General features: G+C 55.4%; 94 protein-coding genes and 1 tRNA gene. 47 read left to right on the plus strand and 48 right to left on the minus strand.

The window, feature by feature from the left end; all coding sequences use genetic code 11:
- Positions 1–111: 111 nt before the first annotated feature.
- Positions 112–6396 carry an alpha-2-macroglobulin family protein gene (locus HNQ64_RS10520; protein ID WP_221305410.1) on the minus strand — a complete coding sequence of 2095 codons (6285 nt, stop codon included), beginning with the start codon at positions 6394–6396 and terminating at the stop codon, positions 112–114.
- A gap of 354 nt (positions 6397–6750) precedes the next feature.
- On the opposite strand from HNQ64_RS10520, the gene HNQ64_RS10525 reads away from it, so the two are divergent.
- Positions 6751–7767, plus strand: a complete 1017-nt coding sequence (locus HNQ64_RS10525; RefSeq protein ID WP_184208288.1) for a hypothetical protein — start codon at positions 6751–6753, stop codon at positions 7765–7767.
- Positions 7768–7770: 3 nt separating this feature from the next.
- Entirely contained in the window at positions 7771–8025 is a 255-nt protein-coding gene (locus HNQ64_RS10530; protein WP_184208290.1) for a DUF7660 family protein, read from the plus strand.
- Positions 8026–8149: 124 nt separating this feature from the next.
- Here HNQ64_RS10530 and HNQ64_RS10535 read toward each other — a convergent pair whose 3' ends face one another.
- From HNQ64_RS10535 to HNQ64_RS10570, 8 genes are all read right to left on the minus strand, one after another.
- Positions 8150–8545 carry a hypothetical protein gene (locus HNQ64_RS10535; RefSeq protein ID WP_184208292.1) on the minus strand — a complete coding sequence of 132 codons (396 nt, stop codon included), beginning with the start codon at positions 8543–8545 and terminating at the stop codon, positions 8150–8152.
- A 211-nt stretch (positions 8546–8756) separates the two neighbouring features.
- Complete coding sequence (locus HNQ64_RS10540; RefSeq protein WP_221305411.1) at positions 8757–10376, minus strand: PPC domain-containing protein; 1620 nt, start codon at positions 10374–10376, stop codon at positions 8757–8759.
- A 50-nt stretch (positions 10377–10426) separates the two neighbouring features.
- The gene (locus HNQ64_RS10545; protein WP_343075890.1) at positions 10427–11767 is read right to left on the minus strand and encodes a DUF1501 domain-containing protein; all 1341 of its coding nucleotides are present in this window, start codon (positions 11765–11767) and stop codon (positions 10427–10429) included.
- 9 nt (positions 11768–11776) lie between these two features.
- The gene (locus HNQ64_RS10550; RefSeq protein WP_184208296.1) at positions 11777–13327 is read right to left on the minus strand and encodes an MATE family efflux transporter; all 1551 of its coding nucleotides are present in this window, start codon (positions 13325–13327) and stop codon (positions 11777–11779) included.
- On the minus strand, positions 13324–14715 hold the full coding sequence (locus HNQ64_RS10555; protein ID WP_184208298.1) for a hypothetical protein: 1392 nt from the start codon (positions 14713–14715) through the stop codon (positions 13324–13326). The genes HNQ64_RS10550 and HNQ64_RS10555 overlap by 4 nt, the downstream gene beginning before the upstream one ends.
- Positions 14716–14823: 108 nt before the next feature.
- Positions 14824–17307 carry a tetratricopeptide repeat protein gene (locus HNQ64_RS10560; protein WP_221305412.1) on the minus strand — a complete coding sequence of 828 codons (2484 nt, stop codon included), beginning with the start codon at positions 17305–17307 and terminating at the stop codon, positions 14824–14826.
- A 1-nt stretch (position 17308) separates the two neighbouring features.
- Positions 17309–17746: an ExbD/TolR family protein gene (locus HNQ64_RS10565; protein WP_184208302.1), complete on the minus strand. Its 438-nt coding sequence runs from the start codon at positions 17744–17746 to the stop codon at positions 17309–17311.
- Positions 17747–17762: 16 nt separating this feature from the next.
- Entirely contained in the window at positions 17763–18617 is an 855-nt protein-coding gene (locus HNQ64_RS10570; protein WP_246431020.1) for a MotA/TolQ/ExbB proton channel family protein, read from the minus strand.
- 145 nt (positions 18618–18762) lie between these two features.
- Here HNQ64_RS10570 and HNQ64_RS10575 point away from each other — a divergent pair, with 145 nt between their 5' ends.
- On the plus strand, positions 18763–19623 hold the full coding sequence (locus HNQ64_RS10575) for a sugar phosphate isomerase/epimerase family protein (protein ID WP_246431021.1): 861 nt from the start codon (positions 18763–18765) through the stop codon (positions 19621–19623).
- Between the two features lie 71 nt (positions 19624–19694).
- On the opposite strand, the gene HNQ64_RS10580 is transcribed toward HNQ64_RS10575, so the two are convergent.
- The 9 genes from HNQ64_RS10580 to HNQ64_RS10620 all read right to left on the minus strand — a co-directional run bounded on the left by HNQ64_RS10580 (position 19695) and on the right by HNQ64_RS10620 (position 29057).
- On the minus strand, positions 19695–21875 hold the full coding sequence (locus tag HNQ64_RS10580) for a DUF1549 and DUF1553 domain-containing protein (protein WP_184208303.1): 2181 nt from the start codon (positions 21873–21875) through the stop codon (positions 19695–19697).
- Positions 21876–22096: 221 nt separating this feature from the next.
- Positions 22097–23224, minus strand: coding sequence for a Gfo/Idh/MocA family protein (locus HNQ64_RS10585; RefSeq protein WP_184208305.1), 1128 nt, complete (start codon positions 23222–23224; stop codon positions 22097–22099).
- Positions 23225–23427: 203 nt separating this feature from the next.
- Positions 23428–24372 (minus strand): CNNM domain-containing protein, encoded by a 945-nt coding sequence (locus HNQ64_RS10590; protein WP_184208307.1) that lies wholly within the window; start codon positions 24370–24372, stop codon positions 23428–23430.
- Positions 24369–25631, minus strand: coding sequence for a CNNM domain-containing protein (locus tag HNQ64_RS10595; protein ID WP_184208309.1), 1263 nt, complete (start codon positions 25629–25631; stop codon positions 24369–24371). Before HNQ64_RS10595 ends, HNQ64_RS10590 begins: the two co-directional genes overlap by 4 nt.
- A gap of 19 nt (positions 25632–25650) precedes the next feature.
- Positions 25651–25947 carry a hypothetical protein gene (locus HNQ64_RS10600; protein WP_184208311.1) on the minus strand — a complete coding sequence of 99 codons (297 nt, stop codon included), beginning with the start codon at positions 25945–25947 and terminating at the stop codon, positions 25651–25653.
- Between the two features lie 53 nt (positions 25948–26000).
- A complete protein-coding gene (locus tag HNQ64_RS10605) occupies positions 26001–26972 on the minus strand; it encodes a KpsF/GutQ family sugar-phosphate isomerase (RefSeq protein WP_184208313.1) in 972 nt (323 codons plus the stop codon).
- A 54-nt stretch (positions 26973–27026) separates the two neighbouring features.
- Complete coding sequence (locus tag HNQ64_RS24315; RefSeq protein ID WP_184208315.1) at positions 27027–27968, minus strand: peptidylprolyl isomerase; 942 nt, start codon at positions 27966–27968, stop codon at positions 27027–27029.
- Between the two features lie 51 nt (positions 27969–28019).
- A complete protein-coding gene (locus HNQ64_RS10615; protein WP_184208317.1) occupies positions 28020–28322 on the minus strand; it encodes a hypothetical protein in 303 nt (100 codons plus the stop codon).
- Positions 28323–28454: 132 nt separating this feature from the next.
- The gene (locus HNQ64_RS10620; RefSeq protein ID WP_184208319.1) at positions 28455–29057 is read right to left on the minus strand and encodes a flavin reductase family protein; all 603 of its coding nucleotides are present in this window, start codon (positions 29055–29057) and stop codon (positions 28455–28457) included.
- Between the two features lie 130 nt (positions 29058–29187).
- On the opposite strand from HNQ64_RS10620, the gene aat reads away from it, so the two are divergent.
- From aat to HNQ64_RS10655, 7 genes are all read left to right on the plus strand, one after another.
- Positions 29188–29790 (plus strand): leucyl/phenylalanyl-tRNA--protein transferase, encoded by a 603-nt coding sequence (gene aat / locus HNQ64_RS10625; RefSeq protein WP_184208321.1) that lies wholly within the window; start codon positions 29188–29190, stop codon positions 29788–29790.
- Positions 29791–29802: 12 nt separating this feature from the next.
- Entirely contained in the window at positions 29803–30513 is a 711-nt protein-coding gene (locus HNQ64_RS10630; protein ID WP_184208323.1) for a hypothetical protein, read from the plus strand.
- A 16-nt stretch (positions 30514–30529) separates the two neighbouring features.
- Positions 30530–32083, plus strand: a complete 1554-nt coding sequence (locus HNQ64_RS10635) for a CbiX/SirB N-terminal domain-containing protein (protein WP_184208325.1) — start codon at positions 30530–30532, stop codon at positions 32081–32083.
- A gap of 65 nt (positions 32084–32148) precedes the next feature.
- A complete protein-coding gene (locus tag HNQ64_RS10640; protein WP_184208327.1) occupies positions 32149–32826 on the plus strand; it encodes a DUF1573 domain-containing protein in 678 nt (225 codons plus the stop codon).
- The gene (locus tag HNQ64_RS10645) at positions 32823–33257 is read left to right on the plus strand and encodes a rhodanese-like domain-containing protein (protein WP_184208329.1); all 435 of its coding nucleotides are present in this window, start codon (positions 32823–32825) and stop codon (positions 33255–33257) included. Before HNQ64_RS10640 ends, HNQ64_RS10645 begins: the two co-directional genes overlap by 4 nt.
- Before the next feature lie 18 nt (positions 33258–33275).
- The gene (locus HNQ64_RS10650; RefSeq protein WP_184208331.1) at positions 33276–34046 is read left to right on the plus strand and encodes a M14 family metallopeptidase; all 771 of its coding nucleotides are present in this window, start codon (positions 33276–33278) and stop codon (positions 34044–34046) included.
- A 137-nt stretch (positions 34047–34183) separates the two neighbouring features.
- Positions 34184–35026, plus strand: coding sequence for an alpha/beta fold hydrolase (locus HNQ64_RS10655; protein ID WP_184208333.1), 843 nt, complete (start codon positions 34184–34186; stop codon positions 35024–35026).
- On the opposite strand, the gene HNQ64_RS10660 is transcribed toward HNQ64_RS10655, so the two are convergent.
- From HNQ64_RS10660 to HNQ64_RS10670, 3 genes are read right to left on the minus strand one after another with little or no spacing between them, the layout of a single operon-like run.
- Positions 35023–35907 carry an RluA family pseudouridine synthase gene (locus HNQ64_RS10660; RefSeq protein ID WP_184208335.1) on the minus strand — a complete coding sequence of 295 codons (885 nt, stop codon included), beginning with the start codon at positions 35905–35907 and terminating at the stop codon, positions 35023–35025. The genes HNQ64_RS10655 and HNQ64_RS10660 overlap by 4 nt on opposite strands.
- Positions 35904–36668 (minus strand): AraC family transcriptional regulator, encoded by a 765-nt coding sequence (locus tag HNQ64_RS10665; protein WP_184208337.1) that lies wholly within the window; start codon positions 36666–36668, stop codon positions 35904–35906. The genes HNQ64_RS10660 and HNQ64_RS10665 overlap by 4 nt, the downstream gene beginning before the upstream one ends.
- 44 nt (positions 36669–36712) lie before the next feature.
- Positions 36713–37555, minus strand: a complete 843-nt coding sequence (locus tag HNQ64_RS10670; RefSeq protein WP_184208339.1) for a transglutaminase-like domain-containing protein — start codon at positions 37553–37555, stop codon at positions 36713–36715.
- Positions 37556–37746: 191 nt separating this feature from the next.
- Between HNQ64_RS10670 and HNQ64_RS10675 the strand changes: the two genes are divergently transcribed.
- Together HNQ64_RS10675 and HNQ64_RS10680 are read left to right on the plus strand one after the other, a co-directional pair.
- Positions 37747–38352 carry an N-acetylmuramoyl-L-alanine amidase family protein gene (locus tag HNQ64_RS10675; protein WP_184208341.1) on the plus strand — a complete coding sequence of 202 codons (606 nt, stop codon included), beginning with the start codon at positions 37747–37749 and terminating at the stop codon, positions 38350–38352.
- 73 nt (positions 38353–38425) lie between these two features.
- Complete coding sequence (locus tag HNQ64_RS10680; RefSeq protein WP_184208343.1) at positions 38426–38692, plus strand: DUF167 domain-containing protein; 267 nt, start codon at positions 38426–38428, stop codon at positions 38690–38692.
- Between the two features lie 55 nt (positions 38693–38747).
- Here HNQ64_RS10680 and HNQ64_RS10685 read toward each other — a convergent pair whose 3' ends face one another.
- Positions 38748–39410, minus strand: a complete 663-nt coding sequence (locus HNQ64_RS10685) for a M15 family metallopeptidase (protein ID WP_184208345.1) — start codon at positions 39408–39410, stop codon at positions 38748–38750.
- Between the two features lie 76 nt (positions 39411–39486).
- Here HNQ64_RS10685 and HNQ64_RS10690 point away from each other — a divergent pair, with 76 nt between their 5' ends.
- From HNQ64_RS10690 to HNQ64_RS10700, 3 genes are read left to right on the plus strand one after another with little or no spacing between them, the layout of a single operon-like run.
- Complete coding sequence (locus HNQ64_RS10690) at positions 39487–40650, plus strand: prepilin peptidase (protein WP_184208347.1); 1164 nt, start codon at positions 39487–39489, stop codon at positions 40648–40650.
- Positions 40651–40694: 44 nt separating this feature from the next.
- Positions 40695–41144 carry an NYN domain-containing protein gene (locus tag HNQ64_RS10695; protein WP_184208349.1) on the plus strand — a complete coding sequence of 150 codons (450 nt, stop codon included), beginning with the start codon at positions 40695–40697 and terminating at the stop codon, positions 41142–41144.
- Positions 41145–41184: 40 nt separating this feature from the next.
- The gene (locus HNQ64_RS10700) at positions 41185–41823 is read left to right on the plus strand and encodes a hypothetical protein (protein ID WP_184208351.1); all 639 of its coding nucleotides are present in this window, start codon (positions 41185–41187) and stop codon (positions 41821–41823) included.
- A 15-nt stretch (positions 41824–41838) separates the two neighbouring features.
- On the opposite strand, the gene HNQ64_RS10705 is transcribed toward HNQ64_RS10700, so the two are convergent.
- Positions 41839–43128: a PQQ-dependent sugar dehydrogenase gene (locus HNQ64_RS10705; RefSeq protein ID WP_184208353.1), complete on the minus strand. Its 1290-nt coding sequence runs from the start codon at positions 43126–43128 to the stop codon at positions 41839–41841.
- A gap of 157 nt (positions 43129–43285) precedes the next feature.
- A tRNA-Ala gene (locus HNQ64_RS10710) sits at positions 43286–43358 on the minus strand.
- A gap of 193 nt (positions 43359–43551) precedes the next feature.
- Between HNQ64_RS10710 and HNQ64_RS10715 the strand changes: the two genes are divergently transcribed.
- From HNQ64_RS10715 to HNQ64_RS10730, 4 genes are all read left to right on the plus strand, one after another.
- On the plus strand, positions 43552–44013 hold the full coding sequence (locus HNQ64_RS10715; protein WP_184208355.1) for an EF-hand domain-containing protein: 462 nt from the start codon (positions 43552–43554) through the stop codon (positions 44011–44013).
- Positions 44014–44058: 45 nt separating this feature from the next.
- A complete protein-coding gene (locus tag HNQ64_RS10720; protein WP_184208357.1) occupies positions 44059–44583 on the plus strand; it encodes an EF-hand domain-containing protein in 525 nt (174 codons plus the stop codon).
- 417 nt (positions 44584–45000) lie between these two features.
- Complete coding sequence (locus tag HNQ64_RS10725) at positions 45001–45393, plus strand: cupin domain-containing protein (protein ID WP_221305414.1); 393 nt, start codon at positions 45001–45003, stop codon at positions 45391–45393.
- Positions 45394–45409: 16 nt separating this feature from the next.
- Positions 45410–46705, plus strand: coding sequence for a hypothetical protein (locus HNQ64_RS10730; protein ID WP_184208361.1), 1296 nt, complete (start codon positions 45410–45412; stop codon positions 46703–46705).
- 18 nt (positions 46706–46723) lie between these two features.
- Here HNQ64_RS10730 and HNQ64_RS10735 read toward each other — a convergent pair whose 3' ends face one another.
- A complete protein-coding gene (locus HNQ64_RS10735) occupies positions 46724–47725 on the minus strand; it encodes a mevalonate kinase family protein (RefSeq protein ID WP_184208363.1) in 1002 nt (333 codons plus the stop codon).
- Between the two features lie 273 nt (positions 47726–47998).
- Between HNQ64_RS10735 and rpmI the strand changes: the two genes are divergently transcribed.
- The 3 genes from rpmI (at position 47999) to HNQ64_RS10750 (ending at position 49601) form a co-directional block, all read left to right on the plus strand.
- Positions 47999–48217 carry a 50S ribosomal protein L35 gene (rpmI, locus tag HNQ64_RS10740; RefSeq protein WP_133795685.1) on the plus strand — a complete coding sequence of 73 codons (219 nt, stop codon included), beginning with the start codon at positions 47999–48001 and terminating at the stop codon, positions 48215–48217.
- 118 nt (positions 48218–48335) lie between these two features.
- Entirely contained in the window at positions 48336–48722 is a 387-nt protein-coding gene (rplT, locus tag HNQ64_RS10745) for a 50S ribosomal protein L20 (protein WP_184208365.1), read from the plus strand.
- A 120-nt stretch (positions 48723–48842) separates the two neighbouring features.
- Positions 48843–49601, plus strand: coding sequence for a DUF2071 domain-containing protein (locus tag HNQ64_RS10750; RefSeq protein ID WP_221305415.1), 759 nt, complete (start codon positions 48843–48845; stop codon positions 49599–49601).
- A gap of 50 nt (positions 49602–49651) precedes the next feature.
- On the opposite strand, the gene HNQ64_RS10755 is transcribed toward HNQ64_RS10750, so the two are convergent.
- The 3 genes from HNQ64_RS10755 to HNQ64_RS10765 are packed head-to-tail and all read right to left on the minus strand — an operon-like array spanning position 49652 to position 52785.
- On the minus strand, positions 49652–50686 hold the full coding sequence (locus HNQ64_RS10755) for an aldo/keto reductase (protein ID WP_184208367.1): 1035 nt from the start codon (positions 50684–50686) through the stop codon (positions 49652–49654).
- A 33-nt stretch (positions 50687–50719) separates the two neighbouring features.
- Complete coding sequence (locus HNQ64_RS10760) at positions 50720–51739, minus strand: LLM class flavin-dependent oxidoreductase (protein WP_184208369.1); 1020 nt, start codon at positions 51737–51739, stop codon at positions 50720–50722.
- Positions 51736–52785, minus strand: coding sequence for an alkene reductase (locus tag HNQ64_RS10765; protein ID WP_184208371.1), 1050 nt, complete (start codon positions 52783–52785; stop codon positions 51736–51738). The genes HNQ64_RS10760 and HNQ64_RS10765 overlap by 4 nt, the downstream gene beginning before the upstream one ends.
- A 148-nt stretch (positions 52786–52933) precedes the next feature.
- Between HNQ64_RS10765 and HNQ64_RS10770 the strand changes: the two genes are divergently transcribed.
- Entirely contained in the window at positions 52934–53194 is a 261-nt protein-coding gene (locus tag HNQ64_RS10770; protein ID WP_221305416.1) for a hypothetical protein, read from the plus strand.
- A 6-nt stretch (positions 53195–53200) separates the two neighbouring features.
- Positions 53201–54655 (plus strand): DHA2 family efflux MFS transporter permease subunit, encoded by a 1455-nt coding sequence (locus HNQ64_RS10775; protein ID WP_184208373.1) that lies wholly within the window; start codon positions 53201–53203, stop codon positions 54653–54655.
- A gap of 20 nt (positions 54656–54675) precedes the next feature.
- Here the strand turns inward: HNQ64_RS10775 and HNQ64_RS10780 are convergent, their stop codons facing one another.
- Positions 54676–56784 carry a beta-propeller domain-containing protein gene (locus tag HNQ64_RS10780; protein WP_184208375.1) on the minus strand — a complete coding sequence of 703 codons (2109 nt, stop codon included), beginning with the start codon at positions 56782–56784 and terminating at the stop codon, positions 54676–54678.
- Between the two features lie 17 nt (positions 56785–56801).
- A complete protein-coding gene (locus HNQ64_RS10785) occupies positions 56802–57542 on the minus strand; it encodes an SDR family oxidoreductase (protein ID WP_184208377.1) in 741 nt (246 codons plus the stop codon).
- A gap of 75 nt (positions 57543–57617) precedes the next feature.
- On the opposite strand from HNQ64_RS10785, the gene HNQ64_RS10790 reads away from it, so the two are divergent.
- Positions 57618–58427, plus strand: a complete 810-nt coding sequence (locus HNQ64_RS10790; protein WP_184208379.1) for an IclR family transcriptional regulator — start codon at positions 57618–57620, stop codon at positions 58425–58427.
- Between the two features lie 133 nt (positions 58428–58560).
- On the opposite strand, the gene HNQ64_RS10795 is transcribed toward HNQ64_RS10790, so the two are convergent.
- Both HNQ64_RS10795 and HNQ64_RS10800 read right to left on the minus strand, forming a co-directional pair.
- Positions 58561–59121, minus strand: a complete 561-nt coding sequence (locus tag HNQ64_RS10795; RefSeq protein WP_184208381.1) for a dihydrofolate reductase family protein — start codon at positions 59119–59121, stop codon at positions 58561–58563.
- Positions 59122–59302: 181 nt separating this feature from the next.
- Positions 59303–60901 carry a sialidase family protein gene (locus HNQ64_RS10800; RefSeq protein WP_221305417.1) on the minus strand — a complete coding sequence of 533 codons (1599 nt, stop codon included), beginning with the start codon at positions 60899–60901 and terminating at the stop codon, positions 59303–59305.
- Positions 60902–61169: 268 nt separating this feature from the next.
- Between HNQ64_RS10800 and HNQ64_RS10805 the strand changes: the two genes are divergently transcribed.
- The 4 genes from HNQ64_RS10805 (at position 61170) to HNQ64_RS10820 (ending at position 69256) form a co-directional block, all read left to right on the plus strand.
- Positions 61170–63272 (plus strand): ATP-dependent nuclease, encoded by a 2103-nt coding sequence (locus HNQ64_RS10805; protein WP_184208383.1) that lies wholly within the window; start codon positions 61170–61172, stop codon positions 63270–63272.
- Entirely contained in the window at positions 63269–65035 is a 1767-nt protein-coding gene (locus HNQ64_RS10810) for a UvrD-helicase domain-containing protein (RefSeq protein WP_184208385.1), read from the plus strand. The genes HNQ64_RS10805 and HNQ64_RS10810 overlap by 4 nt, the downstream gene beginning before the upstream one ends.
- A 442-nt stretch (positions 65036–65477) precedes the next feature.
- On the plus strand, positions 65478–66749 hold the full coding sequence (locus HNQ64_RS10815; RefSeq protein ID WP_184208387.1) for a DUF1552 domain-containing protein: 1272 nt from the start codon (positions 65478–65480) through the stop codon (positions 66747–66749).
- A gap of 50 nt (positions 66750–66799) precedes the next feature.
- Positions 66800–69256 (plus strand): DUF1592 domain-containing protein, encoded by a 2457-nt coding sequence (locus HNQ64_RS10820; protein WP_343075892.1) that lies wholly within the window; start codon positions 66800–66802, stop codon positions 69254–69256.
- A gap of 142 nt (positions 69257–69398) precedes the next feature.
- Here the strand turns inward: HNQ64_RS10820 and HNQ64_RS10825 are convergent, their stop codons facing one another.
- The 8 genes from HNQ64_RS10825 to surE form a co-directional block, all read right to left on the minus strand.
- Positions 69399–70502, minus strand: coding sequence for a type IV pilus twitching motility protein PilT (locus HNQ64_RS10825; protein WP_184208391.1), 1104 nt, complete (start codon positions 70500–70502; stop codon positions 69399–69401).
- Positions 70503–70542: 40 nt separating this feature from the next.
- The gene (locus tag HNQ64_RS10830) at positions 70543–71643 is read right to left on the minus strand and encodes a type IV pilus twitching motility protein PilT (protein WP_184208392.1); all 1101 of its coding nucleotides are present in this window, start codon (positions 71641–71643) and stop codon (positions 70543–70545) included.
- Between the two features lie 12 nt (positions 71644–71655).
- Positions 71656–72033 carry a hypothetical protein gene (locus HNQ64_RS10835; protein ID WP_184208394.1) on the minus strand — a complete coding sequence of 126 codons (378 nt, stop codon included), beginning with the start codon at positions 72031–72033 and terminating at the stop codon, positions 71656–71658.
- Positions 72030–72416, minus strand: coding sequence for a phage holin family protein (locus HNQ64_RS10840; RefSeq protein ID WP_184208396.1), 387 nt, complete (start codon positions 72414–72416; stop codon positions 72030–72032). Before HNQ64_RS10840 ends, HNQ64_RS10835 begins: the two co-directional genes overlap by 4 nt.
- Positions 72417–72443: 27 nt before the next feature.
- The gene (locus HNQ64_RS10845; protein WP_184208398.1) at positions 72444–72830 is read right to left on the minus strand and encodes a DUF883 family protein; all 387 of its coding nucleotides are present in this window, start codon (positions 72828–72830) and stop codon (positions 72444–72446) included.
- A gap of 268 nt (positions 72831–73098) precedes the next feature.
- Positions 73099–74109, minus strand: coding sequence for a dihydroxyacetone kinase subunit DhaK (locus HNQ64_RS10850; protein WP_184208400.1), 1011 nt, complete (start codon positions 74107–74109; stop codon positions 73099–73101).
- 70 nt (positions 74110–74179) lie between these two features.
- Positions 74180–74623: a YraN family protein gene (locus HNQ64_RS10855; RefSeq protein ID WP_184208402.1), complete on the minus strand. Its 444-nt coding sequence runs from the start codon at positions 74621–74623 to the stop codon at positions 74180–74182.
- 77 nt (positions 74624–74700) lie between these two features.
- Positions 74701–75396, minus strand: a complete 696-nt coding sequence (gene surE, locus HNQ64_RS10860) for a 5'/3'-nucleotidase SurE (RefSeq protein ID WP_184208404.1) — start codon at positions 75394–75396, stop codon at positions 74701–74703.
- Between the two features lie 167 nt (positions 75397–75563).
- On the opposite strand from surE, the gene HNQ64_RS10865 reads away from it, so the two are divergent.
- The 14 genes from HNQ64_RS10865 to HNQ64_RS10930 all read left to right on the plus strand — a co-directional run bounded on the left by HNQ64_RS10865 (position 75564) and on the right by HNQ64_RS10930 (position 89369).
- Positions 75564–76043: a hypothetical protein gene (locus HNQ64_RS10865; RefSeq protein ID WP_184208406.1), complete on the plus strand. Its 480-nt coding sequence runs from the start codon at positions 75564–75566 to the stop codon at positions 76041–76043.
- Positions 76044–76169: 126 nt separating this feature from the next.
- Positions 76170–77939 carry a GspE/PulE family protein gene (locus HNQ64_RS10870; RefSeq protein ID WP_184208408.1) on the plus strand — a complete coding sequence of 590 codons (1770 nt, stop codon included), beginning with the start codon at positions 76170–76172 and terminating at the stop codon, positions 77937–77939.
- Positions 77940–77965: 26 nt separating this feature from the next.
- Positions 77966–79195 (plus strand): type II secretion system F family protein, encoded by a 1230-nt coding sequence (locus HNQ64_RS10875; protein WP_184208410.1) that lies wholly within the window; start codon positions 77966–77968, stop codon positions 79193–79195.
- Positions 79196–79256: 61 nt separating this feature from the next.
- Complete coding sequence (gspG, locus tag HNQ64_RS10880; protein ID WP_184208412.1) at positions 79257–79697, plus strand: type II secretion system major pseudopilin GspG; 441 nt, start codon at positions 79257–79259, stop codon at positions 79695–79697.
- An 88-nt stretch (positions 79698–79785) separates the two neighbouring features.
- Positions 79786–80160 (plus strand): hypothetical protein, encoded by a 375-nt coding sequence (locus HNQ64_RS10885; RefSeq protein ID WP_184208414.1) that lies wholly within the window; start codon positions 79786–79788, stop codon positions 80158–80160.
- Between the two features lie 179 nt (positions 80161–80339).
- Positions 80340–80708 (plus strand): hypothetical protein, encoded by a 369-nt coding sequence (locus HNQ64_RS10890; RefSeq protein ID WP_184208416.1) that lies wholly within the window; start codon positions 80340–80342, stop codon positions 80706–80708.
- Complete coding sequence (locus tag HNQ64_RS10895) at positions 80683–81387, plus strand: type II secretion system protein (protein WP_184208418.1); 705 nt, start codon at positions 80683–80685, stop codon at positions 81385–81387. Before HNQ64_RS10890 ends, HNQ64_RS10895 begins: the two co-directional genes overlap by 26 nt.
- An 84-nt stretch (positions 81388–81471) precedes the next feature.
- On the plus strand, positions 81472–82347 hold the full coding sequence (locus tag HNQ64_RS10900) for a type II secretion system minor pseudopilin (RefSeq protein ID WP_184208420.1): 876 nt from the start codon (positions 81472–81474) through the stop codon (positions 82345–82347).
- Positions 82331–83551, plus strand: a complete 1221-nt coding sequence (locus HNQ64_RS10905; protein WP_184208422.1) for a hypothetical protein — start codon at positions 82331–82333, stop codon at positions 83549–83551. The genes HNQ64_RS10900 and HNQ64_RS10905 overlap by 17 nt, the downstream gene beginning before the upstream one ends.
- On the plus strand, positions 83548–84141 hold the full coding sequence (locus HNQ64_RS10910) for a hypothetical protein (protein ID WP_184208424.1): 594 nt from the start codon (positions 83548–83550) through the stop codon (positions 84139–84141). Before HNQ64_RS10905 ends, HNQ64_RS10910 begins: the two co-directional genes overlap by 4 nt.
- Positions 84138–84674, plus strand: coding sequence for a hypothetical protein (locus HNQ64_RS10915; RefSeq protein ID WP_184208426.1), 537 nt, complete (start codon positions 84138–84140; stop codon positions 84672–84674). The genes HNQ64_RS10910 and HNQ64_RS10915 overlap by 4 nt, the downstream gene beginning before the upstream one ends.
- 51 nt (positions 84675–84725) lie before the next feature.
- On the plus strand, positions 84726–85121 hold the full coding sequence (locus tag HNQ64_RS10920; RefSeq protein WP_184208427.1) for a DUF3307 domain-containing protein: 396 nt from the start codon (positions 84726–84728) through the stop codon (positions 85119–85121).
- 317 nt (positions 85122–85438) lie between these two features.
- Positions 85439–87493: a sensor histidine kinase gene (locus tag HNQ64_RS10925; RefSeq protein ID WP_184208430.1), complete on the plus strand. Its 2055-nt coding sequence runs from the start codon at positions 85439–85441 to the stop codon at positions 87491–87493.
- Positions 87474–89369, plus strand: a complete 1896-nt coding sequence (locus HNQ64_RS10930) for a response regulator (protein ID WP_184208432.1) — start codon at positions 87474–87476, stop codon at positions 89367–89369. Before HNQ64_RS10925 ends, HNQ64_RS10930 begins: the two co-directional genes overlap by 20 nt.
- 114 nt (positions 89370–89483) lie before the next feature.
- Here HNQ64_RS10930 and HNQ64_RS10935 read toward each other — a convergent pair whose 3' ends face one another.
- The 4 genes from HNQ64_RS10935 to HNQ64_RS10950 form a co-directional block, all read right to left on the minus strand.
- Entirely contained in the window at positions 89484–89828 is a 345-nt protein-coding gene (locus HNQ64_RS10935; protein ID WP_184208433.1) for a hypothetical protein, read from the minus strand.
- 423 nt (positions 89829–90251) lie between these two features.
- Complete coding sequence (locus HNQ64_RS10940; protein WP_184208435.1) at positions 90252–91526, minus strand: polysaccharide pyruvyl transferase family protein; 1275 nt, start codon at positions 91524–91526, stop codon at positions 90252–90254.
- A gap of 112 nt (positions 91527–91638) precedes the next feature.
- Positions 91639–94185 (minus strand): ABC transporter permease, encoded by a 2547-nt coding sequence (locus HNQ64_RS10945; protein WP_184208437.1) that lies wholly within the window; start codon positions 94183–94185, stop codon positions 91639–91641.
- Positions 94175–94900: an ABC transporter ATP-binding protein gene (locus HNQ64_RS10950; RefSeq protein WP_184208439.1), complete on the minus strand. Its 726-nt coding sequence runs from the start codon at positions 94898–94900 to the stop codon at positions 94175–94177. The genes HNQ64_RS10945 and HNQ64_RS10950 overlap by 11 nt, the downstream gene beginning before the upstream one ends.
- A 29-nt stretch (positions 94901–94929) precedes the next feature.
- Between HNQ64_RS10950 and HNQ64_RS10955 the strand changes: the two genes are divergently transcribed.
- The 3 genes from HNQ64_RS10955 to HNQ64_RS10965 all read left to right on the plus strand — a co-directional run bounded on the left by HNQ64_RS10955 (position 94930) and on the right by HNQ64_RS10965 (position 99515).
- Complete coding sequence (locus HNQ64_RS10955) at positions 94930–95553, plus strand: arylesterase (RefSeq protein WP_221305418.1); 624 nt, start codon at positions 94930–94932, stop codon at positions 95551–95553.
- A 378-nt stretch (positions 95554–95931) separates the two neighbouring features.
- A complete protein-coding gene (locus HNQ64_RS10960) occupies positions 95932–97218 on the plus strand; it encodes a hypothetical protein (protein ID WP_184208444.1) in 1287 nt (428 codons plus the stop codon).
- Positions 97219–97310: 92 nt separating this feature from the next.
- Entirely contained in the window at positions 97311–99515 is a 2205-nt protein-coding gene (locus tag HNQ64_RS10965) for a hypothetical protein (RefSeq protein WP_184208446.1), read from the plus strand.
- A gap of 11 nt (positions 99516–99526) precedes the next feature.
- Here the strand turns inward: HNQ64_RS10965 and HNQ64_RS10970 are convergent, their stop codons facing one another.
- Both HNQ64_RS10970 and HNQ64_RS10975 read right to left on the minus strand, forming a co-directional pair.
- A complete protein-coding gene (locus HNQ64_RS10970; RefSeq protein WP_184208448.1) occupies positions 99527–100909 on the minus strand; it encodes a DUF1552 domain-containing protein in 1383 nt (460 codons plus the stop codon).
- A 13-nt stretch (positions 100910–100922) separates the two neighbouring features.
- The gene (locus tag HNQ64_RS10975; protein WP_184208450.1) at positions 100923–102848 is read right to left on the minus strand and encodes a DUF1592 domain-containing protein; all 1926 of its coding nucleotides are present in this window, start codon (positions 102846–102848) and stop codon (positions 100923–100925) included.
- Positions 102849–103025: 177 nt separating this feature from the next.
- Between HNQ64_RS10975 and HNQ64_RS10980 the strand changes: the two genes are divergently transcribed.
- Positions 103026–103484, plus strand: coding sequence for an SRPBCC family protein (locus tag HNQ64_RS10980; RefSeq protein ID WP_184208452.1), 459 nt, complete (start codon positions 103026–103028; stop codon positions 103482–103484).
- 50 nt (positions 103485–103534) lie between these two features.
- Here HNQ64_RS10980 and HNQ64_RS10985 read toward each other — a convergent pair whose 3' ends face one another.
- Entirely contained in the window at positions 103535–104233 is a 699-nt protein-coding gene (locus HNQ64_RS10985) for a hypothetical protein (protein ID WP_184208454.1), read from the minus strand.
- 113 nt (positions 104234–104346) lie between these two features.
- On the minus strand, positions 104347–104848 hold a 502-nt coding region (locus HNQ64_RS10990), incomplete at its 5' end, for a hypothetical protein (protein WP_184208456.1).

Consider the following 104848-nt stretch of genomic DNA (forward strand, 5'->3'; position numbering starts at 1 on the left):
TTCACCATGAGGGTGAAGCATGCCATAGGTGTCAATCCCACACAGCGTCAATACCTTCGCTCACAACACCTCGCGCCTATTGCATCATCCGGGTTGAAAGAGCCTGGAGTCTTATTCCGTGATTCGCGCTTTCCACTCGTCCGAGTTGCCTTTCAGCTCCGGCGCATACATCGCCTCAATCTTCGTGGGCAGGGCGCTGAAACGGCCAGGGATCTCGGCCTTCACGCGGTAGCTTAGGTTGTGCGTACCTTTGGGTAGCCGCTCGGCAAAGAAGGCCACTTTCTCATCGCGGAATTCCTGATAGGCAGGCAGGCCCTCGTAGGTCCAGCCGCTCTGCACTTTTACCGGTTCAAAACCGGCGGGCTTTAGGTCCTCAATCAGAACGTATTCGTAGTCGTTTTTGCTTTCCACGGACAGCTCCACTTCGATGAGGTCTCCGCTCTTCAAGGGGCTATCGCTGGCGATTTCCTCGCGACGATATTTCAGCCCGGTCTGCGTCACCACCTGGCCGCGCCCGCCCGCCACTTTCTGCTCCGGCTTCTCCTCGATCAGCTTGTAAAACTTGCGCCGCGCCTTCACCTCCAACCCGGAGGCGGGGATGTTATCTTCTTGCGAGAAGACCGTCAGGTACGCATTCACATAAAGAGGGGATTCGCCCAGCTTGCGAATCTCCAGCGTGTGCTCGCCCGTGGTCAGGGCCTCGCCCTCCAGCAGTAGGCTGCCATCAAAGGTGAAGAGCGTCTCCTTCGTGATCTCCACCTTCTTCAAAGACTTGCCGTCTAGGAGTACCTCCAGCGTCTGCTGCGGGTTGGTTTCGCCGCTGGCCTTCGCATAGATGGCCAGGGCCTCGATGACCGCCGCCGTATCCTTCGTACTGTTCCAGTAGGTGCCGTTACGGCGATTGTTCAGCAGGTACTTGGCGATTCGTGGGGCCGTTTCGTCCTTCGGATTCGCTGCCACCAGCAGTCGCAGAAAGACCGCCTGAGTTTCGATCTGGTCCTCATACCAATACCACCACCAGCCTCCCTGTGGCAGATCCAGATAGGCCGTCTGGTTCTCCTCATCCTGTTTCAGGAACTGCCGCAAATTGCGCAGGCACATGTCGCGGCGTTCATCCTCCTCCACCGCATCGCACGTTAGGCCCAGCAGGGCCACGCTGTAGCGGGAGAGCTTCTCACGCTGTTCATAAAGCTGGTCACGCATGGCCTTGTTGCCGGCTTTGTACTCCACCAGCACGCTGTGGATCAGCGCATCCAGATTGTCCGGGTAGCTTTTGCGGTCCTTGTGCTTCACAGGCAAATTCAGCCGGCGCAGCTCCTCCGCCTCATGACGTGCCAGCCATTCCACCCCTTGGCGGATCAGGCCATCATTCAGGTCAAAGCCGATGCGCTCCGCCGCCTTCAGGCCGTGCATCACCACCGCCGTGATGTGGGGGGAGGACTCGCGCCCGCCGGGGAACCAGCCCCAGCCGCCGTCGCCATTGCGCATGGCCTCCAGCCGGGCCAGGCCCGTCTTCGCCATCTTCTTCACTTCGTCCTCATCAAAGACAGGCTCTTGGTTAGGCCGTCCCTTCCACTGCTTCGCACGCTCCTCCGGTTTGCCGATCTGCTGGGCATTCAGGTTCGTGAGTTTTTCCTTCACCGCTTTCAGGTCCACGCCCAGGTCCTTCAGCACACCCAGGGTGATCACCGTGGGGACAAAGCGGTTCAGCGTCTGCTCTGTGCAGCCATAGGGGTAGGCCACCAGATACGGCAGCGCATCCACCAGCGCCATCGCCAGCGTGGGGGAGTAGCGCACCTCCAGGCGGGACTGCTCCGGCTTGCGCTCCGCAGGCACCTTCAGCGTCAGCTTGCCACTGGCCTCATCCGGGCGCAGGGCCAGGCTCCAGGAGTCCGTCTTCAGCAGGCCGTGGGTGTAGGCCGGGAAGGTCATCTCCATGGCGTCGCTGTCCTTCTGCGCCAGCGCCTTCACGCGGATCTTCGCCTCGCCCTCGCCGGTGACTTTCACCCGCCAGTCAAAGCGCTTTTCGCCATGCGCGCCGATGTCCGCCGCTGCCTGGGTGGCCTGCCCTTTCTCCAGAAATTCCAGCACGCCGCCCTCCAGCTCCAGCACCGCTTTCACACTCTGCGCCACGTCCATTTCATTGTGGACGTTGGCCGAGATCACCACCTCATCCTTTTCCACAAAGAAGCGCGGGGCCTGCAGCCGCACCATCAGGTTCTTCCGCGTGATGACCTCCACCGCCGCCTCCCCCACCTGCGTGGACGGGCCCATCACCCAGGAGCGCAGCTTCCACGTCGTAAGGTTGTCCGGCAGCGTGAAGTTAAACTCGCCCGCGCCCTGCGCATCCGTGGTGAAGTCTGCGATCCACACCGCACTGTCCGCTAGATTGCTGCGGATCATCGGCTGCGGGCCTTCTTCTGCGTCAGCAGCAGCACCGCCTGCGGCAAAGGCATCTGCAGACATCTCTATGGCCATCGCCACAGGCGCAGGGGCCGCCATCGGCGCACCGGGGGGGGGTGGGGGGGCCATCGCGAGACCTCCTTCAAACTTCATGCTCATCCGCCTGCTTGCCATGCCACCTGCCGCAGGTGCACCTCCAGAGGCAAAGGGATCGCCCGCATCATCCGCCACGCTGCCGCCAAAGATCCCCAGCGGACTCATCCAGCCCCCAAGGCCCGTTTCTAGCGCGTGGAGGGAATCTGTTACCTGCGGGTAATGGCTGCGCTTCCAGCCCCAGAAAAAGGGACGGATGTCTTGCTGATTGCTGCCACCGGAGATGTACTCCAGCGCCTTGTCATAGGCCGTCAGCACCACCTTGCCCACAAAGGGTTTTCCGTCCTGGTCCTTCACCAGCACCTTTACCTTCGATCCCTGGCCAGGCAGATAAGTCGCGCTGTCCGGCGTCAACTCCACCGTGGCGATGCGCTTCTTCGGCGGAACGATGATCTGGCGTGTCACTTGGTGTACCTTCGCCGCGCTCACAGTGTAGGCCTCCAGAAAAACATTCGGCTGGTCCGCCTCCGTCAGGTTGAAGCGGTGCGTCGTGCTCTTGCCCTCCAGCTTGATCCACACCGGGTCAGGATAGGTCCCGTTTTCGGTCCGCAAAAACAGCGCCACCGTGCTGCCGGGGCGGTTCGTGTTCAGCGTGATTTCCACCTCTTCTCCAGGCGCGTATTCATCCTTTTGAGTGATGAGTTCCAGGTCGTCAAAACGGTAGTCTTTGCCCTCCTCAAAGCCCTCGCCACGGGCCGTGGTGAAGCTGATGCCCTCGATCTCATGCCCCGCCTTGTCCTTCAGCTTGACCGAGACACGATACTGCCCGCCCTGCGCCAGGGTAAAGCGCGCCTTCACCATCGGCTCGCCCTCTTTCAGCGTCACCTCGGCGGTGTGCACAGCCTCTTCCGTCGGCTGGCCATCCTTGCCATACGTGATCCGATAAACGGTTAGGCCGCCTGTGGCCTGCACCTCGCGGCCATCCAGCGTGCGCGCATTCACCGTCGCCTCCGCCACTTCGCCTGTCTGGTAGTAGCCCTGGTTCAGCGAGACATAGACCTCAAACGGACGCCGCGCCGCCAGCACGCTGCCCGTGCCAAAGATCGTGCGGCGGCTCTGGTCCGTCACCTGCGCCTCGATGGTGTAACGGTGATCTTCCTGGCCATGGAGTTCCTTCGCGAGTGCGGTATCCACCTGGATGGTGAAAGTGCCGTCCGCATTCAGCGGGGATTCGCCTTCGGCCACCAGCTCCGGCGGGTCCGAATGCCAGCGCACCCACGGGTAGCGCGGGATGCAGAAGCACCAGCGCTCCGCCCCTGGATACCAGTCATAATAACTCGCGCGCCAGCCATATCCCGCGCCGAAAAGCCAGTCCCACGGACCGATGGGAAACCAGCGCTCCGTATGTGCGCTGCGCTGTACGTTGTACTTCACCTTCCCCTCCTTCACCGGACCACCAAAGTAGTAGTCCGCCTTCACCTTCACCTCAAAGCTATCGCCCAGCGCCACCGGTGTGGTGGGCGCCTCCACCTTCACTTCAAACTCCGGTTTCTTGTACTCCTCCACGCGGAAGTTGTGGTTCCCCACATGCTCCAGGGCTCTACCTTTCCTCTGCGCTGCGAAGGTCATCACGTAGCTGCCTAGGGTGGCCTCATCCCCCAGCATCAGCACGTCGTTGATGGCCCCGGATTCATCGGCCTTGAAGGTCTTTTCCGTCACCTTTTCACCACGCGGATCCGTGATGGTCACCTTCATCATCGCATCGGCAAAGACATTGCTGTCCAGCTTTGGATCATAGCCCACCTGCCGTGCCCAGGCCTTCCACTTCACCTCCTGGCCCGGACGATAGACCGGACGGTCCGTGATGGTGTAAAGGCGGGTCTGCGCATCGTATCGGTCCCGCCCCTCATGAAAGTACAAACCCTGAAAGCCCAGGAACGCCAGCCGCCCGTCTGCCGCCTTGGCCTGGATCAGCCACTGGTAGTTATCCATCTTCGCCATGTCTGACTTCACCTGCCCCGCGGCATCGGAGGTCAGTTGCAGGTCCTTGAAAGTGTAGTGCATCTGGGGCCGGCGCAGGATCTTGCTCTCCTTCCACTCCTGATGATAGCCAAAGAACCGCACCGTGGCGCCTTCGACAGGGGCGCCCGTGGCCGCATCGGCGATGAAGTAGTGCCCGCCCTTGGCCTGTTTCGTCTGCACGATCACCAGACCCTCCAGCCACAGCAGTGCCTTGGTCACGTGTCCGCCTTCAAAACGTCCCTCTACCAGCCAGGCCCCGGCCTCCTTCAGTGGTGTGGGTACCGTCACCCGGCGGTCCCAGTGGTTCTCACGTGGCTCCAACTTCTGCTCCCAGGTCACTGCATCTCCCATGAGATATTTCTTTCCATTGCCTTCCTCCAGCAGGCGCTGGCCGATGCTCTGGATATTCGCCCGCTGCCACTCAAACTCCTTGGGCGAGCTGCGCAGGTACGCCTCCGTATCCGCCAGCAGCTTGGCCACATTCACCCGGCGGGCGGAAAAGGAAACCTGCGTCGCATTGCGAAACGTCAGCGACAGCTTCGCCTCACTGCCTGCAGCCTGGGCGAGCTGTGGATCCAGGTGGCCCTGGTTCGCAGTGATCTCCCAGAGGCTTGTGGACATCTCGGCGACCATGGAGCCTTCCGCCGTGCTGAAAGAATCTGCCCCGCCCACATCCGGCAGGAGATTGGACGAACTGGGCTTTAGCTTCTTTTCCAGCAGCTTTTGCTCTTTCTCCGTCAGCTTCGGCAGTACTGCGATGCCATTTTTCAGGGCCTCCACCGCCTTTGGATACTGGCGACGGTCCGTCCACTCATCCGCCAATACCTTCCAGATTTCCGCCCGTCTCATGGCGCTTTCCTCAGGATCATTCGCCCGGGCTTTCAGCAGTTCCATGAAGCTCCACTCAGGCGGCAGCGTGAGGCGCTTCGGCCCCGTGGCCAGCCGCACCACCGTTTCATCATCCTTCAGCGTGTGCAGCGCCGCGATGCCATCGCGCTTTGCCCCTTCCTTTTCATCCGCCTCAAAACGCAGCCCCAAGTCCTCCAAAGTGCGAACTGAGAACCACGCCTTCGCCAGCTCCGCCAAGATCCGCAGCGACTCCTTCATCTGCCCCGGGTGCAGTTTTCCTATCTCCTGCCACAGCCACAAAATGCGCTCGCCATCATTCCGGGCTGCTGCCCAGGACTCCGCCGCCTTGAAGTAAACAGGCTCGCCCTTTTCATCCACCGGGTAGCCCGTGGCCGGATCATCCAGCCCACTCTGCTCATCATAGTCCGGCAGCGGCCCCTGGATGTCGGTCAGGTGCAGCAGGCTCCACACCATCCCCGATTCGTAGAGACCGCTGCCATGGTAGGAATGACCAGGCATCAATCCTGAGGCCAGCAGGCTCATCACCGTGATCTTTTCCGCCACGGTCGCCTCCGCAGGTTGCGCCTTCCATGCCGCCTCCAGCAGTTGCAGCTCGCGATGGCGGTCGCGCTGCTGCGTTTGCACAAAGTTGCCCCCTCGGGCATAGCGGTAGGCTTGGCGCTGGAACTTCCCATCCACGATCTGCCCGCTGTGCTCCAACCTCCCAAAATCCACCGCCGCCTGCAAAAGTAGGTTCCAGTTTTTCGGGTGAGTCTTCACCGTCATCTCCAGCACCTCCTCCTGCTCCGCCGGTGCATTCAGGCTGGCCAGTGCCTGAAAGGTGGCAGCTAGCAGCTCCGCCGTCGCATCCGCCCCCTTCAGTCCCGCCTTCCCCAGGTCCGCTGCCTCCCGGTGATTGCCCTGCTCAGTCAGGGCTTTCACTTTCTCCAAGGTCGCCTGGGCATCTTGGGCTGGGGTGGGGGTAGGCATGAGAAGGAAGACGAGGGGGAGCCAGAGAAAATATTTCATACCGCAGTGTGGGTTTTACCAAAGCGCATCACGAGAGACAAGCCCGCCTCTTGGGGTGTTCAGGATCTTTTTCGTCAAATTTGCGTCCCGCCATCTTCAAGAGAAACGAGAACCCACGATCCGCTCCCAGTGGAGTGCGGAGGCTCAAAGAGACGGGACTTGGCAAGTACTGCTCCTTGGGAGGAGGGAAGGCAGGCTTGTTAAAAGTAGGATGGACTGTTTTAATCAGCCAAGTGGCAGGTCCCAGGAGGCATGGCGAGTGACCGTTCTCCGTCATCGTAGCAGGGATAAGTGGGCTTTTGGAAAAGCCTTGGGATACCGCTGGGATTCGGTTAGTAGAAGTCACTTAGATTCATGAATCGGCTGCTTCTTTTCCTCTGCCTCTGGCTCACCGGTTTTGGTGGCCTGGAAGGACGAGCCTGGGGAGGGATGTTTCAGGGAGAAGAGACTGCCTTGCATGCCTACGACGAGGCGGAAATCGTAGTCGGTCTAAAGGGCACAGCTCCCCTGGAAAGCGCGGCTTCAGTTGCCCAGCAGCATGGGCCCGAAGATGCCTACGATGCGTGGCCATCCCAAGATTTCCATGCGCAGATCCATTGCCGGGGATGGATGCCAGATGGCCCCAATTTGTATGCCTATGTCCAGCAGAACCCTTGGACGAAGTTCGATCCGTTGGAGCTAGCTAGTGATTGGTCGTCTATACACAGTGAGGCATGGGATATGGCTTCAGAAGAACTTTATAACGTCGCAGATTTTTTTAGTTTTGTAGATGGCCCAATAACTCAAGCTAGACACGAGAGGCATAAGAAAGAAAACCCCACCAGCGCAAAAGTAATGGAATATTTGGTTTATGCCGCAAGTCAACCTGGTATGTTTGGGGGAATAAACGTCCCTAGAGTGCCAAAGGTGCCTAGTGTGCAAAAACTACCTAATGCACCAAAAGGGCCGAATCCCACCCCTTTGCCTAAGTCAGAACCCGTTCCGGCTGCTTTACCTGCGGCATCCCCAACAGCAACCGCTTCTGGCACGGTTGCTAATGCTGAAGCGGCTGTTGTAACTACAATGGATCCATCATTGATTAGATTTAGTCAAAATACTATATCTAACAATTTTAGCACTGGTGGGACTGTGAAAAGTTTGGCGGCTGACCTCCGCGCAGGGAAAGTGAATGCAACGAGCGTTCCACCCATAAGAATATTTGATAAAGATGGTTTGATGTTTACATTGGACAATCGGCGACTTGCTGCTTTCCAGAAGGCGGAAGTTAAAGTTCCATATCGAATCGCGACATCAGAAGAAGTCGCGAAAGATGCTAAGAAGTTTACGACCACGAATGAAGGGAAATCCGTCGAGTTTAAAAGAAATAAATGAATTATGAGCGAATCAAAGCAGGACAAATCAATATTCACTCGCAAAGACTTTGTCGTATTTATTCAAGGAATGGAGAAAGATTTTCGGACTAACCACGAAGATTGGGAAAATAAAGATATACCCAGCTTTTTGGATGCATTAGGGAGGTGGGTTGAAGATATGGATGGCTATTATATGAATCATGGTCTGGAGGTCCCGAAAGAACTGACATGGAAAGTTTTATGTGACATATTTGATGCAGCAAAGATTTATGAGTAATATCAAGGCGTGCCGCATTTGCTCGTAGCAGGAACTTTTTATTCTTTCGGGTTTGATCTCGGCATAGTGGGTCTTCAAGCCATCCGCCGCGCTGCGGCGGAGCCGGGTCTAACAAGAGGTTAGGTCAAATCAAGCCTTGCTGGATGCCCCTTTGGATGGCCTGGATGAAGCCCGTCGCGTTGCAGATGAGGCGGATGCGGTCGAGGTGGCGGGCCTTGTAACGGGAGGGAGGGCGGAAGCCAGGGACGATGCTGGTGGCGGTGACGCCGTAACCGTAGCCGGGGGTGGTCCAGTAGAGGGAGCCTTCATACTCGACCTCTTCGCGGCCCATCCAGTGCCAGGCGCGGAGCCTGCGTGCGCCGCCATGAAATGCGCTCTTGAGCTGGCCCCAAAAGAGACGGTTGCCGAAGATGGAGGGGCATTTGGACAGGATGCCGTACTCTGGGCCTGGGGCGGGCTTGCGGGGGTTGACGTCCTTGAAGAAGAGGGACCAGCGGCGGTGGTTGATATCGTGCTCCATCTTTTTGCGGGCCAGACGGCGAACGCGGACCCACTGCTGGGGGGTAAGCTGGAGGATGTGAAGCTCACCGACGGGAAGCCGGGTGCGGGCAAAGGTGCCCCAGTAGCGCCCGGTAAAATCACCCGGTCGGGTCTGGTCGGACTTGCCGAGGTAGGAGGCCAGATAGTTGATGAAACCTCCGTGGTGCTTGATGGGCTGCGGCCACCTCGCCTCATTTCTTCTTTTCTACCAGCAACCACACAGCCGAGTTCCGGTCTCGCAGTGTGGTGCCGCGCACATCCTCGTTGCGTAAGGGGTAGTCGGCAGTCACGGTCGTCATTGGTTCCTGTAGGGGCCAAAGCTGAAACAGCAGAGGGGATTGGCTTGGCTCCGCGTTTGTGGCTGCCACCAGCTTCACTTCCACATCGCCGCCCTTTTCTGGCACTGGCACCTCTGCCGCTGCAACTCCGGGGGGCAATCCGCTGACGCGTAGCACCGTTGTTTGTTTGTAGCCGTTCAGGGGCTTCACATTCACCTTCACCACGGCAGTCTTGCCAGGGGCCAGCGCGATGGGCTTGCGCTCAGGCAGGGTCACGGCCACATCCGGAGCTGCCGGAGAGAGATCAATCACGTAATGATGGTTAGGCCCGCCTTGATGAAACTGGTCCTCCACGATGATCTGGTATGCGCCGTCCGCTGCCGCTGTCCAGGTCGCGTTTGGGTCTGGCTGCTCGCCCTGGTCCACGGCGGTGGCCAGCACCTTGCCATCGGGCCCTTCGATGCGCAGTGTGGCATCCAGGGATAAACCGAGTTGTCGGGAATACAGGCGCGCCTGTCCCTTCTCGCCCTTTTTCAGGATTAGAGAGTAGCGGTCCACATCGGCCTTGTCGGCGATTCCCCCTGCCAGCGTCAATGTGCCTGTAGGCACCGGAGTGGCCTGGGCGGTGGTATTGTTAGGCTCTTTTTCCATTAGGGCGGGCTTTTCCACCGCCAGCACCTGGATGGGCTGCAAGGCCCCTGCCACGAGGATCTGCCGCACTTTGTCACTGCTGTTGGGCAGCGTGGTTGCATCTACAGTTAGGCCAAGTTTTTTTGCATCCAGCCCGCTCCCCATCTGGGTGACTTCCGTCTTGCCTCTGGTGGCGAGCGCTGCGGGGTGCAGGTGCGTGACCACGGGACCGGTGCTGAGATGCAGGCGATAGACTACCGTGGGGCCGCCCGTGAAGCGCACATCAGCCAGAGGCGGATGGGCAAAACCTGCGAGCTGCACGGTGTAGTCCCCATCCTTCGGTGCGGTGTAAACCAGACGCGGATCCAGATTCCGCCCGTCGCTCACAGTCAGCACGCGCAGGCCCGCAGGATCCAGCACATGCGCCATCACATCCACGGGAGATCCCAGCGCATAGGCCTCTACCAGTGCGTGCAGCGTCTGCCCCGTCTTCAGGGTCACGGTGTAGCCGTCCACATCGCCACTCTTGTCCAGGCGGGCATTCACACAGGTGGGCAGCTTGGCCACGGCCTGGCCTTTACCCACCATGTCGTTAGGCTCCGCCTCCGTGATTTCTGGGTGTTGGCCGATGCTGAAAACGCGCGGGTCTGAAATGCCGTCTGCATTCAGTGCCACGATGTGATGCAGCCCTGGCCGGGCCTGCGGAGACACCGTCACCTGCCACTCGCGTTTTTTGCCCGTCGGCGTGAGGTAAAGCCCCGGCGCATCCGTCCATAGACGTACCGTGTCATCCAGCTTGCCCGTGGCTGCGAGTGTGAAACTGCTGCCAATCTGTCCACCAGCAGGGAACAGTGCTTCTAGCTTGGGTGCCTCCGCCCACAACACCCCTGTGCCCAGGGCCATGGACAAAAGGAGACGGTGGGGCCACACGTGCCGCAGTCGGGTCAAGGGCTTCACGCGAAGAGCTCTTTGATGGGCTTGCCGCCGTTCACGAGCTGCACCGGACGCCCCGTGTTCGAGTGGAGGACCTGATGCGGATCAATGCCCAGCTTCGTGTAGAGGGAGACGGCAAAGTCTTCTGGCGAGTAGATATTCTCCGCCGCGTAGTAACCTTTAGGATCGGTCGCACCGATGATCTGCCCTCCAGGAATGCCCGCGCCTGCCATCACCACACTCATCGCCCCTGGCCAGTGGTCGCGGCCCGAGTCTTTATTCACTTTTGGGGTGCGGCCAAATTCACCCAGACAGATCACAAGCGTGCTATCCAGCATGCCGCGCTGATCTAGGTCTGTGATGAGGCCACTCAGGCCTTGATCCAGCTTTGCTGCGTAGCCGTCTTTGAAGGTCTTAAAAATATCGCGATGATGGTCCCAGCCACCCCAGTAGGCGACGGTGAAGGACACGCCCACTTCAGCGAGGCGACGCGCCAGCAGCAGTCGCTGGCCAAAGTCATTTTCACCATACAGCTTGCGCGTGGCTTCAGGTTCTTTGCTCAATTCAAAGGCGGCTTGGGCAGTATCGGAAGTGACCAGTTCCATGCCCTGCTGGTAAAATTGATCAAAACCCACCGTGGGATCTTCTGCGGCCTTGTGGTTGATACGCTTTAGGTTATCCAAAGAGGCGCGTAGGCTATTGCGACTGAGCGCCCGGCCTTCGCTGATATCTTGGGGAATGGCCAGATCGCGCACTCGAAAGGACTTGCTGCTCGGGTCGCCGCCGATGACGAAAGGTGCATGCTGCGCGCCGAGGAAATTCGGACCACCAGAGCGTGTCACACTGGGCAGGCTCATGTAGCCAGGCAGGCCACCCCGCACGCCGCGCTCATGTGAGACCATGGAGCCAAACGAGGGATGGAACGAGACAAAAGCCCCGCAGCCCACCGGCACCGGTGTGGGCGTGCCTGTCATCAAATAATGGTTCCCGCCGCCGTGGTTCGGGTCCTTGTGGCAGAGCGAACGCAGGACCGTGAACTTGTCGAAGCACTTCGCCAGCTTCGGCATGGTTTCACAGAAATGCACACCCGGCACGCTGGTGGGGATGGATTTGAACTCGCCCCGGATCTCACGCGGCGCATCCGGCTTCGGATCGAAGGTTTCGTAGTGTGAGGGGCCACCGTCCAGCCAGACGAGGATGCAGTTGATCTCGTCTGGGCTCGCCTTGCCTCGCGCCTGGGCAGCTTGCGCCCGCATCGCTAAGATGTCTGAAAACGCGACCCCGCCGATGGCCCCGAAGCCGATCTGGAGGAAGTCGCGACGGCCCACGCCCGCGCAATTGTAATGAGAACCTGAATTCACTGCCCAAACCTACGACGAAGCCGTGGGCGGTCTTGCGGCGGCTTTATTCCTTTTGAAAAGAACCTCAACCCCCATTTTAAACCAGGTGCGTTCGTCACGGCCCAGCAGACCCAGCATGAGGAGTGCGAAAAAGATGACGGAGAGTGCCGTGATGGTCATGATGATGTGAAAATACGTCGCCTCCTGCAACCACTGACGCGCCAGGAAAAAAGCAGGGGCCATTAGGGCAGTGCTGCGGATAAGCGGTAACCACAGGCACTGCCAGGCCACGGTGCGCCAAGATAGCCCAACCTTGCTCACCACCAACCACGGCATGGCCACGCCATACACGAGACTCATGACCACTAGGCTAGCGATCGCTGCGCCTGTGATGCCTTGATGCCGTACCAAGACGTAAGTCAGCAAGATATTTAAAATGATACCGACGAGGAAGGTTAGCGCCAAGGCGCGATGGCGAGCCAGGCTGATGAGCAGATGGCGGGCTGGGATCTGTGCTGCGCCCAGAACGTGAGGGAAGATGAGGGCTAACAAGACTGGGGTAGCCTCGGCTGCCTGCTGAGGCACCCAACGGGTGAGAAACGCCGGACCGATAGCCCACAGAATGCCTCCACCAATGACGGCGACTTGAACAGAAATGCGAGATGCGGCGATAAAGCCACGCTCTAGCCCACTGCGATCGTCGGCCCCGTCCAATTGACTGAAGGCTGAAAGTAACTGAGCCCCTACAATGGAGTAAGCCACATCATAAAACATGATGGCAAATTTTTGACCCAAAGAATAAATGCCTGAGGCAGCACTGCTGATGACGGCGGCAAGGATGAAGATGTCTGTGCCGCTAAAGCTAATGCGCTCACTGGTGGTGAGGAGGTAACTCCAGCGAGAGAAAATAAGTAACTCCCGAGCCTTGTGCCGCTGAGTCCAGTGCCATCGAACCAAAGGGAAGAATGCGCGGTCCATAAGCGCCATGAGGGCGAGTTCACCCAGGCCCCCGATGGTGTGGATCCAGGCTACGGTGACCAGCCCTTTGCCATGTCCCAGCGCCCAGGCCACCGCCACGGTGCAGAGGAGCACCCGAGTGATGGCTGCGATGGCGATGATGTCACGCCGCAACTGACTCTGGAGATGCACCAGGATAGGTCGGACTAACCAAAAGGCTAACGAGCTGATGGTGAGGGCAACGACAACATGACGCGCTTCCTCCAACTCGTGGACTTCGGAAAGAAACCAGGGCAGGGTGAGCCAGGTGATCGCTCCGGCAATTTGAGCGATGACCCCAATAATCAGCATGCCCAGGGTGCCTGTACTCGCGGTGCGGCGGAGGTCATCCACGTCTCCATTGCCAATAGCCCGCGCTAGAAAGCGCGGCATGGAAGTGGATAGCCCCAGATCTAGGAGCAGGAACTGAGAAAAAATGCCTGCTAGGATGCCCCAAAGGCCAAAGCCATTCTCTCCCAGATAGTAAACCATCCGGGGGGTGATCCACAACCCACAGGCGAGCCGGACAACCTGCTCAATCACGTGCATCGCGGATCCGCGCACGATTTTGGGCATGAGGCTCATGGTCGGGTCTTCTCCAGGCTGCCTGTTTTCGCATCGGAGAGATGTTTTGCAAGCAGTTCACCGATCAATCGTGAGCCTTCTTGATTGAGGTGCGTATCCAGGATACGATTATAAACGAGGCTGCCGCTTTCGGCGGAATTTCTTAAGACAGGGTAGGCGTTGATGAAGTGAATGTTTTGGCGTGTACAGAGTTCCTGCATGTAAGTCGGCAAGGTGCCGGGCTGCCACTCGCGTAGCGTTGCCTCAGCATCCGGTGTGAAACGCACAAGGCCATGATACGTGCGATTATTCGCCGGAATGTAGAGGAGCCAGGGCTCAAGCTCTAACCTCGTGCAAGTCTGTGCCCACTGATGGATGACATCGTCTAAAAGTGCTTTTTGAGCCGAGGAAAAAGACTCAGGATCCAGAGGCATGGGGGCACCACGGATGGTGATGGGTATCTCTGGGGTGGCAGTGGTCAGCCAAGCATTTTGATAGCGAATGGCGGGAGTGCGAGAAATGAGGTGCTTCGCTACTTGGTAGGAAGCTTTGATCAATGAAGTCTGGGGCCGGGGTGTGCGATCTGGACGCCAGCCACTATCACGATATTGTTGGAGGTGGGACTGCTCCTCTTCGGTATCGAGGATGTCATTGCCTTCGTAAAAAGCCAGGATGGCTCGATGCGTGGAAGGTCCTTTGCCGAAGCGGCGTAGATACTCCAAATGGGCCAGGGTGCCAGTATTACAGACGCCTAGATTGCGGATGCTGGTGCCACTGCCTTGAGCCGCCACGGTGGTGAAAATCTGTTCGTAGGGTAAGGCTCCTGATTCGGTGAAGGAATCCCCCACCACGACCGCTTGCCAGTCTGTCTGATCGTTGGGATTACGGAAGCCATTGGCATCATAATGAGCGGTGAATTCGGCTTCATCCTCATAAGCGCTATCTGTGCCGTGATTGATCTTTAGGAATGTGGAGAGAGGACGTCCTGTCCAGGTAAGTGGACCCGCCCGGGTAAAATAAATTTCTCCCAAGGGACGGTCGGGCATCCGCAGGCAGAGCGGATAGTGGGCGCGCGGGTCATCGGTCTGGCCTGTGAGATTATTGAAATTGACCCCTGCCAAACGAAAGCCTCCTTCAGCAAGGCCCAGCATCAGAGTAAAAACAATCAAGTTGCCCGTCAGCCAACCTACAAAACGTAAAACCGGTCCCTGAGGTAGCCAAGCTGCTAAGCTGGCCCAAATTAGTCCCCCCAGGACGGCGATGACGCCTAACCAAAAGAGCAGAGATTGGGAACTGGGCTGTAAAATCAATCCCAGGCCGCCACCCATTGCAGCTAAGGCTAACCCTGTGATAAGAGGCAGCCCGCGTTGGTAGTGTTTGGCGATTTTGTCCGACCCTGTTTGATCCATGCGTGGTGCAGAATAGATGGGGGTAACAGGTATCGTCAAGATAGGGCCGTGAATGACGACCGTGTTACTCGAATGGTGGGCTGGCGGTGATCAAAAGCCAGCCTTCCATTACATTCCGTAACGCGGATAACGCTCCTTCAGTAGTTTTCGAAACTCACCCGCTTTATCAGCTTGCCCGGCTTTCTCGAGAGCCTTGGCTGCTTTATCCATGGCTTCAGGAGTGACTTCCTCATCATCGAAGAACTGCGCGGGGAACATGAATTTGCCTGCGGCAGCCTTGTATTTTTCAAGAGCACCGGCTGCATTGCCAGCTTTTTCCAAGCTCTCTCCTGCAGCCAGAGCGACATCGCCTTCTAAGATCAACAGCAAAGCCTGAGGTTTACCATCTTTGGCAAAGCCCAATCCTTCCTGAGCGATTTTTTCAGCTTCTTCAATTTTTCCCAGCCCTAATAACGCACGGCCTTTCGTCATGAGCGCGCGAGCTTTAACGGCGCTTTCTGGGGTAACGGCCAAAAAGTGATCGGTGGCTTTGATCGCAGACTCGTAGTCCTTGGTTTCTAAAAAGGCCATTCCAAGGTAATTCCAAACACGCGGGTCCGTGTTTTCGGGAGTGTCAGGAGTTGTGGCCAGATTCAGGTATTGGGCGGAGCGTGCGTAAAGCTTCGAATCGTAAAGTTTCAGCCCTAGCCAGGAAACTACGTTGGGGGGGATGTTTGCGTTCGGGTTGGCTTTGCGGTAGTTATCAATGGCTTTGCTGAGGCCATCTACGTTTTGCTGGGCGTAAGAGGCCAGCATCAGCATCTGACTTGCACGATCGAGGTTGGCGGCTTTATCGGTTTCAATGGCTTTTTCTAGAGCAGGGATGGCCTTGTCCCATTCTTTTTGATCGAAGTAACCACGACCAATCCCATACCAAGCCTGGCCCGCAGCTTGGCTGCGCGGATACTTGTTCACGAGCATTTCAAAGGCCGCGACCATGGCTTTGGGGTCGCGCTGCTCCATCGCGATGAGTCCTAACTGCAAGTAAGCGATTTCTGCCGCTTCTGAGCTGGTAAATTCTTTGACCACACGCTGGAAGTCGCCGACGGCTTTCGGCAAGTCTTTAGCTTCACGATAAGCTAAACCACGGCGTGCTAAGGCCTTGGGCTTAAACTCATGGGCGGGGTATTCCGCGAGGAATTGGGTAAACGCGCCGATGGCTTCCTGGTGACGTGTTGCTTCCGCTAGAGCCCAGCCTTTATTGAAGAGTGTGCCGGGTTGCAGCTTGATCGGCAGTTTATCAATCTGTACTTCCACGTAGCTATCAGCTGCTTTGCCATAGTCTGCTTTGTTGAAATAGAAATCAGCGCGGATGAGGCGAGCGAGATTGAGGAATTCATGCTGAGCGCGCTCTTGGAGGTGACGCTGAATGAAGGCATTGGCAAATTCGCCCAGATCCTTGTCATCAAGAAGATAAAAGCAGTAGAGTTTCCAATAGCCAGCTTCAAAAGCTTGGTCAGTTGTCGGGTATCCCTGTTCGATCATGAGATAAACCTCCACCGCTCGGGCATAGGCTTTCTTCATGCGATAGGCATTGCCCACGAGCAGAAGCATTTTCGGACGTGTTTCGCCTTCAGGAAGCACTCCTGAGTTGCGATTGTAGTTATCAATCACCCCATCGTAGTCGCCTTTAGCAAAAAGGGCCTGCACGACACCGACCAGCGAGATGCTGCGGTTAATCGGGGTTGTCTCTGGGTAGCTCAGAGCTTTTTCAAACAGAGGGACAGCCACTTCGGGTTTCCCCGTTTCTGCATAAAGGACGGCTGCTTTCACGCTGGCCTCTGAGAGCACGGCGTTGTCCTTGCTGAGTTTTAGCAATTCTTCGAAAAGGGGCAGCGCTTCCGCCTTTTTATCTTCAGCGAGATAAAGCGTGCCAAGCATGAGAAGGCCTGCTTCGCGATAGGGATTGTCGGTGGTAGTCGCCAGGACTGATTGCAGAGCTGCGCTTTGTCGTTTGCTATCACCCAGCATCTGATAGGCACGAGCACGATTGTATGCGGCAGCCAGACGCACCTGGGGAAGGGGGGACTTGGCCTCTGCAAAGGCAAACTGCTGGGCAGACTCTTCGAAATTTTTACCGTTGAAGCGCATGGCTCCGAGACGATAAGCCGCTGAAGGAGCACCTTCAGAATTCGGGTAGCGACTCACGACCTCTGTGTAGTAGGCCTCGGCTACCTTCAGTTGGTTCTGCTTCATGTAGCACTCACCGATGCGGAAGAGTGCCAGAGGTACCTGAGCGCCTGAAGGGTAATTTTGTAAATACTGGCCGAAGGACTGAGCTGCAATGGCAAATTCCCCGCGATCATAGATCATGTTCGCGTAATCAATGAGATCCTGATCAGGGGACTTCGGTTTTGCAGGGGCCGCTGGCTGGGCTGGAGCCGCAGGCTGCGCAGACATAGTGCTGGGATCCACCGGAATGGCACGCGGTATCGGCTTGGTGGGGGCCTCTTCGTCATCCACAGGGATGGCACGGGGCACAGCTTGACCCAAAAGGGCCGTAGCGCAAAGGCATGGCAGGAGGACTAAACGGGACAGTTTGTGGCGGCGCATCTTACTTCTGGGTTGCCGTCTCAGGCTTTTGCGTGGCAAAGGCGATGTTGTAGATACCTGCTTTTTGGCAGGCGTTGAGCACGTTGATGATGTATTGGAAATTGGCCACCTGGTCACCTCTCAAGATCACCGCTTGGTCTTTGTAGATGGAGGTGATGTTCTTCAGCTTCACGAGCAGCTCTTCCTCGGTCAGGGTCTGCCCATTGACGATGATTTCGCCTTCGGATTTGATGTTGATGACGATCTCACCGACATTTCGAAGTTCTTCTTCCTTCTTTTCTTTCTCGTCTGCCGCGGGCACGCTGATGTCCAGCACCTGCTCATTTTTCGCATAGTGAGAAGTCACGGCGAAAAAGATCACCAGCAGGAACAGCACGTCCACCAGCGGGGCCAGCTGCATGGGGGTGGGTTCGATGGAATGCTGTTTGCGAAAGTTCATGGTGAGTCAAAGACTGTTATTCACCGCTGCGGTTCACGACTGCGCGAGCAGCCCGTTTGTATTGAACGGCCAGCAGGGCCATCAGGTGTGTGGTGGCAGCCTCCATCTCGCAAATGAGACGATTCACTTTACCGCGAAAGATGGCGTAGAAAATGAGTGCCGGAATGCCAATCACCAAGCCGGAGGCCGTGCACAGAAGGGCTTCGGAAACACCTTGGGCCAAGCCCAACTGATTAGACCCACCGTATTCTTTGCCAGAAATAGCGTGGAAAGTGGTGATCATGCCCAGCGTGGTGCCTAACAATCCCAACATGGGTGCGACAGCTCCGACATCCCCCAGGTAAGCAATTCGGGCTAACAAGAGGCTCGACTGGCGATTGCCTTCGGCTTCGGTGACTTCCTTCACTTCTTCAAAGCTTGCGGTTGGGTTGCGTGTGGCAAAGTCCAGCGTTTTAGCGGTGATGCGGGCTATGCATTCATTGCGCCGATTGCACACGGCTAACAGGCCAAGGTAATCTTGTTTGCGAATAAGGGCGTCGGCAGAATTCATGAAGGCATCACTCACCACTGTTCCCTGCCTAACGGTAAAGGTGAATAGCACGATCAAAAAGGCGGTGACCATGGATAATATAATCAGTGGGTAGGCCATCACCCCAGTGCTTTTGATGAAACCTTTGAGGGTCAGCGCATTTGCAAATGGGTTTTCTGGATCTTCGCCCGCTGCTGCATTTGTCACTGGAGTGATGGTTTCACCCGGAAGCGTGACGGCGGAAGGTGGGGAGGATGCTGGAGTTTGGGCATGAGCCACAGGGGCCAACCACGTCATCAGGACAGTGAGGATGGCGAAAGCGAAAAAAGTAGGGCGATGCATGGGCGGGCGACAGTAGGCGCGAGGGTGAAGGATGCAAGAGGCGAGAACCGACGGATTTAGAAGCAGCATACGGGCAAAAAAACTCACCCTTCACGAGGAAATTGGCTTTTCCTTGAAGAAAGTCTCCGCTTCCATGGGGCTTCTTATGTTTTTTAGAATTGCACTTACTTTCACGGCTTTGGCCCTTGTCTTTAGCCCTCAGACGCAGGCTCAGGAAAAGAAATTCACTGCCAGTCCAGGACTCCAGCTCTACAGTCTTCGCTCAAGCTTCAAGCTGAAAGGCGTCAGCCGTACCTTAGATACTGTTAAATCCTTCGGTATCACGAATGTGGAACTGGCGGGCACCTACGATCTCAGTGCTGAAGCTTTTAAGCAAGAATTGAGCAGCCGTGGGCTGAAAGCTGTGAGCGCTCATTTTCCGTATGCACGTTGGAAAAAAGAGCCTGAGGCTGTGGCGCAAGAAGCTAAAGGTCTGGGCCTGGAATATGCTGGTTGTGCCTGGGCTGACCACAAAGCGCCCATGGATGAGCCTCAGGCACGTGAAATCGCTGCTACTTTTAATAAGGCGGGTGAAGCGTTGGCTAAGGTCGGCATTAAGTTCTTTTATCACCTTCATGGTTTTGAATTCCAGCCATGGAAAGATGGGGAGACCCTGGCTGATCTGATTATCAAAGAGACCGACCCCACCAATGTGAAGTTCCAGATGGATGTCCTCTGGGTTGTGTTTCCGGGGCAAGACCCGGTCAAGCTACTGGAAAAATACGCTGGTCGCTGGGAATTGATGCACCTCAAAGACCTCAAAAAAGGTGTCGCCACTGGAGATCTCTCCGGCAAGACCGATGTCGAAAACGATGTGACCCTGGGCACGGGGCAGATGAACTGGCCTGCCATTCTTTCCACCGCAGAAAAAGTGGGCGTGAAGTATTACTTCATCGAAGATGAAAGCTCCATTTCAGAGAAGCAGATTCCCGCGAGTGTCCAGTTTTTGGGCAGCGTGAAGTGGTAATGAGATTTATTCGTGGGGAGGGGCATGAGTCCCTCCCCATACTTTAGGCAGTGTGGATGATCTGCTGCCTCTTAGTGATTGAAAACAAATTCTGCGGAATTGATCAGAGCCCAGGTAAGGTCTTCAGTAGCTGTTTGTCGTGAGGTGCCTGGGCTGTTGTAGAACTTCAAAGCGGTCTGCAATTCATCGGCTTTAGGTAGGCGATTGTAGGCCGCGAGGTAAATTTCCTGGACGAGCTGGGGCTCGGTTAGATTGCTTTTTACCAGCGCGCTGATCTTGCCTTCTTTGGCATTCAGTTTGGCCTGGAGGTCATTGGAATTCATCAGATGCAGAGCCTGGATGACGCTGGATTTGCGTTCACGTTCACAGGGACATTCCATGCTGGCATTGGGACGACCAAAGGCATCGAGGAAGGTGCTGTCCAGTTTGTGATTCCAAGTCTGCACAGCACGGGAACCTGGGGGCAGACCACTGAAAGTTTCCCGTACGCCTGTGAGGTCACCTAGAGCATCCAGCAAAACCTCGGCACTGAGCCGGCGTTTGATAGAGCGGGAAAAGTTTTTCGTATCAGTGAGATTGTGTTCGTTCGGTTGCGCGCTGAGTTGGTAGGTGCGGGAGGAAAGGATGGTGCGAATGAGGTGCTTCAGATCATAACCATGGGCGATGAAATCCTGTGCTAACCAGTCTAAAAGAGCCGGATTGGTGGGAGGGTTTGAAACGCGGAAATCGTCCACGGGATCCACAATCCCACGACCGAGAAATTCTGACCAGAGGCGGTTGACGATAGCTTTGGCAAAGAAGGGGTTGTCACTGCTCGCCATCCAGTCCGTCAACCGAGCGCGCGGGTCCTGACCTGCGACATAGGGCATTTCTGGGCCATCCGGCGGTTTGGGAACCATCACAGCTTCGGTGATGGGGTGCTGGACTTGCCCTTTGCCACTGTACCACCAGTATTCAGGCTCGCCCGAGATAGGGGCTGAGATCGCCTGGCCTTTGCGGCCCATCTGCCCAAAAAAAGCAGCGAGTTGATAGTAGTCTTCCTGGGTCCATTTTTCGCTGGGATGATGGTGACATTTGGCGCAGTCCAGACGCACTCCGAGAAAGATCTGAGAAACAAAGGCTGACGCATCTATTGCCTCGCGTTTGTCGCGAAAGATAGCCACAGGCCCATGCTCGTGCGTGCTGCCTTCGGCCGTGAGCAGTTGCTTCACCATCTCATCATAAGGCATGTTCTGGCGAAAGGCTTCACGCAGCCATTGGTCCAGAAGATAGACCGGTTTCACGCCCACTCGGGAAGGATTGGGGCGAATGAGATCTCCCCATTTGACGGCCCAGTGGTCTGCGTAGTTGGGATGTTCGAGAAGCTCACGGATGTAGAGATCGCGTTTATCGGGACGAGCGTCGGTGAGAAAAGCCTTGGCGCGCTCGGGCGTAGGTAGCAGGCCGATGGCATCCAACGATGCACGACGGATAAATTCCTCGTCAGTGCAAGTCTCTGAAGGAAGAAGGCCGAGTTTTTGATGACGAGCATGGACAAGACGATCCACTTCGTTATTGGCAGGAAGCTGGACGTACTTGTCGTTAGGTAGAAGTTTATCCGCCGGCACGGTGATGCGTGCCACATCCACATGACCCATGAACCGGACAAGCACGACGCCTTCGCCACTGGTGCTACCCACCTCGACCAGACCATGTTCATCCACTTGAGCGATTTCCTTGTCCTGCGAAAGGAATTCAGTCAGGGCGGTGACATCTTGAGTTTTTCCACCGCTGTAAGTGGCGACTACTTTAAGCGGCTGTTTCTGGCCCTTTTTATAAATGCTTTCACGGGGTGTGACGGCGACCCTCAATAGCGTAGCTTCATCTGCCAATTTAGCGGGCGCTCCCTGCTGTAGCCAAGTGATGATAAGCTGATAAGGCAGGCTGCCTTTGGCAATGCGTGCGCCACCTTCATGAGGCACGCTGCCAGTGGCTTTTTTGAGCAGCAAACTTTCTTCAGGAGCGGCAAGGAAGACGCGACGGCCCCGGTCATCACGCATGATTTCGTGGTAATCGTTTGCTGGATCGTAGCCAAAAACGGAGAGCTTAAAGTTATTTTGCCCTTCGGGTTTGGCGTGACAGTTGCCCGCCGCACAACCTGCCTTTTGCAGGTGAGGCATAACATCATGGATGAAGCTCACTGGGCGCTCACTGCCACTGGCAAAAAGTGCCAGGGTAAAGGGAGTGAGAATCAGTAAGCAAAGACGGAACATGGCCAAAATACGCACGTGGGCCAGAGTTCTTGCGGCTGGGCGGTAGAGGGCTCATGTCGTACCAAAGCTGCTGCACAGGGCATGGCCTATTCGAGAAGTGGCTAAAAGATAGGTTTTGGTGATGAGCGTATTAGGTGAGGTAGGAGTGCGTGCACGCAAAAAGCCGCGCTCCTCTTTGAGGTGCGCGGCTCTGTGGTAAGGGATCAAAAAACTTTGAATGACTATTGAGTAAAGGCCGGGAGCTTCACAATCTTGCCACCCGCAAGGGCAGATTCGTGTGCGCAAAGTCCCACGCAGGTCCAGTTCGCGGATTGTTTGGCATTGGGAAAAGGTGGGCGCCCTTCTGTGAGAGCTGTGGCGAATTCGTGTGCCAGATGAGGGTGGCTGCCGCCGTGGCCGCTGCCCTGGACAAAGCTAAGATGAGTCTTTTTCCCCAGGTCGTAAACACCTTTGGTGGTGAAGTCGCGGATGCTCTTCGGCAGGCGTTTGGCGTAGTCGGGGGCTTTGACCAGCTTGGGGATTTTGTGCTCTGGTAGCTTAGCGGTGTGCATTACCAAAGGCTCGTGTTCGACGAGTGGCCACTCAATGGAAGCTTTGTCTCCATAAACATCAATGCTTTCGCGATACTGGCGGGCGGTATCAAACAAGCTGCGGATGACACGGGCGCTGAGATCGCTGTCCTTAAACTTCACGTGAGCAGTTTCCACCGCAAAGGGGGAGCCATATTCTTTGATAAGTTCTGGGCGGATGGTGCCTGAGCCGAAGCAGCTCACGTATTCTGCTGGAGTGCCTGCGAGGGCCGCGACGGGACCCACGCAGTGAGTGGCATACCACATGGGGGGGAGGCCTGGCCAATAATTGGGCCAGCCGTCCATGTCCTGCTGATGGCTGGACTGGAGGAATTGGAGCTTGCCTAGTTTACCTTTTTCGTACTGCTCCTTCATGAAAAGAAATTCGCGGGCATAGACGACAGTCTCCATCATCATGTAACTGAGACCGGTTTTTTTGACGAGGTCACAGATCGTTTTGCAGTCCTCAATGCTCGTCGCCATGGGGACAGTGCAGGCGACGTGCTTGCCGGCTTTAAGAGCTTCAATGGACATCCAGCCATGGTCCGGGATGGGGGAATTGATGTGCACGGCATCAATGGCCGGGTCTTTCAGCATCTCCCGATAATCTGTGTAACGGACATCTACACCGAAAGCATCGCCAATGGACTGAAGCTTTTTGGGGTCACGCTGGCAGATGGCATAACAAACAGTGTTAGGATGGCGCTGCCAGATGGGGATGAACTCGGCCCCGAATCCGAGACCGACGACGGCAATGTTGAGCTTCTTTGGGCTTGGCATAGTGAGGTGGTTATAACGGGAAGTTAGGCCCAGTTTAAAGGACAATTTTTGGGGTTAATCGGACGTGCCGATCGCGTAAAGAGGACTCTTTTGGCACCCGAAATAGTGATACCCATGCAACCGACCAAAGGGGGGAGAGAGCTTTAGCATAAATTCAAAATCGCCCCATCTCTGCGGATGTGGTGATTTTACCTTTGACGCACTTAGGCGTTAGGGTCACGAGTCCCCATGAGGCGATGAAGGAGGTCTTCTTCACTTGCCAGGCCGATGGGTTCATTTTGTTCATTTAGGACTAGAACCAAAGTGCGGGCCCGCTTGCGCATGCGCTGGAGGGTTAGAAGGGCGCTGTCTTGTGCATGGACACTATCGAGTGTGCGCATGTGATGGCGGACGAGCCTATCTGGCGGGCAGTGAGGGGGCAGAGAGGCAAGATCTAGCACACCGACAAACTGACCCTTTTCCCCAATGACGGGAAGGGTCGTCGCTGCGTGTTCGCGCGCCATGATAAGGGCGGTCTCCAGCGGCAGATCTCCTGAAAGTGCAATGCTGCGCGTGAGAGGGCGCATGATGGCTGAGGTGCGTAACTGGCGGTAGCGCAGGGCGCTGTGAATCAAGCGTGCAGCGGCTGGACTGAGCTGATTTTGGCGGCTGAGCAGATCCGCCTGATGATGAAGGTCGTCGCGGCCTGCGGATTGGTCTGGGATCGTGACGGTGGCGGTGCGTGCTCCCGCCAACGACCGGAAGAGCGGACGGAAAAGCCCTACGCCAAGCACCAGAGGTGTGAGGCTGCGAATACTGCGAAAAGGATAACGCCGAAAAAGTTTTTTCGGCAGCACTTCTAAGCCAATAAGAAAGATGGGCAGCGCGATCACAAACGCGAGGAAATGTCCCCAAGGACCAGAGAGACGAATGAGCTTCCAGGCTAGGATAAGAAAGGCGCTGAGATTGGTGATATGATTCGTGACGGTGATGGCACCCAGGAGAGCATCGCGATCTTCGATGAGTGGAAGCAAGCGAATGGCTCGGCGATCTCCGGCACTTGCCGCATGCCGCACGCGTACGCGGCTGACGGAGAGGATGGCACTCTCTAGCCCTGAGAGAGCAAAGGAGAGAGCGAGCGAGAGGATAAGCAGGAAAACCCAGGTCATTTACTTGGGGCAGAGTCCTCCGCGAGTGGTTTTTTGAGTCGCAACTCCACCTGTTGGACGCGAGCGCGAACGACACGGCGAACTTTCAGGTCTGCATCCTCTAGCTGAACACGTTCACCAGGTTTTGGTAAGTGGCCCAAGAGGTTAAACACGAGGCCGCCGATGGTATCAAGACCATCGGCATCGGGCAGAGTGATAGGGAGAGCGGCGGTGACATCATCCAACCGTGTGCCGCCTTCGAGGAGGTAGCGGCCATTGCCCAGATCTCGGATTTCTGCACCCTCGCCCTGCCATGGGGCAGCTTCGTACAGCAGCCAATCCGCAATTTCATCCTGGCTGACCATGCCCTCTAAGCCGCCGTATTCATCCACGATCAGGAGGGGTTGAATGGTGGACTGGAGGTGCTGGTGAAGGGCATCCAGGACGGGCATCGTCTCTGGCACGAACTGCACAGGGCGCAGCATGTTTGCCCAAGCAGGACGGCCCGCAAGACGCCACGCAAGGGTATCAATGACGCCTTCGACCACATCGGGAGTTTCTCCATAAACCACAACATGACGACCTGCGGATTGCTCTAAGGTTGCAGTGGTCTTTTCCGGTTTATCAAAAGCACTCATGAGCGTGAGATCCACGCGGGGGACCATGCAATCGCGAACGGTCAAACCTTCGATCTCAAGAGCTTCACGGATCATCGCTGCCTCGGCCGGGTCGATCTGGCCTTGCTCTTCACGCATTTCCACTAGGGTCTCAAATTCATCGCGGGTGATGGGCAGCCGTGGTTTGACCTTTTGTGGAATAAAGCGACGGATGAGGGCATCGGTGCTGCGATCTGCAAAACTGGAGATGGGGTCTAATATGCTGCGCAGTGGATTCAGAAGACGCAAGCTACCCAGGAGAACGGCGGATGGTGAACGCGCAGCGAGGAATTTGGGAACCACATCTCCCACTAGGACGGTGCCGACAAAAAGAAATGACGCGGCTAACCAAGGGTTCCAGCCCAGGGTCATCATCGGCCCTGATACTAGATGCAAACCGAGCGCTGCGAGAGCGAGGTTAAGCGTGGCTGAGAGTAACAAGGTGCGGTGCAATTGAGCGAATGGATTCGCAGTGATCCTTCGCAATTTCCGTGCCACGCCCTCACGTGCCATGCCTGCCTGTGTGTCCAGATCCCTCGCCATATGAATGGCCGTCTCCGTAGCGGAGATGACTGCCAGAAGAAGCAGTAGGGCCAAATAAGAGATGACGGGAAGAACGGGCACGGCTGGTCAACGTGGGTTCTCAGTAATTGAATAGGTCTTTGCGCGTAAGTTCTCGCTCGGGCGGAGTGCCCTTGATGGTGAGTGCTTTGTTAAGCGCTGTGGCGATGCGCATTTGCATACGCGTGGTGAGGCGGCGGCCTTTGCGGGCGCGTTGCACAGCCTTGTGGGTGATGGGGGCGGTGCTGGCCAGAACAATGGCGTGATTGTCGAGCTCATGCTCCGTGAGGAGGGCATCGAGAGGCTGGGGACCGAAATTGCGCTCGATCGGGTTTTCGGCATCATTTTCTTCAGTCAGGGTGGTGGCGTTTTCAGTCATGTTAAAGATTTGGTTAGGCGGTATTTGGTAAGGTTAGGTGTGGTGCTGACTCATCAAACCAAACGCAGGCGGGTGAGATCCTGTGTATCCACGAGGCCCACTGGGCGACCGAGATCGTCAATGACGACGATGTCATCTACCCGAGCCGTTTGAAGTGTGGAGAGAACTTCTGCGGCGAGTTTATCTGCCTGGATACTGATGGGACGCACAGTCATGTAACGGGACACAGGGTGCGCTGCGATGGCGTGATCTGCCTGAAAGGCACGAACGAAATCACCATGAGTAAAGACACCTGCGAGGCTGCCGTTTGCCTGCTGAACGATGGCGGCCCCTGCGCGAGCACGTGTCATGGCATGCAGTGCTTCCTGGACAGTGGTCTCAGGTTGGATCAAGGCTAGTTGCTCGCCTTGGCGCATCACATCCGACACGCGTGTAAGGAGGGCACGTCCTAGTGAGCCTCCTGGGTGCAGGCGGGCAAAGTCTTCTTGGCGAAACCCGCGCGCTTCTAGCAATACCATGGCGAGGGCATCGCAAAGGACTAACATCGTAGTGGTGCTTGCCGTGGGGGCCAAATTCAAAGGGCAGGCTTCCTGGGTGACTGCCACGTCTAGAACGCAGTCCGCCTGGCGTGCCAAGGTAGAAGTGGCGACGCCGGTGATGCCGATCAATGGCAATCCCTGGCGTTTGAGATGGGGCAGGAGGTCGAGCAATTCAGTCGTTTCACCGCTATAACTGAGGAGGATGGCGAGATCGCCGGGATCAATCACGCCCAGGTCTCCATGCAGGGCATCACCTACATCTAGGCAGACGGTAGTGGCCCCTGTACTGTTAAGCGTGGCCGCTAGTTTCCTCCCGATGTTCCCGCTTTTACCAACACCACAAACGATGATCTTGCCTCGCGAGGTAAGGCAGGTGTGCAAGAGGCGGATGGCCTGGGTAAAGGCCTCGCCGATGCGCTGGTGCAGCCGCTCCAGCTCCTCAATTTCGAGGCGGATGACGCGGCGTGCTTGTTCGGGGAAGTTCATGTGAGGGGCCACGGTCCAGAGAGTGGACGGGTGGCAGTGGAGCCCACCGTCTTTTTACCAAACACGCTCAATGAACCGCTCAAAGAAGCCTTTAGCCGCAGCGGGTTTGGAATATTTGCGTGAGTCACCGGTATCTTGCTGGGTGGCGTAAAGGGGGCCTTTGTGGTCAACGACCTTGAGGGATTTGATCTCAATACGGGCGATGGGGCAGTCGTTGCCATCCACGGGCATTTTGGAGATTTTTTCGAGAGTCTCGATGCCTGAGACGACTTGGCCAAAGACGGTGTATTTGCCGTCCATGGAAGAGTAGTTGCCCAGGGAGAAATAAAATTGATAACCGTTGGATTTGCGACCTGGATTGACTTTGTCACTGCGGCGACCCATGGCGACGGCCCCTTTTCGGTGGCTGCGTTTGATTTCAGCAGGGATGGTCTTGGACTCACCTCCTGTTCCCCAGCGGTCACGTGCACCTTCATCGGAAGTGAGTGGATCACCCGTCTGGACAATAAAGTTTTCGATGGCGCGGTGGAAGGCCAGGCCGTTATAAGAACCCGTCTCGCAGTTGTCGAGAAAGTTGGAGACGGTCATGGGGGCGTCGTTGGCATAAAGCTCAAACATAACCGTTTCAATGGCTCCACCGAAGCTGACCTCCATAACGGCCAGCTTTCGCTGTGAGTCTTTCGGCCAGCCTGCGGGATCTTCCACCTTTGGGGCGGCAAAGGTGGTCTTGCGGCCGGTAGTCGTCACAATAGGGCCGCCAGGGATGACCGTTGCAGTATTTGCACCCGTGCTGTTGCCGCGTTCCGCAGCCTCGAAAAGCTCCCTCTGGGCCTGCTCCGCCATTTTATCAATGGGCGTGATGGGGGTCACGGGAAAGCTAGGCGGAGAGACGGTGGCAGGTATGGTGGTGGTTGGCAGCGGGGGCGCAGCTTCCTGTGCAATGATGGGCTGACTGAGGCCAACGGCGAGCAGGAAAAGAGCAGGGAGGAGCTTCACGGGAGATTGGGCGATTTTGAAAAAGTGGCGCAGAGAAACTGGCCGGGAGGTTTAGCGCAGGGCGGGATCCAGAGGCACGGGTTTGATGTCTGGTGGCGGTGTATTCAGCACTTCGCGCGGTGGGGCACTGGGCGCGGAAGAGGCGGCTGGGGCACCGTAAGTGGGAGTGGGCGCGCTATACTGATAGGTGCGCTTAGGGGCACCACGTGAGGTGCGTGCAGGCAGTCCCCACTGGGTGTCCAAGCGATCTAACTCGGCTACCGTGGGGTAACTGGCATCCACGCGGCCACCGGTTCCACAGGAAGCGAGGGTGAGGGCAGCACTGGCGGCGAGGAGTAGGCACGAGAGTCTCATGAGGAAAGGCAGAGCAATTTTTGAATTGAAGAGTGATTCTAGCCACGTCACGGCGCACAAGCAACCCGGAATCAGCCTGTCTCAGGCAGCCCTCCCGAGGGCGTTGGGGCGGACTAAAGGGTGGAAGATTTTTTACCGAGGTCGTTTCATTTCAAACATTGCCGTGGTGCGACAATACCAGTTGGGAGACTGCATGCGGCCAACGGGAAGGTAGGTGCCAGGCTGAATGAGCCATGTTTCGGGGTCGAAAATGCCGTCTCGGACATGAATGCGAAGGACCTCGCCAATGATGAGCCGATTATCTCCAATCTCGAGGATACTGTGGCTGCGGCACTCCAGGCTGGCTGGCGCTTCGGCGATGCGGGGTGGTTTGACGATGGTCGAGGGGAGGGGGGTAAGACCAGCGTGGATGAGTTCATTTTCACCTGGCTCTAGGCTAGCAGCGCAAAGATTCATTTTCTCGGCGATGGATTCATCGACCAAATTAATGACGAATTCATGCGTCAGGCGGATGTTGCGTGCCGTGTCTTTGGGAATGCCAGGGCTGCGGTCGCCCGGGCAAAAACCGACGATGGGTGGGCTATCACCCAAAACATTGAAGAAACTGAACGGAGCCGCATTGATGCGCCCCTCGGGGTCCACCGTGGTCGTGAGAGCGATGGGGCGCGGGGTGACAAGGCCCGAGAGCATGCGATAGGCATCTTCCCGGAGAGGGCCAGTGAGATCTATTTCCATAATAGCAAGTGAACGCCCCCACCCTGGCACAGGGCACGAGAAAATACAAAGGAGAGCAGAGGAGTGGGATTTGCTACACGGGTAAGTTGCAAATGAGCCGGGCATCCCTATCGCTAAGGTTCTTCATGCTATGTTAGATCCTGTCCAACTCCTCAGCGCCTATTGTGAAGGTGCCTTTCCTATGGGAGATGAGAGTGGGCGTATTTCTTGGTTTCGGCCCCCCTATCGAGGCATCTTACCGATCGGAGATTTTCATGTGCCCCGGCGATTCGCGCGGTATCTTAAAGACCACCCCTTTGAAGTGCGGTGGAACACGGCTTTTGGTGACGTGATGCGCGGTTGTGCGGATCGCCCAGAGACATGGATCACGGACACGATTTTAGATAGCTATGAGGCGCTGCATCGGCTGGGGTTTGCCCACTGCGTCGAGGTTTGGCGAGGAGGAAGGCTGGTGGGTGGGGTGTATGGCGTCGCCATCGGGGGCGCTTTTTTTGGTGAAAGCATGTTCAGTCGGGAGACTCAGGCCTCCAAGGTGGCGCTCACTCACCTGCAATGGCGATTGAAGGAGCGCGGCTACATCGTCCACGATACGCAGTGGACTACCCCCCACCTCGCAAGCCTAGGAGGCTATGAGATCCCTTGCTCTCAATACCTGGACCTTCTCGATCGCGCCATTCGGCTTCCCGTCACCTTCGATGAGCGGCCTTTAGGCGCCCAGATGGTATTTCGTTGAAATTTGTCTCCCATGGATTTTCCCCAGCCAATATCCAGCAACCCGAGCATACGTTGGGTGAGTAGCTTTGAGGAGTTGCAAACCACCCCCTTTCAGGGGAGCGTGAATGCGCTGTGCTGGCAACGGGAACTCAAGGGGGACTTTGAAGAAGTCGTGCGCTGTCTGGGGGCTAGGGAGGGAATACTGGCCCTGGATGAGGCGTTGCTAAGGGGCTTGCCTTTGTCTGAATCAGGTCGGTTAGCGGTTGAAATGATGGTGGAGGATCTGCAGCGATTGCGGGATCTGGGACGCGGGCCGGAGCTTAATTGCATCCATGCCTATCCCCGGGATGACGAACCCATCGGCGTACGGACGGATGTGTATTCATTCCACGCCGACAGTGCGACGGTGGAGGCAGATACCTTTCTGTGTACTTATCACGGTGCTCCGAGTGAAGGCATCCGCAATGAAGAGGTGATCCGGCATGTGGATGAGCCAAAGATAAGGGCGGAATTGCTGGAACTTTACGGTGGTGAGGATGGCGAGGGATTTTTGGAGTTCCTGAGCGAAAATTGCTTTGATTTGCATTACGCACCGCTGCCGGGGGCAAAACCTTACTCTTTTGGGCTGGCGAATTTGTGGCGGATTGCGGTGCAGTATCCAGGTTGTGAGGTGCCTCCTTGTGTGCATCGGGCTCCTGAAACGGCTCCAGGTGATACAGCTCGCCTTTTGTTGATCAGTTGAGCCGATAAATTTTTTAATGGGAGTTGTGTGGGTCTGTGCTTTGAGTGGTGGCGTATATCATCCCGCTTTGAACTCTCCCTATTCCCAAGCTGCTCTCATTATTGTTGGTCATGGTTCCACCCTGAATCCTGATTCCAGTGCGCCCACACATCGGCATGCAGATGAGATCCGCCGTCGGGGGATTTTTCGAGAGGTGGCGTGCTGCTTTTGGAAAGAGGAGCCTTCCATGCGTGAAGTCTTTGAGTCTGTGGACAGTGGGGTGATCTACATTGTGCCCAATTTCATCAGCGAAGGTTATTTCTGCCAGCAGGTACTGCCGCGAGAGTTGCGTTTGACTGGGCCGACGACCCAGCGGGACGGGCGGACTATCTTTTATTGTGACCCTGTGGGCATTCATCCGAACATGACCCGCCTTCTCCTCCAGCGGGCCGATGAGGTAGCTCCGGGTGTGCCGAGAGGCGAGACCAGCCTCATCATCGTCGGACATGGGACAAACCTAAATGACAATTCAACCAAGGCGATCCAGGAACAAGTGCGGTTGATCCGGGACGGCGGCTATGGTTTTGCTGAAGTGGTGGATGCCTACATGGAAGAGGCCCCGCTGGTGTCTGACTGGGTAAATATGACAACGGCAGCTCATGTGGTGGTGGTGCCGTTTTTCATTGCCGATGGGTTGCACAGTTTTCAAGACATCCCCGTATTGCTCGGGATGGAAAAGGAACCCGGGAAAGCTCTGAGTGAGATGGAGGTCTTCCGGCAAAACCCAATCGCGATGCATGGTCGGCAACTGTATTACAGCAGTGCCATCGGGACGGAGCCTCTCATGGCAGAAGTTATTCTCGATCAGGTGCATGATTTTGATACCAAGCATGGCATTCAGGATTCGGTGAGAACGGCAGCGTCATCGGAAGTTCTTAAAACGGGACTCGAACGCTGGATTCAAGAAGGGCGAGATGTCATTGGGGAAGTTCACTTCGCCGCTGACGCGTCAGGTTTTACCCTCCGTCACCTGGCGGATGTGGGCGTGTCTCTGGCTGATTTGACTGCGTATGAAGGAGCGGTGGCTGCACGGGAGATCGCCCGATGTGATGAAGCGGGTGCATTTCGCGCGATCAAAACCGCCGCGACTTTGCGCCGGGGATGGATTGTTCGGGTTATGGACGTTAGCGAGTTGCTCCTAGCTCTGGAATTCTTTTATCCCGCTGCCGTGGGCATGGCGTTAGCCGAGGAGCGCGGGGCGCTGGAGCCGGTGCCTTTACGCAGTCTTTTGGGCAGACAGACGGGTATGTATCGTTTTGCCAATGGAATTACCGATGCGCAGGCAGGAGAGATCATCGGTGGTTTTTGTGCGGGTGAATCAAAATGCCTGAGGCGGATCGTTTTCAAGCTGGATGCGGTGCAACCTCTCGGTGGTAGTGCCGAGCTGAAGCTGGGGCCTCAGGCAGGGCAGGTGCCCGGGATGGACGCCGCACGCTGTGTACCGCTACTATGCATGGAGGCCTGCAATCACATCGTTTCCGTGGCGCGTAAAGTGTCTCGGGAAAACAATGATGCGAAGGCCAAGGGGTGAGGCAGAGCAGATTACGTCTTTGACGGACCTGTTGACGTAAAGCTTCCTGACGGGTTTATTTCTCCATGAAAGCTTTTCTTTGGCTAGGTTGTTTCGCCGCATTTCTGCCCAATTTGGCAGTGGCAGAGTTGGCGCTTGAGATCCCCTTGATTGAGCTGAAGCCGAAGCCCGAAGATGAATCCATCACGACGACTTTTGTTTTTCACAACAAAGGCAGCAAGCCAGTGAAGGTGCTGAATATCGAAAGTGCGTGCAGTTGCTTGAGTGCCTCGCTGGACAAAGCCGTGTATGCGCCGGGCGAAATGGGCACCGGAAAAGCAGAGTTTAAAGTCTCCAGCTTTGTGGGAAGACAGGAGAAGAGTGTGCATGTCCAGACAGATGATCCTGAGCAAGCGGAGTGGGTGATTCCCTTTGTGCTGGAGGTGCCAGAGGTCATTAAGATTGAGCCCAAGACTTTGCAATGGTGGTTAGGTGATGAGGCAGCGAAGAAAACCACGCGTGTTACCATGACGGGCAGCGGGCCGATGAAGATCAAGAACATCACCTCCACCCGGGAGAATGTGGAGTTTGAGTGGAAGGAGATCGAGCCGGGGCGTGTCTATGAAGTTTCAGTCAAACCCAAAACCACGGCAGAGGTGATGCTAGGTGCACTGCGGATAGAGACGGACAGCACCATCCCCAAATACCAGCGGCAGATGGCGTTTTTCTCGGTTTATCGCAAACCTAGCTCTCAGCAGCCATGAAGTCCGTGATCCAGGCTGGTTTTCTGCTGTTGATGGCGGCTGTCGCTGCGGGAGTGACGCGTGAGATCCATCCCCGCGCGCCCGCTTTGCACCTTAGTGAAGCACCTCGAATGAAAGATGAGGTCAATCTTAAAGACATTCAGGAAAGATGGCAGGGGAAGGTGCTGTGGATTGATGCGCGACCTGCTGAAGCCTATGAAAAAGGTCACATTCCAAAAGCGATGCTGCTAAATGAGCAAGGTTTTATGGATCAGGTGTTGGAACTGATGGAGGTGCTACAAAGGACGACTCTGCCTGTGATCATTTACTGTGGCGGTGAAAAGTGTGAGGCCAGTCGAAAGGTGAAGGAACGTCTTTTAGAGCTGGTGCCATTGGATGATTGTTATGTGCTCAAGGGCGGCTGGCCTGCGTGGCAAGCCGCTCAAAAGTGAGGTGTTTTTCTAAAACCAATGTCTTTGCTTCCTCTGCATGCGGCTCACAGTTACCGCGTCTTGATCCAGCGATGGCGAGCCTTGGCGCGCCGATTAGGCGTGAAGCTGAAGACTTTGGCCGTGGTGGATGGGGTTTCAGTATTCTGGCTAGAAACGAAAAACTCTTTCGCCGTGGAGGCCATTTACCTTTCTTCAGGGGTGCATGGGGACGAACCTGCTGCGGCCTGGGGATTGCTCGTCTGGGCTGAAGAAAATGAGGATCGTCTGCGTGCGGGAAATTTCGTCTTCTTTCCCTGCCTTAATCCCCATGGGCTGATGCTCAATACACGGGCGGATTATCAAGGCCAGGATCTGAATCGCCGCTTCCATTTGCAGGAGGATGTTGTGTGTGGCCCTTGGCAGAAAATCGTGACGTGCCGGCGCCTAAAGGTGGCCATTTGCCTTCACGAAGACTACGACGGGCAGGGCTGCTATGTTTATGAATTGGGACGACGTGGTGCCCCCAAGTTAGCGCCTGACATGCTGGCGGGGGTAAGTGCTATCCCCCCAGATGGGCGTAAACGCATTGATGAAAGTCGCGCCCAGGGAGGAGTCATCCGCCGGAGCCGAGTGCCGAAGCACCTCCCCGGCTTGCCAGAAGCTGTGGTGCTGCATGAACTCGGTTGTGGGCTGACTTTGACGTTTGAAACACCGTCGGAGTTCGGCCTCGATCTTCGGGTCAGGGCTCAGGTGGAGTTTGTGAATGCGGTCTTGTCAGCGACAGAGATCGCGGGAAATACTGCGGCATGACCAACCTTGTCTGCCGGTGGCTGGCGCTGTGTGCGCTTGGGCTGGTGATTTTTTTAGCCTCTTGCTCATCTCTTCCAAGAGGGGGCGCTTCTCCAGAGCTCAGGCCTGGCTCCTGGGTGAGCTATGACGGAAAGATCATGCCATGGCAAGAATGGCCTGTCGCGGTGGGGACAAAACCCAAGGGCATCGTCATCGCCGTGCACGGGCTGAGTGGGGCAGCTTCTGACTTTTGGTTCATTGGGGATAAATTGCCTCCGCAAGGGTATGCGGTTTATGCCTATGATCTGCGGGGGCAGGGCAAAGATCCGGTGAAGGAGGCGCGGGGGGACATTGGCTCTGCTAAACAGTGGATACGTGATTTAGAAACGTTTCATCTGCTGGTGCGCAAACGGAATCCCGGCGTCCCGATTTTCTGGTATGGAGAAAGTCTGGGTAGCCTGATTTGTCTGCACACCGCGGCCAGCCGTTTGAATATAAGACAAGACCCCGTGGGCATTGTTTTAGCCTCCCCTGTGGCGGGGCTGCGGGTGACGGTATCAGGCTTCCGTCGGTTTTTACTGGAGGCGGCGGCTACTCTTTCGCCCCGGTCACGCTATTCGTTAGGGGATTTAGCTGGGGTGGATGAAAAGAAGATCCAGGTGACGAGCCAAACCACACATGGGGCGCAAATGGCGGTGACGGAACATCATATCAATAGCTTCACCTTGAGACTGCTAACGGAAATCGGCCGATTGCTGGATCAAAACCCAGACTCAGCCAAACGCCTGCGTATGCCGGTGTTATTCTTAGCCTCTCCCAATGACATTCTGTCCTCCCCAGATCAGGTGCAGGGACTCTTCGGTCAGGTGCGTTCTCCGAAAAAGCGCCTGCTGTGGTACACGCGAAGTTATCACCTGCTGCTTCATGATGTGCAGCGTGCCGAAGTGACTGAGGACCTTGCCCAGTGGCTGGACAAGAATGGTCGGACGGTGAAGCGCTAGAGTTTCGTCATGGGTACCAGACGCACAAGCTCCTGGGGAAGGGGAGAGTGAAAAGTGAGCTCACGCTCGTCTTCCGGGTGCAGCAGTTTGAGGTCACTGGCGTGTAGGGCGATGCGTTTAACTGGATCGCTCTTAGCACCGTATTTTTCATCTCCCACGATGGGGTGGCCGATGGATGCAAGTTGGACACGGATCTGGTGCCGGCGACCGGTTTCGAGCGTGACCTCCAGCAGGCTGCGCCCATACCCGGTGCTGAGGACTCGATAATGCGTGGTGGCCTCACGGGCGGTGGGGCTAGCGTGACTGGTGGAGAAAACGCGGTGGGGCTGAGTTTCGTCAATGTAAGTAACGATCTTGCCTGAAGGATTGGGGACGATGCCCTCGACGATGGCTTGATAACGCTTGTCCATGCGGGCCCAGTTTTCTTGGAGCCAGGTCTTGGAATCTTCGCTCTTGGCCAGAACGAGCAGCCCTGAGGTTTCGCGGTCTAGGCGATGGACGATCCAGAGACGATCCTGGCGACCATGGCTGCTTTCGCGCAAGTAGTCGGTCATGATACGGAAGGCGGTTTTGTCCCGTTCCGTATCTGTGGCGATGGTGAGAAGGTTGACCGGTTTACGGATCACCAACAATTCATCATCCTCGTGGACGATGCTCAGGCCTGCTGGCAGGGGTGTGGTCTTGGGGGGGGCTTTTTGGGGTTGGATGCTGACGACATCTCCAGGTTGCAGAGAGTGATCATGCTGGGTCACCGTGCGCCCATTGATCTTGACTGCGTCAAAGCGGAGCCATTGTTTAATCTTGGTTCGTTTGACCTCGGGCCATCGGGCAATGAGGAAGGGCAAAAGGAGGGCTTTTTCGGTAGCGGTTTTGGATGTCATTCTCCGGTTTTTCTGACGAGGCGAAACTGGCGCTGATACTTCAGCGGAGTGATGCCGATGTGGCGGTGGAAATGCTGGGTGAAGCTGCTTTGATCGCAAAAGCCCAGGGCTGTGGCGACTTCGATGATCTGCGCATCCTCTTGCTGGAGGGCATCGCAGGCTGCCTGGATGCGCAATTTCATGATGAACGTCTGGGGGCTAAAGCCAAAGGTTTCAACAAATTTCCGATGTAGCTGGCGGGTGGAGAGGTGGACCATAGAGGCAAGTTCCTCCACGGTGATGCGTTCACGGAAATGCTCGCGAATGTATGCCAGCGCCCGCTCGATGTGGCGATAGGGGTGAACCGTCTGCGAGGCATGGCTATAACTCTGCGTCGTGCCCATGATGCCAATGAGGCGTCCCTGGCGATCTCGCACAGGCAACTTGTTGGTGATGAACCAGTCTGGGATCCCTTGTGAGTTAAAGAAAAGTTCGACGAGGTTAAGACGTGCTTCTCCACTGGTGAGTACCTCTTCATCGTCTCGACGAAAGTTTTCCGCTAAGCGGAGGGGAAACAGATCAAAGTCTTCTTTGCCGATGAGATCCGCCTCATTCTGATGACCCACACTTTCGACAAAGTGCTGATTGGCACAGACGATCTGGAACCGGCTATTTTTCGCAAAAAATGAGATGCCCGGAAGATGATCAAGCAAGCGGTAAAACTGGCTCTCGGGTGCGAGGGCGCGGAGGAATCGATCTCGAAGTTGTTCAGGGCTGGGCATGAGGCAGCGTCGTGGTGAGGGATGGCCCTTTGGCGACGTGGAGATCAATCTTCCATGAGCTTGATGGCTAAGGAGCGCATGGTTTGCCGGTAGATGGTGTGGTCGAGGCGATCAAAAGCCTCGTCCAGGTTCCGCAAGATCCGCAGAAGAATGGCGTCCGTGCTGGCAGGGGTGCGGACGACTTCTTCGATGGAAGGATTGGCCGCAGGATGGTGCCGGGCGACATCGCTCGAAAGCATGAATCGGCCGCGGTTAAAGCAATCGACGAGCCAGGTGCGTTCCCCGTGTTCTACCTGAGCCAGGAAATGCCCAGGAAAATTGCATCCATGGATTTCAATGCCAAATCTCTGGCCTAACAAACGATAGAGGCAGCAAAGGCTGATAGGATTGCCAAATCCAGTTTCCAATACCCAAAGCAGGTTGCTATTACTCGGGGTGTAGTAGTCCTTACTATTACCGCGAAAACGAATGCTGCCATTGCGCATGGTGAAGAGCCACTCTGCCAATTCTCGAGCATCCATACGGCCCTGTTCTTGGAAGGCCTCTTCGGCCAGTTGATCCAGCCGCTTGGCCAGCTCTCCAGGTTGGGTTCGCCAGCTATGCAGGTAGGCTGAAATTTGCGCAATGCCCTCCTCCAACTGGGTTGTGGGATTATCCAGCCAGCGCCAGCGCATCCAGGTTTCTTCGAGCTCGACCCTGCGCGCGGGTTCCAGCAGGCGGCTCATGTGGCTTTCTTCGGACTCTGTTAAGGGCCGATCCATCAAGGCGAGTCTTTCTGGCAGATCCTGACGGATGCTCCACAGCTCTTTTTGCACAGCTTCCTGAACGACCTGAGAGTCATCGTCCAGGAGGGAGATGAGATGATCGAGTTTGGTGAGTCCAGGCATGAGGATGTTTTAGCAGAGAGGGGGCGGGATCAAAGGCGAAAGTGAAGAATGAGGCCGCCTCAAAGTTTTTTTTGGTGGGTAGCGGTCCTGACGCCACAGGGGGTGCGTGTAAGAAGAGCGCTTTTCTCAAAGGAGAATGCCGATCTATTTTTGGGTTTCATTGTGCCTGAATTTTAAGTAAGATTAATTAAATGGCTTTTTCGCCCCCATTCTGCCGTTGGTTCGTCTGTTTTTTTTGGCTGGGTCTTGTCGCTCAGTTGCAGGCGCTTTCCTTCAACACGGTGGTTTTGGATGCCGGGCATGGTGGACACGATGGTGGGGCTGTGTGGTACGGGTTGGTTGAAAAAAAGCTCTGTTTAGATGTGACCCAGCGGGTAGAACGAATCTTAAAAGCCAAAGGAATGAAGGTGATCATGACGAGGCGGAGCGACTCGTTTGTCGCCTTGGATTCGAGGGCGAGCATTGCTAACCGTCACTCCAAGTCTGTGTTCGTGAGCATTCACTTCAATGCGAACCGGAAAACGAGCATTCATGGAATGGAGGGATACTATCGAAGTGCTTCGGGAAAAACATTGGCCCGCAGCATCCTCCGCAGCATGGATCGGCGGGTCACAGGCACTAATCGTGGGGTTTTTAACCGGAATTTCAAAGTCCTCCGAAGTACAAATATGCCTGCTACGGTCATCGAATGCGGCTACCTGAGCAACCGAACGGAATCCAAGCGATGTGCCAGCCCGGCACACCGTCAGGCGATCGCGGAGGGAATCGCTGCTGGCATCCTGGCGACTCGAGGATGATGAGGTCGATCGTGGAGGACGAAGTGACGTTTGAGGATTTCAAAAATGGTGGGATGAATGCAGGATGGAGGAGATGACTCAACTGATCGTGCGTGTCACACCCAATGCACGTAAGTCCGAGCTAGCTGGCTGGGGCATGGATGAAAAAGGGCGCTCGGTCTTGCTCATGAAGCTGGGCGCTCCTCCTGTGGAGGGGAAGGCGAATGTGGAATTGATCGCCTTTCTGGCCAAGACCTTAGGCTGCGCCAAGAGTGAAGTGACTTTGTTGCGCGGGGAAGGGAGCCGACAAAAGACTCTGGAACTGCCTCTGAGCGCCTATACCCGGCTGCCTCTGAAGTGAGCTCTGAGAGGGCGGCTGGATGGACCTAACATGAAGTATGTTTCTCGCCACCTCGTCATGGCAGAGATAGCTTGACGCCGATATCGGCAGCTTTGATCACAGGGATGGGGCGGTAGAGGAAATCCACGTCGTCGAAATGCCACCATTCACCTGGGAGAGCCTTGAAACCAGCGGTAGTCATTGCCTCATGCAGCACACTCAGATGGCGGCGAATGGTCGGATCTTTTGACACTTGGTGGCTAGAGGCGCGATGGAGGTCTTCATCAAAGTGGGTCGGCATGGGCAATTCTTGGCCGTATTTGTCCACCAAGGTGGCATCAACGGAGATACCACCACAGTGACGTGACCACCCTCGATTGGGATCTAGGAACATGCCCGTGCCTGCACCTTGCCTGTATAAACGCTGGTGCACCTCCGTGGGCCGCCACGCATCCCAGATTTTCAGGCCATAGCCTTGGGAGCGTAGTCGTCGTTGGGCTTTCTTCAGCTTTTGAGCTGTGGAGGCGCGCAGTAGGCAGGGCATGTCGGGCGGGTAGAGGGCGTGCCCGGTGAGATTGTCAGTAGTGCCATAACGTAGATCTACGACGACATTGGGAACCACACGGCGGACATCTACCAAGCCTTTTTTCGAAGGTTGCGGAGAAGCACAATTTGTCATCAGTAGCCCGACAACGAGCCCAAGAAGGCAGGGAAGGAACAGCCGACAGATGCGTGACATTGTGCTTTTTTTGCTTCCTCTAGTGCCTTTGGCAAGGCAAGTTTCCGCCACTTCGTCTTTTCCCTCTTTTTGTCCGATGATGCGCTACCAGATTCTCAATGCCTTGCTGCATGTTTTGTTTTTCTTCATTGGGGCGGGCATTGGCTCGTTTCTGAATGTGGTCATCTATCGCCTGCCTCGGGGCATCTCCGTCAATAAGCCTCGACGTTCCTTTTGCCCGGGTTGTGAATATCAAATCCCTTGGTATCACAACATCCCTCTGGTGAGTTGGCTGCTGTTAGGAGGAAAGTGTGCTAATTGTAAAACGAGTATTTCCCCACGCTATTTAGGGGTGGAGCTATTCACGGCGCTGATGTTTTACGCCGTCTTTTGGACGTTTAAGGGAGACTGGGCGACGATTGCGCTATGGGGGCCTCAGGTGCTGTGTTTGTGGGTTTTAATGAGCCTGCTCATTGCAGGCACTTTCATTGACATCGAACATTATCTTTTGCCTGCGGAGATCACCTTTTACGGGACGATTGCCGGGGTGCTGGCCTCGCTCTGGGTGCCTAGTCTTCAAGGGGAGGCTGTGTGGTGGGTCAGTGGGTTGATGTCGCTGGCCAGTGCTGCGGTAGGGTTTGGTGGGCTAAGGCTGGTGGTGGAGTTAGGCAAACTCGCCTTTGGTCGCAAGAAAATCGTCTTTGAGAAGCCTGAGGCGTGGAACGTGAGTCAACCCGTGGAGACGGAGCCTCCCATCGTCACCATGGGGGAAGATAAGATCGAATGGGTGGACCTCTTTGGCATGCAGCGGCCGACGGATCGCCTTTTGGTGACCAGCCCGACTTTAAGGGTGAATGAGCGCACCTTTAAAGATGTGAACGTGGAGCTGTATGTGGAAAGCATGAAGGTCACCGATGCTTCTGGCAAAGTGGAAACCTTCGATCTAGAAGGCGTCACACGCCTGGAAGGAACGGCCACCGGGGTACAGATTCCGCGGGAAGCCATGGGGCTAGGCGATGTTCACTTTTTGATGATGATCGGTGCTTTCCTGGGGTGGAAAGCGGTCCTGTTCACCATCTTTGCGGCCAGTGTGCTGGGCACCTTAGTCTCAGGATTTACCCGACTGACGGGACGTGCCCAGTGGGGAACGAAATTACCCTTTGGTCCCTATCTTGCTGCTGGGGCTGCTTTGTGGGTCTTTTACGGGCCTCAGGTCATGTCTTGGTATCTCAGTAAGGTAACCCGTGGAGGTGATTTTTAACCGCAGGCTTCAGTCTCCTCTTTAGCCTTCCACTTTTGTTACGGATGCCTGCTTTAGCTTATCTTCTGGTAGATGGTCACAGTGTGATGCATGCCTGGCCGGAACTGAAGAAGGATCAGAGAAGCGCTGGTCGGCGGCACTTGGCCCGACTGGAACTGATGAAACGACTGCGCACTTACCAGGACATGAGTGGTAAGCAGGTGGTAGTGGTGTTCGATGGTACTCACTCCCAGCGGAGTGAGGAACGAGAGCCCGAAGGGCTTCAAGTGATCTATGCTGAAGCTGCAACCACGGCCGATGCCATTTTGGAACGTCTAGCCAATCGATATGCTAAGCAGCACCCGATGCAGGTGGTCTCTGCGGATGGTATGGTACGTGAAACCATCCTGGCCTGTGGGGCCGACTGGACTAGCCCTGAGGTTCTGAAAACTCTCTGTGAGGATGCTGAGCGGACTCTAGGGGAAGCAATCAAAAAGCGTTCCTCCGGTAAATGACTGAGTGTGCATCCCAAATGAAATCTTAACCTAACAAACGATGAAGAAGGAAGATTTTGAGTTGGTTCGAACGAAAAGCGGTGATGAATTGGCTGCGGTGGTGGAAACCTTGACAACGGCCGGGGTGCCGCATCGTGTGTCCAGCAGCCAAGCCGCATTTGACATCACCGAGGTAGGCAGAGGTGATTACCCGGCTGATATGATGGTCATGGTGAGCCGGGCAGACCTTCATGCGGCTCGTTTAGCCTTGGAGGGGTCATTTGCAGAGACGGAATTACCCGCAGACCATTTCCTGCACACAGCCTCTGATGAAGAAATTTTAGAGATCCTTTCTGTCCCTGCGGACTGGGATCCTTTTGTGGTCGTGCATGCACGGCGTTTAGCCGCAGACCGGGACATTAAGCCTGCCGAAATTACGGTGAAATCAGCCGAGCAAATTCAGGCTTTAGAAATGGGCAGACCTGCAGCTCGGTGGCACTTGGTGTTGGGCTGGTTTTCTGTGCTACTCGGGGGCATCGTCGGCATGGGCATTGGCTACTCTCTGGCCTACATGAAGGAGTCTCATGCAGAAGGGGAGTTTTACACTTATGACCTCCGCACCCGTGAGATTGGCCGTTGGATGATGTGGTCCGGCGTTGTGATGTTAGTCGTGTGGCGTTTTATTTTGGCCTCACGCTAGCCTCCTTGCCTCACTTCATTCAGTGGCTATGTCTTCCGTGTATTCAAGACGGTAAAGCGCCCCATCTTGAGAAAGAAGAATGGGCTCTCCATGGGCATCAGGCGTGATGAGGGTGGGATTGAGTTTGGTTGCTTCTGGTCGGCGGTAGAGAGTAAGACGGCGTACCGCACGTTCATTCACGGTATCCATCTGTAGGGCCCAGATCGTGCCGTAACCCCAGTCTGCAAAGAGATACATACCCTGTAGTGCAGGCATTTTTTCTCCCCGGTAAGTGTGACCGCCGACGATGCACAGCCCTTCGCCCCGCTGGCGTGTGTAGGCATGAACGGGATCGGTTGTCGCTGTGCCAGGGATGAGCGGTGTGGGATGAAAAGTCGCGTCCGTGGGGCCATCCCGATCACTCCATCCATAATTGGCACCTTTTTTGACGATGTTGATTTCCTCCCAAAGGTCTTGACCCACGTCTGCACACCAGAGGTGACCTGTGTGCGTATCAAAGGCAAGTCCCCAAGGATTTCTGAAGCCTAAGGCGAAAATCTCAGGCCGCACGGTTTGTTCGTTGGCGAAGGGATTATCGGCAGGAATGGCATAGGGCAGTTTGCCACTGCGGCTATTTACATCCAAACGCAGGATCTTCCCATGGAGCACCCATGGGTTTTGGGCGAGACGGTAGGGATCACTGCGGAGGCCTCCATCCCCCAGTGCAATGTAAAGCTGCCCATCGGGTCCAAAAGTGATGTGGCCACCCCAATGATCGGCAAGCGGTTGTGGGATCTCAAGCAGGATGCGCTCCGTCTCCGGGAGCGCGGATGGCGATTCTCCGTCTGTTGCCCGCATTTCGCTAATGACAGTGCGGCGCGGTTCATTTTGGGTGTAGCTCAGGTAAAAGAGACGGTTCTTTTCAAATTGTGGATGTAGGGCGATCCCGTGCACCCCTTCCTCAAAAAGAACGATTCCAGACATTCGCTCACGAAAATCAAGGAAAGACCGCCATTCACCACTGCCATCCAGTTTGATGGCGCAAAATTCACCTCGTTGTAGCGCGACGATTTGCTCCCCCTCTGGCCCGGGTAAGGCTGAACTCAAGGCAACAGGTGAATCAAATTCACGAGGGAATTTCAGGCGGCTAAGTCCGATCCCATGCAGAGTATCTTCAGGAATTTCGAGTGGCGGCACTGGTCGTACGAGAGGGCTCGCTGGCACTACCTCTTTTTCGGCCACTTCTTCCGGCACGCCATTAGCTACGCCACTGATCAGATGGAGGAGAGCCAAAGTGAAGTATGGAATGGGCTGAAAACGTGACATAGCAGAGGAAGATGTAATATTCTCTGCATGGATTGTGCCATTTGACCTTCATTGCGACGGGGAAGTTAAATTTTATTGAAAGAATGTGAAAGAAGTCACGGGGTAACGAAATTGTTACCCATTCGCTCCTCTCAAATCACCAGCCGACGCAAAACCGTGGAGCTAAGGGGATTCGAACCCCTGACCTTCTCATTGCGAACGAGACGCTCTACCAACTGAGCTATAGCCCCGGTACGGCTTAGGGTTAACCAAGTTTAAAATAATGCAGGTGTGATGTCCAGTGCGCTTTTATTCCTCTTAAAATGGCTGGTAGCGTGGTTGGTTAGGTCTGGTACATCCATTCTTATTTCCCAAGACGAATTTATGAAGGCCGCCTCCAACCACGGTTAAGTGCGTGCGGTGAATTTTAACCCCAGGATTTTTATGAAACACCCTATTTTTTGTTATGCTGGATTGGTGGCGATTCAGGGAGCATTGTTAGCACAAGTTCCTTCCAATACAACGGCAGTTCCTACCGGGACCGTTGCTCAGCCTCAAGTGGCGCTGATCAGCCAAGAGGCTGCTTGGTGGCTGGCAAATCCCCAGGCTTTATTTCAGCAATTGGATGTGGATAAAGATGGATTGCTTAACTACAACGAGTTTTCTCGTGTGGGGGTCTTGAGCACCCAGGTAGCAGTGCCAGCAAACTCCAATGGAAGGAATGGTGTCTATGCCCCTAACGCCGGGGTGCCTGCCAACAATGGACTTTCTCCAGCACCTGGAGTGAAGCCTATGACAGGTCCTCAGGGAACTTACACTCCACCCACGGGTGTGCCACCAGTGAGTCAAAACGGGGGCTCTTACGTGCCAACGAGTCCTCCGCCACCGGTTAGGCCTGGACCCTAATGTTAGTTAGGCCTTTGTGCAGTTGTCGATTAAAATCCAAATCTTATGAAACACTCATTCGTCAAAACCATCATAATCGCCGGAGTGGCGATGGCCCCTGTGATTGCCCAAGCTCAGTCCAAAGGTGCCGCAACGCCTGAAACCACTAATCCACCGCTTGTCAATAAAGCGCGGGAGGATAAAGAAAGACGCGTTGCACGCCAGGATCCAGAAACTCGAGCTCGTAACCTCGCAACAATGTTTGATCGGCTGGATGCAGATTCAAACGGTAGTCTTAGTCGCGAAGAGTTTGTGAAAATGGGCACGCGCCAACCACGCAAGAATATGGAACGTAAAGGCAAACGTGAACCTCGCGATGCGGAAGCGAAGGAAATGAAGAAACCTGAAGCCGAAAAAGATCAAGAAACCAAAAGAGCGGCTGATGATACAGCGGCGGCTGACAAAGAGGCGGCAGCTAAAGCGACGGAAAAAAATCGCACCACCGGGACCACGGGTGGTACAGGTAGTAGTGCCAGTGGCAGTAACGCAGATGGCAGCGCCAACACTGGCACCGTGGCTCCACGTCCTTAATCCACAGATATAACAATTCTTGATCGTTGATAAACCCTGCTGATCTCTTGAGACGGCAGGGTTTTTTGATTTTAGACTGGATTAAACCTTAATTGGCTTAGCCATCAAAATTACAGTAGGAAAGAGGGTTTCGATGCAGCAAAAATTAAAGCCATTTTTTTGAAGTGGGTTAGAGGCCAGAGCGTTCAGTTGAGCTGTGATTAATGCTTTTATTTTGATGCTGATAGTTTCCTTGGGGCGGGGGACTGGAACAGAGGTGGAAAAGCCGCCTTCAGGAAAATTACTGGAGAGTCAATCTCTGAAGGTGAACGGAAAGGAAGTGGCGAGGCTCTTTTTGATCTTGAGCTCGTAGTCACAGGCGAGATGATTTCTTTTGATGGACCGCTAGGAGGGGACATGAGGCATGCTATAAAATGGGTGGTAGATCGTCTCTATTTGCAGGCTTGCAGTGAGAGTGATTCCACCGTTGTTTTTTTGGATATGTTCCAATACATCGCCTTAGCGAACGAAAAGCACTGGCAGCCCGGTCCTTATGCAGGAGTGGAGTTAAAGATTTTGCATAAAAACGACACAACAGGGGGCGTCGTAGTGCTGCGCAAATTTCATGCGGGAATCAGCGTTCCTGCTCATACTCACCCCGCAGCCAATGAGTGGGCGTGGGTGCTTTCCGGTGAATGGGAAGAGGACGGCGTTACTTACACTCCAGGCACCCTTTTTTACGCTCCCAAAGGGCAGTCTCATGGACCGCACGTCGCGAAAACTGAAGTGATCAGCCTGACGATGTTTGACGGTCCGTTGACAGTTATTTAATCTGTGAACAACCTTTATGTTAGTCCAATCCGTGCGTGTTCTGACAACTCTCCTGCTGCTTTCTTGTGCTTTTTCCGGTAACGCCGAAGAGGCAAAGGGTCTGGCCCAAAAATTCCCAGATGGGGAAGTGTCTTCTCGTTCCTTTGTGGATCAGTCTGCCCTCATCAGCCAGTTCACAGTGGAGCAGTATGCTCACCAATCCTCCCTTCGCATCGTGCAGGGCATCGGTTACGCGGTTTACCAGTGCAATGAAAAGACGCCAGATGAAAACAAGGCTGGGCAGGTGGCGCGCATGGCCGTCTTTAACATCCTGAATCCCACGGCCACCGCCCGCTGGGTGGATATTGCCTCAGCCGGGGAGGCCTCGAATGGCATCACCCTCGGCGGCACTTTTGTCTCCGCTCCCATGCTGCATGTGCGGGATGACAAGGTGCTGCGCATCTTCTTCACCGCGCGGTTAGCCGAGGATAAGGTACCCGCCTATCGAGCCTTCTACAAAGATTACGACATCGCCACGGGTAAGCTCTCCGGCCTGCATGCGATGCGCTGCACCATCGCCAAAGACCCCGCGCAGGTGATGGACCTGGCCGTGCCTGCGATCCAAAAGCATCTCGACTTCCTCCACGGTCCCGGCTTTGGCGCCCAGTTCGCCAAGGGCATCAGCACCGCCGGGGATTTCCTCGTGTTCGACGGCCAACTCTACAGCACCATCCAGATCAAAAACTCCACCGATGGCGTGACCCGGCTACTCACCAATGTGCTTATGCGTAGCGCCGATGGCGGTACAATATGGGAGCTTCTAGGTGCGCCCGACCCCCGCTTGCTGACTACCGAAGTCAAAATCCTGGCAGAGCCTGCCATGACCCAGGACAGCAAGCATGTGTATCTGCACCTTCGCACCAATGTGGTGGAGGGAGGCTACGTCCTTTGCAAAGCCAAAAAGTCCGATCTCTACAGTTTTGATGCCCCGGTGAAAAAATGGACTTATGGCATCGGCCGTCCCACCATCGTAGATTATGGCAAGCCCATCGGTATCGTGGCCATGTTTACAGCCCCAAGCGTCAGCATGGGTGGTGCGCAGATGTCCCGAAACAAGTGCGACGTGGTGCTGATTGATCCCAGCTACAGCCGCTACACCCGCGCCTTTTCCATCGTGGATTACAATGCCGTGAACACCCCCTTCCTCTGCCTTTACCGGGATGAAGGCTATGTCACCTACTCCACAGGCCAGCGTCGTCTCCTGCCGAAGTTTGGCACTTCAGAAATCGTCTTCAGCAAACTTCGGCGCGAGTTCTTCGTGCCAGGGCAATGATGCAGGATTCAGGTTTTTTTACGCCGGCACAATCTGCGGTTTGATCACTGCGACGTTCATGGGTTCTAGAGCTACCTGCAGCCGCTGAAACATGGCCTCGTCCTCATAGGTGCCCACGATGGCCCCGCCACTACCGGTGAATTTGGCGCTGGCACCACAGTCGCGGGCGGCCTCCACCATGTCTAGATTGCCTTGGCCCAATTTGTACAGGCGACGGCGCAGGTCGAAGTTTTCATTCAGCAAGGGGCCGATCTCATGCCCCCGCTTTTCCAACAGCAGGTCGCGCACTCGCTGGGCAAGGTTGGCCCACTGATACATCGCGCTCACGATTTCCCGCTCGCCGCGGTTCCAGCGACCACGGATGTCATTGTGGAAGACTTCAGTGCCTTCGCTTAGCTTAGCTGTATAGGCGACATAAACGGGCGGCAGCAGGGCGGGGTCAATTTCTTCATAGATGCCATAGCCAAGCTTTTCGATCGAGGCCCGGTTGAAGTCCATGTACACCACCCCCTCATAAGCCTGGATCACTCGGTCCTGCAGGCCTGCGGGGATGCAGAGTTCGTCATTTTCCACGCTCAGGACCAGGCTGGGCAGCACGTGCTTGGGGATCTCCACATGGTAAAAAGCCATCAACGCCCGCCAGCAGGCCGTGATGATGGCGCTGCTGCCCGCCATGCCCACCTGCGGCGGCACATTGCTGTGGTAGCGCAGGGTAAAGTTCCGCCCATGCAGCTGCAGCCCTTGCTTGGTGCAGTAATCAAAGAAACGCTTCACGCTGGCCTTCAGCAGGCGGATGCCGCCGTAGTAGCCATTTTGGCGCACATCGCGGGCCAGTTCCTCGATGCTGCCGAAAACGGAATGGTCCCGTTGATTCGGCTCAATGGTCAGCTCTGGCGTCTCGAACAAGGTGATCTCCGCCGCAAAGTTGCGGATGATGAAGGAGATCGTCTTGCCAAAGTAGCCGTCCGAAGGGTTGCCCACCAAACCGGCGCGGGCATAGGCTTTCGTGGTGATGAGCATGAGGTCGGGAGAAAAAGGAAGGTCTGAAAGCTAAGAGGCAGCGGCGAAACTGGCAACCTGAATGGCATTGTTTCCGTACCTGGGCACGATTTAGCTCCAAGGTGCTTTCGGGTAGCTCGGTCCCTGGAGGCCTCCGTTTTTGCCCCTTGGGCGGTTTTTCGCAGGCTGCCGCCTTCCAATCCACGTAGAAATCGCCTAAATCTGCTCCCTTATTCACATCTCGGCTAAAAAAACCTTGCCGTTTGTGCATTTGCCGCCACCTTCGCGGCCCCTATGTCCAAAAACGCTGGTATAGCAAAAACGAGAAAAGCTTACTCTAAACGGTTCAAAGTAACTGCAACAGGTAAGGTGCTCCGCCGTAAACAAGGCAAGCGCCACATCTTGCAGAACAAGAGCCGCAAACGTAAGCGTAACCTCGGTAAAGTCGCCCTCGTGGCAGAAGTGGATAAAGCAGGTGTGCTGGCAAATATGCCATTCTCACATCGCGGTTAATCCACGGTCCCCTAGCGGGACCATGATGCTCCGGTCTGGTTTCACGCGTGTGAAAGCCTCAGATCAGGTGAGGCCGGTCATCAAATCCATAACAACAGCCTGCTCAGAGAAATAGAAAATGCCAAGAGCCACCAACGCCCCCGCTAGCCGCAAACGCCGCAAGCGCACACTCGCTAAAGCCAAAGGCTTTCGCGGTTTCCGTTCCACCCATTTCCGTTATGCCAAGGACGCTGTCCGCAAGGCAATGACGTATTCCTACCGTGACCGTAAGGTCCGTAAGCGCACCTTCCGCAACCTGTGGATCCAGCGTATTAACGCCGCTGCGCGTAACGTTGGCATCACCTACAGCCGTCTCATGGAAGGTCTGAAGTTTGCCGGAATCGAAATCGACCGCAAAGTGCTGTCCGACATCGCCATCAAGGATGAGGCCGCCTTCGTCGCCCTCGCCAACCAGGCGAAAGCAGCGATGGAGAAGAAAAACGAGCGGGTCAAAGCTGCTGCTTAATTCTCAATCTACGATTCTTTAACCCAGACAGCCGGAGCTCACGCTCCGGCTGTTTTGTTTTTTTGGGGGACCGCTGGCCTTAGCGGTGGATTTGCCTGCCCGTTGTTTTAGTGTCAGGCCATGATTTTGGACACCATTCACGGATTGATCGAAAGAAGGGTGCTACTCAATTACCGGATTGCCCCAGACATCCTCTCTCAGGTGCTGCCCAGGCCCTTTCGTCCGAAGCTGTATTCAGGTCACGGAGTGGGAGGTGTGTGCATGATCCGTTTTGGCCAGCTCCGTCCTCGTCTGCTACCCTCATGGCTCGGAATGGCCTCGGAAAATGCTGCGCACCGCATTGCAGTGGAATGGGACCAGGATGGCACCGTGCAAGAAGGCGTTTACATCCCCAGGCGTGATACGAATTCCTTGTTCAACAAGACCTTGGGGGGAGTGGTTTTCCCTGGCATCTTCCAGCGCAGCCAATTCCAGGTTCAAGAATCTAAAACCCATCTTTCACTCTCGGTTCTGCGCCAGGATGGCGGCACGGAAATCGCGTTCAGAGGGAGTCTTGCCGGGGCCTTGCCCGCGCAAAGCATCTTCCCGTCCCTCGCGGAGGCTGCCGGATTCTTTTCTTTGGGGGCCACTGGCTACTCCGCCACGCATTCTCCTGGCCACTATCACGGCATGGAGCTTCGCTCTCACGACTGGACGATTGCTCCACTGTCCGTGGATTCCGCCCAATCATGCGTCTTTGACGATCCACAGTATTTCCCAGCAGGTTCTGCGGAAGTGGATTGTGCCCTTCTGATGCGTGGCATCTCTCATGAATGGCATAGTCGCCCAGATCTATATCTCTCCGTGGACGGTGATTCGCTAACGAGCCGGAAACCATAAAAAAGCCACGCCCTTTCAGGCGTGGCTGGGTAGGAGTCGAAGCCTCTGCTTCACTTCACGGGAAACGGGTTCCGCTCATCGAAACCGACCTGGTGCCAGTAGGGGTAGGTCTTCGGTTTGTCGCTGGCGGCGTCCAGTTTCGCCACCTGCTCGGTGGTGAGGTTCCAGCCGACGGCACCCAGATTCTGGCGCAGTTGTTCCTCATTGCGGGCACCGATGATCACCGTGGAGACGGTGGGGCGCTGCAGCAGCCAGTTCAGCGCCACCTGGGGCACGGACTTGCCGGTTTCCCCGGCCACTTCGTCCAGTGCATCCACCACCGTGTAAAGGTACTCGTCATCCACCTGCGGGCCATACTGGTTGCTCAGCGTGTAGTTCAGGCGGCTCGTCTCAGGCCGTGGCTGATTGCGGCGGATCTTGCCGGTCAGGCGGCCCCAGCCCAGAGGGCTCCAGACAACGGCACCGATCTTCTGGTCCAGGCCCAGGGGCATCAACTCCCACTCGTAATCGCGGCCGATCAGCGAGTAGTAAGTCTGGTTCGCCACATGGCGGGAAAGGTTGAACTTCTCCGCATAAGCCTGCGCCTTCATGAGCTGCCAGCCGGAGAAATTGGAGGCCCCGATGTAGCGGATCTTGCCCGCGCGCACCAGGTCATCCAGCGTGTTCATCACCTCTTCCACCGGAGTCATGGCATCGAAGCCGTGGAGTTGGTAGAGGTCAATGTAGTCGGTGCCCAGGCGCTTCAGACTGTTTTCCACGGAGCGGATGAGGTGCCAGCGGGAGGAGCCCACATTGTTTGGTCCTTCGCCCAGGCGAAAGGTGCCTTTGGTGGAGATCAGCACTTGGTCGCGCCGTCCCTTGATGGCAGCACCCAGGATCTCTTCGGCCATGCCGTCGGAGTAGATGTCCGCTGTGTCAAACATGGTTAGGCCATTTTCCAGGCTGATGTCAATGAGGCGGGAGGCTTCGGCCACATCGGACGCGCCCCACTCTTTGAAGAATTCCGTGCCGCCGCCAAAGGTGCCTGTGCCGAGGGTAAGGGCGGGGACTTTGAAGCCGGAACCGCCGAGTTGTCTGTATTCCATAATCGTCTTGTTGTGTTTTTAGTTAGGGGGAAGTCAGGCGCGTGCTTTTTGCAGATCTTGGAAGACCTTGGCCGCAATTTCAAACGAGTGCAGCCGGGCCTGCGGATCGTGAATGTGTGCCGTCGCTATGATTTCATCGGCTTCGGTTTCGTCCAGCAGGGATTCGATCTGGAAGCGCAGGGATTCCGGGCTGCCCACGGCAGAGCAGCGGGTCATTCGGCTCACCTGCGCCTCCTCCACCGGATTCCACAGCGCATCAATGTCATCCACTGGTGGTTGCAGTTGCTTCGGCCAGCCCCGGATCAGATGCAGAAAGACCTGCTGCAGAGAACTGAAGAGCCGGGTGGCCTCCTCATCCGAATCGGCGGCAAAGACATTCAGACCCACCATGACATGAGGCTTGGCCAGGGTGGCTGACGGGCGGAAATGGGTGCGGTAGATGCCGATGGCCTGATGCAGCATCTCGGGGGCAAAGTGGGAGGCAAAGGCAAAAGGCAGGCCCAGCTCTGCCGCCAAACTGGCGCTGAATGTGCTGCTGCCTAACAAATAAAGCGGCACGTTCAATCCCTGGCCGGGAATGGCCCGCACTTTTTGCCCCGGCAGGGCAGGGGAGAAGAAGCCTTGCAGTTCCTGCACATCTCCCGGGAAGGTATCGCCACTGCTGCCTAAGCCCCGGCGCAGGGCGCGGGCAGCGCTCTGATCTCCACCCGGCGCACGGCCCAGCCCCAGGTCAATGCGCCCTGGATACAGGGACTCTAGCGTCCCAAACTGCTCGGCAATCACCAACGGCGCATGGTTTGGCAGCATGATGCCGCCTGAGCCTACACGGATGGTGGACGTGCCGCCCGCGATGTAGCCGATGACCACGGAGGTGGCCGCACTGGCCACACCGGGGATGTTGTGATGCTCCGCCAGCCAAAAGCGGTGATAACCCCATTTCTCCACCTGCTGTGCCAGCTTTAGCGAATGGCGGAAGGAATCTGCCGCCGTCTCACCCTGCAAAATGGGGGCAAGATCCAGCACGGAATAAAGCAGGCCGGAGGAAGTCTTCATAACACAGGGTAATCGGTGTAGCCCACCGGGCCGTCCGCATAGAACGTCGTCGGGTCTGCGGGATTCAGCTCGGCTCCTTGGGCAAAACGTTCTGGGAGGTCCGGATTGGCGATGTAGGGGACTCCGAAGGCGACGGCATCGGCATCACCAGCGGCCAGGATCTCATTGCTGGATTCCAGGGTGAATTTTTCATTCGCCACATAGAGGCCACCAAAAGCTTTCTTTAGCGCCGGTCCGATGCTGTCTGGGCCCTGACGCTCACGCGCACAGATGAATGCGATCTTCCGCTGTCCCAGCTCACGGGCGACATAACCAAAAGTTTCGAGCGGGTTTGCATCCCCCATGTCATGGGCATCGCAGCGCGGGGCCAGGTGCATGCCTACACGATCTGCGCCCCAGACTGAGATCACGGCATCGGTCACCTCCAGCATCAGCCGCGCACGGTTTTCCACGGAGCCACCGTAGTCGTCCGTGCGTTGGTTCGTGCTCGTCTGTAGGAATTGATCCAGAAGGTAGCCATTGGCCCCATGAATCTCCACGCCGTCAAAACCAGCCTCCAGGGCATTTTGTGCGCCTTTACGATAGGCTTCGATGATGCCTGGCAGCTCGGCCAGTTCCAGCGCACGAGGTGTGACAAAGGGCTTTTCAGGCCGCACCAGGCTCACGTGGCCTGCGGGACGCACGGCACTCGGGGCCACAGGTAGGGCACCATCCAGAAAGATCGGGTCTGAGACACGGCCCACATGCCAAAGCTGCAAAAAGATGCGTCCGCCAGCCTCATGGACTGCCTGGGTCACCAGTTTCCATCCGGCTACCTGGGCAGCGGACCAGATGCCCGGTGTGTTGGCATAGCCGACCCCCATGGGAGTCACAGAGGTGGCCTCGCTGAGGATCAGGCCAGCGCTGGCACGCTGGCGGTAGTATTTGGCCATCAGCGCATTCGGCACGCGCTGGCTGCCCGCCCGGCTGCGGGTAAGGGGAGCCATAAAAATGCGGTTGGGCAGGAGCAGGGGACCGACTTGGAGCGAATCAAAAAGTGTAGGCATAGGGTTTGTTCCTTTGTTCAAGAATACGGAACTAAAGAATCATTGAACTGCAAGCAAAATTGTGTAGAATGTTTTTATCAGACCTCTCCACCATCCTCCCGTTGAAAGCATCACCGTCGCAGGCGTCCTTCATGCCCTGTCAGATCCGGTGCGTCTCAGCATCGTGGCGGAGCTGCGCAAGGCCGAGGACGGCCTGAACTGTGTGGAGACCACAAGCCGTCTAAAGTGCCCCATGCCGAAGTCCACCTGCTCCCAGCATTACCGCATTCTGCGGGAATCGGGCGTCATCCACAGCGAGCGGCGCGGGGTGGAGCTGACCAGCCGTGTGCGGCGCAAGGAACTCGACAGCCGCTTTCCCGGCCTGCTGGACTCCATCTTAAAGGCCTGGAAAAAAGAGCACGAAGTTTAAAGTTTCATGACACCTGAGACCGCGCCCTCTGCTGCCTCATTGGCCGCCCCTTCGCCGTCTCTGGCCATTCTGCCCTGGCTTGTTGCCGTGGCTCTGTTCATGGAAAATTTGGATGCCACCATCCTGAACACGGCGGTCCCCACCATGTCTGCCAGCCTCGGTGTGGAGCCATTGAGCCTGAAGTCCGTCCTCACCAGCTACACCCTCAGCCTCGCTGTCTTTATTCCTGTCAGTGGCTGGATGGCGGACCGCTTTGGCACCAAACGGGTGTTCTCCCTGGCCATCGTGCTTTTCACCATCGGCTCGCTGCTCTGTGCCGTAGCCTATAATCCGCCCATGCTGGTCGTCTCCCGCATCATCCAGGGCATGGGTGGGGCCATGATGATGCCGGTGGGCCGCATCGCCCTAGTGCGTTCCTTTCCCCGCTCGGAGATGCTACGCATCACCACCTACGTCATCATCCCGGCGCTCATCGGTCCCTTGATTGGTCCTTCACTCGGAGGGGCCATTATTCACTGGTTTTCCTGGCGCATCATCTTTCTGCTGAATGTGCCCTTTGCCATCGTGGGCCTCTGGCTGGCGCACCGCCACATGCCGGACTTTAAGGATACCCAGGCCCCGCCTTTGGACCGTGCGGGCTTCGTGCTTTTCGGAGCTGGCATTGCCCTTCTTTCCTATGTGCTGGAAGTCTTTGGCGAGCACTCTCAGCCGCCCCTCGTGCTTGCAGGAATGACCCTTGTCTCGGCCATCCTTCTCACAGCCTACTGCCGTCATTCCCGCCGCGTGGCCAGGCCCCTCCTGGCCGTGCACCTCTTTACCATCCGCACCTTTCGTCTCTCTGTGCTTGGTGGCTTCATCACCCGCCTGGGCGTCGGCGGCATGCCCTTTCTGCTGCCCTTGCTGTACCAAATAGGCCTCGGCTTTCCCCCGTGGCAGGCTGGTTTGCTCACCATCCCACTGGCCTTGGCCGCCATTGGCATGAAGGTCATCAGCCGTCCACTGCTGGCGCGTTTTGGTCATCGCACCGTGCTCATCGTAAACACCGTTTTGTTAGGCCTCACCATCACCGTCTTCACGCAGGTGGGGCCTGGCACCTCCATCGCGATGATCATCCCTCTCAGCTTCGCCCAGGGTTTCTTGTCCTCACTCCAGTTCACCAGCATGAACACCCTCATCTTTGCAGATGTGGATGATCGCGAAGCCAGTAAGGCCAGCAGTCTCGCCAGCACCGGTCAGCAGATGTCTGCCAGCTTTGGCGTGGCCCTCGCCTCCATGCTCACTGCCTGGTTTCTAGGCGGGCTGAATCAGACCGACCCCGCCCAGACGGTGCCAGCCCTGCATCGTGCCTTCCTAACAATGGGCATGCTCACCATGCTTTCCTCCTTCACATTCTGGGGCCTGAAAAGTAGCGATGGCGACAACGTCAGCCTCCACCATTCCCCCTCCCAGCCTGAGGCCTAACGATCATTTGCAGCCGCTTCTCAGCGCCAGATCTCACCTTTGGCAGGGTCCCCAATTATGTCCAGCACCTGGACTTTGCTGATGCTGGTGAATCGGGCATGGTCGGTAAACTGGCGGACGATTTTTTTCTGCTCGTCCAGCTCGAAAAATTGAGCGGTGGTGCTCAGGTAGCCATGGCCAAGCCAGTTGATGACGATCGTATGACCATCGGGCAGACGCTGAAAGCCGCTGATTAGCCGGAGCGGGTTGTTGGGCACTTCCTCAGTTCCGATTTTCCACACGGTCTTGCCTTCACGATCCAATTCGATGAGAGCCTCACCCTCGCCGCAGGCGATGAGAAGATGGCCATTTGGAAGCTCCAGCACTTCATGCGGATCTCCGGGGGTTTTGATTTCCCGAAGAAGTTTTCCTTCTGCACTGAGTTCGAGAACTGCACGGTCGCCTTTGGCGCTGATGAGATAGCGGCCATCCGGTGTGCGGCGGGAACCACGCATCTGATCATGCGTGTTCTGGGTCTTCAGCGGCACGGGAATCTCACGAGCGATTTTACCGTCACGCGCGACTTCAATGAGTCGCTGAGTGCCGCATTCGACGACCATGACAGATCCATCAGGAAGAGGCTGGCAGCCATGAACTTCCGTTCTCTTTGGGCTGATGTATTCCCAGACGACTTTTTTCCCTAACGTCACTTCACGTGCTCCACGAAGATGGCTAAAGAGGATGTTACCATTGGCCAGCATCCACACATCCTGGGGCTTCTCAGCCGGGTGCTCCCACTCCACGCGTCCGTCCGCAGCTATGATGGAAATCTTGTCGCCGCCGTAATCACTGACGAGCACCCTTCGACCAAAAGGTGGCACATTGGCTGGCTCTGTGTGCAGGGCATCGCTAAGGTGATTGCGATTGTTACGCATGAGGGGTGGCTCAGGTTTTTCCCAGCCTGTCGGCGCACCAAAAATGACGACTGGTTTTCCTGTATTGTCGTGGATGCGGAGATTGTCATGGATGATGCCGTTCTTTGAGTGGCGCCAGCAGTGAATGGCATTGCCCCCGCTTTGAATGACATTCCCGATCACTTCATAACCATCAAGGTTGAAGTTAGGCTCGATGGCGGTCACGGCCGTCTCCATGTAGTTGTGGTTGCACTTCACTTGGCGCAAATGGCCACGAAAAGAGGGGTGCCCTAGTAGGTAGCCCGCACCGTTAGGATTTAGGGTGCGAGTGCGATGGATGGTGATGTTTTCGGCATCGAAAGACTCACCTGGAGTCACTTCACCCCCTGGAAGAAAACGGCCACTGTGCTCCCCATAGCACATCACAGAGCGGTTCGTGTCAGTCATTGTGATGCCTTCAACGATGACATCGCGCACGCGCCCATGGATGAGAACGCACGCGTTGATGTCCTTGACCAGGAAACCTGGTTGCACGTTATGCGTGGCATTCATGTCAATCGTGCCTTTGCCAGTGATGCGCACATTTTCAATGTAATCAGGCTGCCGACCATGACCGATGCGGATGCCATAGGCTTCCAGTCCATCATAGGTTATAAACCAGCGACTGCCTTTATTGTGGCCAGTCTGGCTGCCAAAGCGAATTTTCACCCCGTGCTCCAGTTCCTGCCAGTCTCCGGTGATGCTAACTTTCTTGTGTGGTGTTTCACCGAACTTGCTTTCGGACGTGGCTAGCTTCGTTGTTCCCTCTGGGTTATCCACGTTGTGAAACACTCCCCAGGCGAACGTGTCTGGCTGCCCGTCACGGCCTTCGGAGTCAGTCACAATCGTGAAGATGGATGGACGTAGGAGATCAAATTGGCCACCTACCTCCATATCATCCAGCTTCTTCCCCGCATCTTGATCCGTGGTAATTTCGGGGGCTGCTTCGAGCTTGGTCGCTCTGTCAGCCAGCTTGAGCACGGCGCCTTCTTTCAGTTCGATCTCGACGGATTTGTCCACATACAACAGCGCACGATGCTTGACTGGAAGATGCCGATGTTCGCCGGGGAGAAACACGAGTCGATCCCCCGGCACTGCGCGGTCCATGATGGCTTGAGGATTGTCGCCAGGTTGGATGCGGTGCTCGGCGGCATAGACAAGCGGTGCAAGAACCAGCAAGCTGAGGAAGGTGCGCATGGTGGGTAGGTTTGGAGTTAGAGTTGAATCATCGGCTGTACTATCGGCCAGAGCTTGATCTCCTCCGCAACGAGGTGAGGTGGCATACAAGCGGTCTGAACGATGAGCTGGCCGAGGTCTGAAGGGGAGATGCACTGAGCGAGGATGACTGGATCGCGCGGGGGAAGGTTTACGGCTTCCGTAAACTCAGTCTGGCCCCATGAGGGTAAAACGGAAGTGACCCGCACACCATAAGGCCGTAACTCTGTGAGCAGACACCGTGTGAACATGAGTAGCCCCGCTTTGGCGGCCGAATAGATGCTCCATCCTGGCCAAGCATGTGTCGAGCAGGCACTGCCAATGTTGATGATGAGGCCGCTTCTTTGAGATTGCATGATCGCCGCCGCACGACGGCAGCCTAGCATCGCACCCGTGAGGTTACTGGCCAGGCTGCGAGCGATGGCTTCGTCCGTCTGGTCACTTGCCTGGCAGACTTTGACTCCTTCTCCCGCATTGTTCACCAGCACATCTAGCCTACCTGTGTGTTGGATGACCTCTTCCATGAGTCTATCCCAGGCATAACCATCGGCAACATCGGCGGTAAAAGGAATCGCCCCGATATTCTGCGCGGTCGTTTGCAGTCTTTCCTGATCACGGCCCGTGATCCAGACACGGGCTCCTGCTTTGACAAAAGCTTCAGCAATGCCCGCGCCATAACCGCGTGAACCGCCTGTGACGATAACCGAAGTATTCGTTAATTTTGATATGAGGGACTGCATTTGAAATGAAAGACAACATTCAAACGGTCGAAACCTGTGTTTGCAATCAAGAATCTTGTTTGATATAAAAAACACATGCCTGCGGACCGTCGAGCCCCCCCCAACCCATTGAACCGATACCGGGTTCCGATTCTGGATCGCACGCTCGATCTTTTGGAGCTGCTCTCGCAGCATCCAGAGGGGCTCACTTTGACCGCAGTGACTGAGCGGCTGGCTATGCCTAAGAACTCCGTTTTCCGCATCCTTACCACGCTCACCCTGCGCGGTTATGCAGAGCGTGATGAGCCCACCAAGGCCTATCGTCTGAGCCGCAAGCTCCTATCTGTGAGTCACGGCGCCATCGGTGGCAGGCGTCTGTTGCAGGCTGCCAGTGGCATTCTCACCGCGCTGCGTGATGCCACAGGTGAAACGGCTCTGCTTGGAACTTTATCGGGTTCTCAGGGGGTTGTGTTGGATCAGGTGGTATCCTCATATCCAGTGAAAGTGGTGGTGGAGGTAGGTCACGCATTCCCACTGCACACAGCCGCACCTGCAAAAGCCATGCTGGCATTCATGCCGGAAGACAAACGGAATGCCCTGATCAAGGGGATCCATTTTACCAAACACACTAAAACTACCCTCACCTCAACCAAGGCTTTCGTAGCTGAACTCTCAGAGGTAAACAACAACGGTTATGCTCTTGATCGCTGTGAGGAGAGTGAAGCTTACGCTTGCGCAGCGGCCCCAGTATTTGATGCCAGAGAAGAGGTTATCGCTGCGATATGGATCAGCGGACCGAGTGATCGTCTGCCTCTCTCCAAACTGCCCGCTGTGGGTAAGATTGTCGCCGCTCATGCGGTAAAACTTTCTACTTCAATGGGCAGTCTTGATGCTCACTGCGGATGACTGGATGATTTGCGCCAGAGGCCTTTTTACACACGCTCCGGCAAAGGCAAAATCATGGCTCTGACAGTCGTGTTCGATGAGCTGGAAAAAAGCACGCGCAGCAGCGTCATCCTGTGCGCGTTCTCCCCCCCACCTACCTTTTCACCTCATATCGCAGCGCCACCGCGCCCGACTTAAACTCCCGCCGCCCCACCAGCCTCAGATCGATCCCCTTCGGCAGTCCTGCAAACAGTGTCGGCCCATGCCCCGCCAGCCTCGGTTGCACCACGAATTCGTATTCATCGATCAAACCGAGTTCCGCCAGCGCCAGCGGCAGCTTTACCCCTCCCAAGAACAGCCCCTCGCCCGGCTCCCGCTTCAGTCGCTCCACAGCCGCCGCCAGATCCCCGCGTACCAGCTCTGCATTCCAATCCACCTCTGCCAGCGTCGTCGAGACCACATACTTCTTCGCCGCATCAATGGTTCGCGCAAAGGGCAGCATCCAGTCCGCCATCCACTGCGGCTTCTCGCCCGTCTGCCCCGGTAGCCGCCACGCCTGCTCCATCATTTCGTAGGTCACTCGGCCAAAGAGTAGCGCATCGGCCCCCGCCAGCTTCTCCGCCCAGTAGCGGTGCTGTTCCTCATCCGTAGAGCCCTCCCGATGATCGCAACAGCCGTCCAGGGTGATGTTGATGGCATATCGAAGGGGTCTCATAAAAGGTTAGGGCGTGGTTTTGTCGGAAATCAAAGGCAGCTCATTTCAGGGAATAAGGTGCCGCTCATATCTTCGACGAATGAGCGAGCCGATGCAGGACACCCCATCGCTTTTTTTCATTAAAAACCTGCCCGCTTCAGCGGCCGTGGCCTCAGCCCACAGCCGCCCTACCAGCATCCACTCACTCCTTCTTCGGCCCATCTGGGGCAGGGGATTTCTCCTTCTTCTCCACCCCCACCGTCGGCGCAGGCAGCTCCGCCACCAGAACCGCCGTGTCCGGGGCCTTGCCCGAGTAGAAGGAAACATAGTGCCTGTCGCCCATCACCGTCGCGTTCGCATTGCCCGCATCCCACATCACCTTGCTTCCCGTGCCCACCACCTCAGAGGCAGGCCACTCCAGCGGATGGTCAAACACTTGGTTAGGCTCCACCACACGCCGCCGCAGCACTCCCTTGCCACGATGGTAGTAGTATTGGCTCAGTAGCCCCGTCTTCGCATCCAGCACCAGGCTCGGGGTCGATCCCGCCACATCCCCGATATTCGTCGGCCTGCGCACCCACGTCTTCCCGTAGTCCGTGGATACGATCTGAAACTGCACCGGACCCGTCTCCGTCCGGGCGATCGCCAAAATCCGCCCCTCACCCAGAGACACCGCTGCCGCCTCCGTCGGCCACTGCGGCTTCGTTAGCCCCATCTCCATCGGCGTCTGCGTCCACGTCGCACCATCATCGCTACTCGTCACGATGCCCCACCCATTCGTCGGCTTGTCCCCATAGTCACCGGAGAACCACAGCGCCATCAGCCCCACCGTCGGCACGGCAAAAACATCCGTGATCTGCATCGGCTGCACCGCCAGCTTCGGCGTCGCCAAAAGTGTAAACGTCACCCCATCCGTGCTGCGGTACAGGTCGTGGTTCCACTCCTTCCCGATCCTCCGCACCCACAGCAGCATCGCCCCCGTCGAGTCCAAGCCCTTGCCCACCTCCACCTCCCCGTAGTTCGGCGTATTCGCCACCACCGTCTCCCGCGTCCACGTCTCGCCACCGTCCGTCGAGGTCCGTGCATACACCGCCCGCTCATCATCGTTGATCGTGTGCGCCTTGCCCCGGCTATACACGCACACCAGCTTATCACCCAGGGCCTGGATCATCGGCCACGAATTGTAGCCGCCCCCATCCTGCACCACGTGCGTCTTCCCCGGCGCATCCACCGGTGTCACCTTCACCATCACCAGCCCCGTCGGGCGCGTAAACGTATCCCCCGCCTCACCCGGCTCCCGCTGGATCCTCACCCACAGCGGCGCATCCTCCACCACCTCGTAGTACGACTCCAGCAGGATCGTCCGGGAATGAAACGGCCCCGCAGGCAGCACCGTCCGCACCGGAGTCCCCAGCACATACCGCGACATCAAAGGCGCACCCTCCACCAACTGCGACAGGTGCACCCGATACACATCCGCAAACTCCGCACTCGTCGCCGCGTCCGAAGTCGTCACCACGATCTCCACCTTCACCGCCTTGCACCCCCTCGGCAGCCCGCCCACCACCCCCGCCACCGACTGTCCCACCGTGCCCCCAGAAAGCGACCACACCGGCACATGCATCGATCCACTCGACATCAGCACCCGCGAAGGCTCACCCGTCGCGATGGATAAATCATTCGCCGTCAGGTAAACCGAGTCCCTCCCTCCCTTCGCCTCCGCAGGCAGGGCAACATCACTCGCCCCAAAGCAGGACAGATCACAGGCAAAAAAGGCAAAAGAGAGGCGATGAAAAAGCATGGTTTCCAAAAGACCTACTTCGCCAAACCCCCAATTCAATCAGCCATCTTCCGCTTCGCCTAGAAATGAACCGTTGAGTTGTTAAATGTTATGTGGAGCTCCGATTTGAATGAGCTAATGTCCTATTATATGTGGAAAATCATCAGTGAATTTGGGGCGGCGGTGGTTTATGTGTTACATACATAGTTCCCCTGTATGGTCAGTGAGACTCATAGGAGTCATATCAGTCTGATCAATAACAGCTAAATAAAACACTATATCCTACCCAATGCCAATTCAAAAAGTCAGAGTGGAAGGATTCCGGCTGCTGCAAGATGTGGAAATCCTACTGGAGTCCGTCTCAACCGTGATCGTGGGCCGGAACAACAGCGGCAAGACATCATTGACCGATGTATTCGATCGATTCACGAGCGAGCGAAATACTCGTTTCCGGCTCGAAGACTTCTCGGCCGGAATCAGGCCGAAGTTCTTGGAAGCCAAGCGGCTTCGGGAATCAGGTGCTAATACGGTGGAGGTGCTTGATGCACTGCCGAAAATCGCTCTCACCTTGACTTTCGGCTATGACCCCAAAGCGACGGACTTGGGGCCTTTATCCCAGTTCATTATCGACCTAGACGCAGCGTCCACCATCGCCGTCGTGAAAGTCGAATATGCTCCCACCTTGGCATCCCTACACGCATTGTTCGATGTGCAGTCGCCAGCCGAAGGAGTAGACGCTGGATTGCATTTTTTGCGCGGCATTCGTGAGACGCTATCAAAAGCGTATACCGTCCAAGTCTCGGCAATCGACCCTACGGATCCAACTAATAGGCGCCAGTTTGAAGGTTCATCAGCACTCTATAGCTTGATGCAGTGTGATTTTGTACGAGCTCAGAGGACGTTGGATCATGCTTCCCAAGGAGAAGCCGACGTGATCGGAAAGTTGCTAAGCACACTTTTTAAAACCGCACCGGCACCGACGGCCGCTGCCGCTGACCAGGAGCTTGCCGCGCAGCTCAAGACTTCGGTGGAGCGCATTGAAAGGAACGTACAAGGAGGCTTCGACGAAATGTTGAAGGGGTTGCTTCCAGCCATGGATGTGCTGGGTTTCCCAGGACTGAATGACACCGAGCTTCGACCTGAGACTTCGCTCAATGTAGAGGCATTATTATCCGACCACACTAAGATTGTATATACTGGAGCGGACGGCGTGCACTTGCCGGAAGGTTACAATGGCCTCGGAACGCGAAATTTGATCTATATGTTGTTGCAGTTGGAAAGCTACCACAAAGCATTCAGGGGCAAAGCAACCCGACCGGTGACACACCTGATCTTCATTGAAGAACCGGAAGCCCACCTTCATCCCCAGATGCAGGAAGTATTCATCAGCCAACTCAACGCCGCAGTAACCAAGTTGTCCGCTCACTATCCGGAAGAAGCCGCATGGAAGGTGCAGTTTGTAATAACAACCCACTCCTCGCATGTCGCAAATGCAGCCGCTTTCGAGGCAGTGCGGTATTTCCTCAACGAATCACCGCAGGGAACAGCAACACGACGCACTAAGATCAAGGATTTCAAGAAGGGCTTGAATCTCATTCCTCCCGACGATCAAGACTTCCTGCACCAGTATATGACGTTGACAAAGTGTGACCTCTATTTTGCCGACAAAGCGATCCTGGTTGAGGGAACCACCGAAAGGCTCCTGATGCCCAGGCTGCTCAACATCGTGGACCGTTCGCTGGACGAAAGCCGGAAATTGTGCAGACAATATGTGACGACCATCGAAGTGGGAGGCGCTTACGCTCACCTTTTCTATACTCTGTTGGATTTCTTGGAATTGAAGACCTTGGTAATCACTGACATTGATTCGGTGCGTGCTGCAACCACGATGGACAGGAATGGGAAATCCGTTACCAAGTGGGAGAAATGTCCCGTGGCACTCGGCGAGCGAACCTCCAACACCGCGATTAGAGAATGGTTCCGTCCGAAGGAGCAGACGAAGGAAGATGGCCAGCAGAATGAGCCGGCTCCGGTCATTACCCCCGCTGAGTTGGCGGCGAAAACAGCTGACGACAAACAGGACGGCTTCCGCAGGCTGGCTTATCAGATTCCAGAGACGGACGGCACGTCTGTCTGTGCCCGGAGCTACGAGGATGCGCTGGTCCTTGCAAATCCTGACAGATTCGAATGGCCAATGGAAGAGGATGAAGCAACCGAGGCGTGGTACATCGCAAAGGATCTACCCAAGGCTGAGACGGCTCTTCGCTTTGCGATTCGGGAAGCCGACTGGACTGTGCCGCGCTATATTCGCGAAGGATTGATTTGGCTCGCTGAGCCACCTCCTCCCAAATCTGAGATTCCTCCAATTCAAACCGCTGAGGCAACCCGATGACCTCCGGCGCATTAAACCCGATTGTTGCAAATCCAGCCATTACCGCTGCGGAGGCTGCTCAGACTAAGGTAAACTCATGTTTGGAGGCAGGGCGTAGCTTTCGATTGGAGGCCGGTGCCGGAGCTGGCAAGACTTATTCGCTTGTTGCCGCGTTGAAGCGGCTTATTGCCGAAAAGGGGGAAGCGTTGATCAGAACAGGACAGAAGGTGGCTTGCATCACGTATACCGAGGCTGGTAGAGATGAAATTGCACAGGAGATCGAAGATCATCCTGCAATTCTTGTGGAGACAATCCATGCCTTTTCGTGGGGATTACTCAGACAGTTTCAGAAATCTCTTCGGGATATCGTGAACATGATGGAAGACAGGCGTCAAAAGATCGAGGCAGGGGGCGGTGTCGAGTCCAAGCTTGTGGACTACGATCTGGGTTTTTTTGGAGTGGACGATAAGCGGATCACCTTGGATCACGACGACATTCCACTGTTCATGGCGAAGCTGCTGAAAAACACTAAGTTTCAGCGACTTTTAACTCAGCAATTCCCCGTTATTTTCATCGATGAATACCAAGATACGGATCGTGATTTCATGCAGGCGATCACCGATAACTTCTTGAGCACTGGTGACGGGCCGCTGATAGGTCTTTTTGGAGACCATTGGCAAACGATTTATCGCAGTGAATATGAACTCGCAGATTATCCAGTCGAAGAAATCGCCAAGGGCTCCAATTTTCGCTCAGTCGCCGCGATCGTGAACATGCTAAACAATTTAAGGCCGGAACTGTCCCAAGTTGTGAGCGATTCGAAAGCCAAAGGAGAAGCGAGATTTTTTCACGTAAATGGCTATGAATGCGAACGTACCGACGAAGCACAATCCAAGGGTGACGTGTCTGCGGATCTCGCGCGGACAATCCGGGAGAATCTGATGGTGCGCCTTGAGAGTGAGGGGTGGAATCTTGCAAAAACTAAGGTTCTGATGCTAACTCACAACTCACTCGCTAAAGACTTGGGGTATCCTAGTATAGCAGAGATTTTTAAAGGCCGGACGGCATGGTTTGCGAAGAAGGAAGACCCGACAATCGAGTTTTTGATTGAGACCCTTGAGCCAATGTGTGACGCATATTTGCACTCTCGCTATGGCGAAATGTTTCGTCTCTTCGGAGGCCAACCAGGTATAGTTTGTCATAATGACAAGATTTCGTGGCGGGAGGATATGGATGAGCTTCTGCGACTTCGAAACGAAAGTACAATTGGTTCTGTAATTGATCATCTTCGAAAAACACATCGGCCACAAGTGCCTAGCCGTATCGTTCGTAAAGAGGAAGAGTTAGCCGCATTGGGTGATAATCCAATTCCAGAAGAGAACAAATCGCTAAATCGACACTCTGCGCTTCGGGCCGTCGATTATTTGGAGCTTATCGAACTACGCAAGTTCGTCGAAGGGGAAACGATGCTCGCTACTCAACATAGTGTTAAGGGTGCTGAATTTGAGAATGTTTTAGTGGTCCTAGGTGGGGGGTGGAACCATTACAACTGGCCATTACTCTTTGAGCTTCTTGAAACGAAGAAATTGAACAACAAAAACACGAAGGGATACTATCGCGCTCGTAATTTGTTTTATGTTTCTGTTTCACGTCCCATGGTGAGACTTGCGGTGCTCGCCACGCAGTTACTGTCCGACACTGCGCTGGCGGCGGTGACCAGATTATTTGGGCCGGATCATGTCGAAATGTTAGACCCCGCTTCGTTTCCTACGTCTCAGTCATAAGTTTCCGAAGATACTTTAAGGAAGACTTTTTGTGCTCTTTAGAGAAGTGGCGGGATCCCCAAATCATTACTCGTCGGTTCGGCCACCGAGATCTGAAGTTTTTGAACAGATCGCTCTTTCGTGATTCAGGCAATCCAATCTTAGGGGGGGCCAAGCGAAATAAGCCCCGATCCAACCCACTTGAAAAGGCCCACCACCCATGCTACTCTATTGAACAACAATAGCCGTGGCCGCAATCTCCCCATCGCGATCCCCATTTCCCCAGGATTTCCCCATCCTTTCCCCAAGAAATCCCCATCTAAAGTCGTTGGAAATCAATCGTTAACACCACTAAATCCCCAAATGGGGATAAATTTGAATCTCCCCATTTCCCCCATCCGCCCGCGCCAGCGTTCTCTCCTGAAACAAACGGCCCGTCGCTGACGTATTGAATGCACCCCTTATGAACCGTCGTCGTTTCCTTCTCCAATCCCTCAGCACCTCGCTTGCGTTGCCGGGGCTGCCTTCGCTCATGGCCAAGTCCGTGGGCGGGAATTCGGCGGTGCAGGCCGCGAAGGGGGCCGGGGCAGGGGCGCAGCGGTTTGTCGCCATCGGCAACCTGCTCGGCTATCAGACGAAGTCGCTTTTTCCCACCACCACGGGCCGCAATTACGAGAAGACCACGCTGCTGGAGCCGCTGTGGGAAAATCGCAGCCACATGACCGTCTTCAAAGGTCTGGATCACGGCGTCAAAGGCGGCCACTTCGCCGTCCATTCCTTCCTTTCCGGCGTGCTAAACTCCGAGGCCCAAAACCGTCCCGATGGCAACGTCAGCATTGACCAATACCTCGCCGATGAAGTGGGCTTTGTGACCCGCTTTCCCTCCCTCACGGTCGGCTCCGAAGGCGGGATCCACGGCGGTTGCCAGATCGCCTGGACCAAGTCCGGCGTGCGCGTTCCCCCCATCACCGGCCCGGCGGAATTGTTCGAGCGGCTGTTCATCAGCGACTCCCAGGAACGGCAGGCGCGCCGCGTGCAGGAAAACCAGGTCCAGGCCTCCATCCTCGACTCCGTGCTGGAAGATGCGAATCGCCTCTCCCGTCAGGTGAACAAGGAGGACAAGGACAAGCTGGACGAATACCTGACCTCCGTGCGCGATGTGGAAAAGCGCCTGGAACTGCGCAAGCGCTGGGCCAGCCAGCCCAAGCCCAAAGCCCCCTTTGAAAAACCGGCAAACCGCAACCCGGTGCAGGATCTGCCCATGCTGTATGAGTTGATCGCCCTGGCCCTGCAGACCGACTCCACCCGCATCGCCACCCTGGAGATCGGCGGCGACTTCCTGCCGCAGGATCTCGGCATTGATAAGTCCTACCACGGCCTCTCCCACCACAGCAATGATGCGGAGGCCATCGCCCACCTCATCACGCTGGAGAAGTATCAAATAGAGCACTTTGGCAAATTCCTCACCCGCCTTTCCAAGATGCAGGATGGCGAGCGCTCGCTGCTCGACTCCACCGCCGTGCTTTTCGGCAGCGGCATGAGCGATGCGAACTCGCACAAAAACACCGACCTGCCCATCATCCTCGCAGGGGGCGGCTACAAGCATGGCGAATTCCGCGAAGTGCCGCGTGAGGGCATCAACAAGGTGCCGCTGTGCAATCTCTTTGTGGACATCGCCCAGCGCATGGGTGTGGAGACCGATTCCTTCGGCAGCAGCACAGGCCGCTTTTCCTGATGCGCACACCCGCTTTCCCCCCGGCCCGGATCGTCGCCAGTTTGGCCACGATGCTTTTCACCGTGACCGCCTCTCATGCAGAGGACCTGCTGCCGCCCAAGATCGTGCAGCAGTTCCTCGGCAAGTACTGCCTGGAGTGCCACGATGCCGATGCGCAGAAGGGGGACCGCGAGTTTGAAAACTTCGCCCTCCCACTGAAGTCGGAGGCAGACCTCATCTCGGCCAAGGAGATTATTGATCAGGTCACCCTGAAGGAGATGCCGCCCAAGAAGTCCGACCAGCCGACGGATGAAGAACGCCTCGCCGTGCTGCGTGCCCTGCGCGAAGGCACCGTGGCCGCCCGTGGCAAGATCGAAAGCTCCGGTGCACGCACCGTCATGCGCCGCCTGTCCAGCCGCGAGTATGAAAACACGCTCGCCAGCCTCTTTGGCCGCCGTGTGGATACCCTCGGCCTCACCGGCGATTTCCCGAAGGAGAAGACCAGCCAGCACATGGACACCATCGGCAAGTCCCTGGTGACCTCCGGTTTCCTGGTGGACCAATACTTCCAGGCGGCCAATCGCCTCGTCGAAATGCGCCTGGGTAAGCCCGCGATGGAACCCAAGAACTGGCGCTTCAACGGTCACTTCGTCCAATACGAAGAACTGCAAGGCCCGCACAAGTCCGCCTTCAACTACCGTTACCTCAATCTCTACGAGCAGCCCAACACAGACACCCGCCAGGGTGGCTACGGCCACATCGAGGACTTCCTCAAAGGCGTGCCTGTCTCCGGCCTGTACGACATCGAGGTCGAGGCCCAGGCCCTGCATCGCGATACCCATTACGACCCCGCCATCTTCGGCATTGATTTCTCCGAGCCCTTCATCCTCGGCGTCGTCCCTGGCGATATCACCAAAGGTCACATTCACTACCCCCAGCCCATCGAGCCCCTGCTGGCCAGCAGCGTGGTGCCCGATGAAAAGCCCACCTGGCTGAAATTTCGCGTTTGGCTGGAGGCCGGGCAGACCCCGCGCTTCATCTTCCCCAACGGCCCCTTTGAATCCCGCGCTTCCGTGCTCGAGGTCAACAAACGCTACAAGGACGAGTTCAAAGGCAAGGTCAGCGACTCCGGCGTGGGCCGTGCACACATTTTGTTAGAGGGTAAGCTGCCCCACATCCGCATCAGCGAGATCAAGATCCAGGGCCCCATGCCCGAAGTCGGCGGCAGCGCCGAAGAACAGGCCGTCTTTGGCAAGGAAGGCTTCCAGCCCGAGCGCGCCCTGGATCAGCTCCAGGCCTTTGCCGAAAAAGCCTACCGCCGCCCGCTCACCGAGGCCGACCGCCAGCCCATCCGCACGTTTTATGAAAAGCGTCTCGCGGAAAAAGCCACCCCACGCCAGGCCGCGCTGGATTCGCTCAAACTTATCCTTTGCTCGCCGTCCTTCCTCTACTTCAGCGAGATCACCGAAGACTCCGTCAAGGCCCTCACCGCCTACGACCTGGCTACCCGCCTCTCCTTTGCCCTGTGGGCAGCCCCGCCCGATGCCGAACTCCTCGCCTCCGCCAAGTCCGGCAAGCTCACCCAAAAGGCCGAACTGACAAAGCAGGTGAGGCGCCTCATCGCCGATGACCGCAGCAGTGGCTTCACCAACGGCTTTCTCGATAGTTGGTTAAACCTTCGCGACCTCGGCAGCATGCCGCCGCCCCGCGAAACCAACCGCGGCTACTATGCCGAGGACCTGCCCACCTCCATGAAGACCGAGGCACGTCTGTTCTTCCGCGACCTGCTGAAGAACAATGGTTCCGTGGCCCGCTTCCTCCATGCCGACTACACCTTTGCCGACAAGAGGCTGGCCAAGCTCTACGACCTCCCCGAGCAGAAGACTCTGCGCCTTGCCGATGGTTTTCAAAAGGTGAGCTTCAAGGACAACCCGCGTCGCGGCGGGCTGCTCGGCATGGCCGGCGTGCTCACCGTCAGTGCCAATGGCGTCGAGACCTCGCCCGTCACCCGGGGCGTGTGGGTCAGCGAAAACATCCTCGGCATACAGCCACCACCGCCGCCCGATGAAGTGCCCGCCATTGAGGCCGACATCTCCGGTGCCACCACCATCCGCGAGCGCCTGGCCAAGCACAGCACCGACAAGACCTGCGCAGAATGCCATCGCAAGATCGACCCCCTTGGTTTTAGCCTGGAGTCCTTCGACCCCATTGGCCGCTGGCGCAGCAGCTACCCCAAGCCCAAAAACGCCAAGACACCCGCCCCCAAGGTGGACTCCTCCGGCGAATTCCCCTCCGGCGAAACCTACACGGACTTTGCTGGCTTCAAAAAGATCATCCGCGAAACCCGCGAAGACCTCTTCACCCGCCATCTCATTCGCCAGGTTCTTTCCTACACCACTGGCCGTCACATGGAGCCCGCCGACGACTTCGAGATTAACGAGATCCACGCCACCGTCAAAGACAACCGCCTCGGTCTCCAGACCCTCATTGTTGAATGTCTCACGAGCGAGATTTTCCGCTCCAGATAGTCTGGCAAAGAGGTGAGTGCTGTTGGGCCTCGTCCTGCTCGTTTCTTTTTGTTATGCCAGATTGTTGAGACTGTAGGCCTGATGTAGCCTAACAAAAAAGGGTGCAACCCGGAGGCTGCACCCTTGATTGCGAGAAACGAAATTATTTCTTCGCTTCACCACCACCCGCATTGGCCAAGGCCTGCATTTCAGGGGGAAGGAAGGCTTTGAACCGACCTTTATCAATGGCTTTCATGTAGGCTTCCATCGGACTGGCGTAGCCGTCACGGAGCTTCTGCCAGATGGCGTCATCCATGAATTGCATGCCCTGGGCCTTCCCACCGATGATGATGTCGTAAAGCTTCTGGGTGGCACCTTCACGGATAATAGCACCCACAGCCGGGGTAGAAACCATGATCTCATTCACGGCCACACGGCCTTTGCCATCAGCCTTCTTCATGAGAAGCTGGGCGACCACGCCTTTCAGCGAAGCTGCCAACATCGTGCGCACCTGGCTTTGTTGATCTGCCGGGAACACGTCAATGATACGGTCCACGGTTTTACGGGCATTGTTCGTGTGGAGAGTTCCGAAAACCAAGAGGCCTGTTTCCGCAGCCGTGAGGGCTAGAGAGATGGTCTCAAGGTCACGCATTTCCCCCACAAGAACGATGTCAGCATCCTGACGCAGTGCAGCGCGCAGACCATCTGCGAAAGAAGGGGTTTGGATCGGCACCTCACGCTGGGTGATGATGCTTTTCTTGTTCTTATGAACAAATTCGATGGGCTCCTCAACCGTGATGATGTGGCGGCGGAAGTTGGTATTGATGTAATCCAGCAAAGCCGCAAGCGTCGTGGATTTCCCCGAACCCGTTGGGCCGGTTACTAGAACCAAGCCACTGCGCATGTGACCAAATTCCTTAACGACTGGGGGAATGCCCAATTGTTCGAGACTGGCGATCTTCGTCGGAATGATACGAAACACGGCTCCGTAGCCGTTTTGCTGCTTCAAGTAGTTGCAGCGGAAACGGTGTTCGGCATCCATTTCGTAGGCGAAGTCGAGATCGCCTTTTTCAACATAACGTTCCCAGGCGCGGGCCTCGCAAATTTCGCGCATCATGGTCTCCATCGTGGACTTCGTAAGAATATCCGGAGCGATGGCTTTGATGCTGCCGTGGACGCGCACTTTGGGTGGCTGTCCCTGGCTGAGGTGAAGGTCAGATCCGCCCAGCTCAATGAGTTGCTGGAAGTAATTGTCAATGATCGGCATGGTTTTTCAAAAAGTAAAAACGGTGGAAGACGAAGGCGGACTAGCTCTGAAAAAAGAGGCGCATTTGTTGCTTGTCCTCAGCGCGCGATTCACATTCTTCGCGGCTGATGAGGCTTTTGCTGTAAAGATTACGAAGGGACTCGTCCATCGTGATCATACCGACGTTTTTACCCGTCTGCATCACTCCATTGAGCATGTAAGTTTTACCTTCACGGATACACGCCGCCACGGCAGGGGTGTTTACTAGAAGCTCGAGCGCCATGACACGACCATTACCATCCGTCTTGGGCACCAACTGCTGGGAGATGATGCCGCGCAGAGATTCAGACACCATGATGCGGATCTGATCCCGCTGATCGGGTGGGAACACATCGAGAACGCGGTCAAGAGTACGAGCCGAATTGCCCGTGTGCAGGGTGCCTAGGACCAAGTGACCCGTTTCAGCCGCTGTGATGGCGAGCGAGATGGTTTCAAGATCACGCATTTCACCCACCATGATGACATCTGGATCTTCACGCAAGGCACCACGAAGGGCCGCCGCAAAGGAGTCTGTGTGGGTGCCAACTTCGCGCTGGTTAACGTGGCAGCTTTTCGGTTCCACCACGTATTCGATGGGGTCTTCCAGAGTGATGATGTGATCCTGACGCTCTTTATTGATCTCATCCACCAAGGCTGCCAGTGTGGTGGACTTACCGCAGCCCACCGGGCCTGTGACAAGCACCAAGCCGTTGTGATAACGAATGAGCGTGCGGACAGTGTCTGGAAGGGCCAATTCATCCACCGAGCGAATGTGGGTGGTGATGATGCGGAAGGTGATGTCAATCCCAAGGCGCTGCTGAATGACAGAGGCACGAAAACGGCCAAAGTCAGGAGAGTAAGCGAAGTCAACATCGCCCTTTGTCTCCAACTGGTGGATTTGGGATTCCGTAAGGAAGCTGTAGGCAAGGCGGCGTGTGTCTTCCGCAGAGAGCGTCACGGCATTGCCCCAGATCGGTGTTAGGTTACCGAAACGTCTCCAAATGGGCTGGGCTGCGGTGGCCAGGTGCAGGTCGGATGCATCATACTGCATGCAAAAACGCAGATAATCATCCACATGGCCCAGGACGGGCACGAGATCTTGGGGGGCGGCTTGGTCGGACATGAGAAGGGTGGATCACGCACTCGGGCGGTCACCCTCGTGCTGAGAGAAATGTTGGGTCAGATAAGATTGAAGATACTGGCTTCCATATTTCCACGCTGCCTGCCGCACCATGCCAAGCATGGGGGACAGAATTAGCGCAATAAGGCCGCCTTTTGTAGCGGAAGCGCTCAAGTTGTCACGCTCAATCTTGGATCTGGATGAAGGCATGAGTCCGCGGATCAATAAAAGGCCTGCTATGGCTGCGCCACCGGCCCATATCCAGGGGTGCTCACGCAGAGAGCGAGAGATGATGACTTTGGGATTCAGTTCTTCGCTGGCGAGATGTAGATGTGAGCCTAACTGGGCTCTGGCCAAATCCAAATCTTTGATGGCTTGAAGCTTGGAAATCATACGCCGGGAGGTGGGTTTCCAATCCATTCGCGATCACGTTGGAATTGATGGAAGGTTTCTTCAAACACGCGTAATTTTTTCAAACGTGATTTAAGACCCAGTAAAAAAAGGATGGCTAAAAAAAGGTGCCCGCCGGCTGCGCCTAAGGCCACCTTCCACCAAGGCCAGCCCTGGCTGTCTGCTACTAACCAGACCAGTGCGGGTAGCGCTAGCATCCAACCAAAGAGCAGGAAGCCACTGAGCAGCGCAGCGAAAATCAAAATCTCGCTCAGCTTGCTCCCTGCTTCTTGCGCTTCGATCTGGAGCAATCGTCCGCGCGCTTCAGCGTAAAGGGCCAATGTGCGCAGCAACGACCTCACCCGGGAAACCTCGGAGTCCATCATGATTTAGGCTTTTCTAAAAAGGAAGGATTAGCGGCGAAGTAGGAGCCCCACCACTAAGCCTACGCCAAATGCAGTCAGCAGGGCCTGACGAGGTTTTTCGCGGGCCATGGTTTCAGCTTCAGTCACGAGGTTATCGTATTTATCTCGGGCCTGGCTCAGGGCATCGTCAGCATAGTGACGAATGTCGCTGGCTTTTTCAGTCAGGTCCGTTTTCAGTTCCGAGGCCTTTTGCTCGGCCACGGATTTCAGGTGCTGGGCGCGGGATTCAGCCGCACCGCGCAGTTCATTGGCTTTTTGAGTGGCTGCTGCACGCAATTCTTCTGCAGCTTTCATGGCGCTGGCTTTAGCAGCCTGAAAGGGATCATGGGCAGATGGGCTGCCGAAACCGAGATCAGGGATGGATGGCTCGTTCATAAGCGGAGATAGGGATACGGGTTCGAATGTGGTTTTAAGGCCAACTCCCCTTTCTGGCGAATGAAAAAACCGTTGCTAGAAAGTTCTCTCGCGCATTCAGCCAATGACCAGAAACGGGACTCGATTGTTTGCACCAGAGATGGGTGTGGCACGGAAACGATATGCAAGGAGCGTGCCACGCTGCCAAGGGGAGGTTAAGGATTTTTTCAGCCTAACAAAAAGGGCGGAATCCAGGAGGATTCCGCCCGTGAAAATTCACCGCGACCGTTTACAGCTTTGTGTAGCCAACGCTCTCGCATGGCAGATCCCAGAGGGCCTTGAGTTCAGCATCCAACTTGGTAATGCTGAAGCTCACACCTGCCATTTCCTGGCATGTCACGATGCTATCCACGATGGTTTGGTGGACTTTGATACCGCGTGCATCTAGCAAGGGGCGTGCAGCGCGCAAGAGGATCAAAAGTTCCATCATGTGCGTACTGCCCAGGCTGTTAACGAAAAACACGATTTCGTCGCCTGCATTCAAAGGCAGGTCATCCGCAAAGAGGAGATCAATCATCTTAGCAGCCAATTCATCAGCAGTGCACATAGGAATGAGGCCCACACCTTTCTCTCCGTGAATGCCCATACCTAGGCCAATGACATCATCTGCCAACTCAAAGGTCGGGGCTCCTGTGGCTGGGATGGAGCCCGGTTTGGTGGAAACTCCCACGGTGCGGGTGGCATCCACGGCTTTTTGGGCAATCCGGGCCAGTTCATCGAGACTTTCAACCTGGGTTGCAGCAGCACCGGCCAGCTTGACCACTGGGACGAGACCACCAACGCCACGGCGCTTGGCTTTTTCTGAAGGTGGGGCGGAGCAAACGTCGTCATTGATGATGACGGTTTTGACAGTGATACCTTCTTCCTCAGCGAGTTCAGCGCCGATGTCAAAGTTCATGATATCGCCCGCGTAGTTGCCATAAAGATACAGCACACCTTTGCCACGATTCACGGCCTGAGTGGCTTCCAAAACAATGTCCGGTGGGGGGGCTGCGAAGATGTCACCCACTGCGGCACCATCACCCATCCCTTTGCCTACAAGGCCATGATAGATAGGCTCATGCCCGGCACCACCGCCGATCAGGAGGGCTGGTGCGTCTGGACGCAGGTCATTCATCACGATGGAACGCTTGCCGACACGACGAGCCTTGCCGTCGTAGGCCAGCACGAGGCCCTCGAAAAGTTCGTCGGCACATTTCAGGGGATCATTGATGATCTTCTTCGCGGAATTCTTGCTCATAGTCGGTTGCGATGGATTTGGGGCCGCAAGGTGTAGCGGGTAGGCTTTGCGATGTCAAAGCAGGAAGTGATCATCGTCCAATCATGACGGAATCACTCAAGGGAAACGCATTTTCGATCAAATGAAGTCTCGGTTTTTCCCCAGGGAGTAGATAGACCTCTAAAATATCAAACCGGTAGGTGACACAGGGTCTGTGTAAGATGCGCAACCAGTGGTGGGCTCCACGCTGGATGAGCCGGCGTTTGGTGGCATTCACCGCATCCGCAGGACGTCCGTGGTCATCGCGAGTTCGTGTTTTGACTTCCACAAAAGTCAAAACCTCGCCATGCCGGGCGACGATATCCACCTCGCCGCCTCCAGGGGCCGAGTAATTCTGATAGAGTACTTTGCGTTTCTTCTTTCGCAGCCAACGGGCGGCTAGGATTTCTCCCACGAGGCCAATTTCCCGACTCGTCATCGGCTGGCCGAACAAGTTTCCGTGGAAGGGCCTGTGCAGTTTAAAACTCCACTTCATGAACTGTCTTCTTCCCCACAGCCTAGCACGATGGGGTAACCCTTTGAGCTGAGCTAAAAATGAGGCCCGCGAAAATTTCATATTTTCAGGCGCGAAACAGTAATATTTCCGGCAAAGCAGGCATCCACATCTGATCCTGGGGTGCGTGGACGATCTGCATAGGACGCCGAGTAATGATAACCTCCTTCTGGAGTATTCAGGTAGGCAACATTCAGAGGAAGGCGCTCCGGGTAGCAACGGGCGACTTCCGGTAGAGGGAGTGGCCCTGGTGGATGATGTGGGAAATTCACATTCCAGTATTCACCGTCGTGCAGGCGCTCTCCAGAAAGAGTGCCGATGAGATCAATCACCCAAGTGGCAATGCGGGCCCAGTCCATCTCCAGCCCCCGGATCATGTAATGGGAAAAAGCCATCGCCGCGATGCCGTGGTACGCCGCCTCCCGTGCTGCCGCCACCGTGCCGGAAATGACCACATCTTGTCCCAAATTGCCGCCAGCATTCACGCCCGAGATCACCCAGTCTGGCTTGAGGTCCAGAGCAAAAAGACCGATGCGCACGCAGTCCGCCGGAGTTCCATTCACCGCCCAGCGTCGTGGGCCTCTTTGTTCCACCTTCAGCACTTCCCGAGTGGTCACCCGGTGTCCGCACATCGAGAACTCCGTGGTAGGCGCGACAACGGAAACATGGGCGCCTGGAATGGCCAAAATAGCGTCCGTCAAGGCGGCTAAGCCGAGGGCTTCGATGCCATCGTCATTGGTTAGGAGAAAATGCATGCTAACCTGGATTAGACGGGGCCTTCTTGCCTTGTCCACTTGAAAAGCCTCATCGAATCAATGCCCAGAGGTAATGTGCAGGCTTGGTTTTCTGGTTTGGTTGATTGAAATTGGGTGGGTTTTCGGATTGTCTTGTCATTACTTCATAAAGAGGGCACGTTGAACTGATGACCTATACCGCTCGCGCATTCTTTCTAGTGGCCAGCCTTGCTTTGGCTGCCGCTAGTGTCCGGGCCGCACAACCGCGTCTTGTCGTGAGCCAACTGGGCCTGCACCTCATTTGCACGGCCGACGGTCAGCCGGACATGTATAGCTGGCGTATTCCCTCATTGGATACCTCTTCCTCGGCCCGCCCTGGGGATTTTCCCCGTGGGGCGCTCTGGCTCCAGGGTGCCCAAAGTCTCATCCGCCTCGATGCCCAGACTCAGACGCTGGGGGCTAAAACACTGTCCGGCGTGATGAATAACCTTGAGGTGTTTTGGACGGACTCGGGCCTCCAGACGGAACTTGAAAACCTCAGCCTCAAAGGCGTGCTAGATCTGCCAGCCACCGCTCTTTCCCGGAAGAAGGGGGAGGGGATCGACGCTGCCTTACAGCGCCTCAGGATTGAGTTTCAGAGTCAGGGCATGATCGAAATTGCGGAGTAAGTGGAATCCAGGCGATCGTGACGATCAGGAGAAGCAAAAGGTTTGGAATGATTTAATTCTTGCATTTTATGGTAAAAACCATAAATATTGTTTCGAATAGAATCGCTTTTCACCTCTGCTTCTCTCATGATGCCGCTCATCCACAAGATCCTCGTAGAGGCGGGCTGTGCCGAGTTACCATCGGTTCAAGCTGCGGTGGAAGAAGCCTGTTACAATCAGGTCTCGTTTGTTGAGGCCGTTTTGGACTGCGAAGGCGTGCGGGAGAAGGATTTCCTCATGACCCTGGCCCACACCCTGTCCTTGCCCTGGTGGGAAGGCAGTGCGGATACACCTTCTGAGCCGGGGCTGCGCCGTCATCTGCCGGCGGAAATAGCTTTGCGCCATCGTTTGTTACCTATCGCTTTCGAGGAGAAATCGGAGATGGCGGAACAATCCCGTGGTGTCCTGCACATCGCCACGTTCGATCCTCTGAATCTCGTCACTCACCAGCGTGTGGCAGGTAGTTTACAGATCACGGTCGTCTGGCATGTGGGCCAGCGCACTCGCATCGTGGAGGGCCTACAAAAGCTGTATGGTCTGGGTGCGGATACCTTTGAAAAAATCCTTCGGGGACGTGCCGACTGGGCATCCGAGGAGGTGGGTGATGAAGTCACCGTTTTGGATGAACCGGAAAATGAAGAAGCCAGCGTGGTTCGATTTGTGAACCAGATCATCCGCCGGGGGTTAGAACAGCGTGCCACAGACATCCACGTGGAGCCGCAGCAGGATCGCCTGCGCATCCGTTATCGCATTGATGGCCGCCTTGAGGAACTGCCGGTGCCAGAAAACATCAAATCCTTGCAAGCCAGTGTCATTGCCCGCCTGAAGATCATGGCTCGGCTGGACATCGCCGAAAAACGCCTGCCACAGGATGGTCGTATCAATCTGGAACTCGATGGCCTCCCCATTGATGTACGTGTGGCCACGATCCCCAGCGTGGAGGGGGAAAGTATTTCCCTGCGATTGCTTTCGCAGCAGGCCATGACGATTGGCCGCCTGGGGTTGACGGATACCGTGAAGCCAGTGGTGGATGAACTGCTGAAATTGCCCAATGGCATCATTCTCATCACGGGCCCCACAGGTAGCGGCAAGAGCACCACGCTTTACGCCTTTCTCAGTGAAATGAATCAGACGCATCGGCGCATCGTGACGATCGAAGACCCGGTGGAGTACAAGATGCCTGGCATGGTGCAAATTGCTGTGAAGCCGGAGATAGGCCTGACTTTTGCCACGGGGCTGCGCAGTATTCTGCGGGGTGATCCCAATGTCGTCATGGTGGGGGAAATGCGTGACTTGGAGACGACGGAAATAGCCATTCGCGCGGCTCTCACAGGGCATCTCGTCTTCAGCACTCTACACACGAATGATGCCATCGGTGGCATCACACGTCTGGTGGACATGGGGGTGGAGCCATTCCTGGTCAGCAGTGCAGTGCGCGCTTTTTTTGCGCAACGTCTGGTTAGGAAACTCTGCCCACTTTGCAAGGCCCCAGCCGAAGTGGAACGAGAGTATCTCCGCAGCATCGGCTTTCCGCTGAATGTCTCGGGTCAGATCATGCATGCGGTCGGCTGTGAAGCCTGCCGTGGGAGCGGTTATCAAGGCCGTCTCAGCATCTACGAAGCCGTGCTGATGACAAGTGCCCTCCAGCATCTCATCAACATCCGCGCTCACCCGGCTGAGTTCCACAAGCAGGCCCAGAAGGATGGCTACCTACCCATGAGAGGCTACGGATTTCAAAAAGTCCTCGCGGGTGAAACCACCATTGAAGAGGTCCTCAGCGTGACTGCCACAGAGCGCGCCTCAGATGTGCCGGCCAAGAACATTTTGACCCAGCCTCTACATCTCGTGGCGGCTTGAGCTTCATTTTCTAAACACGCTTCTTCATGCCCACTTTTTCCTATAGCGCTCATGGCCCCTCCGGTGTGATCACCGGACAGCTGGCGGCGTCGGATCGGGCCGAGGCCATGAGCCTGCTGGGCAAGCAGCGGTTGCAGCCTTTTAAGCTGGAACAGGCGGGTGCTGCTGCCACAGTCGTCAGTCGTAGTTCTGCACCTGTTACTCCTGTGGGGCCTTTGCGATTGAAGTTAGCTCAGGTTTTACTTTTTACGGAGGAGCTTTCAGACCTGCTCGGGGCAGGGATCCAGCTTGAGCCCGCCTTAGCGACCATGGAGCGGCGACGAGAGCTTTCTGGAGTCAAAACACTGGCCAGCGTGCTGCGGACAAAGGTACGCGATGGCATGCCTTTTTCAAAGGCGGTTGCCGCTACCAGTCCCAGCTTTGGGCATCTCTTCTGCGCTCTCGCTACCGCAGGTGAGGCCAGTGGTACGCTACCCCACATTTTGCGTCGTCAGGTGGCCTACCTGCGCTCTTTAGCGGCATTGCGGAGTAAAGTTGCTTTTGCCCTCATTTATCCAGCTTTCCTTGTGGTGGCTGCTGTTTCGGTCACTCTGCTATTCATTGTTTACCTCATCCCAAAGCTGACGGAATTGCTTGATTCCACGGGCGGTTCTTTACCGCTTGGGGCACAGATTATCCTGAAGTTTAGTGACCTCTTTAAGGCCACGTGGTGGATGCTTGGTCTCGCAGGTGTTGGCCTTTTCATTGTGGTGAAAGCGTGGCTTAAAAGGCCCGATGCACAGGTTCCGTGGGCGCGGTTTTTACTGCGACTGCCTTTGTTTGGCAACATCCTGAAAGCACGTTTTTATGTGCAGTTCTTGGAGACGATGTCTAATTTGTTAGGCAGTGGCCTGCCCATGGTGCAGGCGATGCAGCTCACTCACCAGGCCATTGAGAATCCGTATTTTCAAAAGGAATTTGAAGGCGTGATGCGCCATGTCGGAGAAGGGGTGAGCCTCTCGCGTGCCCTGGATCGCAGTGCCATTTTTCCGCCTCTGCTGCTCGATATGGTGAGCGTGGGAGAACAGACCGGAGATCTTTCGACTGCCTTAGCCAAGGCCGCAGAGCGCTTTGATCGTGAGCTGGCCCAGAAGGTGGAAAAACTCAGTGCCATGGTTCAGCCCCTCATTGTCTGCCTCATGGCTGGGATGGTGGGCATCATGGCCTATCTAATGATCACGACCATCTTCCAGACCATCTCTGGCATGAGCCAGTAGGGCTGCAAAAGTAAAAATTTAGGAAACAGAAAACAGACATTTTACAGATACCCACATGAAGATGCTAACCTCCTCATTCAAACTCCATCCTGCCAGGTCCGCTGGTTTTACCTTGGTCGAAATGGTGCTCGTTCTCGGCATTGTTGCGCTTTTGGTTGGGGCGGGTATTGTTTCTCTTGTGGGTGTGTTAGACTCTGGCAAAAAGACCCGAGTGAAGGCGGATCTAAACACGCTCACAGCGGCCTTTCGCAGCTACGAGACGGACAATATGTTTCTACCCAGTACCGAGCAAGGCGTGATGGCGTTGGTGCAGAAACCCACCTCCCGTCCTGCGCCTGCGAACTACACACCGAAGCTGAAAAAGTTGCTACTTGATCCTTGGGGCAACCCGTATCATTACAAGCGCCCTGGTGCCAAAGATAAAGGCGGTTTTGATGTTTATTCTGCTGGTGCAGATGGATTGGCAGATACCGCAGATGACATTGGAAATTGGGATCTGTAAAGCGGCTTAAAAGGTCTGCATTCTCCGTATGACGATTCATCGCTCAGATAGACACGTTGGCTTCACTTTGGTGGAAGTCTGCGTGGCTATGGCCATCGCTGTTTTGATTCTGGGAGTCGCCACTTTCAGCATGGCGGGTTTGCAGGGGGAAGTGAAGCTGAAGCGCATGGCTTCCCAAGTTGAATCCTTGGCGCGCGAGTCCCTGCTGCAAGCTGTGATGAAACAGCGTGTCATAACTCTGGATCTTCAAGGAGGGCTCGGTACTGAGGGCCGGCTGCAGGTGCGCCGTGTGGGCGATAAAACCTTTCGCCAGCCCGTTCGTGGTGAAGTGTGGGAATTCAGTCCCTCAGGCATCTGCGAGCCCGTGGATGTGCGCTTGAGTAATGAGGTGGGAGAAATCGAACTCGGATTCGATCCTCTCACAGGTTGTGCTGTCAGAAAGGAGGTTCGGGTGAAATCATGAAGACGTATCCAAAGACCGGCCTAATCAAAAGGAGAGGAAGTTTTACAGGTTTGGGAAATCGCAGGAACTGCGAAGAAAACAGTTACTGGGCTGCTCCTGATCACATGCGGGGACCGCGCCCATTAGGAAACCATTCGCTATCTTCTCTTCGACTCCAGCAAGCTCGGCGGGGTTTCGCCTTGCTAGAGATCATCCTCGCTCTGGGGCTTTTCTCTCTGGTTGCTGTGGGCATGACGCAGGCTTTGGACCAGATCGCAAACACTTCCAAGCAATCTCGTCAGGAGGCACAACTGTTGCGTGTGTTGGAGTCGGTGTTGGCGGAGGTGTCTCACCAGCCCGAGCTGAAAGCGACGACTGTCAGTTTCCCTCAAAGTGTCGATGGTGTGGATGCCCGTGCCAGCATTGTGAAGGTCAAGCTCATGACCAAGGATAAAACGGAGCTGGATCACATGTTCCACGTCCAGGCTGAAGCTTGGTTAGAAACGGGGCTGAAAAAATCCCTCAGACGGCGCATGGAAACCTATGTTTATTCACCCCACAGCCTATAGACATCCAGCGCGTGGGTTCACGTTGTTAGAAGTCATCGCCGCCTTGGCGCTGATCTCGCTGATCATTGGCGGGGGCTATGGTGTGGCGGATGGATCTCTGAAGCTGGGATCTTCCATGAACAGGGCGCGCATCTCTGAAATGCGCGTGAGTAACTTTATCCATCAATGGCGTGACTGGCTGGAAAATGTGCCTCCGGGTCTGCGATTTTTTTCAGGACTGGACAAGGTGAAGCGTGGAGCAGCAGGCACGCTGCTGGTGGAGGGAGGGTCCGTTCCTTTCACATGGAATCCTTCCCTGCGACTGGCTGATGCCGTGGAGTTTGCCACCATTCGTGGAGAAGAGCCGAAGTCCCTGACTCTTGTGATTCGCCATCTCAAGCGGTTGGAAAAACCCACCGCGATGGATGCTTATGAGCAAATCGCTGAACTGCCGCTTCTCACAGGCCTGAAGGAATTCAAAACGCAGTTTTATTCAGCGGAAGATAAACGTTGGTTTTCTTCTTGGAATCCAGATAAACGCCCCGCGCCGCCTTTGTTTATGCGGATGCAGTTTACCTTTCTCAAAGATGCCCGTGAGCATGGAGCGACTTTTTGGATTGCGAATGATCTTGTAGGCCGTGATCAAGAGGGGATGGGACGACCGGCAATGGGGCAAGAGAGATCTTCTGGAAACCTATAGTTACCTTTGATTGCACTCACCCTTATGCACGTTCATCTTCCACCACTTCGCCGTCAGGGCTCCGCGTTAATCGCGGTGTTCTGGATGATCGCGATTCTGGGGTTGGTGGTCTATGCGGGAGCTAAGGCTTTGGAGACAGACTCCAGCTACGCCCGCCAGATGCGAGGCCGGACCTATGCGAAAAGACTGGCGCAAATGGGCATTGAGATTGGTCGCCATCCTGCCTTACCGGAAAACGATCCGCTGCTGCGTTATACTAGCCCTGATGGAGGCAGTTATGAAGTCAAAATCGTGGCGGAGGAGGCGCGATTCAACATCAATACCCTTTTGCAAAAGGATGATCGCATTCTGCTGCCTCGTTTGTTTGCAGCCTGGGGAATGAAGCCAGAATTTGCTGCGGCTTTGATAGATGCACTCAAAGACTGGGTAGATGTGGATGACCGCACAGGTCTGAATGGGGCAGAGAAACGCGATTATGAAAAAGCGGGTCATGAGGGGATGCCTTTCAATCGCCCCTTCAAAGAGGTGGATGAAATGCTGCTCGTGCGCGGCATGGCGGAGGTGAATGTAGCACGCCCGGATTGGCGTGAGTGGTTTACGGTGCATGGCGATGGGCGGGTGGATGTGAACGATGCGCGGGCAGAGCTCATCGCCCTTCTAGTGAATGTGCCTGTAGAGCGTGTGCAGCCGCTGCTGGCCCTGCGGGCGGGCCGCGATGGCGCACGCGGAACACAGGATGATGTGAAGCTGGGATCTGTGCCGCAAGTGGCTCAACTCCTGGGCGTATATCAGCCCCAGGTGGTGCAGCAACTCACGCAGTGGATTCAATTCAATGGGCCGATCCGCCGCATTGAAAGTATTGGCCAGTTCGGTGATATTCGACGTCGTTTGATCCTAATCACGCAAAATCAACAGGCGCTCTGGCGCGGAGAGATTTCTATACATGGCCAAAACTCGTAAACCCACTCAAGACCTGCTTTTGCCAGGAGCAGCGGGCTGGGAGCGCTGGACAGGCGTGCCAGGGGAGTCATGTGCTTTGGCGGCGGATGGTCGTTCGAGTGGAATGAGCTTTGGCAAAGAGACGCAGACTCGTTTGTTGGCCTTACCTCTTGCCAATCTGTGGGTATTACCGGCATGGTTGCAGGGGGAAGCAGGGCACCTTCGGGACATGGCGGCTCTGCATCTGGAGCGTCTGGGCGTGCGTGTGGCAGATCTCACTCATGCCTTACAGATCCGCAGCATCGCGGAGCGTGAAGGCGCGCACTTGGTGTGCATGACGGCCTTGAAGGAGATGCCTGTGCCTTTGGCGGACCTGACTCGCCTACCCGATGAAATCTTACCGGCCACGGCGTGCCTGCCGCTGCCTGAGGATGCCATGATTCTTTATCGGGAGCTGGGTCGTTTGGTGCTTGTCATTACTCACGGGACGGAGCTCGTGTATGCCAGCCCCCTTTCCTCCCTAACGGTGGATGAACATGCCTTAGGGGAGGTCAATCATCTGTGTCTCCAGCTAGGTTTCCAAGGGGTGCTGGGGAATGTGCGCCACCTTGTGCTTTGGCTAGAGGATGAAGGAGATCTAGAGCAAATCAAACGTGTGACAGGTTTACCTGCTGTGCGTGAAGAGCGGCCCATTCCTGTCATGCCTGCATCCGGAGGTAGTACTTTAGTGCCGTCCGAGATTCTGACCGCGCGCGCTCAAAAGGCCCAGAGGGGCCGCATTCGTTTGCTGGCTCTGAGTGCTGGTTTTGCCCTAGCTGCTGCGGTGGCTGTGATGGCGGTGCTGATCGCCTGGGCCACGCAGGAGCGCGACTTGCTGCGCGAGCGCGTGGCTGTGCTGACCCCACAGGCCTCACAGGTGCTGGATCAAAGGAAAAGCTGGCAGGAGGCTGCTCCTGCGGTGGATCCGGCATGCTTCCCCATGCAGGTGCTTTTAGACTGCATGATCCCGAAAGCGGCGGAAGAGGTTTCAATGACACATTTTGAATGGGTGCCAGAGCGGATTTTATTGCGGGGGCGCATGCCTTCGCCATCGCTGGCGCTCCAGTATGCTCGGGAGATCTCTCAAGTCCCGGGCTTGGCAGATTATTCCTGGGAAACTCCGGCACCTGTCATCGCTAGTGATAACAGTGCGACCTTTGAAGTGAAAGGAGCTGCCCGCCCATGAAGCGCAGTGAACGCCTTTTGTTAGGCCTATTTGTCATCGTCTTCCTAGTCGTAGTGGGCGGTGGGGCACTGACCATTGGCCTCAATCATTACCGCAGCATCACCGAGGAAACCGCAAGGTTGCGTGATCGCTTGGTAGATATGAATCAAGCCATCACCGAGGGAGCTGAATGGCAGCGGCGCAGTGAGTGGCTGAATGAAACAGTGCCTACCTTCGCCTCACGGCAGGAGGCTTCTGCATGTCTTCTTGAGGTGATTCAAAAGGAAGCGGAAAAAGCTGGGCTGGCGCTGGCTGGCCGCGAGTTTTTAGAAGCGCCGAAAGAAATCGCCGAAGACGGTCTTCACTTTGAGGCTAGCCAAGGTTACTTTGACCGTGCTACGGTGCGACTGACCTTGAGTGCTGTGAAGGAACAGGCTTTTTTCACCTGGATGCATGGAGTGCAGCAGCCCGGTCGTTTCCTGGGGGTCACGCGTCTATTGATCACCCCAACCGGGCAGGGGAAAAGCGTGAATGCGGAGGTGGAAGTCACCCAGTTTTATCATGAAAATGCAGTGGGCACTGGTGAACCAAAAGGAGGGGAAAAGCCATGAAACTTTTTTTGTTAGGAGCATGTTCTCTGGCAGGCAGTCTTGTTGCACAAGATTCCACCGTAAAATTGCCTCCGCCTGTGGCTTTCCCAGAACTGAATCATTATGCGCCGCTGTGGGAGAGGTCTCTCTTTACGACTCGGGATCTCCCTTCGCCGGATGCTCCAGCAGGGCCATTGTTTACAGACACTCTTTCATTGGTCGGTGTCTATGAGGTGGATGGTCAGGTGGTGGCGGTGCTGGTGGACCGAACAACTTCCCTCATCAGTGAAGCGCGACTAAATACCGACAATGAAAACGGCATCAAAATCCGAAAAGTGACCCCCGGAGCCACCATGGACAAAACGCGCGTGCAATTGCAAAAAGGAGATCAAGCGGGGTGGGTGAGCTTTGCGGAAGCTCCCCCCCCAACTCCAACCGCACCAGCTCTGCAGACGCGTCCTGCCATTGTACCGGCTCTCAGCTCCCCCCTCCTCCCCCCTGCGCAAACTCCGGCGGCCACGCCCAAAGGGGATGTTCCTTTACCACCTCCTTAAGACTTCATTTTCAAGTTGCCAGTTAGGTAGCCGGATGTGAGCTTGTCCGTCATGTTCGAACTCGTGGAGTTTCCCCCGCTCAATTGGCTGGCAGCGCTGAAGGCGCTGTTCGCTCTCTGCATCGGTCACGCGATTGCAGATTTCCCTTTGCAGGGGGAATATTTGGCCACGGGCAAAAACCGACGATTCTTGATTCGACTTCAGGACCCGTCCCGGCCTGTCAGCATTTGGTTTGCCTGCATGAGTGCGCACTGTCTCATTCACGCAGGGGCGGTTTGGCTGATCACGGGCTCCGCTCTTTTAGGTGGGATTGAGTTGATCGTTCATTGGTGCATTGATGTGGCGAAGTGTGAAGGAAAGACCACGTTTAACCAAGATCAGATTCTCCACGTGGTTTGCAAAGTGGCCTATGTCACCATTGCGTGGGCTGGCTGGTTAAACTTGTAAGCAGGGCTGCCGAGTTTCTCACTACGCGTTTTTGCCTTACTAAAGGTAGGGGAGGAGAAGAATTTGTCAGTCGGTTAAAAAGGCTGGAGCGGTCGTGAGCAGCGATCATGCAAAGAAGTCAGGCCATTGCTTTGGGGGCAACGTTTGAAGTTATGGGTTAAATGGCTAGGGGGATTTTATAGTAGCTGTAAGCGTAGGTGTATTTCTGTGAAAGCATCTTGATGCAGAGTGAAATTTGCAAATTTACAAAGATATTTTGCTTTGCTGAATATGATCCTTTGCCTTTATTTATATAATTGCTATAATATCTGGAATATATGGAATTTGGCACCCCCGCTTTGGTCTTCCTCGCCACCACACTCGCTGTGGGGGGAGCGTGCCTGGGGTTTTTAAAGCGGCGTTACCATACAACGCATCACCACTGGCTCGTTTTGGCTTTGCTAGGAGCGATTGCCTACCTCGCTCCATTGCATATCACCCGCTCGGCAGATGCGGTAGCTGAAAGACTAATGCTGACCTGGATGGGATTGGCGCGAGTCCATGCCCATGCTCTGGAGCGTGCCATTCCAGCCATGGGAGCGTTGACGCTTGAGGCTTTAAAACCGGTAGTGGAAAGAATGCAGCTACGCTTGGGCCACGAATCCTCCGTTTTGCGCACGCTTTCCATCGCGACCACAAGGGAAATAGGCAAGCCAACGATCCAGTCCATGGGATTGCAGCGCCGTGAAGATCGCCCCATCCTAAAAGCTGCGTGTGATGAAAAACTGCAGCGTTGTTTCCTTGGCAAAGAGTTTTGGTGCATGGATGTCTCTAAGTCAGGTGAAGCATCCTCTCTCATGGCCATGATTCCTTTGTTGGATGAACAGCAGGCTGTGAAGGCGGTGATGATTTTGGAGTTCTTCCCCCAGGTCTATAATAAAACTCGATTCATGGAGCAATGGCGTGTGGTGGGCGAATTTACCGGGTTGCTCATCATCTGTGTTTGTTTAGGCGGATTCTTGGTGGTGAAAGGTGAGAAGCGTCGCCAGCAAGAATTGGAAAAAGCCATTCAACCTTTGCTGCAAGACATTGAAAGCCTCGATGGGATGGTCAATGCCATTCAAGGGGTGGTCTGGGAGCGACCTGCTGCGGGAGGGGGCTTTACCTATCTCAGTCAGAGTGCAGAAGGATATTTGGGGTATGACATGGAGCGTTGGGGAAATGAAAACGGTTTCTTATTGGAGGTGATCCACTCTGAAGATCGGAACCGAGTTCAAGAGACCTGGACCCAGGCGGCTACGGATTCAAAACGGTATCAAATGGAGTACCGAGTGGTGCGGGCAGATGGCTCCACTGCCTTTGTTCAAGAGTACGGCCAAGCTGCCAAATTGATGCTCAATGGTTTAGTCCTCCGGGGTATTTTGCTCGATATTACGACGCAGCGGGAAAATGAGGCGAGCACTCAAGATACCCATAAAATCATGGTGGAGGCTTCACGCCAGGCTGGCATGGCCGAGATCGCCACCGGTGTTTTACACAATGTCGGGAACGTGCTCAATAGCCTGAATGTGGGAGCAAAATTGCTGGCCGATCGGTTAAAAAAATCGCGGATGGACAAGCTCTGTCAGGCAACGCTGCTCTTGAAAGAACATCTGCCTGAAAATCCGACGTTCTTCACGCATGACAAACGTGGCCAAGTGCTGCCAGGATATTTGGTGGATCTTTCGAGCTATCTCCGCGATGAGCAAAACCGCCTGAACGCCACAGTCAGTGACATGATTGAGCGCATCGAGCATATCCGCGATATGATCATGCTTCAGCAGTCTCACAGCAGTGTGCGTACACTTTGGGAGCCCCTAGATCTAGTCACCGTGATGGAAGAGGCGCTAAGACTGGAAATGGATGTCAACATTGCCCACCAGCAGGTAAAGATTGTGCGGCACTTTGCGGATCTTCCTCCCATTTATTCCGCCCGTGGTTTGCTGCTACAAATCTTGGTCAACCTTTTGGCCAATGCTTGCCAGGCGATGGGAGATAAACCCGTATCAGAACGGAAGATGAGCCTGCGTATCCAGCCCCAAGGCGAGACTCATGTGCGGATCGTGGTTGAGGATACAGGATGCGGCATCCAGCCGAGGCATCTGACCAGCATTTTCACACAAGGTTTTACCACTAAAAAGGATGGCCATGGCTTTGGCCTACACCATGCCTGCCTACTGGCACAAGATCTGGGCGGTAGCCTCAAGGCTGAAAGTGAAGGTCTGGGCAAAGGAGCCCGTTTCATCCTCGAAATTCCGGCGCGTAAGGATTCTAAAACAACGCCTTCACTGCCCGCTAACTCTGTCTCTGCGTCAACCTACCGTGAACCCTCGCATGAACCCACACCGCCCTAACGTTGATCCTGCTGCAGATCTTGTTTCTCAAGATCCGTTGCATGTGAACCATCGCATCCTGATCGTGGATGATAACACGACGATCCATGAAGACTTCCGCAAGATCCTCTCGCCTACGGATTTTGGTGAAGGGGACCTGAATATGATCGAGTCGGCCGTGTTTGGGGATGCCCAAACCTCCCGCTCCATGCCAGAGTTTGAGCTCGCCTTTGCAGCCCAGGGAGATGGGGCTGTAAAACTGGTCGAAATGGGGCTTCAGCAGGCGCGTCCTTTTGCTCTGGCTCTGGTGGATGTGCGCATGCCTCCAGGTATGGATGGCATCGCGACCATTAAAAATCTGTGGCGTCTCCAGCCTGATTTACAGGTGGCGATCTGCACTGCATATGCCGATTATTCTTGGGATGATATTGTGGATCATTTGGGGATCTCTCATCGGCTGGTGATTCTGAAAAAACCCTTCGACCCCATCGAAGTTATTCAGATCGCCAATGCGCTGACCTCCAAATGGGGATTTGAGCGTGAGTCCGCTTTGCGCCAACTCGGCCTGCAAACCAAATTGTGGGACAACACCAAACGCATGGAGGATACCTATGCACGCTTGCGCCAAGAACATGACGATCGCATGCGGCTCGAAGAAGACATCCGCAAAATGCAGAAAATGGATGCGTTAGGTGGTTTGGCTGCTGGCATTGCCCATGACTTTAACAATGTGCTGACTGTTATTCAGGGGCATCTGAGCATGAACTTGATGAGTGGAGATCAGCCGCCAGGTATTTCTGAATCCATGGGCGAAGTCCTCCTAGCTGCAAGGCGTGCGGCGGATCTGACCAAACAACTTTTGAACTTCACCAGTCGTGACTACAAGACGCCACGTCCTGTTTCCTTGGCTCGTGAAATTGAGGCCGAGGTGGATTTACTCAAACGCACATTAGGTTCACATGTTATTTTGGAAACAGACTTTCTGGCCGATCTGCCAGAGGTCATGGCAGATCCAGGTTCATTAGGACAGGTGGTGGTTAACTTAGCGGTCAATGCACGGGATGCCATGCCTAAAGGTGGAACCTTGCGCATCAGCACCCGCCAGACTCATTTAGCGACAGCGGAAGATGCGCGTGCTCTGCATGTGGATGCGCATCCCGGTCACTTTGCAGTTTTGACTGTCAGCGACAGTGGGAGCGGAATGCCAGCGGAAATCGTAAAACAGATTTTTGATCCTTTCTTCACCACCAAAGAACCTGGCAAAGGAACGGGAATGGGGTTAGCAATGGTGAGAGGATTGGCTCGTCACATGGGCGGCTGGGTCTCAGTTTCGAGTGTGGTCGGTGTGGGAACGGATTTTGATCTTTACCTTCCTATTGCGAGTCCTGAAACGGAGATCGCGACGCCTATTTCAGGGAATCAAGATTTTGACGGTTTGTTGCACGATGTGTCCCCCTGCAATCTTCTGATTGTGGATGATGACTCCAGCGTGCGTCATGTGATGAACTACGTATTGGAGAATCAAGGGCATACTGTTTACTCGGCTAAAGATGCCCATGAAGCGTGGCAATTGTGGCGCGCTCATCGTCATTCCATCAATCTGGTGATTACCGACATCAATCTTCCAGGAGATGCCAGCGGCTTTGATCTGGGGCGTGCGATTTTAGGAGACGATGCCACGCTGCCGATCATCTTCACCAGTGGTTATTGCCCGGACATTCTGGGGCAAACAACCTCCTTGCAGTTAGGCATCAATTACCTGCCGAAACCTTTTGATGTGCTAGACCTCTTGAATGCGGTCGGTCAAGCCCTTACCAAAGGGATAACACGCAATCCATTGCCGCCGCGCCCTATTACCTCTCGATTCTCTTTGCCTCCTTCAGAGATGAGTCATTGAATGATGGTCTAACGAATTTACGGACCAGTGTCGTCGGCAAAAATTGCATCGGCGCACTGGATGTCCAGATTTGTCGGTGGTCGCCAGGGCGCAGCATGTTCGCACTCTGGTCAACTACTTCGTGGGAGTTTGCTGAGCATTCAAAATGTCTCCGTAATGCTTGGCGGCACAGCCCGGGCATACGCCATGACTAAAAAGTGCGTCGGTCCTCGAAGTGACATAGTCTTCGATCTCATGCCAGTTCCCGGCTTCGTCACGGATGTCCTTGCAAAAAGAGCAAGTGGGAAGGATTCCTTCTAACGTGCGCACTCGCGCGCGCAGCGCCTTGGTTTGTTCTGCGAGCTTGCCGACTAGAAAAGTGATGAAGAATAAGATCAGAACCCGCAAGCACGCATTGATGATGGCCACGGGCAGGGTGTAGGGAATGCCCCAGGCGTATTGAATGGCGAAGCGGATCACGCACAAAATGGTCCCCAAAATGAGCGCGGTGCGGAGGCCGCAGTTCCACGCCATCAACGTGACAGGAATAACAAATAAGACAGGGAAAAAAATAATCGGGCCAGCGAGGTAATCAAAGCACGAAACCACCAAAGCGACGGCGAATAAAACCCCACGTTGATTCCACGGAAAGCGTTCGAAAAAGTACTCAGTGGATGGGGGAGGGGGCCGCTCGCTCATGATCGTAACTGCCTAAGGAGCAAGGGTTTCACACTGCACAAGTCGGGAATGAGAGGTGGGATTGAATATCCAGCGGTTGGGATGCGCCCTGTCCCTAATCGCCTTTTTGCTCTCATTAGCCGACCCACTTGACATGGCTGAGCTTGGCTTAGTTAACTGTCTCATCTTATGTTTTTAATGCGCACGCTCTTAGCTCGCTAGACATCACCCCTTGATGACGTCTCTAAGCACACTCATTTGTGACTTCGCACGGTCCTCAACATAGGCCATCGCCTTTTTGACCTTTGCTTCCGCTGCTGCGTAGTCGTGGTGAATACCCATCAGGATCTCAAACATCTTGGTTGCTGGTGTGGTATCAAACTCTGGAGCCCATTCTTCCAGGCCGATGTCTTTGAACATCCAGCACTTCGGCGAGTGAAACTCCGAGAATGTGTGCATCATGGGAGTGCCCATCGCTAGAGCCATGATGGGCGTGTGCGGCTCATGACAGATCACCGTGTGAGCACGGGCGTAGAAGGAGCAGGCTTCGTCCACGTTCCAGAACTCGTCAAAGTTCACCACGTGCTTTTTCAGGTCATCCGGCAGTGGGTCATAGACAAATTTCTTGTTATACTCCATCTCCTTCCGCACCTCCGGGGCGATCACCACCTTGTAGCCAGTCTCCTTCACCCACATCGCGATGAGGTCCTGATAAACTTTCGCTCGCCGTGTGTCATCGGCGATGTTCGCCGGCGTCGGGTTCAGCGGATTCAGTTTCTGGGGCCTCTTGTCATCCACACCCGGGCTTGTAGGTGAATGTGTGCGCAGTTGCAGGGTGATGAATTTCTTCTCCTCCAGCCCATGCTTCTTCATCCTCTCCAGCGCCTTTTCCTCATTCCGCACATCGATGCCAAAACAGCCATCCGGACCAAATTCCAGCACCGGCGGCTTCACGCCCACGTCCTGCAGCAGCTTCAGCGTCTTGGAATCCCGACAGTAGATGAAGGCTGCACCGTTCAGCAGGGCGATGCGTTTTTCCCCATCCTTGCCCGTCACCATGTCCGGAAAGTACGACTGTCCCTGCAATCCCCAGGGCTTGCCGATCTTGTTGCAGTAAATCATGAAGTCCGTGCTCTGCCCCATGCCCGGTCCACGCAGGAAAAAGTCGCTGTGTTTGATCGCCTCCTGCACAGCTCCGCCTTCTTGGGTGAGCGCACCCTTCACGATCTCCAGTTTTGGAAACCGTTTCATCAGCATCGCATCCACCTCTTCATTGGTATTGGCTGCCCAGAGAATCACCTTCGCCTCTGGCAGATACTGCTCCAGAAAACGCAACGTCCCCGGCGTATGTCCAATGTCCCCAATATTTTTCGTCGCCCAGGCACACTGCAGCAACACCGTCTTCTGTTTTTCGGGGGATTGCGCAAAAGAAGCGGCAGGCCAAGCGGCTGCCCCAAGGGCCAAGCCGGAGTTTTTGAGGAAGGATCGGCGTGAAGACATAAGAACAAAAAGTGTAGGACTTATCACAGGGCAACAGCAACCCTATTCTTGTCACCGCTTTTCCAGACGATGACCTGACTTGAGGTTAGGCAATAGTTTGTTCTTTCAAAAATCAGATCCGTCGCAGGATATCGAGCGGTGGATGATTCGAAACACCCCGGCTGAGAGCGAGGCCTCCCAGAACAGAAATGGCCGTGGTGGTCAAAAAGGCGGTCAGCAGTGTCAGGACATTCGGCGACAGCGACGTTTTAAAAACGTAAACGGCGAGGACTGTGGCAGCTCCCACCGCGAGAAGCGTTCCAGTGAGGGCGGCAAGGAAACCCAGGGTGGCGTATTCGATGATGAGGATGGTGCGAACCTGCCGCGCCGAAGCGCCTAGCGTTCGCAGCAAGACACTTTCGCGGAGGCGCACATCTCGACCATTGAGAAGCGTGCCAACCACAATAGGCAGCGCAGCGATGAGGGTGAATCCGCCCATGATCGTGATGACCCACGAGATCTTCGAGAACAGCGAACGAACCGTTTCCAAAATTTGGGAGAGGTCTATCGAGGAGACGTTGGGAAAATCTCGCGTCAAGCCTTGCTGAAGACGGCCTACGGCGGCTGCATCCGGGGTGCGGGTGGTCACCACATGAAAGCCCGGTGCACCGTCTAGAGGGCCAGGCGGAAAAACCATGAAGAAGTTGAGGTTAAACCGGCTCCAATCCACCTTGCGGATGCTGGTCACGCGGGCTTCCAGGGTGATGCCCTGGACATCCAGCGTCAGCGTGTCACCAAGTTGAAGACGCATGTCTCCGGCGATTTTTTCTTCGAGCGAGACCGGGATGGGGCCCTCTGGGCTGGGCAGGCTCTCATGCCATTCTCCGGCAACCAGAGTTTCACTGGAGTTCAGATTCGCTCGGTAGGTGGACCGGAATTCGCGATTGGCAATCCAGCGCGGCACCCCTTCCGCTTTTGTGACCGGAACGCCTTTGAGGGCCTGAACCCGCATGGTGACCATGGGGGCGGTTTCTAAAACGGGTAGCCCTTGGTTTTTGACCAGCGAAGTCACGCCTTCGACTTGATCGGGCTGGACGTCGATCAGGTAGAGGTTGGGGTTTTCCTGAGTCTCGCTGATGCGGAGACGCTGCTGCAAAAGATCCCCGGTAAGCAGGATGGTGAGCAGCAGAAAGGTGCCCAGCCCGAGCGAGAGCAGGAACAGCAAAGTCTGGTTGCCCGGGCGATGAAGATTGGAAATGCCCTGCCGCAGGAGGTAAGGCCAGCTTGGCCGCACGATGTGGCGCGTGACGGCCATGAGCGCCCGAGCTACTCCAATGACCAGGGCAAAGGCAGCGCCAAGTCCGCCAACCAAAAGCACCGCACGTTTCCAATCCGCATCATTGGTTAGGGCCAGCAGGAGCAGCAGGGCGGTGAGAAGCAAATAGACTGGCAACGTGCGGAGAGGGTTGCCGGGCAAAAAGCTGCCGCTGCGCAACGTGGCGGCGGGTGAAATGCGATGGATTTTCAGGATGGGGATGAGCGCGAATCCACAGCACACACCCAGACCCGCCAGGGTGGTGCGAAAGACGATGGCCCACTCGGGGGCGGCCTCCACAGCCACTGGAAGACTGTCTTTAAACAGCACCAGCAGACCCGTTTGCAAAAGCACCCCCAGGCCCGCCCCCAGAATGGCACCCAGAAGGGCCAGCGTGGCGCTCTGGGCGATGTAAACAGCGGCAGCGAGCTGCCGGGGCGCGCCGAGACAGCGCAGGATGGCGATGGTGGTGACGCGGCGGTTGATGTGAGACTGCACCGCCCCCGCCACCCCCAGCGCACCGAGAGCCAGGGATGCCAGCGCCAGGATGCCTAGGTATCGTTGAAACAGATCCAGGGCATCACCCAGCGTTTCCTGGCGGTCCTCCGGTGTCTCCAGGCGCCAGGATGCGGTGGGGAATTCGCGGCGCAGGTTTTCCTTCAGTTCGGCGGAGGGAGTTTTTTGGGCGGTCTCGAGATGGACCAGATGCGTCACCATGCTGTTGGCTCCGATGAGTCCGCTCTGCTGGATATCAGCCAGGTGAACGTACGCTTCGGGGGCGATGCCACTGAAGCGGCTCGCGCGCGGCGGGGAGTTGAGGATGCTGCCGAGAATCTTCAGATGCAGTCGCCCCAGCTCGATCTCGTCACCCGGCTTCACCTGGAATTGCTCCAAAAGAGCGGCCTCTAAAAATACACCCGGTTCATCCGCACGGCGCTGCCAGGCATCCGCAGGCAGGGTTTCGATTTTTCCATAGTAGGGATACTCCCCTTCGAGGGCACGCACGTTCACCAGCCGGGCCCCGCCATTGGGGAAGGTCATCATGGATGGGAAAGCCACCTCACGAGTGGTCCGGGAGGAAATCTTGGCCAGCTTGTCAAACTCCTCCGCCTTGATCGGCTGCGACGAAGAAACCTGCAGATCCGAACCCAGGAGTTCTTTGGCCTGGGTCTTGATGCCGGTTTCGACACTGCCTTTCAGTGAATGAATGGCGACCAGTGCAGCAATGCCGGAAACGATGGCGAGGGAGAAAATGAGCAAGCGCAGGCGCTGCGTGCGGCTGTCCCGCCACGCCATTTGCCAGGTCCAGGGATGCAGCAGGGCAGGGATGAGGTGGGTCGGGAGCGGGCGTGGATCAGACGGCATTTTCTTCCTCCGCGATGATCTTTCCACCCTCCATCTTCACCACGCGCCGGGCTTTGGCCGCTAGGCCGGGGTCGTGTGTCACGATCACCAGCGCCGTGCCTGCCTCACGATTCAGCCGGAACAGCATCTCCACGATGGGTGCGCTGGTGGCGGCGTCCAGGTTGCCGGTGGGTTCATCGGCCAGCAAGATCTTTGGGCGATGCACAAAGGCCCGTGCCAAGGCCACACGCTGCTGCTCGCCGCCCGAAAGCTGGGCGGGGTAATGCCCCATCCGCTTGCCCAAGCCCACTTCGTGCAGCAGGGCTTCGGCCACCTTTTGGCGACCTGTTTCACCGCGCAGTTCCAGCGGCACCAGCACATTCTCCAGGGCCGTCAGTGTCGGGATGAGTTGGAAGTTTTGGAAAACGAAACCCACCAGCCTGTTGCGCAGCGCTGCCCGCGCATCCTGGGAAAGGTTTTCGAAAGCCTGCCCGTCGAGTTTCAGTGAGCCCGACGTGGCATCGTCCAGGCCCGCGCACAGCCCCAGCAGCGTGGTCTTGCCACTTCCTGAGGGGCCGGTGATCGCCAGCGTGTCGCCCGCTTCCAGCGTCAGGTTGATGTCGTTCAGTACCGTCAGCTCATGCTGGGGGTTGCGGTAGATTTTTTGGAGCGCCTGGATCTCCAGGATGGGCCGTTTGACAGCCGCAGTCGATGATTCTAGTCTGGCAGATGACATGGATGAAATGGCTGGTGTTCGGACTGCTGATGTCAGTGTCTCTTGGCTGGATGGCTACGTTGCCCGCCCAAACCGCAGCCGTAGGAAAAAAAAGAATCGTCGTTTTAGGCGACAGCATCTCCGCCGGCTACGGCCTGGATCGTGATCAGGCCTACCCAGCTTTGTTGCAAAAGAAAATGGATGCCGAGGGCCTGCCCTATGAGGTGGTGAATGCCGGTGTGAGTGGCGATACCACCGCAGGCGGCCTCCGGCGGATTGATTGGGCCCTGGGCCCGAAAGGCGCGGACGTGCTGGTGATCGCCCTCGGCGGCAATGACGGCCTGCGCGGCGTCTCCCCCGATCAGACGGAAAAGAATCTGACCGGCATCGTCGCCAAAGCCCGCGCCAAGAACCCCACCATCAAAATCCTCATCGCCGGCATGCAAATGCCCGACAACCTCGGCCCCAAATACGTCGAGGCCTTCAAAGCCGTGTTCCCCAAAGTGTCCACCGCCGAAAAAACCGACCTCCTCCCCTACCTCCTCGAAGGCGTCGGCGGCGATGAAAAACTCAACCAACCCGACCGCATCCACCCCACCGCCGAAGGCCAACAGAAAATCGCCGACTTGGTTTGGGCGAAGCTGAAAGCCCTGCTGCCCGAAGTGGGGAATTGATAAAAGTCTGTCGAGGCCACTTTGCAGGACGGCAGGAACTCATGGATACCTGTTTCCAAAACGAGAGACGAACCCCCCATGACCAAGGCTGCGCAATCCATAGCTTTGCTTGGTTGAATTCAAGCCTTCCAGTCGCAGAGCGACGGCCGTGTCATAGGCCCACCTTTCAAGGTGGGTGCACCCGCAGCCACATCTCAATCAAGATCCCAAAGTCGCAGAGCGACGACCGAACCGGCTGCTTTTCCTCAAGGGTGTTATGGGGAAGTGAGGTGCAAAGGCAAAACAAACGTTAAATAAGTCTATTTGGATTAATTATTTTTTCGATTAGGGCTGAAAGTTTCTTGTTAAAACTCATTTCATAGATTTAAAAATGCAAACATGAATCAAGCGCCTACGCAGTCCATTGTAGTTCACAGCTCGCAAAATGTGAATTCAATAGCTGCTTTATATGAAGCTTTATATCAGGATGAAAAAGCAAACATTTCTTTAAAATTACCTACCGACTTAAAAGATTATAGATTGGGAGGTAAGGGGGAATTAATCCAGTTCATTTTAACATGGGCAGATAAATGTCCGGATGCCTCTATAACAACTCACATACCTAGTCGCGAAGACAGTGACCAAGTTCAAATTCAATTGAATAATTTATTCAATCAAGAACACGGATTTGTTCTTGCTCTGCGATTGAGAAAATGGGGTTTGGATAACGCAAGGGTATTTACTGACATCAAGGGCGGCGTAATAGCTGAGGATTTTGTAAACCAGGCCCTATCTCAAACTGACATAATTACCTCAGGTCAACCCACCATTAAGAACTTAAGAATGTTCGTTGTGGTTGATGATTTTATTGAGTATGGCGAAAACATCTTAGAAGATTACACGAAATTATATCTTCGCCGCGAGCAGACGAGATCTCCAATGAAAGCCAGCTATTCAGCTTTTTTGGAAATCATGTTTAAAAGACAAGCTATAATCAAGACACAATCCCCCATACCTCACCCCGTTGCACTCAAGGGTTTTATAGATAGTGTTGCTCGCTTTGCATATGAGCTTTTTGAAAACGCAGGCCGATGGGGGACAAAACAATATGGGAACTCGATAAGAGGTATATTGACTCATGTGCACGCACGAGAAGTGAAGTCCACCAAACCACTTTACAGTCAAGTAGGGGAAGATAATCCAATTAATGATTACTTGAAGCGTTTTCAAAAGGCAGACGGATATGAGGATACAGCGTTTCTTGAAATAACAATATTCGACAACGGGCCTACTCTGGCTAAGCATTTTCTTAAGAGAGCTCCAAAGAGCATCTCTGAAGAGTTAAAGGCAACAAGGCAGTGCTTGCTTTTAGCATCCGGGAGGAGCCCTAAATCAAATGAAGGTAGAGGTTTATATGACAGCATAAAACTAATAAACCGATGCCGTGGGTTAATTAAATATAAAGGTAACAGGTTGTCAGTTTTTAGAGATTTTTTTATCGACCCACTAGATGATGAAAAAATTGCAGCCCTGGAATTAGAGCCTCAGGAGAAAAGATATGCGAAAATGCTACATTTACTCTTCATGAATGACTGGAATACACGACTAAAATCGCCTTCTCCTCACCCTGTCGCTTCTGGATCATTTTTCACAATCATAGTGCCAGTAAAGGAGATCGTGCAGTGAATACATGCTTTAGCTTTGATTTAGTGGATAACGTCTCGAAATCCACCTCCGTGCAGAGAACGACAGTCTTTTTCTTCGGGACTTATAAAGTCTTGGACGAGGATGTTTATAGAGCGATTGATGGTCATTATTCGTGGAGTCCTATATCTGACCGCGTTATTTTTTTAATTCCACTGTATCAATTAAATTCGATTGCCCCATTGTTAAAAAAAGGGAGATCAAAAGACCGCATTTTAATCAACCGATCAAAAAATTTAGATATATCTCCTTCACTGCTTGTTTATGATCATTGTGGATGCATCCGGGATGAAAATGGGAAAAAAATCGAGTCTAAGCTTATAAAAGAAATAAGAAGGCGCGGCTGCTATCAAATATTCATCAAGCATCAGGGAATGCTCGAGGCATCTGATTCACATCATTATGTAAAACCTTCTCTAAAACACACTGACCGCTTTATGCGAACCGGCTCAGTCCTCGTTAATGGTATAGAGATCGAGTTTATTTCCTTATGGTTGCTGTCAAGCGTAACAAACAATACTCAATATATTTACACTGACAGCTCGACAATCAACTCGATCGCATATGCGTCGGTCCATCTGCATAATATGTTAGCACCTGAATCAGCCCGCATATCCCCGACAATTCAGAGCTATGAGTCTTACAAAGGTCTATCTTCAAATACCGTATTATACAAAGATCAATCATTGATTCTCATCTCTGCCTCAAGCGGCGGAGGCATGGCTAAACACTTGATTGATAAGTTGGGTATTTCAGATGGAAAGATACGCACCGTTTTTTACCTTGGTTTAGAAGAACCTCCGGAGAACACTATCTGTGATCTCACAATCAGGCCCGGGAATGTAGATGGATTCCCTGCAGCGACTGTTACCGAGGTAGGAGATCGAGGTTCATTCGCACCGCATTCTCTTGCTGTACACATTCAAGCCGAGGCTTTTATGCCGGAAAATCCCCAAATTCATGACGTCAATCTGAAGATAGAGGATATTCCCAAATGGTGGGTAGATTTTAAGAAATCATTCGTCGGTCGAAACGCAATTACTTGTAACGTATCAGATCCTGCGGATGACTCTATGTCATCGCCACCACCAAAGCCTACTATTTTCAAGCTTGATAAAGCTTGTTTCAATAATAGTCCGTTTTTGAAAAGATTGAACCAAATATTGCTCAATTCAATCGCAGCATCGCTCTCTTATGTTATATACTTTGAAGATGATTCGTCTAAGATGTTGGTTAGACGCATAAAGAGCACGATCAGAAAGCTCAGGAAGTTCGAAAAATCTAGCAAAAATATAAAATATATTCCCGCTCGGTTACTTACAAATGGATCAGTAGCTTTGCCTTTGGTTGAAAAAAGCTCAGAAAAAAGCACTTTGATTGTTGCCGGTATTTTGACCGACGGAACGCAACTTTTGGATGTAGCTCAAATTGCAAGAAATTTTCAGCAAAATCACGCATTAAGTTTCTTGGTTGGTTTAACAGCTTGTGCCTCTCAACAAGTATTTAAAGAAATAAGAAGTAATCTTGTCTATTCACAATCTGGAGTCGAATTTGGATTTTACAGCTGTTGTGACATACAAAGCCCAATTCATCATCGCCAAGTTAAGACTCCTTGGGAAGAGGAGTTTTTGTTTTGGATGAAGCAATTGGAGGCAATTCGAGCTAAAAAAATGACTCAGAATGCATTGGTTTTAGCTATTGAAAATAGAATAGGCACTATCCAAGAGGGCGTGAAAAATGGTTTGTTAGATGAGGTATTTATGGGATCTAATTCATGTAGCATCCCCAAATTACAGTTACGAAATAATTCTGTTTATACAGAAGGCTTGAATCAGTCTTTGAAATTTTCTCAAGCCGATGCCTTTTTCGCAATTCAAGCGACATTGCACCACCTGCGAACCACAAATGACCGTGCTCGGAAGCTTGAGCAGCAGCCACACAGGCGCTGCGTACTCTCACCTTCTTTATTTTTTCGCTACAGCGATGGAGTCATTCAATCTGCGATTTTAAGGGCAGCATCTCATCAAGAGTTGGATTACCAGATGTCGCAAATTTTGAGCGGTCAAATGGCTGATACAATTTCGAAAATATTACAGTCTCCTTCCAATCCACGTGCTGAAGCTTTGACTGAGTTCCTTTATGCGCTTGCCTCACGAAAAATCCGTCTTTTAAAAGCCGATTTAAATACAGTTTATGCAACGGTGAAAGCTGGTTTGGGTGGAGGTATCAAATCGGAGCTAAATTGTTATTTGTGTGAATTGCTAATAGCCGAGGATTGATTTTTATTTTTTTAGCTTCTTAAGACCTCTTCAATCCTCTTCGTCGCAATCCCAATGGGTCGGTCCAGCGGCACGCCTGCGCAGGTGAGCAGCGTCGTCAGCAAATCCCCCTGATTGCCTTGGGTATCGGCCAGAAAGCGTCCGGTATTCACGGAGCCGCTGCCTTTGCCGGCGATGATGAAGGGGAGGTTTTTGCGGCTGTGGTCGTTGCCGTCTTCGAGGCCGGAGCCCCACATCATGAGGCAGTTGTCCAGGAGGGTGCCGTCGCCTTCGCGGAGGCTGGCCATCTTTTTCACCATGTAGGCAAACTGGGTGATGTTAAAGGCGGTGATGGCGGCGACTTTGGCCACCTGATCCGCCTTGTGGTTGTGATGCGTCTGGGAGTGATGCGTGTCGGTGAAGCCGAGCTCCGGATACGAGACACCATTGGGCGTGGAGCCGATGTAGGTGCTGACGCGGGTGGTATCCGTCTGGAAGGCGAGCACGTTGAGGTCGCACATGACTTGCATGTACTCGCTGCGTTTGTCGCCCTCGGGAATGCGGATCTCAATGGGTGGGGAATCCGTGGCGCTGCGCTTGCTGGAGGCGACTCCGGCTTTCTCTAGGGCCGACTCTTTCTGGCGCATTTCGATGGCGGCGATGCGCCGCTCCACCGACCGGACGCTGTCGAGGTATTCGTCCAGCTTGTGCTGGTCGTTCTGCGGCAGTTTTTTGCGCAGGTCCCGGGCTCCGCCGATGACGAGATCCAGCATCTGGCGGTCCAGTGGATCGGCCTTTGTGGTGCTGCCGGAAGCGTCGGATTTGCCGAACAAACGATTCAGTACGTTGCGGGGATTGATCTCTGCCGGAACGGCCTGGGTGGGCGAGCGGTAGCTGCAATGGGAGTAGTAACCTTCATTCAGGCCTTCCTGATTTTCCTTGTGCGTCTGCGGCATGGTCGCCAGTTCCAGCGAGGGCAGGGAAGTCATTGCGCCCACGTAGTTCGCGGCGATCTGATCCGCCGAGATGGCGATGTGGATCTGGTTGCGCTTGCTCGGGTCTGGCAGGCAGGCGGTGAGCCAGGTGGAAAGCTCCAGCGCATGCGGGGCTCCATTGAAGGGTGCAATCGGGACACCGGAGATGCCCTTCATGAGCAGGCACTGATCCAGGATTGGCCGCAGAGACTCCAGCGCAGGCGGCGGGGCTGTCAGGTAGCTCTCAGGGGAGGTGGGCCAGAACTGATCTGGGATGACGCCATGCGGCATATACATGAACCCGAGGCGCACGGGCGGCTTGACCGGAGCCCTGCCTTTGACCGAATCTGCCCAGCCCATGGTCTCTAAAAGAGGCAGGCCGAGGGAAGCGCCGATGCCTTTCAAATACGTGCGGCGATCAATGAGGTGTTTGCGGGTCATGGGAAGTGGGGATTCAGTCTTGGACGCGACGATTGAGGAAAGGGTAACTGGTGACGATCTCGGTGATGAGTGTCTGCATGCGATAACCGTCCTGGGCGATGGTTTTCAGGCGCTGATCCACCACGATTTTGTCATAACCTTCGAGCTGGCGACACAGGGCGTAGGCTAGGAGTTTCTCAGTTAAATTACGGGCTAGATCGTCCTTTCGTGCAGCGATGATGGCTTTGAGTTCCTGGGGGGAGGAAAAGCGTTTGCCGCCTGGGAGCTCGCCCGCCGCGTCAATGGCCCCGCCGGTATCATCCTGATCACGCCAGCGACCGATGGCATCGAAGTTCTCCAGACCAAAGCCGATGGGGTCCAGGATCTTGTGGCAGTTGGCGCAGACGGCATTGGTGCGGTGGAGTTCCGTGCGCTGCCGCAGGGTCAGGTTGGCCACGGTCTTCTGGTTCTGTTTTTCCAGAGCGGGGACATTCGGCGGGGCAGGGGGCACGTGCTCCCCCAGGACCTGCTCCAGCACCCACACGCCACGATTCACGGCGCTGGTGCGATTGGGGAACGAGGTGGTGGCCAAGATGCCCGGCATACCCAGGATGCCGCCGCGATTTGCATTCGTCAGCTTCACCTTGCGCATCTTGGGCCCGGTGACTTCTTTCTCCAGGCCATAGACCTGAGCCAGCGTGTCATTGAGGAAGGTGTAGTCGCTATCCACAAAGGCCACCACGCTGAGGTTCCCCCGCACGATGCTGTCAAAAAAAAGCCGCGCCTCGTCATACATGGCCATGCGCAGGGCAGGGGTCATCTGCGGGAATTTTTTGGCATCGAAGGTCTTGCTATCCAGGCTGCCTAGGCCCAGCCACTGCGCCCCGAAACCATCGAACAGGGCCCGCGCACGAGGATGGGCCAGCATGCGCTTGACCTGCGCCTTGAGCACTTCCGGTTGGTGCAGCGTGCCTGCATCAGCCTGGGCGGAAAGCTCCGCATCGGGCATGGTCGCCCAAAGAAGATAAGAGAGACGCGAGGCGAGGTGGTAGTCATCCAAAGGCACAATGGTCTGGCCCGGTTCGGCCTCCTTGGCCGGAGTGATGTAAAGGAACTGTGGGGAGACAAGTACAGCCTTGAGCATGAGTCGCAGCGATTCCTGATAGTCCAGTTGGTTAGACCGGCCTAGATCAAAGACTCCCAGCAGCGTGTCCACCTCGGGCTCCGAGGGCGGACGACGGTAGGCACTCCGCGCCAGTGAGCGGGCCACCTTTTTGGCTGCTTCACGCTCATCGGCTCCTGGGGCGGGTGTTTGGCCTAACCAACGTTTTTGCATCTCCGTGGGCGGCTTGCCCGCTGGGGCCAGGATGCGATCCAGCACCTCGTTGGCGATGGAGAGGTACTGCTCCGTCTGCATGGGCGACAGGGAATTCAGATAACCCTGGCCCGCCACTTCATCGGGCAGTTCCTGGGCCACGCTGGCATCCACTCCGAAGAGGTCGTGCAGTGTATGGCCATACTCCATTTTGGTCAGGCGACGGATGACAAACGGCCCGGGATCTTTGGCGCTGAGATACTTGACTTTGCCCAGGCTATCGAGAAATCGCTGCCGTTCCTCCTTGGCTGGCTGGTCTGAATCATCGGGCGGCATGTCATGGGCATTCACGTTGGCGAAGGCCTGCATCCATTTCCGACTGGCGGAGGACTCCCCCGGATTTTTCAAGGCAGGCTCCAGGTTCAGTCCACCTTTCGTGCGCCGATTGCCGTGGCACTCGATGCAGTAAGTCTTCACAAACGGCACCACCCCCTCTTTAAAGGACTTTTTAGCCTCCGCCTGCTGCGCGGCGAATTCCGCATCGGCCACTTTCTCCGCGGCTGCACAGGGCATCGCCAGCATCATTCCAAGGCTCAAGACATGCAGGACCCTCGCGCGTGGGCTGGTCAATTCGGGTATCGTCATTCGGATCTTAAAAAGGGGGATATAACTACGGACGGCTGGGCGGTGGCTTATCAGAAGAAACTCACTCAAAAAGGGCGCTGGTGCGGCTACAGACGGCCCCAATGAAATCATGGGCCGAAGAATGTCCTTTAGCTTCGTGCTCGTTCGTCATTGAATTGAATCCCACTCTTTACCCTCATGAATACCGACACTCATACCATCCATCTTCACCGCGTTCTTCGTGCCAAACCTGAACGAGTTTATCGCGCGTTTCTCGATGCCGATGCCAAGGCCAAGTGGCTGCCGCCCCATGGTTTTACCGGCAAGGTGCATCACCTGGAAGCCAAAGTCGGCGGCACCTACCGGATGTCCTTCACCAATTTCACCACGGGCTCTAGCCACTCCTTTGGCGGCACCTACACGGAGCTCATCCCCAACGAGCGCATCTGCTACACGGACAAGTTTGAAGACCCGAATCTGCCAGGAGAAATGCAGGTGACGGTGGAGTTAAAGGAAGTCTTTTGCGGCACCGAATTGAACATCACCCAAGCAGGTGTGCCTGCGATGATCCCTGCGGCAGCTTGCTATCAAGGCTGGCAGGAATCGCTGATCCTCCTGGCCCAGTTGGTGGAGCCGGAGATTCCGGATGAAGCCTGAGCTTTATCGCTCATTTGGAGGGGCCGCATCTTCATGGGGGGCTGATTGTATTAGAAAAAGCGCATTCGTAACTCCCGCAAAAGGGTGTGACCTTTCGGACATAAGGTCTCATGGAATTGAGCCTTTTGACCACTCGCATCATCTCGGTAGATTAATCGCTGGACCGGATAAACCTGCTTGCAGATCAAGCATTCCGCTCGGGAAAGCCCCTGGCGGATGAGTTTATCGGCACAGACTGTAAAACGCGGAAAACCCATCGGCACATCGGTTGGGGTTGAATGAGCCCTTTTTCTCTTTGAGAGCCATAGGAGTAGGTGCCCTTCATCGTCATTTTGAAGGGTGGGGCAGGCGTTCACACGCTCGTACATTTCCTGCCAAGCATCTGCAGATTCGAAGTAAAACACTCCCACGGACTCTGTGTTATCTGGATAGTCGGCCGCGACCATGCGGATGACTCCCCCGCAGGGAGGAATCTTGCGGGCGAAGTCACGTCGTGAATCATACTGCCTCTTGCGCAAGCGACCTTGCGGGTTGTCTTCAGTATCTTCGAACTTTGGCAATCCCTGTTGGAACGTGAAAAATACGATCAATGGCCATAACCCAGCCGAAGCGAGCCAATTGACCAAGAACTCGCGGGTGGTCTGGGGAGATACAAAGTTTCGGGTCAGCCTCCATTGCCGAATGCTGAGCGCGCCCATGATGACCAGGCCAATAACGTAGTATCCCAGAAGGTAATAGAGAATAATCATGAAGGAAGGTCATTTTGAAATGACTTTATGCGCCTAGCCAAGTTTCAGACTCGTCAATGAAAACCTAACGAGATGAACCAGGAGGATGCGGAACTGTGTGTTTGATGAATTTTTTAGGTTGGTTCGGCATTCTCCGCGATAGCTTCTGCTGCCGTGCGCTGCTTCTCAGCTTCCATGGCGGCTTTTTCGGCAGCGATGGCGGCTAGGGCTGCGGCGCGGCGGGCGCGTTCTTTGGCTTCTTGTTCAGCACGGGCTTTAGCCGCAGCGGCTTCGCGACGGGCTTTGGCTTCTTCTTCGACCATTCGGGCTGCTTCTTTCTCAGCATCCTGCTTGGCCTTCAGGGCGGCGGCAGCGGCTTTCACTGCTTCCAGTTCGCGACGTGCCAGTTCGCGGGCCGCTTCTTTGGCGGCCTCACGTTCGGCATCCGCTTTAGCTTTCGCTTCGGCTGCGGCCTGGCGTGCTGCGATTTTCTCAGCCTGCAGACGTGCGTTTTCAGCGGCTTTTTCCGCAGCGGCTTGAGCGCGGGCTAAAGCAGCAGCTTCCTTCTCGGCCTGGAGACGGGCTCTCTCAGCAGCCTTTTCTGCCGCTTCCTGTTCACGGGCGAGTTTCGCAGCT

It is taken from the genome of Prosthecobacter dejongeii, from assembly GCF_014203045.1.
GTDB lineage: Bacteria > Verrucomicrobiota > Verrucomicrobiia > Verrucomicrobiales > Verrucomicrobiaceae > Prosthecobacter > Prosthecobacter dejongeii.

What these genes read in the sequence shown, in the direction of transcription:
- HNQ64_RS10520 (WP_221305410.1), bottom strand. Translation starts at nt 6,396, where the DNA reads ATGAAATATTTTCTCTGGCTCCCCCTCGTCTTCCTTCTCATGCCTACC.
- HNQ64_RS10525 (WP_184208288.1), top strand. Translation starts at nt 6,751, where the DNA reads ATGAATCGGCTGCTTCTTTTCCTCTGCCTCTGGCTCACCGGTTTTGGT.
- HNQ64_RS10530 (WP_184208290.1), top strand. Translation starts at nt 7,771, where the DNA reads ATGAGCGAATCAAAGCAGGACAAATCAATATTCACTCGCAAAGACTTT.
- HNQ64_RS10535 (WP_184208292.1), bottom strand. Translation starts at nt 8,545, where the DNA reads ATGGAGCACGATATCAACCACCGCCGCTGGTCCCTCTTCTTCAAGGAC.
- HNQ64_RS10540 (WP_221305411.1), bottom strand. Translation starts at nt 10,376, where the DNA reads ATGGCCCTGGGCACAGGGGTGTTGTGGGCGGAGGCACCCAAGCTAGAA.
- HNQ64_RS10550 (WP_184208296.1), bottom strand. Translation starts at nt 13,327, where the DNA reads ATGAGCCTCATGCCCAAAATCGTGCGCGGATCCGCGATGCACGTGATT.
- HNQ64_RS10555 (WP_184208298.1), bottom strand. Translation starts at nt 14,715, where the DNA reads ATGGATCAAACAGGGTCGGACAAAATCGCCAAACACTACCAACGCGGG.
- HNQ64_RS10560 (WP_221305412.1), bottom strand. Translation starts at nt 17,307, where the DNA reads ATGCGCCGCCACAAACTGTCCCGTTTAGTCCTCCTGCCATGCCTTTGC.
- HNQ64_RS10565 (WP_184208302.1), bottom strand. Translation starts at nt 17,746, where the DNA reads ATGAACTTTCGCAAACAGCATTCCATCGAACCCACCCCCATGCAGCTG.
- HNQ64_RS10570 (WP_246431020.1), bottom strand. Translation starts at nt 18,617, where the DNA reads ATGCATCGCCCTACTTTTTTCGCTTTCGCCATCCTCACTGTCCTGATG.
- HNQ64_RS10575 (WP_246431021.1), top strand. Translation starts at nt 18,763, where the DNA reads ATGTTTTTTAGAATTGCACTTACTTTCACGGCTTTGGCCCTTGTCTTT.
- HNQ64_RS10580 (WP_184208303.1), bottom strand. Translation starts at nt 21,875, where the DNA reads ATGTTCCGTCTTTGCTTACTGATTCTCACTCCCTTTACCCTGGCACTT.
- HNQ64_RS10585 (WP_184208305.1), bottom strand. Translation starts at nt 23,224, where the DNA reads ATGCCAAGCCCAAAGAAGCTCAACATTGCCGTCGTCGGTCTCGGATTC.
- HNQ64_RS10590 (WP_184208307.1), bottom strand. Translation starts at nt 24,372, where the DNA reads ATGACCTGGGTTTTCCTGCTTATCCTCTCGCTCGCTCTCTCCTTTGCT.
- HNQ64_RS10600 (WP_184208311.1), bottom strand. Translation starts at nt 25,947, where the DNA reads ATGACTGAAAACGCCACCACCCTGACTGAAGAAAATGATGCCGAAAAC.
- HNQ64_RS10605 (WP_184208313.1), bottom strand. Translation starts at nt 26,972, where the DNA reads ATGAACTTCCCCGAACAAGCACGCCGCGTCATCCGCCTCGAAATTGAG.
- HNQ64_RS10615 (WP_184208317.1), bottom strand. Translation starts at nt 28,322, where the DNA reads ATGAGACTCTCGTGCCTACTCCTCGCCGCCAGTGCTGCCCTCACCCTC.
- HNQ64_RS10620 (WP_184208319.1), bottom strand. Translation starts at nt 29,057, where the DNA reads ATGGAAATAGATCTCACTGGCCCTCTCCGGGAAGATGCCTATCGCATG.
- aat (WP_184208321.1), top strand. Translation starts at nt 29,188, where the DNA reads ATGTTAGATCCTGTCCAACTCCTCAGCGCCTATTGTGAAGGTGCCTTT.
- HNQ64_RS10630 (WP_184208323.1), top strand. Translation starts at nt 29,803, where the DNA reads ATGGATTTTCCCCAGCCAATATCCAGCAACCCGAGCATACGTTGGGTG.
- HNQ64_RS10635 (WP_184208325.1), top strand. Translation starts at nt 30,530, where the DNA reads ATGGGAGTTGTGTGGGTCTGTGCTTTGAGTGGTGGCGTATATCATCCC.
- HNQ64_RS10640 (WP_184208327.1), top strand. Translation starts at nt 32,149, where the DNA reads ATGAAAGCTTTTCTTTGGCTAGGTTGTTTCGCCGCATTTCTGCCCAAT.
- HNQ64_RS10645 (WP_184208329.1), top strand. Translation starts at nt 32,823, where the DNA reads ATGAAGTCCGTGATCCAGGCTGGTTTTCTGCTGTTGATGGCGGCTGTC.
- HNQ64_RS10650 (WP_184208331.1), top strand. Translation starts at nt 33,276, where the DNA reads ATGTCTTTGCTTCCTCTGCATGCGGCTCACAGTTACCGCGTCTTGATC.
- HNQ64_RS10655 (WP_184208333.1), top strand. Translation starts at nt 34,184, where the DNA reads ATGCCATGGCAAGAATGGCCTGTCGCGGTGGGGACAAAACCCAAGGGC.
- HNQ64_RS10660 (WP_184208335.1), bottom strand. Translation starts at nt 35,907, where the DNA reads ATGACATCCAAAACCGCTACCGAAAAAGCCCTCCTTTTGCCCTTCCTC.
- HNQ64_RS10665 (WP_184208337.1), bottom strand. Translation starts at nt 36,668, where the DNA reads ATGCCCAGCCCTGAACAACTTCGAGATCGATTCCTCCGCGCCCTCGCA.
- HNQ64_RS10670 (WP_184208339.1), bottom strand. Translation starts at nt 37,555, where the DNA reads ATGCCTGGACTCACCAAACTCGATCATCTCATCTCCCTCCTGGACGAT.
- HNQ64_RS10675 (WP_184208341.1), top strand. Translation starts at nt 37,747, where the DNA reads ATGGCTTTTTCGCCCCCATTCTGCCGTTGGTTCGTCTGTTTTTTTTGG.
- HNQ64_RS10680 (WP_184208343.1), top strand. Translation starts at nt 38,426, where the DNA reads ATGACTCAACTGATCGTGCGTGTCACACCCAATGCACGTAAGTCCGAG.
- HNQ64_RS10685 (WP_184208345.1), bottom strand. Translation starts at nt 39,410, where the DNA reads ATGTCACGCATCTGTCGGCTGTTCCTTCCCTGCCTTCTTGGGCTCGTT.
- HNQ64_RS10690 (WP_184208347.1), top strand. Translation starts at nt 39,487, where the DNA reads ATGATGCGCTACCAGATTCTCAATGCCTTGCTGCATGTTTTGTTTTTC.
- HNQ64_RS10695 (WP_184208349.1), top strand. Translation starts at nt 40,695, where the DNA reads ATGCCTGCTTTAGCTTATCTTCTGGTAGATGGTCACAGTGTGATGCAT.
- HNQ64_RS10700 (WP_184208351.1), top strand. Translation starts at nt 41,185, where the DNA reads ATGAAGAAGGAAGATTTTGAGTTGGTTCGAACGAAAAGCGGTGATGAA.
- HNQ64_RS10705 (WP_184208353.1), bottom strand. Translation starts at nt 43,128, where the DNA reads ATGTCACGTTTTCAGCCCATTCCATACTTCACTTTGGCTCTCCTCCAT.
- HNQ64_RS10715 (WP_184208355.1), top strand. Translation starts at nt 43,552, where the DNA reads ATGAAACACCCTATTTTTTGTTATGCTGGATTGGTGGCGATTCAGGGA.
- HNQ64_RS10720 (WP_184208357.1), top strand. Translation starts at nt 44,059, where the DNA reads ATGAAACACTCATTCGTCAAAACCATCATAATCGCCGGAGTGGCGATG.
- HNQ64_RS10730 (WP_184208361.1), top strand. Translation starts at nt 45,410, where the DNA reads ATGTTAGTCCAATCCGTGCGTGTTCTGACAACTCTCCTGCTGCTTTCT.
- HNQ64_RS10735 (WP_184208363.1), bottom strand. Translation starts at nt 47,725, where the DNA reads ATGCTCATCACCACGAAAGCCTATGCCCGCGCCGGTTTGGTGGGCAAC.
- rpmI (WP_133795685.1), top strand. Translation starts at nt 47,999, where the DNA reads ATGTCCAAAAACGCTGGTATAGCAAAAACGAGAAAAGCTTACTCTAAA.
- rplT (WP_184208365.1), top strand. Translation starts at nt 48,336, where the DNA reads ATGCCAAGAGCCACCAACGCCCCCGCTAGCCGCAAACGCCGCAAGCGC.
- HNQ64_RS10750 (WP_221305415.1), top strand. Translation starts at nt 48,843, where the DNA reads ATGATTTTGGACACCATTCACGGATTGATCGAAAGAAGGGTGCTACTC.
- HNQ64_RS10755 (WP_184208367.1), bottom strand. Translation starts at nt 50,686, where the DNA reads ATGGAATACAGACAACTCGGCGGTTCCGGCTTCAAAGTCCCCGCCCTT.
- HNQ64_RS10760 (WP_184208369.1), bottom strand. Translation starts at nt 51,739, where the DNA reads ATGAAGACTTCCTCCGGCCTGCTTTATTCCGTGCTGGATCTTGCCCCC.
- HNQ64_RS10765 (WP_184208371.1), bottom strand. Translation starts at nt 52,785, where the DNA reads ATGCCTACACTTTTTGATTCGCTCCAAGTCGGTCCCCTGCTCCTGCCC.
- HNQ64_RS10775 (WP_184208373.1), top strand. Translation starts at nt 53,201, where the DNA reads ATGACACCTGAGACCGCGCCCTCTGCTGCCTCATTGGCCGCCCCTTCG.
- HNQ64_RS10780 (WP_184208375.1), bottom strand. Translation starts at nt 56,784, where the DNA reads ATGCGCACCTTCCTCAGCTTGCTGGTTCTTGCACCGCTTGTCTATGCC.
- HNQ64_RS10785 (WP_184208377.1), bottom strand. Translation starts at nt 57,542, where the DNA reads ATGCAGTCCCTCATATCAAAATTAACGAATACTTCGGTTATCGTCACA.
- HNQ64_RS10790 (WP_184208379.1), top strand. Translation starts at nt 57,618, where the DNA reads ATGCCTGCGGACCGTCGAGCCCCCCCCAACCCATTGAACCGATACCGG.
- HNQ64_RS10795 (WP_184208381.1), bottom strand. Translation starts at nt 59,121, where the DNA reads ATGAGACCCCTTCGATATGCCATCAACATCACCCTGGACGGCTGTTGC.
- HNQ64_RS10800 (WP_221305417.1), bottom strand. Translation starts at nt 60,901, where the DNA reads ATGCTTTTTCATCGCCTCTCTTTTGCCTTTTTTGCCTGTGATCTGTCC.
- HNQ64_RS10805 (WP_184208383.1), top strand. Translation starts at nt 61,170, where the DNA reads ATGCCAATTCAAAAAGTCAGAGTGGAAGGATTCCGGCTGCTGCAAGAT.
- HNQ64_RS10810 (WP_184208385.1), top strand. Translation starts at nt 63,269, where the DNA reads ATGACCTCCGGCGCATTAAACCCGATTGTTGCAAATCCAGCCATTACC.
- HNQ64_RS10815 (WP_184208387.1), top strand. Translation starts at nt 65,478, where the DNA reads ATGAACCGTCGTCGTTTCCTTCTCCAATCCCTCAGCACCTCGCTTGCG.
- HNQ64_RS10820 (WP_343075892.1), top strand. Translation starts at nt 66,800, where the DNA reads ATGCTTTTCACCGTGACCGCCTCTCATGCAGAGGACCTGCTGCCGCCC.
- HNQ64_RS10825 (WP_184208391.1), bottom strand. Translation starts at nt 70,502, where the DNA reads ATGCCGATCATTGACAATTACTTCCAGCAACTCATTGAGCTGGGCGGA.
- HNQ64_RS10830 (WP_184208392.1), bottom strand. Translation starts at nt 71,643, where the DNA reads ATGTCCGACCAAGCCGCCCCCCAAGATCTCGTGCCCGTCCTGGGCCAT.
- HNQ64_RS10835 (WP_184208394.1), bottom strand. Translation starts at nt 72,033, where the DNA reads ATGATTTCCAAGCTTCAAGCCATCAAAGATTTGGATTTGGCCAGAGCC.
- HNQ64_RS10840 (WP_184208396.1), bottom strand. Translation starts at nt 72,416, where the DNA reads ATGATGGACTCCGAGGTTTCCCGGGTGAGGTCGTTGCTGCGCACATTG.
- HNQ64_RS10845 (WP_184208398.1), bottom strand. Translation starts at nt 72,830, where the DNA reads ATGAACGAGCCATCCATCCCTGATCTCGGTTTCGGCAGCCCATCTGCC.
- HNQ64_RS10850 (WP_184208400.1), bottom strand. Translation starts at nt 74,109, where the DNA reads ATGAGCAAGAATTCCGCGAAGAAGATCATCAATGATCCCCTGAAATGT.
- HNQ64_RS10855 (WP_184208402.1), bottom strand. Translation starts at nt 74,623, where the DNA reads ATGAAGTGGAGTTTTAAACTGCACAGGCCCTTCCACGGAAACTTGTTC.
- surE (WP_184208404.1), bottom strand. Translation starts at nt 75,396, where the DNA reads ATGCATTTTCTCCTAACCAATGACGATGGCATCGAAGCCCTCGGCTTA.
- HNQ64_RS10865 (WP_184208406.1), top strand. Translation starts at nt 75,564, where the DNA reads ATGACCTATACCGCTCGCGCATTCTTTCTAGTGGCCAGCCTTGCTTTG.
- HNQ64_RS10870 (WP_184208408.1), top strand. Translation starts at nt 76,170, where the DNA reads ATGATGCCGCTCATCCACAAGATCCTCGTAGAGGCGGGCTGTGCCGAG.
- HNQ64_RS10875 (WP_184208410.1), top strand. Translation starts at nt 77,966, where the DNA reads ATGCCCACTTTTTCCTATAGCGCTCATGGCCCCTCCGGTGTGATCACC.
- gspG (WP_184208412.1), top strand. Translation starts at nt 79,257, where the DNA reads ATGCTAACCTCCTCATTCAAACTCCATCCTGCCAGGTCCGCTGGTTTT.
- HNQ64_RS10885 (WP_184208414.1), top strand. Translation starts at nt 79,786, where the DNA reads ATGGCCATCGCTGTTTTGATTCTGGGAGTCGCCACTTTCAGCATGGCG.
- HNQ64_RS10895 (WP_184208418.1), top strand. Translation starts at nt 80,683, where the DNA reads ATGTTTATTCACCCCACAGCCTATAGACATCCAGCGCGTGGGTTCACG.
- HNQ64_RS10900 (WP_184208420.1), top strand. Translation starts at nt 81,472, where the DNA reads ATGATCGCGATTCTGGGGTTGGTGGTCTATGCGGGAGCTAAGGCTTTG.
- HNQ64_RS10905 (WP_184208422.1), top strand. Translation starts at nt 82,331, where the DNA reads ATGGCCAAAACTCGTAAACCCACTCAAGACCTGCTTTTGCCAGGAGCA.
- HNQ64_RS10910 (WP_184208424.1), top strand. Translation starts at nt 83,548, where the DNA reads ATGAAGCGCAGTGAACGCCTTTTGTTAGGCCTATTTGTCATCGTCTTC.
- HNQ64_RS10915 (WP_184208426.1), top strand. Translation starts at nt 84,138, where the DNA reads ATGAAACTTTTTTTGTTAGGAGCATGTTCTCTGGCAGGCAGTCTTGTT.
- HNQ64_RS10920 (WP_184208427.1), top strand. Translation starts at nt 84,726, where the DNA reads ATGTTCGAACTCGTGGAGTTTCCCCCGCTCAATTGGCTGGCAGCGCTG.
- HNQ64_RS10925 (WP_184208430.1), top strand. Translation starts at nt 85,439, where the DNA reads ATGGAATTTGGCACCCCCGCTTTGGTCTTCCTCGCCACCACACTCGCT.
- HNQ64_RS10930 (WP_184208432.1), top strand. Translation starts at nt 87,474, where the DNA reads ATGAACCCACACCGCCCTAACGTTGATCCTGCTGCAGATCTTGTTTCT.
- HNQ64_RS10940 (WP_184208435.1), bottom strand. Translation starts at nt 91,526, where the DNA reads ATGTCTTCACGCCGATCCTTCCTCAAAAACTCCGGCTTGGCCCTTGGG.
- HNQ64_RS10945 (WP_184208437.1), bottom strand. Translation starts at nt 94,185, where the DNA reads ATGCCGTCTGATCCACGCCCGCTCCCGACCCACCTCATCCCTGCCCTG.
- HNQ64_RS10950 (WP_184208439.1), bottom strand. Translation starts at nt 94,900, where the DNA reads ATGTCATCTGCCAGACTAGAATCATCGACTGCGGCTGTCAAACGGCCC.
- HNQ64_RS10955 (WP_221305418.1), top strand. Translation starts at nt 94,930, where the DNA reads ATGTCAGTGTCTCTTGGCTGGATGGCTACGTTGCCCGCCCAAACCGCA.
- HNQ64_RS10960 (WP_184208444.1), top strand. Translation starts at nt 95,932, where the DNA reads ATGAATCAAGCGCCTACGCAGTCCATTGTAGTTCACAGCTCGCAAAAT.
- HNQ64_RS10970 (WP_184208448.1), bottom strand. Translation starts at nt 100,909, where the DNA reads ATGACCCGCAAACACCTCATTGATCGCCGCACGTATTTGAAAGGCATC.
- HNQ64_RS10975 (WP_184208450.1), bottom strand. Translation starts at nt 102,848, where the DNA reads ATGACGATACCCGAATTGACCAGCCCACGCGCGAGGGTCCTGCATGTC.
- HNQ64_RS10980 (WP_184208452.1), top strand. Translation starts at nt 103,026, where the DNA reads ATGAATACCGACACTCATACCATCCATCTTCACCGCGTTCTTCGTGCC.
- HNQ64_RS10985 (WP_184208454.1), bottom strand. Translation starts at nt 104,233, where the DNA reads ATGATTATTCTCTATTACCTTCTGGGATACTACGTTATTGGCCTGGTC.